The organism is Lewinella cohaerens DSM 23179 (genome assembly GCF_000379805.1).
GTDB classification, from domain to species: Bacteria; Bacteroidota; Bacteroidia; order Chitinophagales; family Saprospiraceae; genus Lewinella; species Lewinella cohaerens.
This window is the reverse complement of record NZ_KB903543.1, coordinates 115,343-230,685: the sequence shown is the minus strand read 5'-3', so window position 1 is coordinate 230,685 and position 115,343 is coordinate 115,343. Positions and strand designations below refer to the sequence as shown.

Annotated in this window: 95 protein-coding genes and 3 tRNA genes (1 of these 98 cut by a window edge); 67 read left to right on the top strand and 31 right to left on the bottom strand. The window is 46.4% G+C overall.

Annotated features, from left to right (window positions below; all coding sequences use genetic code 11):
- Positions 1–2,227, bottom strand: partial view of an FtsK/SpoIIIE family DNA translocase gene (locus A3EU_RS0112965; RefSeq protein ID WP_044085874.1) — the 5' portion only. Its footprint begins 245 nt before the window's first position; only the first 2,227 of its 2,472 coding nucleotides appear in the window; it begins with the start codon at positions 2,225–2,227; its stop codon lies off the left edge, out of view.
- A 254-nt stretch (positions 2,228–2,481) separates the two neighbouring features.
- Between A3EU_RS0112965 and A3EU_RS0112960 the strand changes: the two genes are divergently transcribed.
- The 4 genes from A3EU_RS0112960 (at position 2,482) to A3EU_RS0112945 (ending at position 6,907) form a co-directional block, all read left to right on the top strand.
- Positions 2,482–4,761, top strand: coding sequence for a TonB-dependent receptor (locus tag A3EU_RS0112960; protein ID WP_020536601.1), 2,280 nt, complete (start codon positions 2,482–2,484; stop codon positions 4,759–4,761).
- A 59-nt stretch (positions 4,762–4,820) separates the two neighbouring features.
- Positions 4,821–5,402: an LOG family protein gene (locus A3EU_RS0112955; protein WP_020536600.1), complete on the top strand. Its 582-nt coding sequence runs from the start codon at positions 4,821–4,823 to the stop codon at positions 5,400–5,402.
- A 281-nt stretch (positions 5,403–5,683) separates the two neighbouring features.
- Positions 5,684–6,586: an aldo/keto reductase gene (locus A3EU_RS0112950; protein WP_020536599.1), complete on the top strand. Its 903-nt coding sequence runs from the start codon at positions 5,684–5,686 to the stop codon at positions 6,584–6,586.
- 102 nt (positions 6,587–6,688) lie between these two features.
- Complete coding sequence (locus A3EU_RS0112945; RefSeq protein WP_020536598.1) at positions 6,689–6,907, top strand: hypothetical protein; 219 nt, start codon at positions 6,689–6,691, stop codon at positions 6,905–6,907.
- 9 nt (positions 6,908–6,916) lie between these two features.
- Here the strand turns inward: A3EU_RS0112945 and A3EU_RS0112940 are convergent, their stop codons facing one another.
- The 5 genes from A3EU_RS0112940 to A3EU_RS0112920 form a co-directional block, all read right to left on the bottom strand.
- Entirely contained in the window at positions 6,917–7,591 is a 675-nt protein-coding gene (locus tag A3EU_RS0112940) for an ATP-dependent Clp protease proteolytic subunit (protein WP_026211376.1), read from the bottom strand.
- A gap of 144 nt (positions 7,592–7,735) precedes the next feature.
- Positions 7,736–7,891 (bottom strand): hypothetical protein, encoded by a 156-nt coding sequence (locus A3EU_RS34260; RefSeq protein ID WP_020536596.1) that lies wholly within the window; start codon positions 7,889–7,891, stop codon positions 7,736–7,738.
- A gap of 24 nt (positions 7,892–7,915) precedes the next feature.
- The gene (locus A3EU_RS0112930) at positions 7,916–8,467 is read right to left on the bottom strand and encodes an RNA polymerase sigma factor (protein WP_020536595.1); all 552 of its coding nucleotides are present in this window, start codon (positions 8,465–8,467) and stop codon (positions 7,916–7,918) included.
- Positions 8,468–8,525: 58 nt separating this feature from the next.
- Positions 8,526–11,063: a replicative DNA helicase gene (gene dnaB, locus A3EU_RS0112925; RefSeq protein ID WP_020536594.1), complete on the bottom strand. Its 2,538-nt coding sequence runs from the start codon at positions 11,061–11,063 to the stop codon at positions 8,526–8,528.
- Positions 11,064–11,403: 340 nt separating this feature from the next.
- Complete coding sequence (locus A3EU_RS0112920) at positions 11,404–12,246, bottom strand: prohibitin family protein (protein ID WP_020536593.1); 843 nt, start codon at positions 12,244–12,246, stop codon at positions 11,404–11,406.
- Between the two features lie 161 nt (positions 12,247–12,407).
- Between A3EU_RS0112920 and A3EU_RS0112915 the strand changes: the two genes are divergently transcribed.
- The 5 genes from A3EU_RS0112915 (at position 12,408) to A3EU_RS0112895 (ending at position 16,462) form a co-directional block, all read left to right on the top strand.
- A complete protein-coding gene (locus tag A3EU_RS0112915; protein ID WP_020536592.1) occupies positions 12,408–12,746 on the top strand; it encodes a c-type cytochrome in 339 nt (112 codons plus the stop codon).
- A gap of 582 nt (positions 12,747–13,328) precedes the next feature.
- Positions 13,329–14,432 (top strand): anhydro-N-acetylmuramic acid kinase, encoded by a 1,104-nt coding sequence (locus A3EU_RS0112910; protein ID WP_020536591.1) that lies wholly within the window; start codon positions 13,329–13,331, stop codon positions 14,430–14,432.
- Positions 14,433–14,509: 77 nt separating this feature from the next.
- On the top strand, positions 14,510–14,980 hold the full coding sequence (locus A3EU_RS0112905; RefSeq protein WP_020536590.1) for a DUF3291 domain-containing protein: 471 nt from the start codon (positions 14,510–14,512) through the stop codon (positions 14,978–14,980).
- Positions 14,981–15,002: 22 nt separating this feature from the next.
- On the top strand, positions 15,003–15,551 hold the full coding sequence (locus A3EU_RS30340) for a GNAT family N-acetyltransferase (protein WP_020536589.1): 549 nt from the start codon (positions 15,003–15,005) through the stop codon (positions 15,549–15,551).
- A gap of 107 nt (positions 15,552–15,658) precedes the next feature.
- Entirely contained in the window at positions 15,659–16,462 is an 804-nt protein-coding gene (locus A3EU_RS0112895; protein WP_020536588.1) for a hypothetical protein, read from the top strand.
- Between the two features lie 159 nt (positions 16,463–16,621).
- Here A3EU_RS0112895 and A3EU_RS0112890 read toward each other — a convergent pair whose 3' ends face one another.
- On the bottom strand, positions 16,622–17,158 hold the full coding sequence (locus tag A3EU_RS0112890) for a DUF6913 domain-containing protein (RefSeq protein ID WP_020536587.1): 537 nt from the start codon (positions 17,156–17,158) through the stop codon (positions 16,622–16,624).
- Between the two features lie 32 nt (positions 17,159–17,190).
- Complete coding sequence (locus A3EU_RS0112885) at positions 17,191–18,150, bottom strand: acetyl-CoA carboxylase carboxyltransferase subunit alpha (RefSeq protein ID WP_020536586.1); 960 nt, start codon at positions 18,148–18,150, stop codon at positions 17,191–17,193.
- A 275-nt stretch (positions 18,151–18,425) separates the two neighbouring features.
- Between A3EU_RS0112885 and A3EU_RS0112880 the strand changes: the two genes are divergently transcribed.
- Positions 18,426–18,502, top strand: a tRNA-Asp gene (locus tag A3EU_RS0112880).
- Between the two features lie 88 nt (positions 18,503–18,590).
- On the opposite strand, the gene A3EU_RS0112875 is transcribed toward A3EU_RS0112880, so the two are convergent.
- The gene (locus A3EU_RS0112875; RefSeq protein ID WP_020536585.1) at positions 18,591–19,814 is read right to left on the bottom strand and encodes a SpoIIE family protein phosphatase; all 1,224 of its coding nucleotides are present in this window, start codon (positions 19,812–19,814) and stop codon (positions 18,591–18,593) included.
- Positions 19,815–20,147: 333 nt separating this feature from the next.
- On the opposite strand from A3EU_RS0112875, the gene A3EU_RS0112870 reads away from it, so the two are divergent.
- From A3EU_RS0112870 to A3EU_RS0112850, 5 genes are all read left to right on the top strand, one after another.
- Positions 20,148–20,705, top strand: coding sequence for an RNA polymerase sigma-70 factor (locus A3EU_RS0112870; protein ID WP_020536584.1), 558 nt, complete (start codon positions 20,148–20,150; stop codon positions 20,703–20,705).
- 51 nt (positions 20,706–20,756) lie between these two features.
- Complete coding sequence (locus A3EU_RS0112865; RefSeq protein ID WP_020536583.1) at positions 20,757–21,755, top strand: FecR domain-containing protein; 999 nt, start codon at positions 20,757–20,759, stop codon at positions 21,753–21,755.
- Positions 21,756–21,883: 128 nt separating this feature from the next.
- Complete coding sequence (locus A3EU_RS0112860) at positions 21,884–24,481, top strand: TonB-dependent receptor (RefSeq protein ID WP_020536582.1); 2,598 nt, start codon at positions 21,884–21,886, stop codon at positions 24,479–24,481.
- 3 nt (positions 24,482–24,484) lie between these two features.
- A complete protein-coding gene (locus A3EU_RS0112855) occupies positions 24,485–25,300 on the top strand; it encodes a DUF4249 family protein (RefSeq protein WP_020536581.1) in 816 nt (271 codons plus the stop codon).
- A 251-nt stretch (positions 25,301–25,551) separates the two neighbouring features.
- A complete protein-coding gene (locus A3EU_RS0112850; RefSeq protein ID WP_020536580.1) occupies positions 25,552–26,391 on the top strand; it encodes a hypothetical protein in 840 nt (279 codons plus the stop codon).
- 102 nt (positions 26,392–26,493) lie between these two features.
- Here A3EU_RS0112850 and A3EU_RS33915 read toward each other — a convergent pair whose 3' ends face one another.
- Positions 26,494–27,600: a DUF1573 domain-containing protein gene (locus A3EU_RS33915; protein WP_020536579.1), complete on the bottom strand. Its 1,107-nt coding sequence runs from the start codon at positions 27,598–27,600 to the stop codon at positions 26,494–26,496.
- A gap of 166 nt (positions 27,601–27,766) precedes the next feature.
- On the opposite strand from A3EU_RS33915, the gene A3EU_RS0112840 reads away from it, so the two are divergent.
- Complete coding sequence (locus A3EU_RS0112840) at positions 27,767–28,723, top strand: aldo/keto reductase (protein ID WP_020536578.1); 957 nt, start codon at positions 27,767–27,769, stop codon at positions 28,721–28,723.
- 127 nt (positions 28,724–28,850) lie between these two features.
- On the opposite strand, the gene A3EU_RS32785 is transcribed toward A3EU_RS0112840, so the two are convergent.
- Positions 28,851–29,651: a DUF1573 domain-containing protein gene (locus A3EU_RS32785; protein WP_020536577.1), complete on the bottom strand. Its 801-nt coding sequence runs from the start codon at positions 29,649–29,651 to the stop codon at positions 28,851–28,853.
- Between the two features lie 308 nt (positions 29,652–29,959).
- Here A3EU_RS32785 and A3EU_RS0112830 point away from each other — a divergent pair, with 308 nt between their 5' ends.
- Positions 29,960–31,060, top strand: a complete 1,101-nt coding sequence (locus A3EU_RS0112830; RefSeq protein WP_245569355.1) for a DUF2911 domain-containing protein — start codon at positions 29,960–29,962, stop codon at positions 31,058–31,060.
- Positions 31,061–31,219: 159 nt separating this feature from the next.
- On the opposite strand, the gene A3EU_RS0112825 is transcribed toward A3EU_RS0112830, so the two are convergent.
- The 3 genes from A3EU_RS0112825 to A3EU_RS32780 form a co-directional block, all read right to left on the bottom strand.
- The gene (locus A3EU_RS0112825) at positions 31,220–33,190 is read right to left on the bottom strand and encodes a peptidoglycan-binding domain-containing protein (protein ID WP_020536575.1); all 1,971 of its coding nucleotides are present in this window, start codon (positions 33,188–33,190) and stop codon (positions 31,220–31,222) included.
- Complete coding sequence (locus A3EU_RS0112820) at positions 33,187–33,555, bottom strand: hypothetical protein (protein ID WP_020536574.1); 369 nt, start codon at positions 33,553–33,555, stop codon at positions 33,187–33,189. Before A3EU_RS0112820 ends, A3EU_RS0112825 begins: the two co-directional genes overlap by 4 nt.
- A 96-nt stretch (positions 33,556–33,651) precedes the next feature.
- On the bottom strand, positions 33,652–34,215 hold the full coding sequence (locus tag A3EU_RS32780; protein WP_156825747.1) for a DUF6134 family protein: 564 nt from the start codon (positions 34,213–34,215) through the stop codon (positions 33,652–33,654).
- A gap of 611 nt (positions 34,216–34,826) precedes the next feature.
- Between A3EU_RS32780 and A3EU_RS0112810 the strand changes: the two genes are divergently transcribed.
- From A3EU_RS0112810 to A3EU_RS0112790, 6 genes are all read left to right on the top strand, one after another.
- A tRNA-Leu gene (locus tag A3EU_RS0112810) sits at positions 34,827–34,900 on the top strand.
- Positions 34,901–35,000: 100 nt separating this feature from the next.
- Positions 35,001–35,070: transfer RNA gene (locus A3EU_RS34255), tRNA-OTHER, on the top strand.
- Between the two features lie 232 nt (positions 35,071–35,302).
- A complete protein-coding gene (locus tag A3EU_RS0112805) occupies positions 35,303–37,399 on the top strand; it encodes a molybdopterin oxidoreductase family protein (RefSeq protein ID WP_020536572.1) in 2,097 nt (698 codons plus the stop codon).
- A gap of 69 nt (positions 37,400–37,468) precedes the next feature.
- Entirely contained in the window at positions 37,469–37,786 is a 318-nt protein-coding gene (locus A3EU_RS0112800) for an ArsR/SmtB family transcription factor (protein WP_020536571.1), read from the top strand.
- Between the two features lie 71 nt (positions 37,787–37,857).
- On the top strand, positions 37,858–38,241 hold the full coding sequence (locus tag A3EU_RS0112795; protein WP_020536570.1) for a DUF7009 family protein: 384 nt from the start codon (positions 37,858–37,860) through the stop codon (positions 38,239–38,241).
- A gap of 15 nt (positions 38,242–38,256) precedes the next feature.
- The gene (locus tag A3EU_RS0112790) at positions 38,257–38,697 is read left to right on the top strand and encodes a hypothetical protein (protein WP_020536569.1); all 441 of its coding nucleotides are present in this window, start codon (positions 38,257–38,259) and stop codon (positions 38,695–38,697) included.
- A 222-nt stretch (positions 38,698–38,919) separates the two neighbouring features.
- Here A3EU_RS0112790 and A3EU_RS0112785 read toward each other — a convergent pair whose 3' ends face one another.
- The 8 genes from A3EU_RS0112785 to A3EU_RS30315 all read right to left on the bottom strand — a co-directional run bounded on the left by A3EU_RS0112785 (position 38,920) and on the right by A3EU_RS30315 (position 47,254).
- Positions 38,920–40,314 carry an NAD(P)(+) transhydrogenase (Re/Si-specific) subunit beta gene (locus tag A3EU_RS0112785; protein ID WP_020536568.1) on the bottom strand — a complete coding sequence of 465 codons (1,395 nt, stop codon included), beginning with the start codon at positions 40,312–40,314 and terminating at the stop codon, positions 38,920–38,922.
- Positions 40,315–40,318: 4 nt separating this feature from the next.
- Complete coding sequence (locus tag A3EU_RS0112780; RefSeq protein WP_020536567.1) at positions 40,319–40,630, bottom strand: NAD(P) transhydrogenase subunit alpha part 2; 312 nt, start codon at positions 40,628–40,630, stop codon at positions 40,319–40,321.
- Between the two features lie 98 nt (positions 40,631–40,728).
- A complete protein-coding gene (locus tag A3EU_RS0112775; RefSeq protein WP_020536566.1) occupies positions 40,729–41,811 on the bottom strand; it encodes a Re/Si-specific NAD(P)(+) transhydrogenase subunit alpha in 1,083 nt (360 codons plus the stop codon).
- Positions 41,812–42,004: 193 nt separating this feature from the next.
- On the bottom strand, positions 42,005–43,198 hold the full coding sequence (locus A3EU_RS0112770) for an NAD(P)/FAD-dependent oxidoreductase (RefSeq protein WP_020536565.1): 1,194 nt from the start codon (positions 43,196–43,198) through the stop codon (positions 42,005–42,007).
- Between the two features lie 13 nt (positions 43,199–43,211).
- On the bottom strand, positions 43,212–43,976 hold the full coding sequence (locus A3EU_RS0112765; RefSeq protein ID WP_020536564.1) for a DUF1641 domain-containing protein: 765 nt from the start codon (positions 43,974–43,976) through the stop codon (positions 43,212–43,214).
- A gap of 354 nt (positions 43,977–44,330) precedes the next feature.
- The gene (locus tag A3EU_RS0112760) at positions 44,331–44,978 is read right to left on the bottom strand and encodes a peroxiredoxin (RefSeq protein WP_020536563.1); all 648 of its coding nucleotides are present in this window, start codon (positions 44,976–44,978) and stop codon (positions 44,331–44,333) included.
- Between the two features lie 175 nt (positions 44,979–45,153).
- Positions 45,154–46,563 (bottom strand): MBL fold metallo-hydrolase, encoded by a 1,410-nt coding sequence (locus A3EU_RS0112755; protein WP_020536562.1) that lies wholly within the window; start codon positions 46,561–46,563, stop codon positions 45,154–45,156.
- A gap of 160 nt (positions 46,564–46,723) precedes the next feature.
- Positions 46,724–47,254 carry an NUDIX hydrolase gene (locus tag A3EU_RS30315; protein WP_020536561.1) on the bottom strand — a complete coding sequence of 177 codons (531 nt, stop codon included), beginning with the start codon at positions 47,252–47,254 and terminating at the stop codon, positions 46,724–46,726.
- A gap of 354 nt (positions 47,255–47,608) precedes the next feature.
- Between A3EU_RS30315 and A3EU_RS0112745 the strand changes: the two genes are divergently transcribed.
- From A3EU_RS0112745 to A3EU_RS0112695, 11 genes are all read left to right on the top strand, one after another.
- Positions 47,609–48,166: an RNA polymerase sigma factor gene (locus tag A3EU_RS0112745; RefSeq protein ID WP_020536560.1), complete on the top strand. Its 558-nt coding sequence runs from the start codon at positions 47,609–47,611 to the stop codon at positions 48,164–48,166.
- A 17-nt stretch (positions 48,167–48,183) separates the two neighbouring features.
- On the top strand, positions 48,184–48,891 hold the full coding sequence (locus tag A3EU_RS0112740; protein WP_020536559.1) for a tetratricopeptide repeat protein: 708 nt from the start codon (positions 48,184–48,186) through the stop codon (positions 48,889–48,891).
- Positions 48,892–49,023: 132 nt separating this feature from the next.
- Complete coding sequence (locus A3EU_RS0112735) at positions 49,024–49,605, top strand: hypothetical protein (RefSeq protein ID WP_020536558.1); 582 nt, start codon at positions 49,024–49,026, stop codon at positions 49,603–49,605.
- Positions 49,606–49,716: 111 nt separating this feature from the next.
- Positions 49,717–49,959, top strand: a complete 243-nt coding sequence (locus tag A3EU_RS0112730) for a helix-turn-helix domain-containing protein (protein ID WP_020536557.1) — start codon at positions 49,717–49,719, stop codon at positions 49,957–49,959.
- Positions 49,960–50,009: 50 nt separating this feature from the next.
- On the top strand, positions 50,010–51,311 hold the full coding sequence (locus tag A3EU_RS0112725; protein ID WP_020536556.1) for a hypothetical protein: 1,302 nt from the start codon (positions 50,010–50,012) through the stop codon (positions 51,309–51,311).
- Between the two features lie 92 nt (positions 51,312–51,403).
- The gene (locus tag A3EU_RS0112720; protein ID WP_020536555.1) at positions 51,404–52,183 is read left to right on the top strand and encodes a hypothetical protein; all 780 of its coding nucleotides are present in this window, start codon (positions 51,404–51,406) and stop codon (positions 52,181–52,183) included.
- Positions 52,184–52,218: 35 nt separating this feature from the next.
- A complete protein-coding gene (locus A3EU_RS0112715) occupies positions 52,219–54,348 on the top strand; it encodes a T9SS type A sorting domain-containing protein (RefSeq protein ID WP_020536554.1) in 2,130 nt (709 codons plus the stop codon).
- Between the two features lie 86 nt (positions 54,349–54,434).
- The gene (locus A3EU_RS0112710) at positions 54,435–54,941 is read left to right on the top strand and encodes a hypothetical protein (protein ID WP_020536553.1); all 507 of its coding nucleotides are present in this window, start codon (positions 54,435–54,437) and stop codon (positions 54,939–54,941) included.
- A gap of 277 nt (positions 54,942–55,218) precedes the next feature.
- Positions 55,219–55,527 (top strand): hypothetical protein, encoded by a 309-nt coding sequence (locus A3EU_RS0112705; protein WP_020536552.1) that lies wholly within the window; start codon positions 55,219–55,221, stop codon positions 55,525–55,527.
- A gap of 270 nt (positions 55,528–55,797) precedes the next feature.
- Positions 55,798–57,870: a TonB family protein gene (locus A3EU_RS32775; RefSeq protein ID WP_020536551.1), complete on the top strand. Its 2,073-nt coding sequence runs from the start codon at positions 55,798–55,800 to the stop codon at positions 57,868–57,870.
- An 18-nt stretch (positions 57,871–57,888) separates the two neighbouring features.
- Entirely contained in the window at positions 57,889–59,379 is a 1,491-nt protein-coding gene (locus tag A3EU_RS0112695) for a Na+/H+ antiporter NhaC family protein (protein ID WP_020536550.1), read from the top strand.
- A 180-nt stretch (positions 59,380–59,559) separates the two neighbouring features.
- On the opposite strand, the gene A3EU_RS0112690 is transcribed toward A3EU_RS0112695, so the two are convergent.
- Complete coding sequence (locus A3EU_RS0112690) at positions 59,560–59,832, bottom strand: cold shock domain-containing protein (protein ID WP_020536549.1); 273 nt, start codon at positions 59,830–59,832, stop codon at positions 59,560–59,562.
- 33 nt (positions 59,833–59,865) lie between these two features.
- On the bottom strand, positions 59,866–60,060 hold the full coding sequence (gene rpsU, locus A3EU_RS0112685; protein WP_020536548.1) for a 30S ribosomal protein S21: 195 nt from the start codon (positions 60,058–60,060) through the stop codon (positions 59,866–59,868).
- Between the two features lie 415 nt (positions 60,061–60,475).
- Here rpsU and A3EU_RS0112680 point away from each other — a divergent pair, with 415 nt between their 5' ends.
- Positions 60,476–61,219, top strand: a complete 744-nt coding sequence (locus A3EU_RS0112680; RefSeq protein WP_020536547.1) for a sulfite exporter TauE/SafE family protein — start codon at positions 60,476–60,478, stop codon at positions 61,217–61,219.
- Between the two features lie 155 nt (positions 61,220–61,374).
- On the opposite strand, the gene A3EU_RS0112675 is transcribed toward A3EU_RS0112680, so the two are convergent.
- Positions 61,375–61,674: an SCP2 sterol-binding domain-containing protein gene (locus A3EU_RS0112675; RefSeq protein ID WP_020536546.1), complete on the bottom strand. Its 300-nt coding sequence runs from the start codon at positions 61,672–61,674 to the stop codon at positions 61,375–61,377.
- A 163-nt stretch (positions 61,675–61,837) separates the two neighbouring features.
- On the opposite strand from A3EU_RS0112675, the gene A3EU_RS34250 reads away from it, so the two are divergent.
- The 4 genes from A3EU_RS34250 to A3EU_RS0112655 all read left to right on the top strand — a co-directional run bounded on the left by A3EU_RS34250 (position 61,838) and on the right by A3EU_RS0112655 (position 65,112).
- Positions 61,838–62,002 carry a glycoside hydrolase family 97 C-terminal domain-containing protein gene (locus A3EU_RS34250; RefSeq protein ID WP_020536545.1) on the top strand — a complete coding sequence of 55 codons (165 nt, stop codon included), beginning with the start codon at positions 61,838–61,840 and terminating at the stop codon, positions 62,000–62,002.
- Between the two features lie 6 nt (positions 62,003–62,008).
- Positions 62,009–62,974, top strand: coding sequence for a hypothetical protein (locus tag A3EU_RS0112665; RefSeq protein WP_020536544.1), 966 nt, complete (start codon positions 62,009–62,011; stop codon positions 62,972–62,974).
- Positions 62,975–63,194: 220 nt separating this feature from the next.
- Positions 63,195–64,655 (top strand): lectin-like domain-containing protein, encoded by a 1,461-nt coding sequence (locus A3EU_RS0112660; RefSeq protein WP_020536543.1) that lies wholly within the window; start codon positions 63,195–63,197, stop codon positions 64,653–64,655.
- Positions 64,656–64,725: 70 nt separating this feature from the next.
- On the top strand, positions 64,726–65,112 hold the full coding sequence (locus A3EU_RS0112655) for a hypothetical protein (protein WP_020536542.1): 387 nt from the start codon (positions 64,726–64,728) through the stop codon (positions 65,110–65,112).
- A 188-nt stretch (positions 65,113–65,300) separates the two neighbouring features.
- Here A3EU_RS0112655 and A3EU_RS0112650 read toward each other — a convergent pair whose 3' ends face one another.
- Positions 65,301–66,731, bottom strand: a complete 1,431-nt coding sequence (locus A3EU_RS0112650; protein WP_020536541.1) for a T9SS type A sorting domain-containing protein — start codon at positions 66,729–66,731, stop codon at positions 65,301–65,303.
- A 224-nt stretch (positions 66,732–66,955) separates the two neighbouring features.
- Between A3EU_RS0112650 and A3EU_RS33910 the strand changes: the two genes are divergently transcribed.
- Entirely contained in the window at positions 66,956–68,488 is a 1,533-nt protein-coding gene (locus tag A3EU_RS33910; protein WP_020536540.1) for a DUF6503 family protein, read from the top strand.
- A gap of 207 nt (positions 68,489–68,695) precedes the next feature.
- Here A3EU_RS33910 and A3EU_RS0112635 read toward each other — a convergent pair whose 3' ends face one another.
- Complete coding sequence (locus tag A3EU_RS0112635; protein WP_020536539.1) at positions 68,696–70,300, bottom strand: family 16 glycosylhydrolase; 1,605 nt, start codon at positions 70,298–70,300, stop codon at positions 68,696–68,698.
- 573 nt (positions 70,301–70,873) lie between these two features.
- On the opposite strand from A3EU_RS0112635, the gene A3EU_RS30295 reads away from it, so the two are divergent.
- Positions 70,874–71,314 carry an endonuclease domain-containing protein gene (locus tag A3EU_RS30295; RefSeq protein ID WP_020536538.1) on the top strand — a complete coding sequence of 147 codons (441 nt, stop codon included), beginning with the start codon at positions 70,874–70,876 and terminating at the stop codon, positions 71,312–71,314.
- Positions 71,315–71,514: 200 nt separating this feature from the next.
- Here A3EU_RS30295 and A3EU_RS0112625 read toward each other — a convergent pair whose 3' ends face one another.
- Complete coding sequence (locus A3EU_RS0112625) at positions 71,515–72,531, bottom strand: hypothetical protein (protein WP_020536537.1); 1,017 nt, start codon at positions 72,529–72,531, stop codon at positions 71,515–71,517.
- A 521-nt stretch (positions 72,532–73,052) separates the two neighbouring features.
- Here A3EU_RS0112625 and A3EU_RS0112620 point away from each other — a divergent pair.
- The 17 genes from A3EU_RS0112620 (at position 73,053) to kduI (ending at position 100,709) form a co-directional block, all read left to right on the top strand.
- Positions 73,053–77,150 (top strand): hybrid sensor histidine kinase/response regulator transcription factor, encoded by a 4,098-nt coding sequence (locus tag A3EU_RS0112620; protein WP_020536536.1) that lies wholly within the window; start codon positions 73,053–73,055, stop codon positions 77,148–77,150.
- A 259-nt stretch (positions 77,151–77,409) separates the two neighbouring features.
- Complete coding sequence (locus A3EU_RS0112615; protein ID WP_020536535.1) at positions 77,410–80,298, top strand: TonB-dependent receptor; 2,889 nt, start codon at positions 77,410–77,412, stop codon at positions 80,296–80,298.
- A gap of 199 nt (positions 80,299–80,497) precedes the next feature.
- Positions 80,498–82,090: a T9SS type A sorting domain-containing protein gene (locus tag A3EU_RS0112610; RefSeq protein ID WP_020536534.1), complete on the top strand. Its 1,593-nt coding sequence runs from the start codon at positions 80,498–80,500 to the stop codon at positions 82,088–82,090.
- An 81-nt stretch (positions 82,091–82,171) separates the two neighbouring features.
- Positions 82,172–83,383 (top strand): glycoside hydrolase family 88 protein, encoded by a 1,212-nt coding sequence (locus tag A3EU_RS0112605; protein ID WP_156825745.1) that lies wholly within the window; start codon positions 82,172–82,174, stop codon positions 83,381–83,383.
- A gap of 127 nt (positions 83,384–83,510) precedes the next feature.
- The gene (locus A3EU_RS0112600) at positions 83,511–85,949 is read left to right on the top strand and encodes a glycoside hydrolase family 2 protein (protein ID WP_020536532.1); all 2,439 of its coding nucleotides are present in this window, start codon (positions 83,511–83,513) and stop codon (positions 85,947–85,949) included.
- A gap of 22 nt (positions 85,950–85,971) precedes the next feature.
- Positions 85,972–86,940 (top strand): DUF4861 family protein, encoded by a 969-nt coding sequence (locus A3EU_RS0112595; protein WP_020536531.1) that lies wholly within the window; start codon positions 85,972–85,974, stop codon positions 86,938–86,940.
- Entirely contained in the window at positions 86,940–88,208 is a 1,269-nt protein-coding gene (locus tag A3EU_RS0112590) for an alginate lyase family protein (protein ID WP_020536530.1), read from the top strand. Before A3EU_RS0112595 ends, A3EU_RS0112590 begins: the two co-directional genes overlap by 1 nt.
- On the top strand, positions 88,198–89,388 hold the full coding sequence (locus A3EU_RS0112585) for an alginate lyase family protein (RefSeq protein ID WP_020536529.1): 1,191 nt from the start codon (positions 88,198–88,200) through the stop codon (positions 89,386–89,388). Before A3EU_RS0112590 ends, A3EU_RS0112585 begins: the two co-directional genes overlap by 11 nt.
- A 163-nt stretch (positions 89,389–89,551) precedes the next feature.
- Positions 89,552–92,050, top strand: a complete 2,499-nt coding sequence (locus A3EU_RS32765) for a T9SS type A sorting domain-containing protein (RefSeq protein WP_052331303.1) — start codon at positions 89,552–89,554, stop codon at positions 92,048–92,050.
- A 374-nt stretch (positions 92,051–92,424) separates the two neighbouring features.
- A complete protein-coding gene (locus tag A3EU_RS0112575; protein ID WP_020536527.1) occupies positions 92,425–93,222 on the top strand; it encodes an SDR family oxidoreductase in 798 nt (265 codons plus the stop codon).
- 21 nt (positions 93,223–93,243) lie between these two features.
- Complete coding sequence (uxuA, locus tag A3EU_RS0112570; RefSeq protein ID WP_020536526.1) at positions 93,244–94,422, top strand: mannonate dehydratase; 1,179 nt, start codon at positions 93,244–93,246, stop codon at positions 94,420–94,422.
- Positions 94,423–94,432: 10 nt separating this feature from the next.
- The gene (gene uxaC / locus A3EU_RS0112565) at positions 94,433–95,830 is read left to right on the top strand and encodes a glucuronate isomerase (RefSeq protein ID WP_020536525.1); all 1,398 of its coding nucleotides are present in this window, start codon (positions 94,433–94,435) and stop codon (positions 95,828–95,830) included.
- Between the two features lie 11 nt (positions 95,831–95,841).
- Positions 95,842–96,816, top strand: coding sequence for a TRAP transporter substrate-binding protein (locus tag A3EU_RS0112560; protein WP_020536524.1), 975 nt, complete (start codon positions 95,842–95,844; stop codon positions 96,814–96,816).
- 67 nt (positions 96,817–96,883) lie between these two features.
- Positions 96,884–97,378 carry a TRAP transporter small permease gene (locus tag A3EU_RS0112555; protein WP_020536523.1) on the top strand — a complete coding sequence of 165 codons (495 nt, stop codon included), beginning with the start codon at positions 96,884–96,886 and terminating at the stop codon, positions 97,376–97,378.
- 130 nt (positions 97,379–97,508) lie between these two features.
- Complete coding sequence (locus tag A3EU_RS0112550) at positions 97,509–98,813, top strand: TRAP transporter large permease (protein WP_020536522.1); 1,305 nt, start codon at positions 97,509–97,511, stop codon at positions 98,811–98,813.
- A 21-nt stretch (positions 98,814–98,834) separates the two neighbouring features.
- Complete coding sequence (locus A3EU_RS0112545; protein WP_026211370.1) at positions 98,835–99,599, top strand: SDR family oxidoreductase; 765 nt, start codon at positions 98,835–98,837, stop codon at positions 99,597–99,599.
- A 270-nt stretch (positions 99,600–99,869) separates the two neighbouring features.
- On the top strand, positions 99,870–100,709 hold the full coding sequence (gene kduI / locus A3EU_RS0112540) for a 5-dehydro-4-deoxy-D-glucuronate isomerase (RefSeq protein WP_020536520.1): 840 nt from the start codon (positions 99,870–99,872) through the stop codon (positions 100,707–100,709).
- A gap of 22 nt (positions 100,710–100,731) precedes the next feature.
- On the opposite strand, the gene A3EU_RS0112535 is transcribed toward kduI, so the two are convergent.
- Both A3EU_RS0112535 and A3EU_RS0112530 read right to left on the bottom strand, forming a co-directional pair.
- Positions 100,732–103,350: an ABC transporter permease gene (locus A3EU_RS0112535; protein ID WP_020536519.1), complete on the bottom strand. Its 2,619-nt coding sequence runs from the start codon at positions 103,348–103,350 to the stop codon at positions 100,732–100,734.
- A gap of 12 nt (positions 103,351–103,362) precedes the next feature.
- On the bottom strand, positions 103,363–103,698 hold the full coding sequence (locus tag A3EU_RS0112530; protein WP_020536518.1) for a PadR family transcriptional regulator: 336 nt from the start codon (positions 103,696–103,698) through the stop codon (positions 103,363–103,365).
- Positions 103,699–103,890: 192 nt separating this feature from the next.
- Here A3EU_RS0112530 and A3EU_RS0112525 point away from each other — a divergent pair, with 192 nt between their 5' ends.
- From A3EU_RS0112525 to A3EU_RS0112510, 4 genes are all read left to right on the top strand, one after another.
- The gene (locus A3EU_RS0112525) at positions 103,891–104,487 is read left to right on the top strand and encodes a hypothetical protein (protein ID WP_020536517.1); all 597 of its coding nucleotides are present in this window, start codon (positions 103,891–103,893) and stop codon (positions 104,485–104,487) included.
- A gap of 119 nt (positions 104,488–104,606) precedes the next feature.
- Positions 104,607–105,443, top strand: coding sequence for an SIR2 family NAD-dependent protein deacylase (locus tag A3EU_RS0112520; protein WP_020536516.1), 837 nt, complete (start codon positions 104,607–104,609; stop codon positions 105,441–105,443).
- A 158-nt stretch (positions 105,444–105,601) separates the two neighbouring features.
- On the top strand, positions 105,602–106,417 hold the full coding sequence (locus tag A3EU_RS0112515; RefSeq protein ID WP_020536515.1) for a hypothetical protein: 816 nt from the start codon (positions 105,602–105,604) through the stop codon (positions 106,415–106,417).
- A 36-nt stretch (positions 106,418–106,453) separates the two neighbouring features.
- Positions 106,454–107,470: a serpin family protein gene (locus A3EU_RS0112510; RefSeq protein ID WP_020536514.1), complete on the top strand. Its 1,017-nt coding sequence runs from the start codon at positions 106,454–106,456 to the stop codon at positions 107,468–107,470.
- 38 nt (positions 107,471–107,508) lie between these two features.
- Here A3EU_RS0112510 and A3EU_RS35515 read toward each other — a convergent pair whose 3' ends face one another.
- Entirely contained in the window at positions 107,509–108,171 is a 663-nt protein-coding gene (locus tag A3EU_RS35515; protein ID WP_425412684.1) for a T9SS type B sorting domain-containing protein, read from the bottom strand.
- 1,729 nt (positions 108,172–109,900) lie between these two features.
- Between A3EU_RS35515 and A3EU_RS0112500 the strand changes: the two genes are divergently transcribed.
- The 5 genes from A3EU_RS0112500 to A3EU_RS0112480 all read left to right on the top strand — a co-directional run bounded on the left by A3EU_RS0112500 (position 109,901) and on the right by A3EU_RS0112480 (position 115,052).
- Positions 109,901–111,661, top strand: coding sequence for an ABC transporter ATP-binding protein (locus tag A3EU_RS0112500; RefSeq protein ID WP_020536512.1), 1,761 nt, complete (start codon positions 109,901–109,903; stop codon positions 111,659–111,661).
- A 122-nt stretch (positions 111,662–111,783) separates the two neighbouring features.
- Positions 111,784–112,605: a hypothetical protein gene (locus A3EU_RS0112495; RefSeq protein WP_020536511.1), complete on the top strand. Its 822-nt coding sequence runs from the start codon at positions 111,784–111,786 to the stop codon at positions 112,603–112,605.
- Positions 112,606–112,668: 63 nt separating this feature from the next.
- On the top strand, positions 112,669–113,466 hold the full coding sequence (locus tag A3EU_RS0112490; RefSeq protein WP_044085808.1) for a porin family protein: 798 nt from the start codon (positions 112,669–112,671) through the stop codon (positions 113,464–113,466).
- A 117-nt stretch (positions 113,467–113,583) separates the two neighbouring features.
- A complete protein-coding gene (locus A3EU_RS0112485; RefSeq protein ID WP_020536509.1) occupies positions 113,584–114,573 on the top strand; it encodes an NAD(P)-dependent alcohol dehydrogenase in 990 nt (329 codons plus the stop codon).
- A gap of 62 nt (positions 114,574–114,635) precedes the next feature.
- Complete coding sequence (locus A3EU_RS0112480; RefSeq protein ID WP_020536508.1) at positions 114,636–115,052, top strand: DUF1330 domain-containing protein; 417 nt, start codon at positions 114,636–114,638, stop codon at positions 115,050–115,052.
- Positions 115,053–115,343: the final 291 nt, after the last annotated feature.

Below are 115,343 nucleotides of genomic sequence, written 5' to 3'. Positions count from 1 at the left end.
GGGTAGCGGAACCCTGCATATCTTCGTCACCGTGAAATTCGGGAAGAAGGTAAGGTTCTGGATACCCCTGCTGGTTGCCAATAAAGTCTATGACACGCTCTACCTCTGGCGTATCAACAAAGGCACCCTGAATCCGGACCATTTCACCCCCTACGCTGAGGAGCATATCTCCTCGGCCAATGAGTTGATCAGCTCCCCCTCCATCTAAAATAGTACGGGAATCGACCTTGGCGGTTACCTTATAGGCAATTCGGGCAGGGAAGTTGGCTTTGATTACCCCGGTAATGATGTTTACTGATGGGCGCTGAGTCGCAATAACAAGGTGAATACCAATGGCACGGGCCAACTGTGCCAATCGTCCAATAGGCAGTTCTACTTCCTTGCCGGCGGTCATGATCAAGTCGGCAAATTCGTCAATTACAAGTACGATAAAAGGAAGGAAACGGTGCCCTTTTTCCGGGTTGAGGCGGCGAGCTACAAATTTTTCATTGTACTCTTTAATGTTACGCGAAGAGGCTTTTTTCAATAGATCATAACGCTGATCCATCTCAATACAAAGTGAATTGAGGGTATGGATTACCCGATTGGTTTCCGTTGTGATAGGTTCATCCTGACCAGGAAGAAAACCAAGGAAATGATGCTCAAGCCTGCTGTAGGGGAAAAGCTCTACTTTTTTAGGATCAATCAGTACAAGTTTCACCTGTGAGGGGTGTTTCTTGTACAAGATGGACATAATGATAGCGTTGATACCAACCGACTTACCTTGTCCGGTAGCACCCGCTACGAGCAAGTGAGGCATTTTGGCAAGGTCCGCAACAAAAACTTCGTTGTTGATGGTCTTGCCCAGCGCGATAGGCAGGTCCATTTTGGCCTGCTTAAACTTCTCGTGCTTCAACACTTCCCGCATCGAGACCACCTGGGTCTTTTTATTTGGCACTTCAATACCAATCGTCCCTTTTCCGGGGATAGGGGCAATAATTCGAATACCTAGCGCAGACAAGGACAGTGCAATGTCGTCTTCCAGGTTTTTAATTTTGGAAATTCGCACTCCTGGCGCAGGAACGATTTCGTACAAGGTTACGGTTGGCCCAATAGTCGCCCGAATCTTGGTGATTTCAATTTTGTAGTGGAGCAGCGTCTCAATGATCTGATCCTTATTAGCTTCCAGTTCTGCCCGGTCAACTTCTACTTTTTGATGAGAATAGTCTTCTAGCAGTTGTATACTTGGATATTCATAACTAGAAAGATCAAGCGTAGGGTCGTAGGGCTCTGAATGGTCTTTGTTTTCTTGCTGAAGAGATAATGGCTGGCCGGTGGGGTTAGAGGGGACACCATTGCCGCTGGCACCTGGGGTAGGTTCTTCTATCTCCAATTCCGATTCTCCGGCACTAAGCGTAGTTGGTTTTTGTGCTTTTCGTTTTTCTGCCAGCTCAAAAGCAAGTTGGCTGCCGGTAGGGCGTAGCGTAGGCGGTGTCGACGATTGTTCACTTTCATCGTCATCAGGATCATCACCCAAGTCGTCTTCAAAGCCAGCTTCAGCTTCCAGCGCACGCTTACTTTTATTCGCCAGTGCTGCATCCCTTTTCTTGCGGCGTAAACTGGCCCCACTAGTAAGGTCACTGAAATAATCGACAATACCTTCCAGCATTTTGTCGAGGGTAAGCTCATTAAAATTAGGGTTCGTACGCCAAGTGACCATACCAATGACCACCGCAATGATGAGTAACCACAACCCTACAGTACCTACGAAGTTTTGCAACCAATCTGCAATTCCTTCTCCTACAGCACCACCCCAAGGGAAGTTGGCACTACCTGTAATGAATTCCAGAAAAACGGCAGCCAACAACATCGCTACAATGGTGTAGTTGATGGTTGGCATAATGGTGGTAAAGGGTTGCCGGAAAATACGGTTGTTACCTATTTTGAACAACAGGTAAACAAGAAGGAAAGAGGGCAATCCGAAGCACCAATAAAAGAAGAAATTAGACGTAATAGCGCCGAGACGTCCTAGCCAGTTGGCCATCTCTGCATTACTGTTCAGAATATCCCATCCCGTTCTTGTTTTAACAAGATCCTGGTCGATATGCCAAGTAAAAAGATAAGAGAAAAACGCTACAAATAAATAAGCCGCAATAAACAAACAGAGCAGGCCAAACAACTTTGGTATTCGTTCATCATTCAGCCCCAACCGCAATGCTAATTGACCTTTTTTCTTCTTCTTCGCCATAGGTGTGCCTTTGCGGCTTCCAGGATAGGTGAAAGGCAAAAATAAGGAATTTTCTTTCACTGCCAATTCTGAGGAGAAACGAATGAGCGGAGAAGGTTTATTTTCAACTTTTGAAAGTTTTAGGTTGTTTTAACATCCACTTCCCCTGAGCTTGTCGTAGGTAATAATGTAAGCGCATTTTCGCTCTAAGAATAAAACGTACACCAAACAACTTTTCCTGCCCCTCAGTGGAACAGGAGGAAAACTATTGTCCAATGAAAAAAACAATCTACCACACTCATTTTTTATTGCTACTTTGCTTTTTTACTAGCTTTTCACTGTTAGGAAACAACCTGCACAAGGGGTCCATCAGTGGTATTGTTCGTGATGCCACTACTCAATTAGAATTAGGTGGTGCAACAGTAGAGTTGGTCAATAAAGACAAGGTCGCCTATACCAACGAACTGGGTGTCTTTAGCTTTGTGGGCTTGCCTGCCGGGCAGTACACTGTTCAAGTAAGCTACCTCGCTTATGCTACGGTAATACTAGAGGGGGTTACCGTCACCGACGATAGCACTCAACCTTTACGTATAAACCTTGAGCCTGAAAACGTCAACCTTCCTGATGTGGTCATTAGCGCAAAGTCCATTGACCCTTTTGCGGTAATTTCTCAGCTTGATATAAAAACTAGGCCGGTTAATAACGGGCAGGAGTTACTGCGCATGATGCCAGGGCTTTTTATTGCTCAACACGCTGGCGGAGGGAAGGCAGAACAGATTTTCTTACGTGGTTTTGACATCGATCATGGCACTGACCTGGCAATTCAGGTAGATGGAATGCCCGTAAATATGGTAAGTCATGCGCATGGACAAGGTTATGCGGATTTGCACTTCGTTATTCCGGAAATAATCCAGTCTATTGACCTACGCAAAGGGCCTTATTCGGCGCGTGACGGAAATTTTGCTACCGCTGGTGCCGTAGAGTTGACGACCACCAACCGGTTGGCAAGAAGTTTTGCAAAAGCAGAAGCTGGAAGTTTCGATACTTATCGTTTAGTTAGTGGGCTCAACCTTTTGCCGCAAGGAGGAGACAATCAAGCAAGCGCCTATATTGCGTCGGAAGGCATTTTTACGGATGGCTATTTTGAGTCTCCTCAAAACTTTTACCGCATCAATACACTGGCTAAATACCATAATCCTTTTGATGGCCGGCAAAGACTTACGGCTACTTTTTCTGCATTTAGCAGCCGTTGGGATGCCAGTGGGCAAATCCCTCAAAGAGCTGTCGATCAGGGGTTGATTACCCGATTTGGCACTATTGATGATACAGAAGGTGGGCAAACAAGCCGGATTAATGCCAATATCCAGCACCAGTACTTTTTAAACCCGAGTACGCAAATTGAAAGCCAGCTTTTCTATAGCAAATACGATTTCGAGCTTTATTCCAATTTTACTTTCTTTGCAAGGGACCCTGTCAATGGCGACCAAATTCGCCAAAAAGAAGACCGTCACCTGTTTGGTTACCGTAGCCGAGTGCTTAAACAAAGCCAATTTTTAGGATTACCGCTAAATGCGGAATTGGGCTGGCAATTGCGCTTTGACCGTAGCAATGATAATGAATTGTCTTACACGCGTAATCGTACCACGACGCTTGAAAACGTACAACTTGGTGATATAACCGAATTAAACGCTGCTGCTTATGGGGAAGCAAATTTGCAATTGTTGCCAGCACTGCGCCTACAAGCGGGCTTGCGATATGACCGTTTTCGCTTTCAGTACCTCAATCAGATGGAGCCTGCTTATGAACAGTTATCTACCTCGGACGGGATTCTCAGCCCAAAGTTGAGCTTGTTTTATCAGGTTACTAACGGTTGGCAACTGTATGCGCGTGCTGCGCGAGGGTTTCATTCCAATGATACTCGCTTGATTTTAGCGCAGGAAGTAGGTAGCAGCTTGCCTGCCGGAATCAGCTATGATCTGGGAGCACTGTTTCGTACTGGTAGTCGCTTGGTATGGCAAGTCAATGCCTGGCAGCTCGATCTGGAACAAGAATTTGTCTATGTAGGTGACGAAGGGGTTGTAGAGCCCAGCGGAGAAACCATCCGCCGCGGATTGGAAGGAATGGCGCGTTGGCAAATTGGCCAAAATTTCTTTGCCGATGCCAACCTTACGTACACCCATGCTCGTAGCAAAACGACCGACGAAGCAGATCGTATCCCATTGGCTCCCATTTGGACCAGTACCGGAGGTCTTAGCTATAGCCCTGCTGAAGGCTGGAAAGCATCCATACGATACCGCTTTCTTGGAGACCGCCCCGCGGACGAAGCGAATAGTCTCACAGCCTCAGGTTATTTTTTGCTAGACGCGAATCTGGGCTACGAAGGCCGCAATTATTTTATTGGACTAAGCGCAGAAAACATATTGAATGAAGCGTGGAACGAAGCCCAGTTTGCTACAGAAACCCGCCTTTTTGATGAAGTAGAAGCTACGGAGGAAATTCACTTTACCCCAGGGACGCCATTTAGTCTTCGCGGAAAAGTAGTGTTGTATTTTTAGTAACGGGTATATGTCGCATATCCGTATTATTTTAGCGGCTCATCCACACTATTTCTATCATGCAAGCTATTACTGTTTTTTGCGGCTCCTCCAGTGGCCGGAAACCTATTTATGCAACACAAGCTACCTCCTTGGGGAAGACGCTGGCCCAAAGCGGGATCACCTTAGTTTACGGAGGTGCACAGGTTGGTTTAATGGGCGCTGTCGCAGATGGTGCCCTGGCTGAAGGAGGGAAAGTTATAGGTGTAATACCCGGTTTTCTGGGTAGGAAAGAGATTGCACATGACGGACTGACTGAGCTAATTGTGGTAGAAAGCATGCACGAGCGCAAGCAGCGGATGAACGAACTGAGTTCGGGAGTAATTGCGTTACCAGGAGGGTTCGGAACCTTGGAAGAACTTTTCGAAATGCTTACCTGGGGACAGCTGGGTTTGCACCAAAAACCAATAGGTATTTTGAATGTCGATGGCTATTACGACGACTTAATCAAGTTGCTGCAAAGTATGGTTGACAATGGCCTGCTCAGAGAAAGCAATTATGCGATGGTATTGGTGGATGAATCCATTGACGGGCTGTTGCAGAAAATGAAGGACTATGAGCCACCACAGGAAAAGAAGTGGATGACGGCCTCGCAGACGTAAAAAAAATTACAGTGTTTTTATATCTTAGCTTGACTTTCGGCATTTTGCCGAAAGTCGTAAAGGGATGCGCGGACGATGGCATCGCCACTTTGAGTAGAGCGTAGAGGGACTTTGGAAAACACAGGGTAAAGAGACTTCTAATTCCGAACCTCTGCAAAAAGCAGGCAATAAATGCCTTTTGTAACACTATCCCTATACCATCTACTCTAGGTACGCGGAGCGAACCGCTCCCTTCTACTGATTTTGCCGAAGGTCTATCTTAGACTAAAAAAAATAAGAAAATGATAGCTCCGATCCGATTAGCTTCCCCTGGCCCTGTTTTTTCCCGTTTGGTAGCAGGCGTAATGACTTGGGGTGTTTGGGGGCATGATCTTGATGTAAAGGAAATGTCAGCGCTGATTGATCATTGCCTGGGTTTAGGGATAACCACTTTTGATCATGCGGATATTTATGGGCACTATACCACAGAGGAAGCTTTTGGTAATGCGCTTGCACTACGCCCTAAAAGACGGCAGGAGATGCAACTGGTCTCTAAATGTGGGATCAGGCTGGTCTGTGAACAGCGCCCTGAAAATCAAGTCAAATCCTATGACCTGGGTAAAGACTACATCGTTGCTTCGGCAGAACGAAGCTTACGCAACCTGCGCACGGATTATTTAGACTTGCTGTTGATTCACCGCCCCAGTCCCTTGATGCAGGCCGAGGAGGTCGCAGAAGCTATTGCTCATCTAAAAGCGACGGAAAAGGTGCGGCATTTTGGCGTTTCCAATTTTACACCTTCACAAGTTGAATATTTAAGGCAGGTTACTCCTTTGGTTACCAATCAGGTAGAGGCAAGCCTACTGCATACCGCCCCGTTCTTTGATGGTACTTTCGATCAGTGCCTCCAGCTCGGAATACATCCGATGGCTTGGTCACCGCTGGGAGGTTTCTTCAATCGCGACGATGAAACCGCCTCCCGGGTTGCCGATAAGCTGGATGACATTGGCCATAAATATGGCAACCCGGGTGCTGATGTATTATTGCTGGCCTGGTTGCTGCATCACCCTGCGGGAATTTTACCAGTACTGGGTACCGCCCGACAGTCTCGAATGACAGCTGCCGTGCAGGCGCTTGACCTCCAACTGACAGACCAAGATTGGTTTGCTTTGTTAGAAGCAGCCAAGGGGCATGAAGTAGCTTGATTTTTTAGGTTTTTTTCTACTTTTTTTGCCTTACCCCTTTCGCCGTATCAATTTTTCTTGTACACTTGTCTTGATAAAACGCTTTTGTAATCATTGCTAATAATGAAACAGTTAGACAAGCAACGTCAGGGTCGACCAGAAAATAATGCTTCTGGGGCCAATTCTAATGATCAACGCCGGCGCACCAAGCTCCAACCAGTTGGTAAACAGAAATACAAACCGAAACAAGTCTATTTATTAGACGAAGATGATGACGAAGAGATTGATCTTTTCGGTTTGAACGAAGATGATGACGAAGATTACGACGAAGACGAGGATTAGCGTCCTCTCTTAAAGAACTTCATCTAATATTCCGTAGGTTACTGCATCCGCCGCTGACATCCAGCGGTCGCGATCGCTATCTGATGCTATTTGCTCATAGCTCTGGCCCGTATGCTCACTGAGTATGCGATAGAGTTCCTTTTGCATTCTCTTGATCAGGTGGTAGCTAATCTCCATGTCGGACACTTGGCCCTGCATCCCTCCGCTGGGTTGGTGGATCATCACGCGGCTATGAGGTAGTCCAGATCTTTTTCCTTTGGCTCCCGCAGCTAGAAGGACTGCCGACATGCTGGCCGAAACACTGGTGCAGATGGTAGCGATGTCTGGCCCCACATATTGCATGGTGTCATAAATACCCAGACCAGCGGTGACGGAGCCCCCAGGGCTATTGATGTACATTTGTATATCGCGTCGGGCATCCGTGCTGTGCAGGAATAATAGCTGGGCCTGAATGACATTGGCTACATAGTCACTTACAGGTACGCCCAGGAAAATAATCCGATCCATCATCAATCGGCTGAAGACGTCCATTTGTACCATGTTTAAGGAACGTTCCTCAATCACGGTAGGGGAGATAGTAGCTTTCAGTTGCGGGTTGGTTGCATTAAAGTATGCATCTAAGTGCATGCTACTCATCCCGAGATGACCAACCGCGAAATTTTGAAATTCTTTTCCGTAATTCATATTGTACTGATTTTGAGGCATAGGAAACCCCTTCAGAAAGAGCATGCTTTCTGTGCCTAATTGAATGAAATAATTGTTAAAAAAATAGAAGTAGTAGCGCGACCCTTCTACATAGCTTGACCATCAACCATCAACCATCAACCATCAACCCTTCCACCACCGCTGCCACCACTTCAGCGCCTGTGGCTCGGGAGCCCGATAAACCCAAGAGATTACGTCCTCAAAAGGAATAGGGTCTAGAATACCTTTGAATACTTTGAGCTGCTGTTCTATTTTTGAATTGGAGGATTGTTCGTTCATGTTTAGAGGTGTTTAGACAGCTTACTAAAGTAATATGGAGGTGTAAATATGGAGGCGCTCACTGACACTGAGGCGGCGACCGTCTTCTGCCAGTGTTTTACGTAGTTGTTGGCGAGCTCTGCTCAAGCTGGTTTTTACAGCCCCTTCGCTGCTTTGCTGTAAGGCAGCAATTTCTTTTATTTTAAAACCACTGATCTCAAACAGTCGCAGAGCTTCTGCTTGTTTGCTAGGCAATTGATCGATGGCTTTGAGCAAGAAACTAATGTCTAGTGCGGTAGCAGCATCACCGAGACGGCTTTCCAAAGCATTTAACTGCTGCTCACTCCACTGTCCTCGGAAAGGTGCCCGACGGCGATGGTTACGTACGAGGTTATTCACCACGCCGATCATGTAACCGAGCAATTTGTCCCTATCCTTGATCTTTTCCCAATTCGCGAGGGTAGCAAGTATAGCCTCTTGTGCCAAGTCTTCTGCCGACATTACACCGAAAGCCTTGCTGCTACAGTAGCGTACCAACTTTTGGTGATGTGGCTCATACCACTGTAGAAAGGCCGATTTTGCGGTTGTATTTGCCATCTTATTCGTGTCTTTATTACTATAGTAACGTTTAGGCCGAAAAGGTTACAGACACGCGCTAAAAAGGAATGTCCTCCCCATCGTTCATCTTCGACGGCTTGGTGATAATGTTGTTGAAAGGACTTTCGAAGGTATCGCCTGGTAAATCCCCAAAGTCGGGGTCGTCCATATTAGAGAAACGGGCAAACTCGCCGGTAAATCGCATACGGACATCCGTAAGCGCACCCGCTCTGTTTTTGGCAACGATCAAATCGGCTACGCCTTTCAGCGATTGGCCTTCTTCATCCTCAAGGATTTGGTAGTACTCTGGGCGATAGATAAACATTACCATATCCGCATCCTGCTCAATCGATCCCGATTCACGTAAATCACTAAGCATCGGTCGCTTATCTCCACCTCGGGTCTCTACCGCACGACTCAACTGAGAAAGTGCAATTACAGGGACATTCAATTCTTTCGCAAGGCCTTTAAGTGCACGCGAGATAGCACTTACCTCCTGCTCTCGGTTACCGCCTTTGTTCTCACCGCCACCACTCATCAGCTGTAGGTAGTCAATGATGATGAGTTGAATATCATACTGCATTTTCAAACGGCGACATTTGGCTCGTAGCTCAAAACTGTTGATACCGGGCGTATCGTCGATGAAAATGGGTGCATCTGCTACTTTTTCGATGGCAGTATGCAGTTGTTGCCACTCGTATTCTTCTAGTTGGCCATTACGCAGCTTGCTGCCGGGAATCTCTGCTTCCATGGAAATAATCCGCTGAGCGAGCTGCAGACTCGACATCTCCAAACTGAAAATTGCCACCCCTTTATTGAAGTCTAAGGCGGCGTTTTTGGCGATGGATAGGGTAAGTGCAGTATTGTGTGTGACAGTCATGTCACCCAATAGGAAACGACGATTACCATCGATTTCAAAACCGTAATAATCATCAATACCATCATCTTCCAGTTGGATACCGGTAACCTGCCAGTCGACCAGACTTTTCCACGGATTGGCCTGTTTGCGTTTTACCTTGCAAGGGACTTCATCGATGTTGCCATAAATCCGTAGACGATATACTGTACTGGTGTAATCAATCGACGTAATACGGGCTTCTTTAGCTTTCATGCTTACACGATACCCTAAAGAATCACAGAGGAATTTGATCTGTTGCGTTAGCGCTTTGCTTTTCTGGGTGATCTCAAAGCCATTGGACTGCTCCAGGTAGTGACCATCACTGTCGATGAGGCCCGCTAATAATTTTAGACGATTTTCTCTTGAGTTGATGAGATAGTCTTGTGGGATATGCTTGTTGTTCAATAGGCCCATCTCTCGTAGCTGCCCTTGGAGGGAGTAGCTGCTTGGCCCAACATCGTTACTGATGCGATACTCCGGGCACTTTCCTTCTCCTTCGTATACATGAAGACGCATACCTAACTGGTCTGCGTAATTTCCCAGGTATGTTACAATTTCTTCATCTTGATTAGTGATACTACTTTTACTCGAAGAACCGTCACCTAGCCAAAGTCCTAAGAAATAGGGAGGTAGGGGCAACTTACGTTTGGCAAAATCAACCGCTACTTTATAGCCTTTATAGTTAGTTTTAAATTTTTGAGACCGACTCAAATAATCACGCACTTCAATATCCAGTACGGATCCTTTTTCTCCTCGTCCTTCCTGGCGGCTTTTTTTGAGCGAGAGGATATGGCTTTCGTTGACGCGGTAGTCCATGCTTTTATTCTGTCGCACCCAGTACATCCGCTCCCGTCCACGGGCTAGGGTTAAGACCGTTCGCGGAGTAGAATCATCACCCATCAGTAGGTCTCCTACCTGAATATCTTCTACGGCCTTGATACTGCCGTCGTACATGAGTACAGGCGTGCCTTTTCCAAGGCACTTTCCCATTCCTGGCCGCGCCGCCAAAATGATCAAATCAGACTTCTGAAAACCACTCGTCAGGCGGTCCAAATCGGTGAAGCCGGTAGGTACACCCGTTAATCCATCTTCGGTGTCTTTGAGCTCTTCAATCTGCTTGAGGAGCTTGCTGGCCAAGGCACCCATGCGGTCGACACTCCGGCCCATATTGCGTTCGGCGATTTTAAAGAGGTTGGTCTCTGCATCGTCCAAGAGATCGAAAACATCGGTGGTATCCTCAAAAGCGTCGTTGATGGTTTTAGTAGAAATCCGAATCAATTCACGCTGGATAAACTTTTGCGCTACAATCCGTGCGTGGTATTCAATGTTAGCCGCCGAAGCTACTTTGTTCGACAGTTCTGCAAGATAAGCAGGGCCACCAATGGCTTCCAGTTCCCCTCCTTTCTTCAGTTCCTCCATCACTGTCAGCAAATCAATCGGCTGAGAACGTTCAAAAAGTCGTAGAAAAGCACTGTAGATCATCTGGTGCGCATCCACGTAGAAGGCATCGTGTTGCAACACATCCAATACTTGTGTCAAGGCATCCTTTTCCAGTAGGATAGCACCAAGAATGGCTTCTTCCAGTGGAGTAGCTTGAGGGGGGACCTTGCCAAAAACGTAGCTAGAGAGGTCGTCTCCGCCTTGTTTTCCAGCGCCCGCTGTACGTCTTTTCTGTTTATTTTTGAATGGTTCTGCCATAGCATACAAAACTACGATCTTTTCAGGAAACAGAAGGCGAGATTTGCCAACGAGCAGTGTTAATAAGCCTGTTTTTGTGTGGATAACTTTTCACAAGACCATCAACGTGGCACAAATACGATGGTTCGACAATGGTTTTTAAAAAAAAATGCGCGAAAAGGGCATAGCCTAATCGCGCATTTTTCAAAGTCGGAATACGGAGGTGGGAAGTCGGAAGTATTTGATAAAACTAGAGGATTGTCTCCTTCTTGTCTTCGACTTTTGTAAAACTCAGGAAAGTATTCACATCGTTCACGTGTATCACATTACTTCCGACCTCCGATTTCCGATTTCCGACCTCTTAATTCCCTCCCAAAATAAGTGGCAACCCACCTGAACCATCACCACCTACGATGATGACCTTGCTATTGGGCGAGTTGGCCAGTTCCAGCGTAGCTTCAATACCTTTATCCCGTAGGATATTGGCACTCAAACTGGCGTTCAGAATCTGGTTGGCACGCGCCTTGGCTTCTGCTTCAATGATGCGGCGTTCGGCTTCCTGGCGCTCTTTGGTTAGGATAAACTCGTATTTCAGCGACGACTGTTCTGCCTCTAGCTTATCCTCAATAGCTGAACGTACTTTTACAGGCAGTTCAATATCACGGATCAGGGTAGCTTGCAGGTCAATATTGTTGAGACCTAGTGATTTTTCTAGCTCGGTCTGAATCAGTGTTTGTACTTCATCACGTCGGGTAGAGTACAGCTCTTCGGGCGTAAACTTACCGATGGCTTCCCGCACTGCCGATCGCACTTCGGGGCGCACTAGCGTGTTGGCGTAGTCTTTACCGAACTTCTCGTGCAATACGCCAATTTTGTCGTACTTGGGGTTTACCCGCACCGTTACGTCCAAGGCTATGTTAAGACCATTGTTCGAAAGGGCATCGATCTTTTCTTCAATTTGCTTTTCACGCACATCGTAAACGTACATGGTATTCCAGGGAGCCAATACGTGAAAGCCCGGTGTGTATACTATAGACTTATCAATACCTCCGTCAAAACGACGGAAAAGTACGCCGCGCTCTCCGGCATCAATAGTCAGGAAGGTCGCACTGGAAAAAATCACCAGTAGCATTAGTACTAGAAAACCAATCACCGCAGCACTTATCAGTTTACCTTGGCTGGTTTTGTATCGTTGATCACTCATAAATTTAACTTAGCTTTTATTATCTATACAAGGTAACAGTTTATTCCTACAAAGAGGTTTGATTTTTGGACAAGTAAAAGGTTTTAGCCGAGAAACTGTCCTATTTACTCGGCGGTGTAGTACTTTTACAAACAGAATAATAACTAAAAATACTCCTTAATATGAAACATACATTGGTGTTTTTATTGATTGCTACGTTTATTTATGCTTGCGGCGGTTCTGATTCGGCTAACGAAACAAGTGGCGCTCAGGAGGCTACCACGGCTACGCCTCAAGTTGATGGCAAAAAGATATATAAGCAATATTGTGTGACCTGCCATGGCCTTTACGGCGACATGGGCGCTAGTGGTGCTTTCAATCTTACGACCAGCGAGCTTCCCGTTGACGAGCGCATCGTTGTGATTACCAAAGGCCGGGGTGCTATGACGCCATTCGAGAATCTGCTGGATGCCGATGAAATAGCTGCGGTAGCAGCGTATACCTTGGAATTGAAAAAGTAATTTTTGAGGTACTTGGTACTGCAAGGGTAAGCCATAAAGTGAGTAAAGGGGCTGTCGCTTGTTAGGGGCCTCCCCGCCCTGCGGGACGTGGCGCTACGTTACGCAGTTCGCTACTCACTCAGCCCTTTGGGCCTGCCCGTGCCGGGCAGCTGCTGCACATCGCTAGGCCGGGGGGCGGGTGGTGCTAGCTACTAGCAGCAACAAGTGTGTCCCACTGGAGGGACCGATCCACAGGATCGAGGGAGGATAACCCTAGCCGCAAGGGTATTCCTCCTCCGTCCTTCGGACACCTCCTCCAAAGGAGGACATTTACGTTCCCTTTGATTTGGCTAGCATTTTAGCGGATTCAGAACCCATCCAACACTGCACCTGGCGGAGCAATCACAGAGTGACGAGGGAGATGGCCTAGCGATGCGCAGTAGTGGGCCGCAGCAGGCGGGCCAGACCCAGCTTTGCTGGGGCCGAACGAAGAGTGAGCTACGAAGCGTAGCGCCCCGTCCCAAAGGGCGGGGAGGCTCCTGAAAGATAAAGAACAAGAACAAACATTAGACCACCGGTTTTTAACATAAAACAAATTCTGTTATGTCTACATTTTCGGTGGTGGGCCTCATGTCGGGCTCTTCTTTAGACGGGGCCGACTTGGCCTGGTGTACCTTCCAATTTGCGGAGGATGATCCTGCTCAACTGCTTCGGTGGACACTCCATCGGGGCGTGACCATTCCTTATGATGAAAGCTGGCAGCAGCGACTGCGTAATGCCCCTGAGCTGAGTGGTCGTGAGTTGTGGTTGTTGCATACCGAGCTGGGCTTGTATTATGGTCAGATCCTGAGAACTTTCCTTGATGAATTACCGGAGAAAGTCGATTTTGTGGCCAGCCATGGGCATACTGTCTTTCATTACCCCGATCAGCAAACAACAACCCAAATAGGTGATGGTGCTGCTATTGCGGGGGTATTAAATGTACCTGTGATCGATCAATTTCGTACCCAAGATATGGCACTGGGAGGGCAAGGAGCTCCTTTGGCACCACTGGCGGATCAGTATTTTTTTTCTCGCTATTTTGCCTGTCTCAATCTTGGAGGGATCAGTAATATCAGCATCAAAACAGACCGTGGTTATGTTGCTTTCGACGTAGGTGGTGCCAATCAGGTATTGGATGCCATGATGCAAGAAATCGGCAAAGACTACGACGAAAATGGGCAGCTGGCTCGCACCGGGCAGTTGATTCCTGTGTTGAAGAAAGCTGCGGACGCACTGCCATTTCATGCGCAATTGCCTCCCAAGTCCTTGGGCAACGATTGGGTGCGTGAGCAGCTGTTGCCACTCTTTCAGAATACGGAATATGCCTTGGAGGATCGCCTGCATACGTATTGTCACCACATGGCCGGACAAATTGCTGCCAGTTTGCGGCAGGTCGCAGAGAACGAGCAACTGACACTTACGGATCAGCAAGAGCTTCTGGTGGCTGGCGGAGGAGGCTTCAATGCTTTCTTGTGTGAGTGTATCGCCGCTGCCATTCTGCCTGTGCAACTAGAGATTGCTGGTTCTGATATCATCGCCTTCAAAGAAGCGGCGCTCATGGCGCTGGCGGGTGCCCTACGTTGGCAGCAACAACCCAACTTGATTCCTACGGTAACGGGAGCAAGGCGGGCAGCCGTTGGTGGGGCGATCCATTGGGCAGGGTAGGTTGTTAGGTTTGTTGATATAGAGAGTTTCCTGTTTAACTTCTGTGTCTATGTGTTTTTGTTTTAAAAAGTACTGAAATGAAAATTGAAAGAATGTACCTGGCCCAAGTCAATGTTGCCCAAATGAAGGAACCTTTGGACAGCCCTTTGTTGGCTGAATTCGTTCACTTTTTGGGGCCGATCAACGAATTGGCCGAAAAGCACCCCGGTTTTGTGTGGCGCCTGAAAGATGAAGAGGGCACTTCTGCTACCAGTATTGAAACGCCATTTACGGACGATATGGTGATCATTAATATGTCGGTATGGGAGAGCATTGACCAGTTGCGGCAATTTGTATACCACACCGCTCATAGCTATTTTGTACGCAACGGCAAGCAGTGGTTTGAGCGGATGGAGAAGCCTCATCTGGTGCTCTGGTGGGTGCCGGCAGGTCATGCGCCCACTCCGGAAGAAGCTGCCGAGAAATTGGAGTTGTTGGATGCACAAGGCCCAGGGCCAGCAGCGTTCAATTGGCGGCAAATGTATGACGCTGGGGGAGAGAAACTATGAGTAATCTAGACTAATGTGAAGTATGGAAAAAGAAAACAGGATACTATCTCCTTCTTTGTCACTTGAACCCGTGACAGAAGACAATGCTGCCGCGATTTTACCCCTCATGCAAGCTTGCTACACTCCTGTATATGCGCACATGTGGGTCGATGGTGGGGAATGGTACCTGCGCGAAACGTACTGTGTGGAAGCCGTGTTAAAGGATCTGGCCGAAATAGAAGCTCCTTATTGGATCGTGCATTGGGAGGGCAATCCCGTAGGTATTTTGCGCTGGCGACGGCACAAGCCCTGTATTGATTATCCGGACAAAGTAGGACTGAAGCTACATCGTATTTATCTGCATCCAAGTGTGCATGGCCAAGGTGTAGGCCGGCAATTGATGGCGGCAACGGATGCTGAAGCCCGCCACCTGGGCAAAGCACTAGTGTGGTTGGAGGCAATGGATACTCAAGAGGCAGCTCAGGGTTTTTATGAAAAAATGGGGTATCGGGTAACTGGTACTCTACGCCTGAGCTTTTCGCGAATGCATGAGGAATATCGGGGGATGGTGAGAATGACGAAGTTGTTGTAGGTGGTGCGGCGTGCGTGCGTAGTGCGGGGTGCGGGGTGCGGAAAATATTTCTGATTTTGCCGTACATCCCTACGGGCACATTTTTATTTTCTACGCAATACTAAGACATGAAGCTATTAAAATTCTTGGGGCATATTCTATTGTTTATTGGCCTTACTGTAGCCACTCAGGTTGGTGGAGTGGTGTATATAGGCAGTTTGCTGTGGAAACGTTTGCGACCCAATGCGCGCTGGGGCTGGGCTTATTTTCCTGGGTTGTACCTGTTGGTTTGGTTGGCTGTTCCGTTTTTTGCTCGATTAGATGGGCGGGTGCCGTTGCCGTATCGGGCGACGGAGGAGGTTCCTTTGCAGGCACAGCATATTTTTACGGTGTTGGCCAATCGGCATTATGTGAAACCAGCTTTGAAGTCAGAAGTTGTCGCTGTTGCGCAATCGCTGGCGAAAGAAACCCCAGGGGCAGTCGTCACTTACCTGGATGCTAACTTCCCGTTTTTCGATGGATTCCCTTTGCTTCCACATCGCAGTCATGATGATGGTGAGAAGATTGATCTGGCTTTCTTTTATAAAAAAGGAGAAATCCTCACGAGTAATGCGCCTGGTTTTTTAGGGTATGGGCGTTGCGCAGGTCCACTTGCAGGAGAGGCTGATCAACCTGCAGCTTGTGCAAACAAGGGTTACTGGCAGTATAGTATTTTGCCACGGTTGGCTAAGCCTTTTCTTGGGAAGAAACACGTTTTAGCCGAACAGCCAACTCGCCAGCTCGTCCGTGCATTTGCCCGCCGTAAAGGAATCGGTAAACTATTTCTGGAACCTCATCTGAAGACCCGTTGGGGGCTAAGTGACTATGGACAGATTCGCTACCACGGTTGCGCTGCGGTGCGACATGATGATCATTTGCATGTACAGTTGTAGTCACGGTGTAAAACAAGGTGTAAAGGTTGGGTAGGTGTAAGGGTGTAAAGGTTATTTGATTATCCTAGCGGCATCAATTACCTTCTGACTTCTTGGGAGAGACTTTTTGATCCAATTTTATCTAACTTTTACACCCTTACACCGATAAAACCCTTACACCTAAACCGGCTGCGGTATCGTCTTGGCAAGCACCTGTTCATACTGTTGGATGATCTGCTGAGGCGTACTTTGGGCAGGCATGTCTAGCATGAGGTCGTAGCAGGAGGCATTGGTTGCTACGGGCCCGATTTTTAGCCCTGCACGGGTATGGAGCGCTAGGTATTCGGTAAACTTGGAGGACTGAGGAAAGAGGCAAATAAGAACCTCTAGATCATGGCTGAGCCAGTGAGTGATGGCGTCGCCGTTGGGGCGTTGGGCCCAGTCGATCTGGCGAAGCGTAAAGAAATCGAAAGAGAAGGTAGCCTCTTTGTCGGCGGTAGCGATAAAACCTAGGGTGCTGACTTTTTTGCCCTGCTTGCGCAGTTTGTCGGCGTAGGCGAGGGTCTTTTTGCGATAGTCTATATCGGTAGCATCGAAGAGGATGCCGATGGTTTTGGCTTCTTCAACATTACGAGGTACCCGGCCCTTGTTACGTGCTATTTTAGCAGGTAAGGACTTTAGGTAAAACCGTTCTTTGATGCGATCAATAATTCCCATAGATACAGAAACAAGTCGTGAATGGAAGTTGTTTATTCCGTCACCACATCGTAAACGCCAATGTTAGCATATTTATTGATTCGGGCTTCAATCCGTTCTTCTGTATCCATTTCCTGTAGTTCGGCAATGGCTTTTTTCAGCTGGCGCTTAAGTATTTTAGACATTTCCTCAGGATTAGCGTGCGCGCCGCCTGTAGGTTCCTTGATGATATCGTCAATAATGCCGAAAGAGAGCATATCTTCAGCGGTAAGCTTCAATGCCTCGGCCGCTTGTTCCTTGTAATCCCAGCTGCGCCATAGGATCGAAGAACAGGATTCTGGAGAAATAACCGAGTACCAGGTGTTTTCGAGCATGAATACCCGGTCACCCAGGCCTATACCGATGGCCCCTCCACTGGCACCTTCGCCGATAACTGCACAGACAATGGGTACTTTTAACTGAGCCATCTCGATGAGGTTGCGGGCAATAGCTTCAGACTGGCCTCTTTCTTCCGCCTCGATGCCTGGATAGGCTCCGGGGGTATCTATCAAGCAAACTACTGGATAGTTGAAGCGTTCGGCTAGTTTCATCAAGCGCAATGCTTTGCGGTAACCCTCGGGGTTGGCCATACCGAAGTTGCGGTATTGGCGCATTTTGGTATTTACGCCTTTCTGGTGCCCGATGATCACGACAGTCTGTCCGTCGAGGTTGGCAATACCCCCTACAATGGCTTTGTCGTCTTTGAAATTACGATCGCCGTGCAGCTCAACAAACTTGCGGCTCATTTCCCTGATGTAATACAAGGTATAGGGGCGTTCCGGATGGCGGGATAGTTGTACCCGTTCCCAACCAGTGAGGTTGCTATAAATTTCTTTGCGGGTAGCACGGATTTTGTTTTCCAGTTCCTTGATGGAATCAGACATGTCCAAATCTCCTTCTTCTGCTACTTGCTGGATTTTTTCCAGCTGCTCGTATAATTTCTCTAAAGGCTTCTCAAATTCCAGGAATACCATATAGTAGACGTTTTACAGTTCTTGGGTAAAGCATAGTTTCCCCATCAGAACTTCTTATTTGCTCCGCAAAGGTAGTACAAAAGGATAAATGAGAAAATGAGAAAAAAGTTATATTAGTTAAGGTGTTCATTATCAGTGTTTTTGTGCCGAAGAGAGAATGTGTAGAAAGAAAAAAAGTAATTTTTTTTCGCTTAGGTATTGCATGGTAGGAAAAAGCGTCTTAAATTTGCACCGCTGTCGAACGAATGAGTTCAGTTATAACGGCGAAAAAATATGGTCCGGTAGTTCAGTTGGTTAGAATACATGCCTGTCACGCATGGGGTCGCGGGTTCAAGTCCCGTCCGGACCGCCAACAATTAAGCCTCGAAGCATTTGCTTCGGGGCTTTTGTGTTTTTAGGTGGTAGTGAAATAGGGGGATAACCACCTTCCTTAAAATTTTCTACTTTCCTTTTTCTACGCTGTCTTCCCCCACATACCGAAAAGCCAACATCGTCAGATCATCGTGCGTAGGAGCACCATCGACGAAATTAGCTACCTCCGTTTCTAAATCGCATATCAGAGATTGCATAGTGGGGTCTTTTAAGCTATTCAAGGATGCTTTGATGCGATCCGCTTCGAAAGCCACATTGTTCATGTTATAGGCTTCCGGCAATCCGTCGGTGTATAAAAAGAAGGTGTCGCCGGGTGTTATTTGCATGGTGGCTACTTCGAATTGGGCTTCTTCCACCACACCAACAATCGGTCCGTTTGGTACCTCTAATGGTTGAAACGTGCCACCTCTTAAAGCAGCGAAAGGCGGATGATGGCCACCGTTGACGTAGGTGAGCACACTGGTCTTTAGGTCAAGCACTCCTACCCAGAGGCTGACGAACATCATGTCGTCGTTCTTTTTTAGAAGGGTTTTGTTGAGAGCTGGGAGTACTTCTGATAAATCAGAACAATTGCTGACCAAAAAGCGAAGTGAGGTAAAAGCACGCATCATGAACAACGCCGCAGGCATTCCTTTTCCGGTGGCGTCTCCGATGGCGAGGTAGATACGATCTTGGTCGAGTGCTATGGCATCGTAAAAATCGCCACCTACGGCACGGGCTTGCTGCGTACGGGCGTACACTTCAATTTCGGGTCGCTGAGGGAAGAGATGAGCCCCGTTCGGGACGATATTCGCTTGGATATTCCCGGCCGTCTGGAAATCTTTTTCGAGCTGCTTGTACTTGAGCTGCTCCTCCATTTCTTTTATCAGGGCCTGGTTGTTTCGGTGCAAGCGTTCGGCCATGATGCCCATCAGGTTTTTCACGCCTTGTCGGCTTATCGCCAAATGGGTCCAGAAGACATCTTCCGAAATGACCAACACCTGGCTATCGAGATGGCAGACGGCTGTGGCCGAGGTGGGGCGTTCCTCCACCAAAGACATCTCCCCGAGGCACTCACCGGGCTTAATCGGGATAGCGACCTGGGTATTTGCTTTTTGTATGATAACCTTGAGTTCTCCGTCGAGCACCAGAAATAGGGAATGATTGGTAGTGCCGGAATGGATGAGGACTTCTCCAGCATGCAACTGCCTAATCTTACTTTGGTTAATCACCAGGTTTATGACCTCCTTCGGGAAACCGCGAAAGAGTTCATGTTGGACAACCAGTTTTGCTATTGTAGAAGAAGGAACCATATAGCTGTAAAAATAACCTATTTTTTGGCTTTACTGTATTTATAGTCCTCCTAGGCAGGATTTGTGATTTCTAACTTGCTCTTTTTTCGCCTCGCTACGTTAAAAAGCCTCGCCGTAACTCCGGTTATGCCTACGTTTTTCGCCTTGCGAGTCGCAAAAATAGCGGCGCCATATTCTCACAAATCCTGCCTAGGAGGACTATAGAATTGCTTAATAGGGTGAATCCTGCTTTCTCCGTTCAAGCCAGAATAACCTTTGAAACATCACTTTGGGGCTTTTTACCAAACTACTTAGTGCCGGATATAGCTTTCCTTTTTTACCTTAGCAGTGCAAATGTCACCCTCTAACACATACCCCGCTTTTGATCGCGAGCAATTTGAGCAATTGTTTCGGTCACACTTTACTTACTTGTGTAATTATGCTTTGCAGTACGTGGATGGATTGGATACTGCTCAAGAAATTTGCCAGAAGGTATTTATCAGCCTATGGGAAAACCGGGCGAATATCGACCCGCAGCAATCCGTGAAATCTTACCTCTTTACGGCGGTCAGGAATCGTTGTATCAACCACATTCGGGATAACAAGAAATACCGTAGCCAAATTTTGGACCTGGACTGTGGCGATTTTGACCTGGTGGGGGAAGAAGATCACTTTGCCGAAGAAGAATTGCAAAATCGCGTCGAAGAAGCCTTGAGTGAACTCCCTCCCAAATGCCGACAGGTATTTGAGATGAGCAGGTTTCAAGCAATGAAGTACCGGGAGATTGCGGAAGAATTGGGCGTTTCGCAAAAAACGGTGGAAGCGCACATGAGCAAAGCCATGAAACATTTGCGCGAACGCTTGCAGGATTATTTCTTCTTATTCCTGCTATTTATGGAACATTTAAAATAATTACAAACAAGCACTAAGGGTATTCCGGCCCTGGGGTGTATTAAAAGTGATATGGAAAAGCAAGACCAGCACGACTATTTTTCCGACCTCATGTCTCGTTACCTGAGTGGAAATACCGATGCTGCCGAACAGGCAGAACTCGAGCAATGGGTGCTGGCCGATCCTGTCAATAAAAAGCAGTTCATTGCCTTTAAGAAAGCGTGGATGCTGAGTGGTATGCAAAACCAGCAGGAGGCAAACGTGGATGCCATGTGGAATAGCACGGCGAGGCAACTCTTCCCTGAGGCTAATGTACGGCAACTACCCACGCGCCAAAGCCGTAGCCGTTGGCTGAAAATAGCGGCAGCGGTGGTGGTACTGATCGTTAGTGCTGCTTTTGTCTACCGTCATTTTCAAATACCACAACCGTTTTTTGCGGAGACCACGACGGTCACGATGCCTTACGATCTTTCGGATGGTACGCGGGTGACTTTAAACAAGTCTTCTTCTATCCGTTTTTTAGCCGAGAATGGAGCAGGCGAACGGGAAGTTCAGCTCACTGGTGATGCTTTTTTTGATGTAGCCAGAGATGAAGCCGCTCCGTTTGTCATCGAAACCCAAAACGTCGAGGTCGAGGTGTTAGGCACTTCTTTTTATGTGGATAGTCGGGTGAGTCAGTCAGCCATCCAGGTGATCGTAGAATCTGGACAGGTAGCTGTTCGGGCAGGCGATCAGGAGGTGATTCTGAACAGAGACGAGCAGGCTGTTTATGATAAAAACACCAACGACCTGATTAAACAAACTAATGAGGACGAGCATTATTTAGCGCTAAAATCCGGCGAATTGGTATTTGAAGCTACGCCAATGGAAACGGCAGTTTTTGCGTTAAGCCGCTATTTTAATACCAACATTGTCATTGGAGAGGAAGCATTGAAAGTCTGTCCGTTGACCTCTACTTTCAAAAACAAGTCGCTGTCAGCAGTGCTACGGATACTGGAATCTTCTTTTGGTATCCAATCCGCGCAGCAGGGAGATGATATTGTGCTGACAGGAAAGTGTAATCGAGAATAGGAGCCTGTTGGGGATTTATTTCATCACATAGACACATCCTTTTTTGAACCTTTGTGTGTATGTGGTAAAATAACCCATTAGCTAGCGGAACGAGGTATTTTTCCTACAAACATCACCCCTTAAACCTTATGCGAAACACCCTGTCCATCATCGCCTTACTGGTACTAAGCGCCTCCCTTTTCGGTCAGGGCGCGCTTAATTCCTCGGTAATTACGATTCGAGAGAATGCGATCAAAGTAGGTGATCTCTTAGCAGAAATCACTCGCCAATCCGGTGCCGACTTTACGTATAATTCATTGGTGGTAGATAGTGATGTGATTGTCTCCTTTAAGATAAGGAAAGCTAACCTGGAAGAAACCTTGAATCTGCTGAGTGAAAAGATTCAGGTAGCCTACACGATGGTAGAAGGACAAATTATACTGAACTTCGAAAAAAAAGTAGAACCACCGAAGTATTTTACCCTGAGTGGGTTCCTCGCTGATCAGTCATCGGGCGAAAACCTGATCAGTGCTACGGTATCCGTCAATGGTACGGGGCGGGGTGTTTTTACCAATGAATTTGGCTATTACGCACTCACACTCGAAGAAGGGGATTATACGATCAAAAGTTCCTACCTCGGCTATGAGGATACTCAAACCAAGATCACGCTGGATCAGAACCTCAAAAAGAACCTGTTGCTGCCACCTGCGGCAATTGGCTTGCCCGCGGTTATCGTTCGTCCGCCGCTGGAAGATATCCAAAACAAGAAACAGCTGGGTACGCTATCTCTTCGCCCTGAGGAGTTAAACAACCTACCCGAATTTGCAGGTGAATCAGGCTTGGTCAAAGGACTGCAAACTTTACCGGGAATTAAAATGCACAGTGATGGTTCTTCCTTCTTTTATACCAGAGGTGGAGAACGCGATCAAAACCTGGTTATTATTGATGATGCCCCCATCTTCAACCCATCCCACATGTTGGGTTTTTATTCGCTGGTTATCCCGGATTTTACGAAAGAGATCCAAGTCTACAAAAGTGATGTGCCCGCTTCGATGGGGGATCGCCTATCAGCTATCGTCAGTATCCGTACCAAAGACGGAAACTTGAACAAATGGGGATTCAGTGGAGCTTTAAATTCTTTTGTCAATCGCCTGTCTTTAGAAATACCCCTGGTAAAAGAACGGAGTTCTGTTTTTTTATCGCTTCGCCGTTCAAATTACGAATGGCTTTATAAGAATAATGCCGAAAACGTTGATCTGTATTTTCAGGATTTTCAATTCAAATGGAACTACAAGGTCAACGAAAATAATCGCTTGTTTTTTACGGTTATCCAGAGTGGCGACGTGTTCGAAAACAGGGCAGGCCCACTATCGGGCGTGCGTTGGGGCAATCTGGCGAGCACCTTCCGTTGGAATCATATCTTTAATTCCCGCTTATTTGCCAATACGACTTTCTACACTGGGAATTATGCCTACAAACTTCAGGTTCCTCCCAACTACTGGCAATCACAGCTCAGTATGATCAGTTTCAAGACGGACTTTACTTACTATAGCAACACCAATAACACGGCTAATTTCGGTTTGGAAATGCAGGCTTATTTCAATAACCCTGGCAGTATAAGTTTCGATCCTACGGTAGATCTCCTGCCCGAAATTACGAACAACTATTCCCGAAAGACGGCTTTCTACTACCAGGCTAGCCACCGATTGACTGATAAGTTGAAACTCAACACGGGAGCCCGCGTGACGATATGGAGCAACCTTGGCCCTAAAACCTACTTTGGTTTTGATGAAAACTACAATGTAAATGACACCATCAATGTAACAGCAGGTATTTACAATTCTTTTGTCAATGCTGATCCACGCCTGAGCTTGCAGTACAGTCTGGACAGTACTTCACAGTTAAAGTTAAGTTTTGGTACTTATCACCAGTATTTGCAACTGATTTCCAACACTGTTTCCCCATTTACAGCCTTTGAGGTATGGTTGCCAGCCAGCCCTAATATTGCTCCCCAATTTGCTTCTCAGTGGGCGATCAATTATCTTAAGTATTTCCCAGCGGCCAACATGGAAATCAGCGCAGCAGCCTACTACAAGAAATTCAAAAACCAGATTGATTACGAACCTTATTCTACGCCTTATCTCAATCCCTTGCTAGAGGGAGAGTTGCGTTTTGGTACCGCACAGTCTTACGGTCTGGAGCTTTTGTTTAAACGAGACTTTGGCCGCCTTAATGGCTGGATCAGCTATACCTATTCCAGGGTGTTCCGCGAAACAGAAGGCATCAACGATGGATTAACCTATCGTGCTTTTCAGGATCGCCCCCACGACTTTTCCCTTGTTTTGAATTACCAACTCAAGAAACGAATACTTTTCACGGCCAATTGGGTATCTCAAAGCGGTTCCACTTTTACTTCTCCTACAGGCTTTTACACCTTCAATGAGCAAAGGGTACCCATCTACGGAGAACGCAACAATGATCGGTTGCCGACCTACCATCGTTTAGATGTCTCCTGGCAATTTACGTTGAATCGAAAACCCGACAATAAATACCAGCACAGCTTGGTCTTTTCAATCTATAATGCCCTGGCGCACAAAAATGTCTTTGCCGTGAAGTTCAACAAACTCTTGACGGACGGTTACGGCCCGAAGATAGGAGCGAATGTACTGTCTGATCAGCAGCTTAGCCCCAGCCAGATAGATCTGGTGCGTTTCTTTCCATCACTTACCTACAAATTCAAACTATAGCTTATGGGCTTTTTAAAGAAATATGTGGTAAGCTTGTTTGGCTTCCTTATGCTATTAGGATCTTGCGAAAAATCCAGGGATTGGGAATTGGACACGCTGGAGGAACCCAAGCTAGTCGTTGAGGCCATATTAACCAATGAGGATACCATTCAGGAAATCCGCTTATCCCAAAGTTATACCGAACTCAACGGCGTACCGCCTGCCGTTGAAAATGCGATCGTATCCGTTGAGGCCAATGGCGTGGTTTATCCTTTTGCAACAGATCCACTTACGCCAGGGCTGTACCGCAGCCAGGCTCCTTTTGCTGTTGTTGATCATCTGGTTTATAACCTAAGGGTCAATTGGGAAGGCGCCTCGTATGAGGCTAGCAGCGAATTGGCCAGTGTGACGCCGATTCCAACAATTGTCTTTGTTCCTTTTCAAGGGACCGACAGCCTTCGGCTCGGAGATTTTATCCCTCCCTACACGGTTGGTCAGCAGTCGATGTATGAAGTAACGATGGATTGGACACATCTCAGCCCCATTGAGCCTAATCGGGCCAAGTTGTTTTTCTATACTTTTAGTGAGGTACATGTCAGTCAATTCGTTTTACCCTCACGGGAAGTGGTTGGTTTTCCCAAAGGGAGTAAGGTGAGTGTTGTTAAATATGGTTTGAACGATGAGTTTGCGGTTTATTTACGCGGCCGGGCGATTGAAACCGACTGGAACAGTAGCTTTTTTTACAGCACTTCGGAAAACCCACCAACGAACATCAGTAATGGTGGTCTGGGATTTTTTAGTACTTGTTCGGTTTTACGGCAGACCGTTATTGCGGAGTAACTACAGTAGTTTTTGCTTTGCAGAGCAGTTTGCCGCAGAGGTATTGAGACTCAGAGTGTTTTCAGGGAATATCTAATAAAAACCTCCGTGTCTCAGTACCTCTGCGGCTAGAAAAAGTCAAAGTGAGAACTGCTGGAGTAATTTTTTTCAAAAAAAAGCAATTTCCGACTAAGGGTAAAACAATTGGCCAGGGTATTAAGGGTGTAAGACGCAAATAAAACGTCAATTAGTAAAGACCTTAAATACCAATTATGAAAAATCTCTTTTTGTTTTTTACCCTGCTCACTACTTTAGCTTTCATCCAATCTTGTGAAAAAGAACCACAAGAGGAAGAAATCCAGAACCTGGTCGCACCCGAACTTCCACCGGCAGATATGTTTACGATGCCGATCTCTGAGGTCAGAGAAACGGATACCGATACGACGGCCCAAACGGGTGGTGGGGTGACCTACTGGAATTGGGCTCACGCTGCCCTCAGTTTGGTGGGCTGGAACACTGTAGTTTATCTTAATATGGTCGTGCCAACCACCGCATTTGCCCACGCGTTTAACGCAGAAGCTACTTATATCGGCAACTTAACTTTCCAGTGGGTTTACCAGTATCAGGGCCCCCAGAATTTAGGTGGACATTTCTACGACGTTTCCCTTACCGGACAATATATCAACAATACCCAAGAAGTAGCGTGGACCATGACGGTATCTCAGGTAGGTGGTTTTTCCGATTTTGTCTGGTACACTGGTGTAACTGCCTCAGGCAATACCGAAGGTTCTTTTATTCTTAACAGGAACCCAGCTAATCCGGAGCCTTACCTACGTATGGATTATCAAGACGGTTTGTTGCCCGAAGACGGTACACTCCGTTTCACGAACGTTATTCCTGCCGATCCTGCTAATGGTCAGTACCTGGAATACCGCGTAGATAGTGCTGCCGAATTTAATCGTGCTTTTGATGTGCAGGGCCCTCCCAATAATTTTCTGGAAATCAGATGGAGTGAGCCCGCTGGCAATGGCCAAGTCAGGCATCCTCAACGTTTCAATGACAACGAATGGCACTGCTGGGATACCGAGCAGCGGGATGTAGATTGTGAATAACACGTAGCTGCGGTGATTCTATTACTCCAGACAACCAAATGACTCCTTCAGATAAGGCCGTTCTCCACAGGGAGGACGGCCTTTTTAGGTGGAGTACGCTGGCTATTTTTTTACCACAAAACACTGCGTCTCCGGTGGGCGTTTGCCTACCTGTAGCTGAATCACGTAGTTGCCAGCAGGGTAGTGGCGCACATCAAAACTGACGACGGCCTCTACGGCTTCCAGTTCACGTCGGGCCATCAATTGGCCGCTGTAGTTGTATAGAGCGAAAGTAGCGGGTTGCCCTGCCTGATCGCCCATTTTCAATTGAAGCTGGTCGGTGGTCGGGTTGGGGTAGAGGGTCACACAATTAGGGTCAGGCTTAGTGACAGTGGGTGCTGCTGGTGTTTCGTCAGCTTCTAAGAGCGTAGGCATCTCGAGGCTGGCATCGCGCGGCATTATTCGGCCGGTCAGGTAGATGAAAGTTTGTACCGGATTAGTGTTGGCGGTGATGGTAACCTTTTGATTGCGCTGGCCGGTCTTACCCTTGCTGTTGAACTCTACCGTCATAGAAGCGGTTTCCCCGGGGGCAATGGGCTCCTGGGGCCAGGCTGGGATGGTACACCCACAACTGCCTTTTGCATTACTAAGAACGAGGGGTTCATCGCCCGTGTTGGTGAACGTATAGGTATGAGCAACCACTTCCCCCTCGGTGATGGTACCAAAGTCGAAAGTCATCTCCCCGAAAGTCATTTCTGTGATAGGCCCAGCCGGTGATGCGGGTTGGGGCGGAGGAATAGGAGCAACCTCAGGGTATCCGCCCCGGGGCTCAACGTTTCCGACCAGGTAAAGAAAATGCTCGGCAGGCCAGGTGTATTCGGTGAGCAAATGCAATCGGTGTTCCTGGTAGCCTGGTTTATTCATGCTGTAAAAAGTGATCGTTATGGTTCCCGTTTCACCTGGGGCAATAGGCTCACGGGGCCATTGCGGTACCGCACACCCACAACTGCTTTGCGCAGCGTTTATACGAATGTGGGCGTTGCCGGTATTGGTAAACGTGAAGTCATGGACAACCGACTTTCCTTCGGTAATGGTACCAAAGTCGAAAGTGGTTTCCGCAAAGGTCATTACCCCTTTTGCGGTATTTGAGTCGCTTGGCTGCGGGGTGTCTTGTGCCCCCAAAGGCAGCAGGAGAACCAGAAAAGATAGTGTAAGAAGTAAATGGCGCATAGTAATAGGATTTTGTAAACAAGCTCTAATTCTTACTAAGATAACGCTTGCCTGACGGAAAAGGCACATTTTTAGCTGCAATCAACCGCACATCAAAGCACCAATAGAACCTCCGTTCTAGTTGCTGTGTTGTAATAGTATTCAAAATTTAAACGACTATCAATTTATGCAACACCTCACTTTCGCCAATGAAGACGAAATGCCCATCCTCGGTCTCGGGACCTGGAAGTCTGCTCCTAACGAAGTTTATACTGCTGTAAAAGAAGCGATCCGTATCGGGTACCGCCACATTGATTGTGCAGCTGTTTATGGCAATGAAGAAGGAGTAGGCAAAGCCATTGAGGAAGCGATAGACGAAGGCATTGTCTCCAGAGAAGAATTATGGATTACCTCCAAGTTGTGGAACAATGCTCACGGAGAGGAAAATGTACTTCCTGCACTGAAAAAGACCCTCTCTGACCTGGGACTTGATTACCTGGATTTATACCTGATCCATTGGCCAGTTGCCAACCAAACAGATAAGCCCGGAGCTCGTATTGCTGCAGATTTTCGCACACTGGAAGAGGTGCCGCTGACCGATACCTGGAAGGGTATGGAACAGGCCAAAGAACAGGGCCTGGCTCGTCACATTGGCGTCAGTAACTTCAATGCCAAGCAGCTGACCGAATTGATAGAAGGAGGGACTGTTGTTCCGGAAATGAATCAGGTCGAGCTGCACCCTTACCTGCAACAACCCAAATTGGTCGCGTTTTGTAAAAGCAAGGGCATCCACCTGACAGCTTACTCGCCGCTAGGGTCGTCTGACCGCCCAGCAGGCATGAAGGCGGAGGATGAACCCATTTTATTGGAGGATGCCGAGATTAGCGCAATGGCAGAAAAGAAAAAAGCAAGCCCAGCTCAAATACTGATAAGCTGGTCGATCCATCGCGGTATTTCGGTTATTCCGAAATCAGTGAACCCGAAACGATTGCAGGAAAATCTTGCCGCTGCCGACCTCCAGTTAACCACTGACGAGATGAAGCAAATAGAAGCGATCAACCGTGATCGTCGTTATGTCGATGGAAAGTTTTGGGAAGTAGAAGGAGGCCCTTACACGACTGCTGAGCTTTGGGGCGAGTTGTAGAAAGATGCGTGGCGATTCTATCGCCACTTTTTGAGTAGAGGGTAGAGAGACATCGATAACTTTGTCTCTCTACCTTATACCTAAGAGACACGTAGTGGCCCGTATCTCTTTACTTATTTTGTGTGTGCTAATCAACTACCACAAAACAGCGAGGTTCCATTTGCTTACCTTCGACCTGAACGTGTGCAATATACAGCCCAGCAGGGTAGTGGCCTACCTGGAATTCGATGGTGCCTTCTACGCGGTCGATTTTACGCTCTGCCATGAGCTGGCCCGTTTTGGACAAGATGCTGACGGTGGCAGCGTTGCCGAGATTGCCCTCCATGTCGAGGCGGAGCAGTTCGGCAGTAGGGTTGGGGTAGATTGCAAAGCAATCGGGATCGATGGCCTCTACTTCAGGAACTTCTTCTATCAGAATATCTTCCACTTCTTTTTCGTCGGTAAGCGGAGAAATGGTAAAATCAAGTTCTGATTTAGGGGCAATTTCGCCAGTGAGGTAGATAAATCTTTGGGGAGGATCCGTATTGGAAGTAATTGTGACCCTTTGGTTGCGTTTTCCGCTTTTGGCTTTAGAGTTAAACTCTACCGTAATTGAGGCAGTTTCGCCCGGAGCAAGTGGCTCGCGTGGCCATTGTGGTACGGTACAGCCACAACTTCCTTTGACACTCGTTAAAATAAGGGGCTCGTTTCCGGCATTGGTAAACGTGAATACGTGAGTAACTACGGTACCTTCTTCAATCGTCCCAAAATCAAAAGTAGTTTCAGTAAAGCTGATTTCGGTGGTAGGCAAATAAGAAGGAGTGATTACTTCTTCGACAGGTACAGGAGAAATACCTTCGTATGGGCTGTCTTGTGCCTGAAGGCCAAAAGAGAGGCCGCAAAAGAGGAGCGCAGCGACGAGAGCCGGAATAGAAAAATTAGTTTTCATAATAATAGGGTTTTGGTTAATTAACGTTAGTTGTAACGATTTAAGCATTGGTTATTGTTCCCAAGCAGTTGTTAATAACTTTGGCCCGGAAAGGGTAACCATTGACACAAAATCAATTTGTAACGATATTCATTCGTAGAATAACTAGCGGTAGAAGTCATTCTACAGCATTCCTGTGGCAAAGTGGAGCTTATTCGATGCGAAGTAGAGCACAGCGGACAGTTTAGCCACCATTTTTCAGTATTTTTGCGGCGATTTTAATTTCCGGTATTCCTTTTCAGGGAATACCCTAAATCCATTCTAAAGAAATGAAATTTAATACCCTTCTTTTAGTTTGCCTAATGGTAGGCATGTTTGGTTCGGCTCAGGCCCAAGAGCTTAAATTTGCTGAAATGGACAAGAGTCCTATGGATGCAGCGCATTACCCTCGTAGAGCGGCGTTCCAGAATTACCTCGGTGAGGATGATGCAGATCGTACGCAGTTGGTTAAAGTATTGTACTGCCGCCCTGCTAAGAAAGATCGCGCCATCTTTGGTGGCCTTGTTCCTTACGGCCAAGATTGGCGTTTGGGTGCTAACGAAGCTACTGAGGTGACCTTTTTTACGCCTGTAATGATTGGTAATACCACCGTGCCTGCTGGTAACTACACCATGTTTGCACAAGTTTATCCTGATCAGTGGATTATCAAAGTTTCTACCGAGCGCTTTATCGGCGGAACGGCAAACCGTGATTTGAGCCAAGATATAGCGTCCGTTGTTGTACCTACGACTACCGTATCTGAGGTAAGAGAAAGTTTTACAATTGGTTTCCAGAAGGTCGATGACGAGAATGCAAATATGGTTTTTGAATGGGATCAAACCCGCGCTTCATTGCCTATCAATTTCAACCCTCCAAGCTTGGCTGGTGATGATGCCAGCCCAATGGATTTGGTACAGTACCCTAACATGTCGCGTCTACGTAACTACGTAGAAGAAGCTGAACTTGAGGCTAACGAGCCACAGGTACGAGTGGTATACAGCCGTCCGCAAATGAAAGGGCGTACGATTTTCGGCGACCTGCTGAAATTCGGTGAACTATGGCGTGTAGGTGCAAACGAAACCACGCTGATTACCTTCTTTTACGATGTGACCATCGCTGGTACGGAAGTTAAAGCAGGTACTTACGGCTTATTTGCAACCGTGAATAAAGACAACTGGGAGTTTATCATCCATAAGAATGTACAATCTTGGGGCAATGCTAACCACAACGACGAAGACAATGTCTTGAAGGTAGTGGCTAAAACCGAGAAAACACCTAGCACACTCGAAGCACTTTCTATGACTTTCGTAGAAAAGGGTGACAACCAAATCGNCCTGGTTGTCGGTTGGGAAAATACCATGGCGCGTTTGCCGATTACGGTAAATAAGTAAGTGCTTGTTGTACTTACGCTGAAAGGTGTAAGCGACATTACAGCGGGGCTAGGAATCTGAATTCCTAGCCCCGCTTTTTTCTAGAATAGACTTGTTCTACTGGGGCAGTGTGCGCAATTTACCCCCGAGATACTCCCCGTAAAACGAGTCTGGTAAGTTCTAAGCGGATGTTAAAACGTCCACCAGTTCTCCAGCGATCATTCGTGCTATTTGCCAACCAAGGAGCACCCATCCTCCCGGTTGGGTAAGCTTACTGATCATTTTGATAATTTTCAAGGTAGTGTCGATAAAGTAAAACATGCTATCTTTCATATCGTGAATATGATTGACATGACGCTTAATATCGGCAGGTGCTGCGGTGGAGCTGATGAGGTTGATACCATCAAAATCCAGGCTAAATTTAGTGGCTAGGATGTCGAGGGTATCGCTATCAGTAGATGGTTTGGCATAAGTGACGATGGGGCGACCCAAGAGGAAATGCCCTAAGTAGCGAAACCCACGAAAAAACTGCTGAATACCGGCCCTGATTTTGCCAGTGATGAGTTTGAAGAAACCAAAAACGGGCCCAAGGAGCTTTTTTAACCCTTTTTTTATCCAATTGACAATGCGTGAAAATCCTCGTTTGATACCGGAGAGAAAAGATTTGCGTGCGAAAGCTACCCTGCGTTGAGGTTTTTCAATAAGGTCGGGATAGAGCTCTTTAAAATCATCGCTATTAAGAATGCGGTCATCTAATTCGCTGTAGTCATGATCTTTTGAATTTTCTTCATTGTTGTTTTGCCGATTATTACGTCGACGGTCTCTACGGGAATCGGTATGGTTTTCTACGGGAGTTACAACCTTTTTTTGCAGTTCTACAAGCTGTTTTACCATTTCATCCTCCTCAGAGACATTGCTTTGCTTTATTCCATGAGCAGCGGCATGGTACTGCTGAAGTAGCTCGTACATGGCATTGAAACCAATGACAATAGTAGCGTCGCCAGTAGCGTCAGCAGGGCTTTGGAAAAAGGCCCGGGCTATCGCCAAACGATCTTTTCTTTTCAGTTTGCCATTATTTTTCTTGGGGCGCACTTCTGTCTCTTGTTCTATAAGGCCTTCCACGGCTTCGTGCGATTTATCTCCCCATTTTCCGTCTACAGCACCGATGTAAAAGTGCGTTTGCCAAAGTTTTACCTGTAGAATTCGGATGGCCATCTCGTGGTAGCCGGTATTTTCCAAAGCCTTACTGGCTTTCGTCATTTTACGACCACGCCTTCGTTCGCGGCCTTTTAAGAATCGTTTTTCATCATCGGCTTGTTCATCGCTTTCTTCCGCATCACTTTGCATGTTTTCTTTAGCATTCAAGGCGTAAGAGAGGACGATGTTGTTGACGCTAATATCCTTGGGGCGTGCATCCTTAAAGCGGGTGAAAAGACCATCGATATTACAAAGCATTGTCCAGCACTCCTCCGGTAAGACGATCTCTTCCGGTTTTGTAGTCTTTGGTAAGAACTTGAGTCCGATTAAATTCTGGAAACTGTATAGAAACTTGAGGTGTGACCGCTCAAAAATGTAAATATGCTGTAACGCTTTATCCAGCGTAAAGAGCGTACGTACCCTGAATGCCAATGAACGTCCATAGCAATTTACATCACCAACTTGGTAATCATCAGGTGGAGGTAGAGAACCATCAAAAGAAGTGTACCGTGCAATGCGCTCCACTACATGACCTAAGTGCTCTTCTAAGTGGGGAAGCTGAATGTCACTCAGCTTCCCTTTAAACATTTGAGCCAATACTGGCCAGTTTTCTTCGCCTAAATATTGAACCGTAGCCTGCAAAACAGGAACAAGGAGCCTTGGCTCATCCGGGGTGTTTTTCCTCAGTTTATGGTAAGTGATAAACTGATGTTCGGTGAGATAGCCCAGATCGGTAAGATGCTGAACCAGTTCGTGCCATAAACCACGATAATGCCTTGCATGAACCTTTTCAAGAAGAGAAGGTGATGCATTCATCGTTTCGAAAGGAACCTGATAGGTTGCTGGTAATTCTTCCTCGACGATATGCCCTAATTGGAGGGCATCATCGCTGGTTGCATCCTCGTCGAACGTCTTGCACTGCTGCTTGAACTGTTCGACGGTTGCTCGATTCATGTGGTGGCACCAGTTTCGTCGCCTTTACGGCCTCCTGGTCTGAGGCGCGCTAAAATGGCACTTCGGCCTTCGGCAGCAGCGGACACCGCCTCGAAATGCATCTTGACTAAGGGTATTTCCTCGTCTTTAAGATCACTAGCTACAAAATTGGTAGTGTCCCGATCTACTTCAACGCGGGTAGCGGCAAGGATACGTAAATCTGCTTTAGAGGTTGTTTTTCCTTTGATCTCTTTGAACATACCGTCAAAGTCTACAACATTAAGCTTCTTGTTTTTTCTTGTTTCGTCCCGGTCGTCGATCTTGACTTTAAATTCGCCGGTAATGGTAATCACGTCAAGCGTGAAAAGGTCATTTAAAAAACTCATATGGTAGGTGTTTTAGTGGGTTTTGCAATTACAAAATTAAACTGCTTGGGTAAGTTACAGAAAACTCAATACATTTTTCTTTTTCGCTACGTTTGCTTACCGCCGAAACACAATGTCCCCCCAGCCAGATACAATACGAGACTCTCGGCAGAGGCCATTTACATAAGTCATATAGCTTTCTTTGCCATCAGGAAGAGTGATTTTGTACTTGCTATTTCCCAGCGAAACTAAAGAGATATTTACCCCCCAGCGTTCCGAAAAGACTTCTTTCAACTGGGTAGGTTCTGCAAAATAGGAGGCCGTAAGTGTTTGGTCAATATTGTTGGTTAAAACGCGCTCCGTACGATCATCGAAATAGGTGGAGAAGGTATTTCCTTTTACTTGGCCGTAGCAGTACTCCTTGGTTTTGTGGTTGCGCTGATACTTAAAACTTGTTTTGGTCAGCTGCCCGTCTACATAGTGGGCCGAGTAGCTAAGGTCAAGGTCCATAGAAAGGATATAGGTGACCGTAATGTCTGTGACCGAGGTATAAACAACGCCACTGGCAGTCTCGGTACGGGTGACGGTCATGGTGCCGATATGGTCGTCGCCCAGGTAAGCATTAAAAACCAATGCTTGTGCAGAAAGCGAGCTCATTAGCAAAAAAGGAAGGGAGAGCAAAAATATTTTTTTGAAAACCATAAAGGGGGAGCGTACTGGTTAATAACTAAAGATAAAACCTTAAAAGGATAGGTAATGGTATTTGAGCTTGAAATATTATGTTAAGAAGGAATTAGGTCTTTTTTTGGGCCATGCCGGTAGTAGTCTTGCTGCGCAAACGCTACTACGGCACCGGGTCATACGTTCTTACCTTCGGTACCACTGCTACCCCTTGTCCTGCTCTCCCGATGAATCGGGATGCGCCGTGCTTCAGACTTCGTCTTTCGCACCTAATGAGAACAGTGGTCAGGTCATCAATTCGGAGCCTTTGAATAAATAGTGGAGGAGGAAAATCAATGGTAAGGAACTTTTTGTTCGTAGCACTTGTAGTTAGGGGTGTTCGTATAAATACATACACGTATTCATGCGAATTTACAAACCTGAACACAAGCTTAAATAATTCGATAAAAGAATGGCTAATAATAATTTACATCTCAGCAGTTACAACTGGTTGCATTCGCAAGAAGCAAGGGTCGTGATGTAAGTACTGATAGTCATATCTTTCTACTAAAGCTCCTTGCAATACATTTTTGCAAGGAGCTTTTTCATTTTTAAAACGATACAATTTCTTTGCCTGTCTACGCCAAATGGAAGAGCGTGCTGACTTAGAATCAGTAGGGTCGGGGTTCGAGTCCCTGGATAGGCACTTCATTACCAAGCGCGAAGGGGATACTGGCTAGCCCCGCCTGATTGTGACTCAGGTGTTAGAAATAGCTTGCGGGTTCGATTCCCGTCGCGCTGATTTTGCGTTCGCCCATAGGCGTGGTAAGCAGTCTCCAAAACTGTGATTTGTAGGTTCGAACCCTGCCGAACGCGCTAAATAGTAAGTAATATGAGCTTGGCGGCTTATGCCAGACTGCTAATCTGTGCGCTCCTGTGGGAGTGAGGTTCGATGCCTCTGCTTACTGCTTTTTTGCAAGTTTTGACTTGTTCAGATACGTAGTCGAAGGGGAAGAAGGCTTATCCTAGTACGGGCTTTTGCCGAAAGTCCAGCTAAGGGATACCAACGATTTTTCCTTAGTTTAGCTGCTCACCAATTTGGAGTGTTATGTCGACTCGTACCCATTACCGTGCTTGTAATCTTTGTGAAGCGATTTGTGGATTGGTCATTGAGGTAGAAAATGAGCAGGTGACCTCTATTCGGGGAGACAAAGACGATCCCCTGAGCCGAGGGCATATTTGCCCGAAAGCGGTGGCTTTGCAAGATCTTTATGAAGATCCAGATCGCCTCAAGCACCCGGTACGCCGTACCGACGACGGTTGGGAAGAGATCAGTTGGGAAGAGGCGTACACAGCAGTTGTAACAGGATTGCAAAAAGTAGAAAAAGACCACGGCCGCTCGGCCATCGGTATCTATTTGGGTAACCCCAATATTCATAATTACGGTTCGGCGCTCTACCTCCCAGATTTTATCCGTAGCATCAAAACACCCAATACTTTTTCCGCAACTTCTGCTGACCAGTTGCCGCACCACCTGGTAGCATACTGGATGTTTGGGCATTACTTTTTTCTGCCGGTAGCCGATGTAGATCGTACCAGTTTTATGCTGATCCTTGGTGCCAATCCGCTGGTTTCTAATGGTAGTTTGATGACCGCACCGGGCTTTGGTAAGAAAATGCGTGCTATTCAAGAGCGGGGCAAAGTTGTTGTGATTGATCCTCGCTATAGCGAAACGGCTGCCAAAGCGGATGAGCATCACTTTATTCGCCCTGGCACCGATGCATTGCTGTTATTGGCGATGGTGCATACGTTGTTTGCCAAAGAATGGGTGACGCTAGGGCACTTGGAGACACATTCGAAAAACTTGGAAGAGGTAGCAGTGGCGGTGAAGAAATTTTCGCCCACAGTCGTGGAGGGACTGACGGGTATTTCTGCAGCTGTTATAGAAAGGATTACCCAAGAATTTGTGGACGCAGAAAGTGCGGTGTGTTACGGCCGGATGGGTGTCTCTACCCAAGAATTTGGAGGACTTTGCCTTTGGTTGGTCAACCTAATGAATCTCCTTACAGGGAATTTCGACAAAGCAGGTGGTGCCATGTTTACCAGTCCGGCGATGGATACCGTATTACCCAACCGTAAAGGAAATATTGACCGCTGGCGAAGCCGGGTGAGTGGCTACCCCGAACGTTTTGGAGAGCTGCCCGTAGCTGCCATGATCGAAGAGATGACCACGCCGGGCGCGGGACAAATCAAAGCCTTCGTCACCTCCGCTGGAAACCCGGTTTTATCAACCCCGGATGGACAAAGTCTGGACGAAGCACTGGCAGCCTTGGAATTTATGGTGTCCATTGATATTTACATCAATGAAACTACGAGGCATGCGAATATTATCTTGCCACCCACGAGCGGGCTAGAAACTTCAAACTATGATGTCTCTTTCCAAACGCTAGCCGTACGTAATACGGCTAAGTTTTCAGAAGCTTGCTTTGAAAAAACACCAGAACAACGTCACGACTACGAGATTTTTCAGGAACTGGCCCGTCGGTTACGTCACGGTGATTATCAACCCTTGGCGGAGAAGCCTGAACAGATGGTAGATTTTGCTCTTCAGATGGGGGCTTACGGGAAAACAGGCTTGTCCTTGCAGCAGTTGAAAGATCAGCCTAGTGGCGTAGATTTGGGACCGTTACAACCGGTATTGCCAGAAAGGCTTTTCACGGAGGATCAAAAGATTGACCTTGCCCCGAAGGCCCTGTTGGAAGATTTGGAACGTATTGCCAAAAAGCTTACTGTGAGTACTTCTGGCAACGCTGAATTCCCGCTGCAGTTGATAGGTCGTCGCCAATTGCGGAGCAATAATTCCTGGATGCACAACAGTGAGCGTCTAGTCAAAGGAGGGGAACGTTGTACCCTGTTGATTCATCCAGAAGATGCCGAAAAGTATGATGTTGAAGATGGTCAGTTGGTTATGGTGAAATCTACGGCCGGAACGATCAGCATTAAAGCAGAAATAAAAAAGGAAATGATGCCTGGCGTAGTAAGCATCCCACACGGTTGGGGGCATGCCCGCTCAGGCGTGAAAATGAAAGTGGCGCAGGCACACCCTGGTGTGAGTATCAATGATTTAACCTTACCTGGATTTGTAGATGAACTGAGTGGCAATGCAGCCTTTAGTGGTGTGCCCGTAAGTGTCCAAAAAGGGTAGTATGTTTTTATCAGGTCAACTATTACAGTCAGCTTCCTGTTATGAATTTATTATCTTATATTTACAAGTATGGCAGTTGAAGCAAATATTCTGAATAGTGAAGAGGCGGAAAAATTAGAGCGAATAGCTTTTATCCTTAAAGTGGTGGCTCATCCGCTGCGTTTGGGCATTGTCCATATCCTTGAGCAGTACCCCGAACTTTCCGTTTCGGATATCTGTAAAATGCTGAGTAGTGAGCAATCGCTGACCTCTCATCATTTGCAAAATATGAAACTCAAGGGGATTCTTTCTTCCCGTCGTGATGGCCGTAGTATCTTATATTCGCTCAAAGAACGCGATGTTTCCCTTATCATCGAATGTCTGGAGAACTGTCAGTGTAATATGTAAGGATCAAATTGGCTTTTTAAATTCCAATTATCATCAGTAAGGCTTTTTAAATTCAAATCTCGCTGTAATCTATGAAGCTGCGTATTTTGGACAATTCTCTGCGCCTCCGCTTATCACAAGCCGAAGTAGCGCAATTAGCAGTATCCAAGGAAGTGCTGGCTACCATTCATTTTCCGGCCGGGAAGGCACTCCATTACCGTATTTCTCCTTCTAAGGATGTAAAAGAAATAGAACTCCGATATGATCAAGGTGGTATTACGGTCGTGATACCTGCCACTCAATTAGAAGAATGGGCGAATAGTGATATCGTCGGTATTTCAGCTACCAACAATTTGGAGAATGAGGATACCGTCCGCATTCTGGTAGAGAAAGATTTTAAGTGTTTAACTACTCGCGCTCACGAAGATGAATCTGGGCTTTTTCCACACCCGAAGGATGGGGAGGTAGCTTGTTAATAAAAGACATATTGTATGCCATTGACTAGATGCGTCGATCAGTCTCATAACACTTTGGTCGAATTCTATGAAAAGCTACTAGGAAATGAAAGTTCAATGCTTTCAAGTAGGGCAAAAGATATGCTAGGCTTGCTTGTTGAGCTGGACACCCTATTCAAAGAGATAACTGTTTATGCCTTTACTTCTCACTCAAACCTGCAAATTATTTCAGGGCGTTATACGCATGATCAAGTAGGAGTAACTGTCTCAGCTTATGGACACCAAGTAGGGTACGCCATAAGGTATATTGTGCCACAAGAGGATAATCCTCCATGGGAGGATGCAATGATAATAGGAGAGGCAAGAAGTTTAAAAAAGGCCGTAGAAATGATCGTTATTGCTATGCTTCGGTCTAATCTTTGGAAAGGAAATGAGAAAGCTGAAAAAATCCTCCTGTCGCATGTTAAAGAGCAATAGCGTAGATGAGACCAGAAAACGCTGGTTTCTAAAGTTCGACCTCCTCCGAGGTCGGAAACCTTACACCTATTGAGCCTACCAATATTTGACCTCTTCAGAGGTCTGTTGAAATACTTTCAGCGTACTTGATAATTATAAAAGAGACTCTGTGGACTCTGACTAGGCTGCGCGAGACACACAATTTTGAATACTCTCCAATTTAATCAGCAAGCTCAATTTCGACTATTGATTTTTAACCTCACTCACCAATTTCTGCAACGAGTCTTTGGCATCACCAAAAAGCATTTTTGTTTTTTCGTGGAAGAAAAGTGGATTTTGAATACCTGCATATCCTGGGCGCATACTCCGCTTGAGTACAATGACTTGTTTGGCATTCCAAACTTGTAGGACGGGCATGCCGTAAATGGAACTTCCCGGATCATCTTCGGCAGAGGGGTTCACAACGTCATTGGCACCTACAACGATGACGACATCGGTATCCTTAAACTCGGCGTTGGCTTCTTCGAGATCTAGTAGTTTATTGTAGGGGATGTCTACTTCCGCCAGGAGTACGTTCATGTGGCCTGGCATCCGGCCGGCTACTGGGTGAATGGCGTACTTTACTTCTACCTGATTGGCTTCCAATAATTCATCAAGCTCTTTACAGGCTTTCTGGGCTTGAGCTACCGCCAAACCGTAACCAGGGACGACCATTACTTTTTTTGAATAATACATTTGAATGGCCAGGTCAGAAAGTCCTACTTCTATCACGTTTTGGTCGCCACTAGCGGTTTTGCTAGCTCCTCCACTGGCACTAAAACCGCCGATGAGGACATTGAATAAGGAGCGATTCATGGCATTACACATCAATACCGTAAGGATGGTGCCAGATGCGCCTACCAGAATACCGCCCACCAGCATGATTTGATTTCCATAAATGAGCCCTGCTGCTGCTGCAGAAAGTCCGGTAAAGGAATTAAGCAAAGAGATCACCACAGGCATGTCTGCACCACCGATAGGAGCCACAAAAGATAAGCCATAAATGAGTGTCAGTACGGTAAAGAGGACAAGTACCCCGGTGGTCAGTTGCGCAGGAAATAGGCAGAGATAGGCCATGAATGCGACCAGCCCAAGCAAAAAGATGCCATTGATGAGGCTGTGACGGGGTAAGGTGATTGTTTCATCCCACACTTTGCCATCTAGTTTGAGATAAGCAAGGATACTACCCGTGAAAGCCACCCCACCAATAAACAAGGTAAGTAGCAAGATGAGTATCTCATTGGTGGACACACTTTGTGCTCCGCCTACGATTCGGTACAACTCCAGGCCGCCGAGTACGACTGCACTCGCACCACCAAGGCCATTGAAAATAGAAACTAACTGCGGCATGGCGGTCATTTCCACTTTTGTAGCTGCTCGCCAACCAATGAGGGCACCGATGAGCATGGCGCTAAGTATCCAAATGAGGGTGCCATTGCCACCAGGAGTAAGTAAGGTTGCAACGATAGCAATACCCATTCCAATGGCGGCGAGGCGGTTGCCTCTTTTTGCTGTATCAGGTGAACTGAGACGGCGCAGCCCCAGCACAAAAGCCAGCGCGCCTAGCAAGTAAGCTAAATTGATAACTGCTCCTAACATGGGTCTAGCTTTTCTTTTTCTTAAACATATCCAACATTCGATCCGTAACGGCAAAACCTCCCACTACGTTGATCATTCCTAGTACGATGGCAATAGAGCCACCCGCTAGTAGCAGCCAGTCGTCTGCTGCGGCTTGCTTGACCAGTAGAATACCTCCGATAATAACCACCCCGCTGATCGCATTTGCACCCGACATCAATGGGGTGTGCAAGACGGTAGGTACTTTGGCAATGATCTCAAAGCCCAAAATGATGGTAAACAAAAGAAGATAGAGCATCAGTAAATGCTCATTGAAAAAGGCAATAAGCTGATCCATAAAGGGAGGATTTAGTATTCGTCGTTACTTAGTGCTTGTTTCGTAGTAGGAACAAGTCCCAAACATGCTCTAAGGTTATGGTATCTATTTTCGTCAGCCTACTTAGTGATAAGTGTGCTGCTGACGATTTCGTTATTTTCATCAATGAACAATTCTCCCTCTTTTATCAATAGCTCCAAGAGGTTGAAGAGATTATTGCTAAAGAGTTCACTGGCATTTTGAGGCATTTCTTTTGCCAAATCAGAATGGCCTAAAATGGTAACACCTTCGTGAACGATGGTCTTTTCATCTTGGGTGAGTGCGCAGTTGCCGCCGGTAGAGGCTGCTAGATCAACGATGACCGATCCCGGCCGCATCTGGCCCACGGTTTCCGCTTCTACAAGCACGGGAGCTTTTCGTCCTCGAATCTGAGCCGTAGTAATGACTACATCTGCCTGGCGTGCGTGTTCCTGGATCAGCGCTGCCTGTTTTTTCTTAAACTCTTCGGTTTGTTCTACCGCGTAGCCACCCGCGTCAGCATCATCTTGTGCTCCGGCTACTTCGACAAAACGTGCTCCAAGGCTTTGAACTTCTTCTTTGGCAGCTGCCCGAACATCAAAAGCTTCAACAATAGCGCCAAGCCGTTTGGCGGTAGCAATGGCTTGCAAACCGGCTACACCAGCACCAATGATTAGTACTTTAGCGGGCTTGATACTTCCCGCAGCAGTAATCATCATTGGAAAGAAACGAGGCAAGAGTTGGGCTGCCGCCAGTACCGCTTGGTAGCCAGCAATAGAAGCCATTGAGGAGAGTACATCCATCCTTTGAGCCAGCGTACTCCGTGGGATCATATCGAGACTAAAGGCCTGTAGTTTATGCTCCTGCAAAAAGCCGACGACCTCTTTGTCAAAGTAGGGACGAAATTGACTGACAAGAATTTTTTCGGCAGGAAGGCCAGCTAAGCGTTCCCGTGCAGGAGGATAAATACTGAGTAGAATGTCTGCTTTAGCGATTACTTCCGCTTCCGCTGTACAGGTCGCTCCTGCTTGTTGATACATTTCATCTGAGAAGCCTGCACTTTGCCCCGCAGCGTGTTCTGTCAGGACTTTGGCGCCTAGTTCAACCAGTTTTCCCACATTCTTGGGAACCAGTGCTACGCGCTTGTCATTGTGCTCTGCCAGGATGCCAAATGTTACACTCATCGGTTGCAGTTTTGTAAATAACTAAGTGCCGTGAGATTTGAATGATTCAGGCCGGTAATAACGATGTACTAACCTTTCTCCCTCACGTTAACTAGTGCATAATACGGAAAATGGTAGATACTTCCCATTTTAGAAGTACCTACCATTTGGATTGTTTTACGAAAGCAAAACAATCAACGATGGAAATAAAGCACTAGAACTCCCGACCGCGGAGCATTCCGTGCCAATATATTTTTGGCAAAGCATAGGCTTTAAGTGCATACATACTGTAGCGTTCTTCTGCCTGGTTGAAGGGGAAGCTTTCCATTGGTACTTTGTTGTAGTCGAACTCTGCCAGGATGAGGCTGCCATAGCCTGTTACCAGTGGGCAGGAGGTATAGCCATCATAAGATTTAGGCAATTCACTGCCAGCCAAGTAGGCCATCACGTTGGCAGTAGTTGTAGGGGCCTGTTTTCTGATTGCCGCGCCTGTTTTAGAGGTTGGCAGGTTACTACAGTCTCCGAGGGAGAATACGTTAGGGTAGCGTACATGCTGAGTGGTATGCATGTCTACTTCTACCCAGCCAGTATCAGCTGCCAACGGGCTGTTTTTGATGAAATCCGGGGCACTCATCGGAGGTGTCACATGGATCATATCGTAAGCTTCTTCCGTTTCCTCACCTGTTTCTAAATGACGGAATACCGCTTTCTTTTCATCAACTTTTAAAGCGACTAAGTCGGTATTCCATACCCGGTCAATGCCGTACCTGTCGGCTACTTTCGTAAGGGAATCGGCGTATTTTTTTACTGCAAAAATACCAGGGCCACCCTTGATGAATTTTTTCTTAACCTGATTGCCAAGGCCGTTACGACGCCAGTGGTCAGATGCTAGGTAGGTTATTTTAATCGGCGCACCACCACATTTAATGGGCGTAGAAGGGTGCGTGAAAAGGGCAATCCCTTTCTTGAGTGCGCGGATATTCTCCCAGGTGCTTTCGACGGTATCGTAGGAGTAATTACTACACACGCCTGTTCCTGGCTTGCCAATACTTTCCTTCAAACCTTTGATCGCATCCCAGTTGATTTGAATGCCAGAGGTAACTACCAGTACATCGTACGTGTGGGTAGCTCCGCTGGCTAGGGTAAGGCTATTGTTATCGGGGTCAAAAGTAGCAACAGCATCTTTGATCCATTCTGCGCCCGGTGGAATGTAATCTGCTTCTTTTCGTTCAGAAACTTCTTTAGGGAAAACGCCAGCACCTACCAAGGTCCAGATGGGTTGGTAGTAGTGTTTTTCACTGGGGTCAATGATAGTGACTCCGGGAGGATTAGACTGGTTGCGGAGCATAGCTCCAACGGTAATTCCTGCGGAACCTCCGCCAACGATGAGTACTTCGTGATGTGCCATTATATATTAGTTGTTATAGTTGTTTACCTAAATGTTTTAAGAAATTGAGGGAGAAGCCCAGTGCTTTCTGCCGGTCTGGATCGCGTAGCGCTGTGAGCATGCCAAACGCTCCTACTTTGGTGGGCGGTTCTGCTTGCGTTTCTCGCATGGCACTGCCAAACTGTGCGGCCCATTCTATCATCGTTTCTGGTTCGAGGCCGTTTTCCCGGGCTTGTCGCATTCCTTCATCTAGTGTATCCATGCCCATGGCAATGAGGCCTGGTAGCTGGTTAGCAAAAGCTAGCGCACCGCTGAGTTTGTTAACCATAGTTGGTTCGGTAAGCTTTTCAGCCAGTTCAAGTGCTACTCCCAGACGTTGTTCTATGCTTACACCTCGGTTATCTGCTTGGCGGTAGGCTTCATCGGCCATGTCGGCAGTCATTGCTATCAGGCCCGGTAGTTGATCGGTAACAGTGAGAAGGTTGTTTAGCTTGTCGACCATAGCAGGAGCTGTAAGTTTTTCAGCTATCTCAAGTGCTCCTTTTAAACGCGTTTCTATGTTTACTCCATTAGCATCGGTGCGTCGGTAGGTCTCGTCGGCCATGTCAGCGACCATCGCTACCATACCAGGCCCTTGGTGCATAGCCGTTGCCAGACCACTAACGGCTTCTTCAACAGTGTCTAGCCGAGCCAGTATTTTGTCCAGCGCTAAAAGTGTTTTTTCTTCTGCCATTCGGGCTTTTACCTGCTGGCCGGCAGGGGTTTCTTCCCAGAGGACAGGGCTTCCGTTTTTGCTCATATATTTTCTTTTCTGGGTTTGAAATAGTCTTTTATTTGGGATAGTATCTATTAATCAATATACAATTATATGAAACTATTTTCATGTTTTAAAATAAATGAGACCTAAATCTTCTTATAAGCAAGTAGAACCAGCAGGCTGATAGGTTTTTTGAACCTATACAAGCCCACTGGAAACTTCTACTAATTAGCTGTACTTATAGTCCTCCAAGGCAGGATTTGTGAATTCTGACTTGCCCTTTTCTCGCCTCGCTGCGTTAAAAAGCCTCGCCAACGCGCTGCGTTGCCTGCGTTTTTTGCCTTGCGAGTCGAGAAAATAGCGGCGTCATCTTTTCACAAATCCTGCCTTGACAGACTATAGCTCTTTCTTGGCGAGATAAAAATCTACCTTTTCGTAGGACGTATTCGCGATGCGTTCGTCCATCTCTACCAGGGTTTTGGGCGGAGGTACAATCGCTTTATCACCAGGTTGCCAGTTGACGGGGAGGGCACATTTGTGCTCGTCAGCGGTTTGCAAGGCGATAAGTGCGCGCTGTATTTCTGCCATGTTTCTGCCCACGTTTAGTGGATAGTACATGATGAGCCGCATGACTCCTTTAGGATCGATGATAAATACAGCTCTCACTGCTGCCGTAGAGCTTTCTCCAGGGTGTAACATGCCGTAGAGGTTGGCTACCTTCATATCCAGATCGGCGATGATCGGGAACTGCATATACACCTCTGTTTTTTCTCTCACATTATTCACCCAAGCGAGGTGAGAGTGTATACTGTCGATACTGAGGCCGATCAGTTTGGTATTGCGTTCAGCAAACCATTGCTCTTCAACGGCAAAGGCCGACATCTCTGTTGTACAGACAGGCGTAAAGTCTGCCGGGTGGGAAAAGAGGATGACCCAGCTTCCCTTGTTGTATTCTGAAAGCTGAAGCTTTCCGGTGGTAGTGATTGCGGTGAAATCGGGTGCTGGTTCCCCAATTCGAGGCATACTATTTATGGTTTGTTCCATTGTTATTGGAGTTTGATTTTAAATATGAAACGAAGTTAAGGAGTCTGATGTCGGCGTTCAGTAATGTGAGTCACAGTGGGTCTTTTTTGATAAAAAAGGGAGTGCCGCGTAACCGCAGCACTCCCCGTTTTTGGAAAACCTATTTAAATGTCAAATCTACCTTGACACTTATTCATTATAACTCAGTCACCTGCTCCACGTACTCGGTACGCTCGAGGTTAGTTTCGGTGAGGGCTTTGTAGCCTCCCTTGATGTTTACCACCTGATCAAAGCCACGAGCTTTGAGAATAGAAGCGGCAATAACCGAACGATAACCGCCAGCACAGTGGAGGTAATACTTCTTGTTGCGATCCAATAAGTTCATCTTTGTATTGATAAAATCCAGTGGGAAGTTGACCAATCCCTTGATGTGCTCTGCGTTGAATTCACTGGCCCGGCGTACATCCAGTGCATTTTCAATGTTGTCAAATTGCTCGGCAAACTCGGTCGCGGTCAATTCTTCAATGGTGTCTACTTCTTCGCCAGCTTTTTGCCAAGCGTCAAAACCTCCTTCTAAAAAGCCAACGGTATTGTCATAACCTACCCTTGACAGGCGGATTACTACTTCTTCCTCCTTGCCTTCTTCAGCAATAAAGAGGATTGGTTTTTTTAGATCGGAAATCAACGTACCTACCCAAGGAGCAAAGGTATTATCGAGGCCAAAGTAAATTGTGCCAGGAATGAAGCCTGCGGTAAAGGCATCAGGTTCGCGGGTATCAATGACCAAAGCTTCTTCTTCGGCCCAAGCAGCTTTGAATGCGCGGACACTAAGTGCCTGTACACCACGCTCGCGGACAGTATCGATGCTTTCGTAGCCCATTTTGTTCATCACTGCATTCTTAGGGAAATACTGGGGAGGAGCAACGAGTCCGGTAAGTACTTCTTTGACAAATTCTTCCTTTGTCATGTCTTCCCGTAGGGCATAGTTGAATTTCTTCTGATCGCCCAGGTAGCCCCAAGTGTCTTTGCTCATTTTCTTACCACAAGCCGAACCGGCACCGTGGCCAGGGTAAACAATCACTTCATCTGCCAGTGGCATGATTTTGGTACGTAAGCTGTCGAAAAGGAAGCCCGCCAAGTCCGCCTCAGTAATTTCCCCTTGTTTGATGGCAAGGTCTGGGCGGCCAACATCTCCTAAGAATAAGGTGTCGCCGGTGAAAACGGCGTAGTCTTTACCATTTTCGTCACGTAATAAAAAGGAAGAACTTTCCATGGTATGCCCTGGCGTATGCAGTACCTGGATGGTTACATCACCGACTTTTAGAATTTCACCATCGGTAGCAATGTGTGCATCGAAGTTGGGTTGGGCAGTAGGTCCATAAACAATAGTACCTCCTGTTTTTTTAGCTAAATCAAGGTGGCCCGACACGAAATCAGCATGGAAGTGAGTTTCCAGAATGTACTTGATCTTGGCGCCATCTGCGGCAGCTCTTTGCGTGTAAGGTTCTGTTTCACGAAGAGGGTCAATGATTACGGCCTCGCCTTTGCTTTCGATATAGTAAGCGGCTTCTGCCAAACATCCGGTATAGATCTGTTCTACTTTCATAGCAATATTGGTTATTTGATTATGCTACAAAATTAGGGCAGAGTGAGGCCTTGAGGTTGTGAGCTTTATCACACAGGTTGGTGATGTTTGTCAGTAAAACAAGGTGATAAACGTCAATATACTTATTGATCGAGCCAAGCCTTGAACCATCCAGTCAAGATCACCACCCCAGTTTTTGCAACGCCAACAGCGTAATGTCAAGAGAATAAAAGGCGCTTTCATCGAGCTGCATCCATTCCTTAAACTCTGCCAAAGGAAGGGTAAATACCTCTAGGAATTCGTCGGCATCACCGCTGGGAGCTTGTGTCGGCGTACAGTCGGTTGCCAGGAGGCAGATTCTTTTCTCGGTACTGTATGCGGTGTGCAAAGTACGCATGTACTGAATGTTGCCGGCTTGGTAGCCTGTTTCTTCTAGCAATTCGCGGGCAGCGGCTTGTTCGGGGCTTTCACTCGTATCAATATAGCCTTCACAAAAACTGCTAAGGACCTGCTCCGGGCCTGGACGAAATTGACGGATCAGGATAGCATCGCGGTTAGCTGTAAAAGCAGCAACCACTACATAAGCGCCATTTTCTATTACATCGTAATCACGCTCCTTGCCATCTGGTTGCAAGAAGGTGCGTACGAGCATACTGCGCCAGCCTTGGTAGGCGTATCGTTCTTTGGTTTTTTGCCAAGGGGATGGGGACATGAAAGGGGAGTTGATTTAGCGTAATAAACGCAGGAAGTGCCTGGTTGTTGAGAAAAAGAGAGAAGAGGCCGGTGCTGTAGCGCCGAACCTCTCCTCAAAGACAACTGTAATCATTAAATAAAACGGGCCTCTATTAATTTGCCTACTAACTATCTATTCTAAATAATGGCGCTAATAATTGAATTATAATGTCCTTCCTTTGTATAAGATTGAAAAAGGCAAAACGTGACATTTTTAGCCTAAAAAAAATATTTTTCACTTTTTATGTCACGTTTTGCTATTTCTGAGCTTATATAAAGGAACACGGACAACTGTATCATGAAAAAAACATCCAGCGTAAAAATTGGAAGCGAAATGAAAAGTAAAAATTTCGGCCTTAGTCGATCAGCTTTTCAGGAGCTTCTCAAAGCATTGAAGGAGGGCGATGATAATCTGTATCAACAGATTTTTCTGGCCCACTTTGAAGACTGTCTTAATTTTCTGAAACGTCAGTATAAAGCCAGTCATCATGATGCCTACGATGCTAGTATGGATGCCCTGGTCGCTTTTTGCGATCGATTGAAAAAAGAGCGTATTCAGTACGGAAATCTGCGTTTTCTGTTCACCCGAATGGCTGGACAGTTATATCTGAGGAAAACAAAAGATGATAGCAGATTAATGGAGTTGACATCAGAATGGGATGTGGCAGATGAACCCGATGGGGATGTGCCTGCTGATGTAATGGATACCTTCAATGACGCCTGGCCCCGGCTAGGTAAGGGCTGCCAGAAATTGCTAAAATCATTTTTTTATGACCAGAGAAAATTGAAAGAAATTGCAACACAACTTGAAAGAAACGAAGCTACAGTGCGCAAGCAAAAGCAGCGTTGTATGAGTAAGTTGCAGGAAATATTTCAAACACTCTGTCAATAACCAAATCCGCGTTTCTTATGAAATTATTTGAAAAATACCGAGTTAATAACATCAACGAAGATGAACTCAGTACCGTGACCCAGCAACTGATAAAGCAAAAGTTTGACCGTGAGCTGCGAGACAAAATGACTTATCGCCTCAAAGAGGAATATGGTATTACTCGAGGAGCGGCGGCTAGCGGCCGAATTTCAGGAAGGATGATTCTACGCTGGAGCCTTAGTGTTGCGGCAGCACTACTGATAGGTATTGTTGCATGGCAAGTCGTTGGTGGTCATTCACCAACTTATCAGTCACTGACCAAGGAGTATCTGGCTACCTATTATCCGAATAATGAACTCAGGAAAGGAGCCACCGAAATTTCTAAAAAGAGAAGTGAAGCCATTGCTGCCTATAACAAGGAAGACTTTGAAACTTCCGCTCGCTTACGGGAAGAAGTGGTTGTTCTGCCGGGAGCTAATAGCGAAGATTACTTTTTCCTTGGAGTCAGCTACCTCTACCAAAACCCTCCCAAAGGAGAGTTAGCCATCGAACCACTACTGAAAGGATTGGAAGATCCTGCAAGAACTAGCCTGTTGGAAGAAGAAACCAAATGGTACCTGACACTGGCCTATGTGCAAGCCGGACAATTTGCCCCCGCTCGTGAATTATTGGAGGAAAGAATCCAAAAGGGCGGCTGGAACGCTAGCAAAGCGAGGGATCTACTCCATAGTTTACCCCTGGAATAACTTCAGCGTCGGTGTAGCCGACCTTGTTCATCATTAGATTTTGAAGTATGCTTTTTCCGTATTCGGAGGAATAATCTCCCGGATACCCTGGGAAAAGTATGCTTCCCCGAAAAAAACCAAAAAATCAATATCATGCGTGCTCTCTTTACTTTTAGCTTATTCCTGTTTTTTGTTTGCCTTATTCCTTCCAATGCTCAGGGGCAGAGTGCCCGGTGGAAGAAAACCCACCAGTATTGGCAGATCCGTAGCGGGGTAGGGTTGTTGCCCACCTTTGTTAAAAGCCATGCTACCTCGGAAGTACCGCCACTTTCTTTAGAGTTGCGGTATCGCCCCAGCCCTCTATTCAGTGTGGGGTTACTGGCCGGAAGTTCGGTGTCCTCGGCTACACAGCACCACCGCAGTGGGAGTAGCTTGTCGCTTAGGAATAACTTTCGAATGATTGCATTAAGAGGAGCAGTCCATGCTCAACGTTGGACCAAATGGGCACCCTATGCAGGTGTTTCCCTGGCCTATCAGCACTGTAGAGTGGAAGACGTTGGGAAAAACCGGGCTGCTCCGGAGGAATCCTTGATTCATTATATGCCTCGCAAAGAAGGCTTGTTTTATGGTGCTTTCGTGGGCACTTGCTATCAGCCAATTCCTCCGCTGGAAATTTTCGGTGAACTGGGCTATGGGCTCTCTATTCTGACCTTGGGAATAGGCTTCAGTTGGTAAAAGAATGTTTGTGTGTGTGTATTAGTTTTTGAAAACGCGCTCGGAGGGTGGCAAGCCCTGTATTTGCTCGCAGATATCGGTGTTTGCTACCCCANTTAAAATTAAAAGATTATGAGTTTCATAGAACAACTCTTACTGCTGCGCCGCCTACATAATCTTGTTCGGCGGAAGGCAACAGGCTCCTCCGAGGAGCTGATGGAAAAATTAAATGTATCCAAGTCCGGTCTTTATCGGCAGTTAGAATTATTGAAAAGCTTAGGTGCTCCTATCAGGTATGACCGTGCGGAACAACGCTACTATTATGCTAGCGAATTTGAATGGCAATGGGAAGTATTGAGGAGGAGCGAAAATTGATTTTTATAAAAGCCCCAAAGTAAAAGGTGGGCAATTAAACCTCTAGTAAGATGAAATATTACAAGATTATCCATTATTGTTTTTTACCTATCCTGATGTTATTTTTCATGAGTTGTGAAAAGGATCCCGATAGTTACGGTGCCCCTGAGGCAGTAGCCTACGACAATTACAGCGAACTCACCGCCATCCGAACGACCATCTATGAACAGATGAAGTATCAACTGGCCTTCATTGATCCTTATGAATTGGTGCCTGAAAACGAGCGAGCAACCTTTCAGCAAAAGTTCGAAGAAGATCTCGCCGCTTTTCAAGGAATGCAGTTGTCGGCCATACTCGATATCTACGTTCAGCAGGAAATCATTAGCCCGACATTCAGTGAGGTTTATACCAAACTTATGGCTGCCTATCAAGATGATGCTAACGCAAGTAATTTTGCTTTCGCTAATCAGCGGATAGATCGGGAGTTAGCGATTATAAAGAAGCATCCTTCATTGACAACAGCCGAAAAGAAACAGTTAACTACAATGGCTGCAGTCTTCCAAGGGGCTAATCAATATTTCCTGGATACGGGCTTCCAACTGCCAGACAGCCAGGCACGAGGAGGGTGTAACTGGAGAGAATCCTGGGGCTGTATTAAAGAATATACCGGAACTGGAATGCTGGTTGGCTTCGGTGTAGGCATTGGTATGGGGCCTGGTGGTGGCGTTGCTTTTGGGGTAGGCACAGCTGCAGGCTTTACGATAGGCCTGATTCAGGTAATTCGTGGCGAAAACGGCCCTTGTTGTGAATCGCCGGATTGTAATTTAGTGCTGGGCGTATCATTGCGGTTTGATGATTGCAACCCTACGGCCACTTACCTCGCTTACGGTTTTGGAGCAGACAACACAACGCTGGATTGGACGAACACTGGCGGTACCCCTGCCTCAGCGACTACGCCAACCAGTGACCCGAGGTTAGCGATTACTCAAGATAATCCAACAGTAGCAGTCAATACAGACATTGTAGCCGTTTGTGTAGATGGCACAACGGAGGCCAATACCTTGAGTTTCTCCCGTAATCTCGCGGAGCTGGTCAAGAGCGTTAGCGGTGTCAATTTATTAGGGCCCGATCAAATTTATCCAGGAGAAACCTATACCTATACTGGTTATGGCATTTCTGCCAACAGCAACTATAACAGCCAGTGGTTTGTAGATGGCGGTACGATTGTTACCTCGTCTTATAATAGCGCTACCGTTCGTTGGGACAATGATTTGAGCGAAGGCCGTTTACAACTCCAGGTTGGTAATAATTGCCCTGATGGAGAACAGCGAGTCTTTACGCTTAATGTTAGTGGCGATGGGCCAATTCCTTAGGAATAATTTAATTGCTTTTAAGATTCCTCTAACGAAATGAACTTTATTCAGGCTCTATATTACAGCCCCGCAAAATCTAAAATTAACAACTTATGAATCGGTGTATTTCTCTCTTGTCTTTTGTAGCCATTCTTTTAATTTCGGCTTGTGGTAAAGAAGAATACGATGTACGTAAAGCTTCCGAACAATACTGTCGAGATAATATGGTCTTTAAGTGTGAGGATGACCCCGATGCGGAGATTTATTTTCGCGGTAAGCTGAATGGAGAAGAATTTTGTATTTCCGTTCCTCAGGACGGTTACTTTGCGAGCAATGGTGTGGCCACGACTTCCACCACTTCGGTAGAAGAAGGTTACAATGCGAATACACCCCTTACGGGAAGCTTTTACCGAATGTCGATCCGGCCACCCATTTTTGATAACCTCAATGGTATTACCCGTGATTTTGCCCCGGTATTTACCCTGGATTCACCGACGATCAACGATACCATTGCTTATGCTCCGGAATATTATCTGGATGAATACTTTCAGGAAGGCGAACTCCCTATTCGTAAAGACGGGGAAGCAAAAACAGAAGGCTATCGCTTTTTTATCACCTGGTCTACGGTGTTGCGCCCAGGGTACGATCACTATCAGCGCAAAGATCCCTTTATGATTCCTGTCGTAGGCATGGGAATAAGCCCCACTTTCGGGCCAGCTAATCACGCAAAGCTGGAGCTGACGGAAATGGAGAAAAGAGAAACTGCCGAAGGCCTGCGGTATTACTTTACATTTAAAATGGACGCAGAGCTTTTTTACCTGTGTCAGTATTTTGCCGGCGACCGTTTCGGCACTTTAGAAGATGGAGAATTTAGAATGATTATTGATATCTAGTTTGTTTAAATTATTTAGTATTTAAAATTTAGAAAATGAAAAATTTAAAAACGCTTTTCTCTCTTACATTGATGATTTTAATTTATTGTAGCAATTTTTCCTGGGCGCAAGTGGCGTATGAAACCAAAGACCATGAAACTGGAGCGGTCTACAAAAGCCCGGAACGAATAGATCCGGTCGCGGCCGTGAGTATTCGCTTTCAAGGTGATGCGACGGGTTACGTAAAATGGAAAGCTGTGGACAATTCGAGCAGTGATTACCTTTTACGCTACAAGCCCGCCGATAGCACAACGGAATGGGTAGAAGTGACCGTCCGTGAACCAGAAGCAGTGATCGAGGATCTACCATTGGATACCGAATACCAGTGGGAGGTGATGGTTGCTGTGGGCGAAGAAATGATGAGCTCTGGTACGGGCAAGTTGTCGACTTTCTCGCAATCAGAACCGGTTGCGGTATCTGATCCATTGTTTCGGAGGTTGTCGGGCTGGTTTGCCCAAAAGAAGGGGCAGCGACCTTTTTGCACCTTTATCGAAGATATAAACGTGCACCCTCTGGAGAAACTAGCTTTCCTGCAAGCTTATTCCTTTAACAATGAGCCGTTGCTCAAGAACCAGGACATGAATAACTTGAGTAGCTGGTACCCGATGGCGTACCAGGGGGACTGTACCGGATTTGTGCCAAACAGAGATGTAGAAACCAACTGTCGTTGCCAGGTGATCACCCGCGCCAGTATTAATGTAGGCCCTTACGAGGAGATTGACTACGTAAACCGAGTCATTCACCCAACGATCGATCAGCATACGGAAGAGAGTGGTAATGATCGTACTTATGTTGACCAGTTTAAGGCAGGGGCATCAAAGTACCTGGCTTTACGCCAAGATGAAAGCGGTGGTAGTGCCGATTTTTCTCTCTCGAATCTACAAGGCGACGAAGCCGCACAAGGTATTTCTACCACTTTTTCGGAAATAAAGTTCCTATTGGGGTGTATCCGTTACGGAGGGTTTAGTACCGATTTGCCGAAAGATTGTACTTGCGACCGTCCACTAGATGTAGAGTACGAATACACCACCAGTTTGCACATCAAAGCCCGGAAAAAGGGCTGTATCTTCAGTAAAGGAGCTGCTGCTCAAGCCGAAGATTTTGCCTTTGTTGTTGCCCGAAACCTAGGCACCGGCGAACTCACGCCATTGGATGCTGGACACGCAATGATTGGACGTCGTTGTAGCTCCAGTTGGAACCCGGAATTCTGGATCAATACCTTGAATGTATTAAAGCCAGTATTCGATTTCTTTCTGGATACGCAGCAGCAGGAAGAAGAACCAGAAGGCGGTGAAGAGCCGGGGCCGGTACTACCCACCGAAGACCAGGTAGATAGCTTCTGGGATGCGATTACAGTCTTGGCTGGTACGCCTTTTAGCAACAATGAGGGCTACTGTTCTAATTCACCACTTGTTGAAGAACAAACGCTGGTGTCGGGCATTGGCCTCTTGACGCTTTCGCCCAACCAACCTATGGAGGTAATCCTTTTTTCCAACCATTATCTGCGTACCAGAGGTTACGGCTGTTACGAAGCTCAGGCCAGTGTTGCGAGTGATTACTACCTGGTAGGTGTTGTGGAAAGTGGCGGTGTTCAAAATTCCCTTTGCTGTTCCGATAAGGTGGCCACTTACGTTGCCGGATCTATTCCAACACCTGGAAATGCAGGTATTCAGAACGACCCTGTGAATAATATCAATAACCGTATTGGCCAGGTGGGCAGCTTCCTCGCTAACTACGGCGATTGGGACGACCACGAGCTTTTATCGACGGGTACCATCAAGGTTGATGGAGAGTTTGACCTCTTGTCTGGTCCTTCTTGTAAGAACACTAATACAACAGATTTTAGGTTGCCGGGTACAGGACTGGGACTCAATCAAAGTACATTTAAGGTCTATCCTACGTCTGCCAATGACCAGGTTACCATTGCTATTCCGGCTGCAGCCCAAAGCGGCGCGACCCTCCGTGTTTATAACGCCCAAGGGCAGGAGGTGCATCGGGAGATTCTACTCAATAAGGATGTGGCTATCGAGCGGCCTATCGATATCAGCAGTTGGGTTGCAGGTACCTACTGGGTCGAAGTAGTGAGTGGCGACAATGCCAGTACACAACCGTTTTTGAAAATTTAAACCATTGATTCCAGGTAGTTCGCTGCCGTAAATACAGATGGGGGCGTGCCATTGCGTACGCTCCCCACTATCAAAACCAATATCTGATGATTCACAAAATGCTATTAGGGCTTATACTGCCCGTTTTGTTTCTTGCTTCTTGCTGCGATGATGATGACAATGCTTGCGCCTGCCCCGAACCGCTAGAATGTGTAGAAGGGGAGTGTGTATGGCCTAGCAATTATGTCAACATTGGTGGGAGTGGCATTATCAGCGATAACCTCTATTTCGGGGTTTTGCCGGATCACCTTTGTCTGGATACGATTGCCTTTATCACCTACCCGGGAGAAGAACGCTTTTCGATGCACCTCAATACCGTGCCCAGTAATGTGACCGGTGTAGACATTGTGCCCATCGAAGAAATTACACCAGATGTTTGGACTTTGGGCCACGTTGAGCCTTTGTGTAGCAACGATGGTGGCTGGTACGCAAACATTGTAGCGGAGTTGTTTGAGCCTGATAGCGTAAGGCTGAAATTCCGGTTTTGGTTAAATGATACCCCCGAAGGCGAATTTATAGATAGTACCACTGTTACGTTGGTAGAGCCTGGGTAAGACAGACTTTCGGCTTTTGCCAAAAAGCCGGAGTAAGACGTTTTGTTTTTTAAATAATTTGTCACGCCCCATCTGCTGAACATAACCATGTTTTGTGCAGATGGGGTCTTTTATTGCGCAAAAAACAACTTGCGATTTTTTTAAAGTTTCCCGAACAGNNGACACNCTTAAAATGAAGCGCTTAGCCACCTGTTCTGGAAACAAAATCACAATTTATTTTTGTGCTGTTCTTTTATTGCGCAAAAAACAACTTGCGATTTTTTAAAATAGAAATAGTATGAAAAAGAAATATATCCTCTTAGCTATAGTCATATTGAGTCTGGGTAGTTTTTACGCTAAGAATAATCCAGGGAGCACGGAAGCTCCTGCTAGGCAACAAATAGAAAATACAAAGGAATGGCGAGAATCTTATGAACTGGAGCGAACTTCACCGATAGAGGAGGCCCCCCAAGCACTTTCGCCATTGCCACAGAAGCAAGCACCTGACGGTGTTGTTTTTATCCCGCGAGGCGTAGGAAAGCATTTTACTTTCAATGAAAATGCATTGGTAACATATCATTCAGGTCGAGTCTCGGGCTGTTCGTAAAAGGAGGAGTGGTTATATCATTAATGGTATTGCTACCTTTTGTGTTTTTGGTCACAGCAACACTAAGTGCATATAGTCCTCCAAGGCAGACTATCGCAATTTTGGAGCAACTCCAGAAAACCGTACCTCTGAGTTGCTGTGGCCAACATGGAGCGAAGTAGATGGTTAATAGGTACCCTAGGCGGTATTGATTTGCAGTTTACGCTGCATAAATTAGTTTTACTAAACTTCGCGTTAAATGCTTATATTTCAGCCAAAACAGTATCGTTTATGGCGAAAAACCGGGCAGGAAGACCTTCCACCACCGGCCAACTATTTCCTCCTTCTAAGGGAGATACTTATTTTCTAGGTATTGGTATTGATGATTATCAATATTGGCCTTCTTTGAATAACGCGGTACGTGATGTAAAGGCAGTTTCGGAATTGCTGATACGTGACTTTGGTTTGCCAAGGCAAAAGGTGACGCTGCTTTTCAATAAGGAAGCTACTAGAGAGAATATTATCCTGGCGCTGGAAAAAATGGCAGCGACAGTAACTTCCCAAGATAGCTTGTTGGTTTATTATGCAGGGCATGGGCACTTGAATAATCGTCAACGGGGGTTCTGGGTGCCAACGGATGCTCCTCGTGATGGTATTAGCTATTATATTCCGAATTCAACGATCAGAGATTATTTGGGAGATATTCCTTCCTTGCACACATTGCTTGTTTCAGATGCTTGTTTCTCGGGTAGCCTTTTTGTTCGAGGAGAACGTAGTGGAGAATTGGTTGCGAGCGAGTTGGCACAGTTGCCCAGCCGTTGGGCGATCTGTTCTGGTCGGCATGATGAGGTGGTCGCGGATGGCCCGGCAGGGCAGCATAGCCCTTTTGCCGAGAGTATTTTGGATGTACTGCGCACGACGGCGCGGCCTTATATTACTACCAATTTTCTTTTGGGGCAGGTGCGGGAACAAACCCGCTCCAATTACGAGCAACTGCCCGACGGAGGTCCTATCCATGGTGTAGGGCACAAGCGAGGTGAGTTTATTTTTCGCCGTTCGCAAGAAGAGGGCATTGCCTGGACGGAAGCTCAAACTGCTGGTACCTTGGAGGCTTTTCAGCAGTTTGCACACTTATTCCCGAAGGGGAAGCATCAGGAAGAAGCACAGAAGGTTATTAAGAAACTAAGTGCAGCGGCAAGCTGGAAACGAATAGCAGCCATGCCGGATGAAAAGCTGAAGGAGATAGATGCTAAGCGCCAGGAGGTTCGCACTTACTGCCAGGAATTCCCCCAAAGTACGTATTTTGACGAAGCCCTGGCTATGGGGCTTGATTTGGAACACAAGCGGGCTTTTATTAGTGTTTATGATTCAGAGTTTGGTTTGTTGGGTTTTATCCGAAAGGATACTCCTTATAAAGAGGCTGCCCAACAGCGGCTAGCACAATTGACGCAAGAAACGGCGTCAAGTTCAGTGACCGAACAGCCTACGCAGTCTATTTTGCGCGAAGAAAAGAAAGGGGCCATTAAAAAGGAAAAGCCCCCGGTTCCTGTCCAGAGATTAGAAAAAACAAGCCCTCAAGCGAGTGGCAAAGAAACAAGCGAAATCCTAAGGAGTAGAAGCAATATTATTTGGGGATCGGTACTGGGATTAGTGACCTTGCTTCTGTTGATATGGGGGGTGAAAAAATGTACTGGGCCATCTGCCGAAGAAATAGCAGCTAGTAAGGTGGAAAAGCAGATGAAGATCGCTATCCAGGACCGCGATATTAAGGCAGCAAAGACAGCGGTCGCCGATTATCGCCGTGTGCCAAATAAATTTCAGGACGAAAATATCGTTCGTCGCGTTAATGAATTTATCGCGAGCTATACAGACTCCATAGAACAGGCTCAAAATAAACAGCCAGCAGGGGATACACCGTTAAGTCGGGAAGATTTTAAGGCACCTCCGCTTTATATCAATACTGATCCAGTAGTCAAAAAAACAGAGGAAGCGTCTCAACAAACGACGGCTTCTGATGATAAAATTTATTTTATCGTCAAAAATAACCCGCTTTACCCTGGTTGTTCTACGAGCAGTTGCTCAAATAGAGCACTTACGAAATTTATCGCTGCTAATCTCAAGTATCCTTCCGAAGGCCGTGAAAAAGGTTTGGAGGCTAGAGCAATGGTATCTTTTGTAATTGAAAAAGATGGGAGCATGACCAATATTCAGATGGTTAATGATCCGGGAAACGGTTTTGGGAAAGAGGCTTTCAGGGTTTTTCAGGCCATGCAAACAAGAGGCAATCGCTGGACGCCCGGTAACAACGGTGGCCCACCGCTAAGGACAAAAATGAATTATCCGGTTAATTTTAAACTACAGTAATCGCTTAGTATACACACCATGGAAGAAACACTCCACCACGGCTTTTGGAGCCTGCTGCCACCGCTTATCGCTATTGTTTTGGCCATCCTCACCAAGCAGGTGTTTATCTCCCTGATCTTTGGCATCTTTCTGGGCTGGACGATGCTCAACGGCGGTAATCCGCTCTATGGCTTATTTGATACGCTACAAGCCTTGGTCGATGTGTTCAAGGATTCGGGGAATACGCGTACGATCATGTTTTGTGCCTTGGTAGGAGGGCTCATTGTTTTTATGCAGCGCTCGGGCGGGGTCGCTGGTTTTATCGCTTTGGTTCAGCGAAAGCTCCAAGCTTATGAAGGCCAAGACGATCAGAAAAGCAAGGTTATCGTCAGTCTGCTGGCTTGGTTTACAGGTGCCCTTATCTTTGTAGAGTCCAGTATTTCTGTGCTTACAGTGGGCGCACTTTATCGTCCGCTGTTTGACAAGCTGGGGATTTCGCGTGAGAAGTTGGCCTATATTGCTGATTCCAGTTCCGCGCCTAGTAGCATCCTCATCCCATTCAATGGTTGGGGGGCATTTATCATGAGTTTGTTGGCTGCGCAGGGTTTTTCTGACCCTTTTGCTACCATGCTGCGCAGCATCGGGTGGAATTTTTACCCCATCCTGGCCCTTTTGATTGTACCGGCGATTATACTCTGGAAGAAAGATTTTGGGCCTATGAAAAAGGCCGAAACCCGTACTCAAAGTGGGAAGTTACTTTGGGACGATGCTCAACCTATGGTCACAGATGAGCTTACCGAACAAGAAGTAGCTCCGGGTGTTACGCCCAAGGCTTACAATATGGTAGTTCCTATTGTGGTGATGGTGGTGCTCATGCCTGTCATGCTGGCTTATACCGGCTGGGCAGATGCTGCTACCGCAGCGCCAAGCAGTGGCTGGGACCATTTGCTGCTAGCCATCGGTAAGGGCTCCGGCTCTACGGCTGTGCTTACTGCTGTAGTGGGAGCATTACTGGTGAGTATGGCGTTTTACAAAGCACAAGGTATCATGGGCATTCGCGAAATGGTCGACCTCACACTCAAGGGTATTGCAGGCATGATTCCGCTTGCCTTGCTTATGCTGCTTGCTTTTGCCATAGGTACACTTTGTAAGGAACACCTTGGCACTGGTATTTATGTAGCAGAGATTACCCAAAGCTGGTTGTCGCCAGCTTTGGCACCCTTTCTTGTCTTTGTAGTGAGTTGTTTTGTGGCCTTTTCTATTGGCTCCTCCTGGGGAACTTTTGGCATCATGATCCCTATCGCGGTAGGGATGGGGCAGTCATTGGGGGCCGATCCTCATATTATTATAGCTGCCGCCTTGGGGGGCGGTGTATTTGGTGACCACTGTTCGCCGATCAGTGATACGACGATACTATCGTCAATGGCCTCCGCTACAGATCATGTAGATCACGTCAAGACACAACTCCCCTACGCTTTGATCGCGGGTGGACTGGCTGCGTTGGGGTATTTGATACTAGGATTTGTGTAAAACAGGGTAATAGTATGACCGCAATGGTACGGTCACTATGCGCCACCCAGTAGGGCTGTTCCTACGATAGGTATTAAGCGTATATACGGGGTGGCTTTGGCTACTGGCAGTAGCTAGATATCAGGTTGTGCAAATAGCAAAAAAAGCTTTAATGTGTGATCGCAATGGTACGATCACTGCTTACTTTACTACCTCTACTTCTCGCGCACGCGGTCCCTTATCTTCCTGTTCAATACGGAAAGTAACACGGTCGCCTTTTCGCAACGACCCATTGGTGTCAGAAACGTGGACAAAGGTATCATCTTCCAGCTCTGGGCAGGAAATGAAGCCGTAGCCTTTGCGGTAATTGAAATAACGAATGGTGCCAGTACGCTGGCCACCGGTACGCTTGGTAGTGCTGCTGCTGCCTTTTGATCCGGAACGGAAAAAGGCTTTAATCTTGTCGAGAATCATAACTCAAACGGTTAAGAAGAACCCAGTCTTAATCTAAAGCTCTTCGTTCTGTATTTTTTGGTCGCGGTAGATGGCCTTCAGGACCTCTTTGCGTCTCACGTCAGATGGCTTTTCAAACTGCTTGCGATTACGCAATTCACGGCGTAATTTTACATCGCGGTGCTTGCGTTTGTAACGGCGCAGCATACGATCAATGTTTTCTCCATCTTTGCGGTCAATAATAATCATAATACGTTTAAACTTATTTGACTTAGCCCGTCAATCATCCACTGGATTGCAAAAGGCCAAGTAGTTAGTGTTACGGAAATGCCAGTTAATCAGGTACGCGGAATTTTTCTGTACATATTCCATGAAGGAATGTGAAGCTCGTTTTGATATATTGCACCTTTATTTAAGGGCATAAACAGCAACCCGACTACAAGAAAAAGCGCTAGCTTAGATAAAACCACTGCAACTAATAAAATGCAAAAGTAGGCCTAACTAACGAATATATCTACCATTTTTTTATAATTAATACAAGATCATCTTTCTGTTGGTGTTTATTTAATTGGTTATCAGTTGGTTGTGTGTTGTTTTATGACGCGGGTTTACTACTTGTCAACCACCAATAAATAAGGTATTTGTCAGAGAATTAAGATAAACAATGAACGATTTACAAACAATTCAATGGATTACTTTAGCTGGAGCCGCTTTTATGGTCGGTTTATCCAAGGCAGGCCTCAAGGGCTTGGGCATGGTCCTGGTTGTGTTAATGGCACAGGCTTTTCCAGCCAAAGCCTCTACAGGCTTGGTGTTGCCACTATTGCTTGTCGCCGATACACTGGCGGTGGTTTACTATCGTCGCGACGCCAAGTGGTCTTACCTGCTGCGTCTATTACCAGCGGCAGCTATGGGGGTATTGTTGGGCGTCTGGATAGGGGAGGGTTTGGATGACGAAACCTTCGGTAATATCCTCGCCTGGATTGTTATTTTGGGGCTCGTATTACTCATCTGGCAAGAACGCAGCCCCCCTTCCGCAAGGTTCATGAAGCATCCTTTGGTGAGCGGCTTTGCAGGGCTGGCAGGCGGTTTTACGACGATGGTGGGCAATGCTGCCGGCCCTGTTATGTCCGTTTACCTCCTCGCTACACGCTTACCCAAACGGCAATTTATTGGCACTGCGGCCTGGTTTTTTATGCTCATCAATTGGTTTAAGGTGCCCTTTCACATCTGGTCGTGGCACACTATCTCTTGGCAGAGTCTGTGCCTCAATGTTTATGTTGTTCCTGCCATTTTTCTCGGCTTTTGGGTAGGCATTAAAGTAGTAGCAATGATCCCTGAAAAGGCATTTAGATATTTTGTCATGGTGGTTACGGCCCTCACTGCACTGCGGATATTGTTGGGTTAATTTAGGAAAAAGCGGAAGCGGGCCCAGTAGGAATGTCCATGGCAAAAGTGGAAGTCAGAAGTATTGCAGCTACTACAAGAACTGAAATAGCCCTTACACCCTTACACTTTTACACACTTAGACCCTTTTCTCCCGCTTACCGCTTTTAGCCAGTTTTACCCCACCAAGGACTGTAATTTCATTGCTACACCCATATCTCCTTTGATCTTCACTTTGCCGGTCATGACGGCCATCATTGGATTAAGTTCTCCTTTGACCAGTTTTATGAAGTTTTCGGTAGTAATGATGATGACACAATCGGCATCAGCGTCGCTAGTTGTCACAACGTTCTGATCGCCGGTACCATCTACATATACAACTTGTTCGTCACCGAAATCAATTTTCAAGGTGTTACCTAGCGGGGGGGCGGCCGCGGCTTTGGCGTTAATACCTTCTACTACTGCGGAAATATCCATTTAGTTCTTTTTTATTGATGTATTGAAGAGAAAACACAATATCTGTAATTATTGTTGTTTTTCAGCAATACCGAATGACCAGAAATATGTTTGTATGCTAACTCATAAAGAAATAAGAAATAGCAGGAATTGATTAATTTGAGGACAAATCTCCGTGTTCGGAATGGATGACGGGCTGTTTGAAATGAAAATGTTTAAGGATGGCGTAAATGCCGATCGATTTGTAGAAGACTACAAGAGAGAGGTTTTGGAGGTAAACAAAAACACGAGAGTCGCCGCTGAAATGGCCGCTGACGGTGGGTGGATAGCGATTCTTTCCAAGAAATAGTAAAATATGGCGAATTCAGAATCTACAGGCTGCGGAGGAGGTATTGGAGGGGTAGTTGCAGTTTTGGGTATTGCATTAACGAGTATGCTAAGGTTTGCCGACAATGCAGTATTAGGGTGTGGCCGCTCGGTAACGAAGTTTGATGATGTTGGTAGAAGCGCTTCTGTTTATGATGACCTGGGAAGAAATGCTTCTCGGGCTGATGAGTTTACACTCGGGGAGTCAAACCTTGATCGTTTTGGCCGGACAGCGGATTTGCCGAGTGAGGCTTTAGCAAAAAGGGGGGAGCAAGGAAGTATAGGGTCTGATTTTAGTAGGAAGTCTTTGTCTGTAGAAGAGAAACGTTTTTTCGATGATTTTTTTCTGTCCCACCCCCGGTTTTCGCCCATAGAAAAGGAAGTTTTACAAAGTTGGTCAAATAGTTTGCCCAAAGAAGCGAAAGGCTCATTTGCGAAGAATGTGTTGCAATTTGGCAAAGATTTGTTAGGTTTGGATCAGTTGTTTACGGACGATAATCAGACAGGGAATGACTATAAAGATTCATTTCTGGCAACAGGGAGCTTAACCGAGGCTGGAAACGCTATTGTGCCTCAGGAACTAATGACGTTATCTTCAGCGGATAAGCGAAACGAGTTGTTTGGTTTGCTAAAAGGAATGAAAATCACCAAAGAACAAGCGGAAATCCTTTCCAAGATAACCAAGAGGTCTCTTGTTGCAACGCCCCGGAGATACGATAACTATGTTCTTGTGGAGCGGAAGGGGAAAGAATTTATGGTGAAAACAACAAGCGGCATCTTTCAAAAACGACTCATTAATATTTTTGATGATATTCAAGTAGGGGAATCAACTACCGTCGTATTAATCGGACAAGCAGAGTCGGCCATTTTTATGCTTTGCACCCGCAAAGGAGTCAGCGACATTCAGCGCTATGATTCATTTATGGATTATTTAGAAAAAGGAGCGTTTGAATAGAAAACCTATGGGGTGAAAAGTGTTAAGTAGAAGCGGAGTAAATGCTATAGAATAGCTATTTATTGATAAATTTGCTTTGCATTAGATACGCAAAGAATAAATTGAACCGTCTCTGTGGTTTTTCAAATAGCTGACACGCTTAAAGTGAACCGCTTAGCCAGCTTTTTGAAAAACGACGGCTCAATTTATTTTTGTGCTGTTCCTAAAAAAATTAGTAAACATGAATTACATTGCCCAAAGGCTTAGTTTATTTGCTATCCTTTATCTCTCTACCTGCTTTCCCGGGCAGGCACAATTTTTCCTAAACGGAAATGCCGTCGCTACCAATGACAGTTGTTATCAGCTTACTGCTGCCGTAAATTGGGAGGCAGGCTCCTTGTGGAATGGGCAGAAGATCAACCTGAATTCATCTTTTGATTTATTGGCAGACCTCTTTTTAGGTTGTGAAGACCTGCAAGGAGCAGATGGGATTGTTTTTGGTTTACAACCCATCAGTACCTCTATTGGTGGGGGAGGGGGAGCTATCGGTTTTGGTGATGTAGAGCCTGCTCTAGGAGTGGAGTTTGATACGTACCAGAACCTGGATTTCGGCGACCCAGTCTACGATCACATAACCATTATTAGCGACGGGATCGTCAACCATACAATGCCTCAAGGAGCGCTAGCCGGCCCCGTTCAAGCGAATGTAGATGAACCTAATATTGAGGATTGCGAATATCACCAGTTACGGATTACCTGGGATGCAGAAACACAAACGCTTTCTATTTATCTTGATTGTGACCTGCGTTTAACCTACACGGCTGATATTGTCAACGAGATTTTCAATGGCGACCCACTCGTATTCTGGGGATTTACCTCCGCTACAGGAGGGCTCAATAATGTCCATGAGGTCTGTTTTTCTTACACTTCTTTCCTTAATGAATTAGCTGACGAGACCATTTGTCCGGGAGAGTCGCTGCAATTAGAAGCCAGTGGTGGTGCAAGTTACCTTTGGTCGCCTGCAACCGGACTATCTGATACGGGGATTTCCAATCCTATTGCTTCGCCGACGGAAACCACCTTGTACACGGTTGAAATTCTCGATGATTGTGGCATTCCCTTTTACGATGACGTGTTAATCACCGTAGATAATGATCAATTTGATGTGGCTATCGACATTATGCCCAATACCACTACCGCCTTTCCTGCGGGTACGGAATTGGAGTTGATTGCGAATCCTACGCCGGGTGGAGAAAATTATATTTACGACTGGTCTTCTTCCGAGAATAATACTTTTTCTGATCCGGCAGCAGACTCAACTACGGTAACTACTTTAGCGGACCAGGAGGGGACGGAAACCTACACGGTCACAGCCACTTCCGAAGCTGGTTGTGTGCAAGAGGCCAGCATCAGTATTGAGAATCTAGGGATATTGTACAGTGTTCCGAATATCTTTTCGCCTAACGGTGATGGGGATAATGACGTTTTTGGCTTGTTTACCAAGGCTAATATTGATACTTACAATTGTAAGGTTTTCAACCGTTGGGGCAAAGTTGTTTTTGAAACGAATACCGTCGCACAATTTTGGGACGGCACCTTTAATAATAATCAAGTCCCTTCTGAATCCTACCTCTATATGATCAACTTTCAAATTGGCGATCGGCAGTTTGAAGAACAAGGCAGTCTCACTTTGGTGAGGTAGGAATTTGGGAAAGTTGGTTGCAAGGAGAGCTTCTGTATGCTTAGAGACGAGATGGAAAACCCATCAATTAATGCCGTACATTAAAGTTTACGAAACGAGGATAAAAGCAAACTTCGAGAAGGCATGTGCAATTCTTGAAGAGGAAGCTATTCGTTATGAGGTGTTGTACGAGTATCGATTGTACAGAGAAAAGTTACATGAGTATCTGGGAGATGAAGGTGCGATTATTCGAGTTCCAAAATCAGTTTTTCACGATGCTGATAGAGTACTTATAAAAACAGGAGTAAAGAGAAAAGAGAAGGTGAAAGCAGACCCATCTTTACTTGTGCGATTTTTAGATAGATTCTTTTCTCCTAGTTCCGTACGTAAAAAGGCCTTTGTCTACATTATTTCCGTTGCCATCATAATTCTTTTGACAATCTTAATGTTGTTTTGGCTACTTAAAATGACTACATAAGCCTTTGCTTTTTTGGTACAGGACCTGGATGAAATTGTACATCAGAACAGGTGTTTCGATAAATTCGAAAAAAGAGGTAGGTCTTTATTTAATAAATAGCGAGTGTTATCTTGTCGTGCTTCCGTCTCAAATAAAAATGCCGCTTCTGATTTTATCAGAAGCGGCATTTTTATAAATATCCGAAGGATTTAGTTCTTGATGAACTTCATCACTTTGTTGCCTTCTTCCGCTTGAACGCTAAGGAAGTAAGTACCAGCAGCTAGATTTGTTACATCTATCTCCTTGGTAGCGTTACCACGCTGTACCGTCTGACCCAAAAGCGTTACAATCTGGTAAGATTGAACTTGTGCATCACTCTTGATGAACAAAGTTTCATGGGTAGGGTTAGGGAAAACGCTCATCGCAATTTCTAGATTGTTCAAATCGTTGACAGACACCGTGCCTGGGCCGATGACTACGCTACCCAAAGCCGCTTCGTTAGCAGGGTTTGCATTTCTACCTGTAACGCTGAAGCCGCACTGTATCGTTAAGCCAGGTGCCAATTCCGCACCAGTTGCGCTTACCGTAAATGCTCCACTAGCGGGTAGATCAAAAACTTTTGAGCCACCCAAGGCATCAGAAAAACCATTATTGGGATCAAGTGCTTTGATGAAGAACTTAACGGTGTAAGCGTCATCTAGCGTGTAAGCATCTACCGTTCCTGAAAAAGTGAGGTCAGAACCATTAAAGGCAGCCCCGGGTTCTAGTATGGTGTTAGCTTCCATGGTGGCAACGCCCTCACCAGTTGTCTGGTCTACCCATTCTGGATTTGTGGGGTTGTCAGCATAAGTATTGAAGTTAGGCTGCAATATAATGTTATTCGCGCTTACATCAAGTGTTGTCTTGAGATCAGCAACACTCCATGGATCACCAAACCAATAGTCACCATTGGCTCTGAAAACATTCATAAAGGAACCCCAGTTGTCGCTGGCATTACATAGAATATTGTTTGAACCAGAAGGAGTACCTTCTCCAGTAATCACAACGCTACCTAGGGCAGCTTCGTTAGCAGGGTTTGCATTTAGACCAGTAACACTGAAGCCATACTGGACAAGTAAGCCCGGTGCCAATTCAGCACCAGTTGCGCTTACAGTAAAGTCTCCACTGGTAGGCAGGTCAAAAGTCTTTGAACCACCTAAAGCATCAACAAAACCATTCTCAGGATCAAGTGCTTTGATGAAGAACTTAACGGTGTAAGCGTCATCTATCGTGTAAGACTGTACCGTACCCGAAAAAGTAAGGTCCTGACCATTAAAGCTGGCCCCTGGCTCTACGAAGGTACTAGCCTCCATCGTAGCAACGCCCTCACCTGATGTCTGATCTACCCATTCTGGATTTGTGGGGTTGTCAGCATAAGTATTGAAGTTGGGTTGCAATGTCATTGTGTTTTCACCGGCATTAAGTGTTGTCTTGAGATCAGCAACACTCCATGGATCACCAAACCAATAATCACCATTGGCTCTAAAGACATTCATAAAGGAACCCCAGCTGTCGCTGGCGCTAAACTCTACATTGTTTTGCCCCACCAATAGCGGAAGAGAAAACAGGCAAAGCACAATACTTGTAATAAAAGTTTTCATAAATACACTTTTTAAATTGTTGAAAGTTAAGAGCTTGTTTGGGAGCTTGTTCTCGCTACGAAACCGCCCCAAACGTGCTCTAAGAACTGGCAAGATAAGGCAAATTGAGCTACTGTGCAGCCATTCTATCTGACATTTTTACGATATACAGCATCCTCTTTTTGCGTAATACTTACGTACATTAGCAAGATCGTCGTTACGCTTTCACAATACTGAAAACTGTTATGAAGCTTATTACCTCCTATTCTTTCTTCCTACAATTAAAATGGTACAGCTTACTCCTGCTGTTATTCCCACTGGCGCTCAATGCTCAGTTTACGCTGCCACCAGCCAGCGCGCCGGCACGTGTAGAAACGGAGGTTGGGTTGACTAGCTTCACCTTGGATTATCACCGCCCTGGCGTTAAGGGAAGAAAGATCTTTGGTGAGCTGATCCCCTACGGAGAAGTTTGGCGTACAGGCGCTAATGAAGCGACCACGTTGTTTTTCGACCGCGAGATAAGTATAAAAGATCAGATAGTTCCGCCAGGTACTTATGCGCTTTACACCATTCCGCGTGAAGATGCCGAGTGGACGCTGATTCTGAGTAAAGATACGACCCTTTGGGGCGCTCGCGGTTATGACCCATCCAAAGATGTTTTGCGGGTAGACTTACCCACGAAAGCCCTCCCCGAGCGGGTAGAAAGTATGGAGTTTCGCTGGATGAACATTACTCATACGAGTGCTGACCTTGTGCTGGAGTGGGAGAACACCCGCCTGGAGATTCCAGTGACCTTGGGCACCCATGAGCAGGTTGAAAAACTAATTAACCAGTCTTTTGGTGCAAAGACCACTGGCCCTGACTATTATCGTGCTGCACGTTACTATTTAGATAATAACCTGGATTTGCAACAGGCTAAAGAATGGATGGATCGCCGGCAGGACCTCGATGGCGACCAGTTTGGAGTGATGCGCTATCATGCCATCATTGAGCATGAATTGGGCAACTATTCCGCCGCCGATAAGATCATGGCGCGTTCGCTAGAACTGGCCGAGGCGGCTCCCAACCCGCACTACGTGCGCATGAATACCCAAACCCTCAGGGAATGGAACAAAGAGCCGGTAGCCTATGTTAGCGGCTCCCAACTGCTGGAGAAAACCATCGCTTACCACGATCCCCAGGCGCAGTGGGGCGTGCTGCCTGTTAGCCTCAAACTCTACGAGTCGCGCCCCGGTGGTAGCTACCGCCGCTCGGAAGTGACGATGGATGAAGGGCACGAAATGTTTACCCTCGCGCAGATACGAGGGAGAGACGAAATATATCGAGCATACAATGCAGAAGGTTGCACCTTTAGTCTCAATGGCCGGACGGATGGCTTTACACCCGAAGAAATTCGCCAACACCGGCTAAGCTGTGAAGCCGGTGCCGTTTATAGCAACTATTACACCTACCTCTGGGGCTTGCCCATGAAACTACGTGACCCAGGCACCATCATCGACGATAACGTTTATCGTGTAGACTTCTTCGGGAAAGAGCTACTAGAAATGAAAGTCACTTATACAGAGGAAGTGGGCGGCGATACCTGGTACTTCTACTTCCACCCGGAAACCTACGCTCTGAGCGGCTACCGCTTCTATCACGATGAAGCCGCCAACGACGGCGAGTATATCCTGCTAGAGGGCGAAGCCCAGGTGGGTGCACTCCGCATTCCCGCCAAACGACACTGGTATACCCACGGCGACCGCAAGTATTTGGGGAGCGATGAGGTGGTAGAGTGATTCTTTAAAACCACCAAAGGCACCAAAGGAAAAAACCTTAAGTGCCTTTGGTGGTAAAAAAGGGAGTAATTAAAAACTGTTATTGTGTCTATGTGATAAAAAGGTGTCTAGATTAGTTTCACAACATAGTCGTATAGTTTGGCTTTGCCGAGGTCGATTTTTTAAAAAAAACTTAAGTGCCCTTGGTGGTTCAAAAAAACGTCCCCCTTAAATCTTCACCACCTTATAACTAACACGCTCACCCCCCGATTCAAACACCAGGACATAAGCCCCCGCCGGATAACCCGACCAATCGAGCGTCAGCGAGGTAGAATCTTGCGTAAATTCCTGTACAAGCACCTGCCCGGCGGCCGAATATACCTTCACTTGGGCACCTGCCAGCGTAGCGGGAACGGTAATGTTTAATGGCCCTTCTACCGGATTTGGAAATACTTGAATCTGCTGCAATTCTTCTGTGTCAGCCGTTGTATTGGTGCCTTCCTGATAAACCCTGATGTAGTCAAGCACCATCGGGCTTTGGGTGAAATTACCAGCAACCTCGCCCTGGATCGCTACGTTGAGTAGCAGGTACTGGTCGGCATCAAAGGGCCAGGTCGCGGGGTTTTGGTTGTTCGGAGCATAGGTGTAGTATACACTCCCGTCGATACTGAATCGCATCTCTTCCGGCGTCCATTCTAACGCGTAGATGTGGAAGGTATTCGAAACATCCGAAGCCAGCGTGCCTCCATGATTCTCTGTAGCACCGAAGGAAGAAGGCGTGTGCAACGCACTTTGTACATAATTCTGATTGTAACCCCAATGTTCCATAATGTCAATTTCGCCGCAGGCTGGCCATCCGGTAGTACCGTAGGTGTTGGCCCAGTATCCCCCTGCTTCGGTGATGTTTTTGCCCAGCATCCAGATCGCAGGCCAGGTACCCAAACCAAATGGGAGTTTTGCTCTCGCCTCTACACGGCCATAAGTGAAGGCAAATTTGGAGTTGAGGCGCGCTGAGGTGTAAGACTTGGTGTAGCCTTGGTCTGTAAAGTTTTCTTTCTTGGCTACAATGTGCAAAAAGCCATCTTCAACATACGAGTTTTCCACGCGATTGGTGTAGTGCTGTAGCTCATTATTGAACCAACTGCCGCCATTAGGTAGCTGCGTTTGGTGGTGCCATTTGGTGGGGTCAATGGGCCCATTGCCGTCAAACTCATCGGCCCACACCAGTTGGTTGTAGATACTCCCTTCTCCGTTGTCAACGCCATAGACAAAATCATCGATATAGGCCGTGACAAGGTCGTTGTTGTTTTCGCCGTTTACTTGTAAGACGACCCGATTGAAGTCGGTGCGTGTGACAGGGTTCGGCGATCCCTCATTCAGGTTTTGATACGGATCATTCGCAAAATCAAAGGTCACCTCTTGCCATTGGTCCAGCACAATGGGTTTGATGATTTCCGTTTGTGTAGACCACGGCTCGGGCAAATCACCATCCTGAAGTTTAAGCGATACCTGGTTGGGTTGGCCGCCAGTGATACTGCTGGACGTAACGTAAATTTTTAAAGCAAAAGCTGCGTTTTGCGACAAAGCAAAGGTCTCGTCAATCTCGAACCGAATATTGGCATATTGCCCACCATTATCTTGGTATTGCAAAACCGTAGCCGAAGTATTGATGCCTTCCTGAAATGGGTTGCCATAGGCATTGTCCATTCCACAGTCATCGCCGTACCAGCTAGTGATGGTACTATTGCCCTCAAAGTCGTCTTCGGCATTTTGCGCGAACCCAAGAAGAGGAACAAAGAAAAGAATGCTTAGTAGAAAGTTTAGTTTATGCACTGTATTAAAATTTGAAAGTTGAAAAGTTTGAAAGTTGCCCTAAAGATAAGATTAAGGAGGGTTTTCTCTTAGCAATGAGTGAGAGTCATGTAAGTCATTAGAAGGACATGTAAGCTAGACTTTTAGTTCATTTGGGGCCATGCCGTCTCCCGTCCCGACTTTTCTAGTCGGGACGGGATCGGCACCAGGCTATCCGGTCGCTATCGCTTCCTACTATCCCTTGGCCTGCTCCTCCGTCCGCTGAGCTTCAGGCCTCGCCTTACGCACCAATTCAGCCATCTCCTAGCGGCACCCCTGTCCTCCGCCCGGGCGGAGGTGTCACGCAGTGATGGAGGTGGGAAATGGCCTCGCCAAAGCGCAACATCTCGCCTAGTAGCTTACCTCTCACCCCCGACCTGCCGGCCACCCCCGCAAAGCAGGGGACACAGATAGCCCTAGCGGCACCCCTGTCCTCCGCTCGGGCGGAGGTGTCCACAGGACGGAGGTGGGAAAGACCTCACCAAAAACTTGTATCTTCCCTTAATAGCTCCTAACTTGATACCTTTGACTTTAGCTCTCACAAAATACGCGCTCATGAAACACGAAGAAGCACCCCGCTCTTGGAGTCACTATAATTACAACAGGCATCTCAAGGATTATGCCAATCACAACCGAAAGCATTTTACAAAATCAGCGGCTGCACTTTGGAAATACGCGCTACGCAATCGAAACATGCTTGGTTATCAGTTCCGACGCGAACGCCCCATTGGATTCTATATTGCAGATTTTGCTTGTCTTCCGATTGGTTTGGTCATAGAAGTAGATGGCATCACTCATCAAAACAAGAAGCAAAAAGCTTATGATAAAAGACGAGATTTATTTCTAGCTGATCTTGGATTCACCACACTTCGTTTTTCCAGCTCAAGGGTTCTCAATGATATGGAAGGAGTAAAGTTTCAAATCGCTACCTGGATAGAGGAACATGCGACTGTTCCGCCGCCTAAACCAAGGCGGCGTAGGAAGAAAAAAGAATGATCCTAAGTGTAATGAGAAATGGCTTCACCAAAACGCAACATCTCGCCTAGTAGCTACAAGCTCTCACCCCCGACCTACGGCCACCTCCGCTGAGCAGGAGACACAGATAGCCCCAACGGAACCCCTGTCCTCCGCTCGGGCGGAGGTGTCACGCAGTGATGGAGGTGGGAAAGACCAACAAGCAATCAAACCAACAACCATCAACCCTTATCCTCACTCTTCTGATAAACAGGTCCCGCATTGCGAATATTGATGATCTTTTTCAGCATGTCGAACCAGAAAGGTGCACCCAGAGAAATCGCAAAAGTGGTAAGCAGCAGGCCTATTAGTTTGTTGAGCATTGCAGGGAAGTTGGTTTTTACAGACACCCACTCGGCTTTGGTCCAGCCTAGCCCCAGGGGAGAGCTTGCAGCAGTAGTAACCGTCACTAATGAATCTACCTGTGTGAGTAATTGACGATTATGCTCGAGCAACAAACTGGCGTATTGGGTAGAGTCCGTTTTTTGCGCAGCGGAGTCGAGGGATAGTTTGATCTCATTGACCTGCTGATTGAAACCATCGTAGCGTTGATCTACAAAATCCTGGGCCAGTCCAATAATGGCCTGTTCTTGGCTAGAACCTGCTGCAACCAACGACATTTTTTGATAAATCGAAAGGGTATCTGCATTCATGTAGACGGCTACGAGCAAGCCCACCACCATAATGATTTTGTGGGTGTAGGATTTGTACCAGCCTGATACGCGGCTCATTACTTGATCGTACCACTGTTCTAGTCTAGCCCTGAATTTGGTGAGGTCATTTCCCGCTTCAGCGAGGCAATCCAGTAAGAATTTTTTCAACTTCCCGTCTTCCATATTATTGATAGCTGCGGTGAGGTTCTTCACGTCCTTGCCGTCTAAAACATGCAGTAAAATACTAGAAAAAGTAGCCGCACTCATGTAGGAAGGGTGAGTCGCATGGTTAGCTGACTGCTTGTTTTTATCCTGAACCATATCTCCATAAGAAGGGTGGTTTTGGAATTTTTCCAGAATAGACTTGTCAAGCTCCAGTGTGCCCTCCGTTGTTTTTTCATTGGTAAGCATCTGATCGATAGCATGGCCAAGATGTTTGCCTCGCATGGAGAACCAACTCGCCAAGGCTTCCTGAATAGCAGAAACCATTAAGCTGAGGATAAGATAAACGAGAATAAGGCCAATGGCCGTGGTGATAATAGACATTGAATATGGGTATTGGTATATGGAAAATGCAGGACCTGGTAATCAGATACTGGATATTAAAGTCGCAAGAAAAATAGGGGAGAATGCTCAATGCATACTGTTTGTCAACAGGAACTAAGCATTACTAAAGATAAAAAAAGAAAATAAAATCAAGCACTTAAGTCCTCAAAAACCATCTTGTCAGGTTGCTGACTGCTCCTATGCTGCTATAAGAACCCAAGAACACTTATCTTGTTATCTCAAAACATGCTCTTAGCTGGACTTTAGCCAAATTCCGTACAAGGACACAGGCCGCTTCGCGCCCTTTTGGTAGAGGGTATAGAGATGGAAAGACGAATGTTTATTAATTTCCAATATCAGTCTAATAGGTCGAGGTTGGAAATTTAAAAGCCGCTTCCCTCTTGGGTAAACGAAGTCCCTTTACCCTCTACTTAAAGGGGTGATGCAATCGCCCCGCATCCCTCTACGACTTTCGGCGAATGCCGAAAGTCCAGCTTAGTGTCGGGAAATGAGATAAAAAAATGCGTAGCAAGTGGTGGTTAATATTTAGTTGCTGTTGGTTGGTTTTCAACTGGTCGAAAGAACAAACCGTTTCTTTCCAGTATTTGTCCAAAAAAGAAGGCCTATCACAGACGTCCGTTTTTTCTATCGTACAAGATGGATCGGGCTTTATGTGGTTTGGTACCAGAGACGGACTCAATAAATTCAACGGCTACCAGTTTGAAATTTATCGCAACGATACGACACACAATAGCTTGGCTGGCAACGATATTCGCGCCCTCTACGCCGATACGGTGCACCATCGCCTGTGGGCAGGTACGATCTCGGGGCTTAGTTGCTATGACCCCTCTACAGATAAATTTCAGAATTATTACCACGACGAAAAAGACCCTTCCTCCCTTACCAGTAACGTGATTCGGCACATTTATCGGGACAGCAAAGGCCGACTGTGGGTAGGCACCTCGGTAGGTTTGAGCCTCTTTGACGAAAAGACGAATTCCTTTGAACGCTTTTACTTTGCGAACAATAATTCTCCTCACCAGGGGAGTAACGATATAGAAGTTATCCTGGAAGATGCTGATGGAGAGTTGATTTTCGGTACCGCCAACGGTTTATATGCTTTGCAAGAAACGGAGAGCACCTACTCATTTAATCGCTTACCCTTGCCTCCCTCGGCTTGGCCAGCGGACATCCATGTCAAGAGTATGCTGGAAGATGAGGAAGGCAATCTCTGGTTGGGAGCCCTCAAGGATGGTGTTGCTTACTGGAACAGGGCCGCTCATACAATGAAGGTTTATCGGAACGAAAAAAATGATATTAACGCACTGAGCAACAATAATATTCGGGCCATGTGCCTGGATAGGAAAGGCGATTTATGGGTAGGTACTTTTGATGGTCTCAATGTTTTGAAAAAAGGGACGAGCGAATTTCTCCGCTACAAAAAAGCAGCTACGGGCAATGATGGCTTGTCTGATAACTCCATTCGTTCTCTATACATAGATCAGCGGGGTAGTCTTTGGGTAGGTTCTTACTATGGGGGGATAAATCACTTTGATGAAAACTATAATCGCTTCACGAATTTCCATTACGCACCTTCCGGGAATGGGCTTGGTGCCGATGTCGTCAGTTCGTTTGAGGAAGACCCATTGGGTAATCTGTGGATTGGCACCGAAGGGGGAGGAGGGCTGAATTATTATGACCGTACGAATAGTCAATTTAAACAGTATCAGGCGCAACGAGAAGCAGGAAACGCCTTGAGTGGCAATAGTGTAAAACAACTTCTTCTGGATGGCAACCAACTCTGGATCGGTACTTTTCAGGCAGGGCTTAATCTGCTAGATTTAGAAACCGAAACCTTCCGTCATTACCAGCACGATCCACTGGTAGAGAACTCGCTCGCCCACGACAATGTCTATGGCTTGAAAAGAAGGGGCGATTACCTCTGGATTCTTACCTATGGTGGCGGCCTTGATTTGTTGGATTTGGAGCAAGGGCGTTTTCACAACTTCCGCCATAACGCGGAGGATAGCACTAGCCTCAGTTCTGACCTTACCAGGGTTTTTCTCGAAACCCAGGATGGTCAATGCTGGATAGGGACAGAAAGAGGAGTCAATAAGGTCTTTTTAGGGAAAGATGGTCTCCCTGACCGCTTTGAGGCGTTCCTAACCGGTGAGAAAATTTATGCCCTACAGGAAGACAGTAAGCAGCAGGTTTGGATTGGAACTATTAGCAGTGGCGTATACCGCCTGGAACCCAAGTCGGGGAAGCTGGATCACTTTACCGTGGCGGATGGCCTTCCCGGTAATACGATCTTTGGGATACTGGAAGCGGATAACGGAGATTATTGGATAAGTACCAATAATGGGCTCTCCAGGTATAATCCTGACCTAGGGACTTTCACCAATTACAATTTCTCCAATGGATTGGAAAACCTGGAGTATAATTTCAATGCTTACTACAAAACGCGCTCGGGGGAGCTGCTTTTTGGGGGGATTGATGGCTTCACATTGTTTGATCCTGAAAAAATTCTGGCTAACGAATTTATCCCACCGCTCGTTTTTACCCAATTGAAAAAGAATAATAGCGCAGTGGTTATTGGAGAAGAGGGGAGTTGCTTGGAACGTAGTATCAACGAGACCCAAAGCATCACCTTTAAATACAATGAAGCCAACTTTACCCTAGGCTTTGCAGCGCTGGATTATTTTAGCCCCGAGAATAATCACTACGCCTACAAACTGGAAGGCCTCGATCGGGAGTGGAAACACAGCGTTGGCGAAACGGAGGCTACCTACACTATTCAACGAGAGGGGACCTATGTTTTCAGACTGCGAGGAGGCAACAGTGATGGTGTCTGGAATTCAGAGGAACGAGCGTTAGAGATCATTGTCTTGCCGCCGCCCTGGCGCAGTTGGTGGGCTTACCTTATTTACCTTGCTTTGGTAAGTGGCCTGACTTTTGGCCTGATCCGCTTCGTTCGTTTGCAGCATAAATTACAGTTGGAGCAGGTCGCCAAGCAGCAGCAGGAAGAGCTAACAGAGATGAAGTTGCGCTTTTTTACAAATATCACCCATGAGTTTCGTACCCCGCTGACGCTCATTCTCGGGCCATTGCAAGATTTATTGAGAAGGGAGAAACACCCGGAGCCTGTTTTTCAACAACTGTCGCTGATTGAGCGAAATGCCCAGCGCCTGCTTAATTTAGTCAACCAAGTACTGAACTTCCGTAAACTTGTGACCGATCACGAGACGATGAAGATTGTGCATAGCGATTTCGTCAATTTTGTTGGAGAGATATTTTTACCTTTTCAGGAAACGGCTAAGTTGAAGAGCATCACTTATACTTTCGTTCCGGAAGTAGAGGCTGTTAACCTGTGGTTTGATCAAGACAAGTTGGAAAAAGTATTTTTCAATCTTTTATCTAATGCCTTCAAGTTTACGCCAAAAGGTGGTGAAATCACCTTGCTGATTACCGAAAGCGAAGACTATGTGGAGGTTAGGGTAAAGGACAATGGCGTAGGGATAAGCGCCGAGTTGGAGGATCAAATTTTTAAACGATTTTACGAAAAATCCAGCCTTGCCCATTCCAATCTCAAAAGCACGGGGATTGGCCTTGCTATTTCCAAACAGATGGTAGAGCTCCACCACGGTAAGATTTTTGTTGAACCCACTAGGGGCCACAACGAGGAAAAAGCCCAAGGCGCCACTTTTGTTGTACAGCTACTCAAAGGGCGTGACCACTTTTCGGATACGGATATTTATAATGATTATGCCGATCCGGATAAAACAGCGGATTATGAACCGATGTTAGCCATGCCAGTGATCTTGCCTACCATCCAAGAGCAAGAAGGTACGCCTCCTGCAGAAGCGCCTTTGTTACTTATTGTCGAAGATAACCCGGAGGTTCGGAGTTACATCGAGCAGATTTTTTCGGAGCAGTATCGTCTGGTGATCGCAGAAAACGGCATGAAAGGCTTAAAGATGGCCAAGAAGCATTTACCTGACCTCGTTATCAGCGATGTGATGATGCCTGAAATGGATGGAATCACCTTTTGCGGTAAGCTAAAAACAGACTTGGAAATTAGCCACATCCCTGTGATATTACTCACCGCCCGTACGGCTTCTCTCTTTAAAATTGAAGGGCTGAGGATTGGAGCTGATGATTACATCACCAAGCCTTTTCATCCGGAAGAGTTGGCTTTGAGGGTGCGCAATACCCTTCAATCCAGAAAGGAAGCCAGAGACAAGTTTGCCAGGGTGCTCAATTTTGATCCGAAGGAGATCAATATTACCTCGGCGGATGAACACTTCTTGAATAACGCGCTCCAATTTGTGGAAGATAATATGAATAACCCAGAGCTTACGGTTGAAAATTTTGCACATGAAATGGCTGTCAGTCGGCCTTTATTATTCATCAAAATCAAAGCACTCACCAACCAGACACCAAAAAACTTTGTAAAGAGTATCCGACTCAAGCGTGCTGCTCAGCTACTTGTTCAGGGTAAATTTCGTGTTACAGAAGTTGCTGATCATGTTGGTTTTCGTGACCCGCGCTACTTCAGTAAGTGTTTTCAAAAGCAATTTGATCAAACGCCTTCTGAATACATGGGGTCAAACAACTAAGCGTTTGACTTTCGGGTTTTACCGGAAGCTCGAGACAAGCATTGTTTCAACTGTAATAAATATTACTTCTAAATTAATTCCACAATTTGTCTTTTTAGGGTGATGTTGTAATGTGCTGACTGTCAGTTGATTGGGTTTGCGTATACTTTTTTACCCCCTTCTTTAGATTTTTGTTCTTCTTTTCTGCGATACTTTAGCGGCATGGGATATGACCAGATTGTTTGGTTTGCCTATGGCTGATTAAAATAAAATATCAACGATGCAGGTGAGAGAGAATATTATCTTTGGAATACTGATTGGGCTGTTGCTGCTGAGTGTTCAAGTTGGTGCGCAGACCGGAGCCATTAGCGGTGTTGTAAAAGATGGAGAAGATAAGACGCCATTACCAGGTGTTAATATTTTTCTGAAAGACTCTAATCTAGGGACAAGTACGGATATCGATGGCCGCTTCACTTTGGTAGGCCTGCCAGAAGGTGAACAGGTGTTGATGATCTCATTCATAAGTTATCAGACCAAGAGAATTCCCGTAATACTAAAAGCAGGCGAGGTATATACCGTCGATGTGGACATGGAGGTGGAAGCCCTGCAGGGAGTTGAAGTCATTGTGACCGCTCAGGCGCAGGGGCAAGCGCAGGCGATCAGTCAGCAGCTCAACTCTGATGCTTTAGTTAACATTGTTTCTGCTGATCGTATTCAAGAGTTACCAGATGTTAATGCTGCCGAAGCTATTGCTCGTTTGCCTGGAATTGGGATAGACCGTAGCGGTGGCGAAGGTCAGAAGGTCGTCATCCGAGGAATGCAACCCAAGTTTGCAGCCATTACCTTAAACGGTGTGAGTTTGCCTTCGAACTCTAGTACGGATCGTTCCGTTGACCTTTCGTTGATCTCACCTGAATTACTCGATGGAATTGAAGTATACAAAGCTCCGTTACCTTATATGGACGCCGAAGCTATTGGTGGTACCGTCAACTTGAAGTTGCGCAAAGCAGCTGAAGAATTCAAAATGACGGCCAAGCTTTTAGGAGGAGCAAATTTCCTGAACAGTGACTATGGCGACTACAAAGGCGTTTTACAAATGAGCAAACGCTTGCTTGCCAAAAAGCAACTAGGGTTTGTTATCCAGGGCGGCGTGGAACGCTTCAACCGCGGTGGAGATATTCAAACCAACAACTGGCGACGCGGTCCTACAGATGCAGAAACAGGCATCACAAGTATCTTTGGCAACTCCCTACGACTAGAAGATCGGCAGGAGATTCGCCGCCGCTACAATACCAGTATAAGTTTAGATTATGATCTAGACAAGCACGACTTCTCCTTCTTTGGCATCTATAGCCGTACTGAACGTGATCGCTTTGTGATGGAGGAACGTTTCCTGCCGTCGGAGCCAGGTATTGAGTATTGGGGACGAGGTATTGATAATCAACTGGATTTGTACTCCCTTTCTTTTACAGGAGAGCACATTCTAGGCCCTTTAAAGGTCGACTGGACGGTCTCTTCGTCTGAAACACGCGGAGAAACGCCTTACGATTTTTCTATGCGTTTTGTTAACAATAGTCAAGTATTTGATGCTTCAGTAGATCCGAATGGTCAGCCAAGTACCTTCTTCTCTTCGGCTAAGCCTGAATTAAGCAGGTCGCTGCTGCGTAGCAATAGTTTTCAAGAATCCAGCACTAACGAAAAAACCAATACTGCCTTGGTAAATGTCCAGTTGCCAATACGGATCAACGATTGGTTGCAGGGCTATTTGCAAGTAGGTGGTAAGTACAAAACAATCAACCGTACACGCAGCCTCACCCGTCAGGCAGAAGATTTTTATTACCTCGGCGGCGGCATTGTTAATGATGCTGTAGCGCGCTACGGTGGGCCAATTACTTTCTTGCCAGATAACAATGAGTTGATCAGTATCCTGAGTTTTACCGCTGAGGAAAACGATATAGAATTTGAAAATGAAACGGGTGACAACATCGGGCTAAGTGCTGATTTAGACCCCGATCGGGTTCGCGATTGGTACGAAGCGCAGCGTTCGATTTTGAATACTGATCGTTCTGCACTTCTGGAAAATTATTCTGTAGAAGAGCAGGTGAGCGCCGGTTACATCATGATGAAGTTAAATGTAGGGAAGAAAATAACAGTCATTCCTGGGGTTCGGTACGAAGCTTCTAATAATGTCTACAGCGGAGGTATTTCTACCCTTAACGGGTGGTACGGTGTCAATGGTACCTTTAATAAAACGACCAGTGAACAGGTTTACGACGAACTACTTCCACATTTGCACATTAAGTACGAGCCACTTCCTTGGTTGGATATACGTTGGTCTTCTGCGCAGACATTAGCACGCCCCGATTTTCTATACGTCACACCTCGTACAGAAATTGATGATAATCAAACCCGTATCACTACTGGTAATCCTGATCTTTCTTATGCGAAAGCAACAAATTACGACCTCTCTTTTGCAGCATATAAAGGAGGATGGGGCTTGTTTTCCGCGGGCGTATTCTACAAAGAGGTAGACAATATATTCTATCCTTGGACCACCAACCTTTTTGACCAGGAGACGGCCGATGCTTTTGGTTTTCCTGATAATCGGGGGTATGAACTAAGTTCTTATATCAATTCTCGTGAATCGAGAGTGTATGGTTACGAACTCGAGCTACAGGCCAATTTGATGTCTCTTCCCAAGCCTTTTTCAGGGATTGTTCTCAATGCGAACTATGCCAGACTGTACTCGGAAACGGAAGTTTTCTTCCTTACTTCAGAGACCCGACTGATTGTTCCTGTGCCTCCGATTTTTGAAACAACCTTTACCAATACCAGTCGAGCGGTGAACATGCCTAGCCAGTCACCTCATATTCTGCGCTTATCCATTGGATATGACGTCAAAGGCTTTTCCGCGCGTGTTTCTGGTGCCTACCAAGGCGAAAAAGTACAGAACTACTCGGTCAATAAAGATTTTGATACGTTCACGGCGGATTTCTGGCGTTGGGATGCCTCCTGCAAGCAACGCTTCGGAGACCATTGGAGCGTGTTTTTAAATCTGAACAATTTAACCAACCAGCAAGATGTCAGCTTTACCCGAACGGAAGCCTTCTTAAATACCATTGAGAACTATGGTTTTACAGGGAGTATCGGGGTACAGTATAAGATATAACCAGTAGACGAATTTCCTCCAGCGACATTTTTTATAGCTAAGCTAAAGTAAGGCGGTAAGTGGCTGTGCCATTGGTATCCCTATGGGGACAAGGATCGTCATTTCTGCATTCAAGCACAAAAGCGGTGAAGGGAATCAACACTGTTTAACACGACAACTAATTACAATCAAATTCAAATCATTTTAAATAAACTTTATTATGCAAAAATGTTACCAATTTATCGCCTTAGTTCTCTTCGTATGTGGAGGAATCGGGCTGCAAGCACAATCCGTCGTTACCATTCCAACGGATCCCCTAGCACCTGCTGATATTTTTGAGGTTATTATGGGAGATACCACCGTTACGGGGGATCGCAACGATAATAATACCATTTATAAACTAGAGAACGGCGGGGTTTACCTGTGTAATGACCGTCTTGTAAATACCGGTGAATGGGCCCTTCAAATTGAAGCAGTTGACTTAGAAGACATAGACAATAAACCAGTTATTACCCGAACCCCCAATGCAGATGGAGGATACCAGGATATTATGCGTGCTGGTGGTGATGTTACCTTCCGTAATATTTGGATTATTGCTGGGCAAACAGGGCCACTAGAACAGCATGACTGGGGCAAAATGCGTATTCAAGGAGAGAATTCTCGCGTTGTTGTTCAAGACTGTATCCTCGAGAAAGATCGTGGAGGATTTCTACAATTACGTGCCAACGGCGTGAGAATGTTCGTAGAGAACACTGTTCTTCGTAATGGTGGCAACCGGAGAGTAATACAAGGTAATGGTCGTGGGATTGATGCCCGTGATTTTTTCCTGGATACTTTGGTAATGCGTAACGTCATTGTCTATAATATTCAGGATCGGTTTTTCCGTAGCCAGGGTGGTAGCCAGCCTCACAATTACATTGAAATTGATAATTGCACAAGCTTCAATACAATCGGGCGTCATGGTCATATCCAGTTGGGCCGAGTACTGGAAGCAAAGATCACGGATAATTTATTTATGAACCCTATCATGTTAGGGTCTAGCCCAGCTTATACGGATGAGCAGACACAGCCAGACGGCGATCTTCATAAAGTAATTACTCTTGATACTTTATACGAAAATACCAGCCTGGAAATTAAATCGAACAACATTTTCTGGACAGAAGATGTGACGAATTACTGGGCTTCCAACGATAGCATATCTGCTCCTGGCTTCTTGTCTGATCTTATCGTTCAGCATTTAGGTGCTGAAGTAAGTGACGCTTATTTCTCAGAAACCCTGGAATTGGAAAGCATTCCTGCTACTATTCTACAGTACGTAGTAGACCTTTATGCTGATCCTACAGCAACAGATATGTATGATTTCATCGTGGAAGATGTAGCCGTTTCCGGCACTCCTTTTGATTCAGGTAACTTATTTGATTTTTCGGGATTTTCTCCATGTTATGATCCTGCTTCTGATTCTGCAACGGCAGCTACAGATGGTGGGCCGATTGGCGCAGTAGACACTTGTGATGATCTAATTAATGATGTTGATGATTTGAATATCAACCCTGCATTAGGTCTGCAGCTTAGCCCTAATCCGGTAGCTGCAAGTACGAGATTGAGCTTCACTACAACCAAGGCAGGAATGGTTAATCTGACCGTTTATGACCTTATGGGACGTGAGCTTGCTTCACTTCATAGTGGTAATTTGATGAGCGGTGAGCACCAATTCAATTGGGTTCCTGGTAGCATGTTCAAGCAAGGCATGTACATCGTATATTTACGTACGGAAGAAGGACAAATGTTCAAACGAGTAATCGTTAATAAATAATTGGGTACCTTTTGTGGGCAGACCATTTATAACCATTTGGTCTGCCCTCATTTTTCTTGTATTGAATTTAGCTTATCTGTAATGAAAATAGTACCAGTATTTCTTTTTTTGTTAACCCTTTTGTTATTCAATGCCTGTCAGTTGGCTACAGCTGAGTCTGCATCAGCTGAATCCGTACAGGTAGCGCAAAGTAACCGATTGATAGAGCTGTCCGATAAAATGGTGGCTTATCTTCCCCAATTTCCACTGGATTCTCTCCAGATACCACGTACTGTTGAGGATGGAGAAATGAAAGGCACCCGCTCCAAAAGCTGGACCAGTGGTTTCTTTCCTGGTGTGCTCTGGCAACTGTACGATGTAGGCCGGCAGGATGTCATTAAGAAAGCAGCTCTAAACTGGCAATCTTTTGTAGAAAAAGAAAAGTTCGACAGTACTACGCATGATTTGGGCTTTAAGCTCTATTGTAGCTTTGGCCAAGCTTACCGAATCACTGGTGACGAGCATTTTAAAGACGTATTTCTAACGGCAGCCAACACCCTCAGTACGCGATACAATGCTACGGTCGGTGCGCTCCGTTCCTGGGATCATCACGAAGATATATGGGCTTTTCCGGTCATTATCGACAATATGATGAACCTGGAGATGCTTTACGAAGCTACTCGCTTGACGGGAGATTCGAGCTATTATCATATTGCTACCCAGCATGCTGAAACGACGCTAAAAAATCACTTTCGTGGCGACAATAGCTCCTACCACGTAGTCTCCTACAACCCCCTTACGGGAGAAGTAGAACAAAAAAACACCCACCAAGGCTACAGTCACGAGTCGGCCTGGAGCCGTGGGCAAGCTTGGGGGCTTTACGGCTACACCGTAGCTTACCGCTATACCAAGCAGCCGGAATTCTTGGCACAAGCTCAGAAGATATCGGACTTTATCTTCACCCATCCTAACCTACCGGAAGACCTTATCCCTTATTGGGATTTTGATGCGCCAAATATTCCCGACGAACCCAGAGACGTTTCGGCTGCTGCTGTGGCCGCCTCTGGACTTTTTGAGTTGAGTACCTATGACCAGGAAAACGCTTCGCGCTATCTCGGTTGGGCCAACCAGATACTGAACAGTTTAGAAAAAGAAGAATACCAAAGTAATACGGCGCCTTTCTTTTTAAAGCACAGTGTGGGGAGTATCCCCGGAGAGTTTGAGATGGATGCTCCGATCATTTACGCCGAATATTTTTACTTGGAAGCGCTGCGTCGGAGCCAAGCTTCTGGAGACAGCACAAAGATAAATTGAACCTTCGTTTTCCAATAAATGGCAAAGCCTGCAAGTTCGGCTTGGTAGGTAGGTATGTCAACTATTTGGAATACTTAGAGGAGGCTCAATTATTTGTTGCGCAATACTTACGAAAGAAAACTAACCAATGAAAAAGAAGGTATCCCTGTTCTTTGGCCTGGTAGGGCTTTTCTACATGCTGTCTAGCAGCAATGTTGGGGCTTTTCTGCAACCTTTGCAGGAGCGAATCACCGAAAATATCAATGAAGGTTGGAGTTATCTGCCCGATAATTTAGGTGATGTAGCAGCTTTGGCTGATAGAACGGATTGGCAAACCATCAACTTGCCGCATAGCTGGAACCAGTGGGATGCGCTGGACTTTGAGCCAGGGTACCGCCGGGATGCTGGTTGGTACCAAAAGGAAATTTTCCTCAGTGACTATGATCAGGCAGAATACCTGCTTTATTTTGAAGGGGCCAATATCAGCACTGAGGTTTACGTCAATGGCGCATTGGCGGGCACCCACGTCGGTGGGTACGTTGGATTTGAGGTAAACATCACACCCCATGTTCGTCGGGGGCAAAAGAATACCATCAGCATCCGGGTAGACAATAGTTATAACCCCAATGTTATCCCTTCGCAGAAGGCTGATTTCTTTATCTACGGCGGTATTACCCGTGATCTGTGGTTGAAAATCGTACCGAAAATACGGCTGCAAGGTATCCAGGTCAGTACCCCAAGTGTGAGTCGCGACAAGGCAGAAACAACGCTACAGGTGAACCTGCCCGAGGGCATCGTGCTAACTGAAGATTACGAGGTAAGCGCAAAAATCATCGCCATTGATAAGCAGGTAGTCGCCGAAAAGACCTTTGCGGGTACAAGCCTCAATGACAAGCAAGCATTGGTGATGCCGGTAGTGAATCAACCACAACTTTGGTCACCGGATCACCCAAACCTTTATCAGGTGGCGGTTCAATTGTTGAGAGATGGCCGTGTTTTAGACGAAAAAACAACAACCATAGGCTATCGTTGGTACCACTTTGAGGAATATGGTGCTTTTTACCTGAATGGAGAAAGACTGCTCTTGCGCGGCACCCATCGGCATGAAGAACACGCTGGTTATGGTGCTGCGATGACTAACGAACAACACCGCAAGGACATGGCACAGATCAAGGAAATGGGTGCCAATTTTGTCCGCCTCGGGCATTATCCTCAGGATCCGGAAATCTATCGGGCTTGTAATGAACTGGGCCTTATTGTTTGGGATGAATTACCCTGGTGTCGCGGAGGCATGGGGGAAGACGAATGGCAAGCCAACACAGAACGATTGCTCCAGGAACAGATTCAGCAAAATTACAATCACCCCAGCATTATCTTTTGGTCGCTTGGTAACGAAATCTACTGGTTACCAGACTTCGAAAATGGAGATGATGAAAAGCGACTCAATGCTTACGTAACCAAGCTCAATACCCTTGCCCACAAGGCAGATCCGTATCGCCTGACATCCTTGCGGAAATACTACGCAGGTGCTGATCTGGTAGACGTTTTTTCTCCCTCTATCTGGTCGGGCTGGTACGCTGGTGTTTATACCAATTACAAAAACACCTTGACCCAAAATCAGAAAAAATACGCCCAGTTTCTCCACATGGAGTACGGCGGATCAAGTCATGTAGGGCGCCATACCGAGAATCCCATCACCGGAGAAGGTGCACTGAGCGATGACGATTGGGCAGAAGTAGCCAATCAAGTCAATGTTGAGAACATCGCCAAAAAGGGAGACTGGACGGAAAACTACATCGTTGATCTTTTCGATTACTACCTCAGTGTGACCGAAACTCAGCCTGATTTTGCGGGGAATGCCCAGTGGGCTTTCAAAGATTTTGGCACCCCGTTGCGACCCCAAAATGCCATCCCATATCTTAATCAAAAAGGCTTGGTAGACCGTGATGGAAATCCCAAAGATGCTTACTACGTGTACAAAAGCTATTGGGGTAAAACTCCTTTTGTATACATAGAATCACACACCTGGACCTATCGTCGTGGCCCAGAAGGCAAAGTTCGAAATATCTCCGTTTATAGTAATTGTGAAGCGGCAGAGTTAATCCATAATGGCCAAAAACTAGGGCGTAAAAGCCGCGTACTGGGGCAACTCCCCGCTGGTGGTCTGAACTGGGATGTGAATTTCAAGGCCGGTGAAAATACGCTCATCGCGATAGGTTTTGCTCCCGATGGCAGCAGCACTTCGGATACGCTAACTATTACCTATGATTTCCAACAAGCAGGCAAAGCCGATAATATCCAGTTGAGCAATAGAATGTTGGATAACGGGAATTACTTGGTGGAAGCAATTATGCTTGATAAAAACGGGGTACGGGTGCTAGACTATGAAGAAGAAATCTACTTCACCTGCGATGGCGCAGGCACGCTACTCCGGCATTACGGAACCCCCACCCGCAGCCAAGTATTACAAATGGCGAACGGACGAGCAGCCATCGAACTGACACCAGAGGAGTCTGGGCGAGCCATCATTGAAGCGCGGAACCAAGATTTTAAAGGCAGTTATTTAGTTATTGATTTTACTAAATAAAACGCCGTCAAAACGAAAGACTATGAAGAAGAATAGACTATTGTTATGGCTGTTGATAGCGGCCCAGTTTTCTTGCGCTTCTCCACCCACGGAGGAAGGGAAGCAGACCGAGGAAGCTGTGACCACCAAAAAGACCCAGGCCTTACTCCTTACCCAGGATTTTCCTTTTGATCCTGCGGATAAAGACAAAGTAACGGGGGATTACATTGCCCAAACGAAGGTTGTCGTCCCAGCGAACTTGGCCACCCAGAGCAAGTGGATCATGTTTGAGGGCCCGGTGTTGGAGAACGACCTCATAGCTTACCGCTACTATGCCGATAGTCGCCATCGTTTTGATATTTACGGTAAAACGGTACCTGATCTGGTGATGGATACCGTAAGTTGGCAATACCACGATATCATGAATTGGGGCTCGGACGTGCTCAAAGTGGGAGATGCTCTAGGCCTTGGCAGTCCGGCCATTTGGTACCAGGATTCTCTGTATACGCTCTCGGAATGTGTAGAGAAAACCATTGAGGTGATCGAGAATGGAGAGGAGCGTTCTGTTATTCGCACCACCTTCACCAGCTTGAAAATAGGGGAGGAGACTTTTGACCTCGTTCAGGATTGGAGCCTTGCCGCCGGGGAGCCCTGGTCGGAAATTCATCTCCGAGTCAGCAATGGCGCTTTGCCGCAAGGGATGTCCTTCGCTACCGGTATCGTCAAGCATTTGCCCGAGGTAAAGGAAGGGGTAAGCGATGGCTACGCCTATTTACTAAACTGGGGGGAGCAGTCTTTTCATCACGAAAATATGGGTATGGCCATTGTGGCCGAGCAAGCTTATCAGCCGGTTTCTATTGACAATAAGTTAAACCACCTTTATGTTTTTGAAAACGCTTCGAAAGAAGTTCGCTACCGTTTTTTAGCGGCTTGGGAGCGAGACAATAATGGGGTAACTGATGAGGTCGGTTTTCGCCAATTAGTGGAGCAATCCGCAAAAAGCGCAAAATAATGCCGAGAAAAAAAGATCAGTACAAAAATGAGTTGAGCACCTACCTGGCTTCGCCGGGCAGACAGTGGTGTCAGCTATTTGGAAAACTCAAAGCAGGCTCAACTAATTTTGAGTGGAATACAAACGTATTTGGTTTACTGTTACTAATGATTGTTTTGTGTTTGCCTAATTGTGCAAACGAAGAAAAAAACGCAGAGTTATCCATCAGTGATAAGGCAATTTTAGCGGAAGCAGATAAATACCTGCAAGAAAACCCCGTGACCATTACTGCTTTTACAGCAGAACGGAGCGCCGGTGGAGTAAATGATTATTTTTCGGAAGGCTCTTACTGGTGGCCTGATCCTGAAAACCCCGATGGACCGTATATCCGCAAAGACGGCCACCGTAATCCCAATAACTTCGGTGCTCACAAAAAGGCCCTCAAGCAAATGGTGGAATGGGTAACCTCCCTCACCGCCGCTTACCAAATCACAGGAGATGAAAAGTACGCACAGCAGGCCATTCGCCATTTGACAGCCTGGTTTGTTGACCCTGCCACTCTTATGAACCCCAATTTGCTGTACGGGCAAGCCATTCACGGCATAAGCACGGGCCGTGGCATTGGTATCATCGACACCCTGGGCTTGATTAATGTTTCCTTGAGCATCCGATTATTGGCAGCATCCGGAAAATTAGGAGGCGAGAACTACGCTGTTATCCAGCAATGGTTCAGCGACTATGGTGACTGGCTCACCACTCATCCTTATGGGATAGAAGAACGCGATAACAATAACAACCACAGCACTTGGTGGGGCGCGCAAGTAGCCGCCTATGCACTGGTGGCTCAGCGGGAAGACCTCTTCGTAATCAGTCGCGAACAATTCAAAAATCAACTTGACCTTCAGATGGCGGCGGATGGTAGTTTTCCGGATGAATTGGGACGTACCAAGCCGTTTCACTACACCAGCTATAACCTGCGGGGCTGGACAACATTTTGCCAACTTGCTTCTACGGCAGAAGAAAACCTGTGGACTTACGAAAGTAAAAGCGGCAACTTGAAAAAAGCATTGGAATTTGTCCTTCCTTATTTGGAAACACCTGCTAGTTGGCCCTATCTCACCCCTTTGGAAACCAGCCTCCATGTGAGCCGGAATGATTATCTGGTTTTTGCATATTGGTGTTCAGGGGAGGAGAAATACCTTGACTTTTGGCACCAACTGCCTCAAGGAGAAGACGATCATCACGCAAACTTGGTGTTGTGGCAAAATAAGATCTTGAATGAAGAATAGCTACCTCATCGTACTGTTCAGTGTATTGTTGTTGACAACTTGCAACGAAAAGTCAGCATCGGTCAAGAATACTTCTACCTCGGTAGCAGAGCTTGGTCTCGATTTTAATAAAGAACAAATTATCGCTACGGCGGACAGCTATCTTGCGCAAGCGCCGGTGCCTATCACCAGCGCTACTTGTGCCCGCAGCGCTGGTGGCATCCACGATTTTTATTCCGAGGGCGATTACTGGTGGCCAAACCCAGAAGACCCAGAAGGCCCTTACACCCGTCGTGATGGTAAGACCAATCCCGAAAATTTCACGGCCCACCGTCAAGCTATGCGCAACCTCAATCGTTGGGTAGCTGCGCTGGTAGCCGCCTACGAAGTTACGGGTGACGAAAAATATGCAGCTCATGCCCTCCGGCACCTGAATGCTTTTTTTCTCGCCCCGGCAACGCTGATGAACCCCAACCTGCTATACGCACAAGCTATCAAGGGCAGGGTCACTGGGCGCGGGATAGGCATCATCGATACCATCCATTTGATTGAGGTCACCAAAGCCATCGGAATTCTTGCTCAGCGTGGATATTTAAAAGGAGAATCGCTGACCGGACTGAAAGAATGGTTTGCCGCTTACGCTACCTGGATGAATACCCACCCTTACGGTCTTGATGAAAAAGACCACGGCAACAACCACAGCACTTGGTGGGCCGCTCAAATAGCAGCTTTCGCTCAACTGACGGGGCAGGAAGATTTGAGAGAAGTAGCCCGCCAGCAGTTCAAAAAACTCCTTGCAGCGCAGATGGCCCCAGACGGCAGTTTTCCTGAAGAAATGGAAAGAACCAAGCCTTACAATTATACCCTTTTCAACCTGGAGGGCTACGCTGTATTGTGTGAATTGGCCTCTACCCCCACAGAAAACTTGTGGACCTACGAAGGCCCAAACGGAAGTATTCGCAAAGCATGGGGCTTTATGTTGCCTTACATGAAAGACAAATCAACGTGGATCAAACCACCTGATGTGCAATATTTTGAGGAATTACCCATCCAGACGACGGGTTTATTACTTACGGCGAGAGCTTACGATGATGCCCAAATGCTGGAAACCTGGAAACAACTGGACCCCACACGCAAGTCGGAAGAGATCAATCGCAATTACCCGGTTAGAGAACCGACCCTGTGGGTAGCGGCGAAGTAAGAGCTTGTTTGGAAATTTCATTTGGTGAAAAACGAATATCTGCGGAACGAAACAGGAATAGACACTAAAGCTCCAAAGCACTAAAAACCGTAAAAAAGATTCGTGCAATTCTGTGTTTTAGTGTTTTTGTGGCTAATTGATTTACAAAGAGAAAATAGATATAATGATGAAAAAATACCTCCTTCTTAGTTTGCTCTGCTCCAGTAGTCTGTTGCTCCGGGCACAGGTGAACTGTTCTGCGACAGCAGCAACAGGAAGTGGCTATCCGGTCTTCCTGGCAGCAGGTCTTGATATAGAAACGCCAGATTGTGAACACACAACGTTCGGACCACACATCACACAAGGTTTCGACGAAAATTTGGAGCGTAACGTCTTTGTTTTTCATAGCCACATCGTGGAAGACAATGATCGCTGCCAGGTTTTCGATCGGGTACGTATGGAAGTAAAAGGCGGCCCGAACACCAGTGCGGAACTACAGCACAACTTGGGAGGGACCTCTTACTATCGGTGGAAATTCAGGGTTGACGAAAACTTTGTGGGCGCTTCTTCTTTCTGTCATATTTTTCAGAACAAAATCTTCGGCGGAGCAGATAGTGGGTTTCCTGTTATTACCCTTACACTTCGTGCGGATAAGCTGGAAGCGCGGCATAATGGGGGTGACACAGGAGCTGACCTTGGAGTGCTAGCCGAGGCCGACCTTGATCACTTCCGCGGGAAATGGGTGGAAGCCTATCTACGCCAAGAACACCGCGAAGATGGTGCCCTCTTTCTGACACTTAAAGACATGAATACGGGCATCACACTGCTCACTTACGAAAACAATAACATCGATCTGTGGCGGGATGGCGCAGAATACAGTCGCCCGAAATGGGGGATGTACCGCCTGAAAGGCAGCAGCCTGCAAGATGAAGAAATACGTTTTGCCGACTTTTGCGTCTCTGAAGTAGAGGAGGCGCTGTGCCCGGAAGAAGCGGTGTTGGTGCCTGATACGGAAGCTCCTACAGCTCCTGTTTTAACAGCCTCGAATGTTATGATCACGAGTGTCGACCTTAGTTGGTCTGCAGCTACAGATGAATATGGTGTCATTGCTTACGATATTCTTCAGGAGGGAATGGTTGTTGAGACGGTAACAGGATTAACAGCTACAATCAATGATCTGATAGGAGCTACCACATACACCTTTACTGTCCAGGCGCGCGACGAGGCGGGTAACGTTTCCGCCGCTAGCAATGCCGTCACAATCACCACGGATTTGACTACGGCTTTGCCTGATCTGGCCAGTGCGCCTAGCCCAGAAGATGGTGCTACGAGCGTGAGTAACGTTGCCAATTTGAGTTGGTTGGCTGGCGGAAATACCGATGATTTTGAACTTTATTTCGGTACGACTAACGCTCCCCCTTTGGTGAGCACCCAGAATACGACTACTTATATGCCTGATTTGGCACCTAACACGACCTATTATTGGAAAATCATAGCGCTCAACGAAAACGGAGCCACCGAGGGGCCATTATGGTCATTTACCACCGGCGAACTCAATAGTGATATGCCTTGGGAAGTGTACCGGGCCGATGCTCGGCCAGAAGTAGAGACCAACTTTTTTGCACTCAATGCTGCCCCTGCTGCTCCTCCTGTAGATGAAATAGTAGCCGATCCTAATGGGAGCGATAATCGCTATTTCGGCTTCCGCAGTAATTCCAGTGAGAACTTTCGCTGGCGCTACGAACTTGAAAGTACCGACACCGTCTATACCATTGTTGCCCGCCTCAAAGCAGTGAGTCCGGATGTAAATGGTATCTGCTATTTTGATATTCGCATTGGTGGCTGGCGCCAAAAAGTAAGAATCAATCAATCTACGATCAAGCTAGAAAAGTCGTCGCCGGTAGCGGAACAAGAGGTGCCTTTTAACTGGAACAATGAACTACACGTAATGCGCATGACCGTCAATGGCAGCCTAACGACCATCTATGTGGATGAAAATCCCGTCCCTCTGGTAAGTGGCGTAAGCAACGAGGAAAGCGCTATCAGTTTCTTCGAGTGGGGGAAGTCGGGCGGAGCAGATTATGGCGCTTACGTAGACTGGCTGGCTGTAGATAAAACAGGTGATTACGCTCCTGGTGAAGGCACACCTCTGCCCGAAGATTTGTTCTTGAGCAGCGATGCCACCTTGGCGACCTTGCTGGTAGATGGGACACTAGTAGCAGGATTTGCACCTTATCAATTAGAGTATACGGTAGACCTGGCCACAACGGAAGTGCCAACCCTAACTTATACGCCCCGCTCGGTATTTGCTACAACGACTGCTACAGACCCTATGACTGTGCCGAATACCCAAGCTACTGTGACCGTCACTGCCGAAGATGGGCTGACGGTAAAAACCTACACCGTCAATTATACGGGTGCCACTGGGGTGGAAACTCCTGCTACAGACCTTAAGGTGGAGGTGTTTCCTAACCCTGCACGGGAGCAGTTGCAGATCACTCTGCCAGGGACTCAGGAGGCCAAGGGTATTGTTTACAACCTGAATGGCCAGGTCGTGAAAGAAAATCTACTTTTACGATATGATACCTTAGTTGATGTTTCAACTTGGCCGAGAGGGGTCTATATCTTAAAGGTGTATACACCAGAGAATACCTCGTCGGAGATTAGATTTATTTTGGAATAATTTGAAGAACAGCACAAAAATAAATTGAGCCTTCGTTTTTAAAATAGTTGGCTAAGCGTTTCATTTTAAGCGTGACGTCTATTTGAAAAACTTCAGAGAAGGATCAATCTATTTTTTGCGCAATAAAAAACAGCACAAAAATAAATTGAGCCTTCGTTTTTAAAATAGTTGGCTAAGCGTTTCATTTTAAGCGTGACGTCTATTTGAAAAACTTCAGAGAAGGATCAATCTATTTTTTGCGCAATAAAAAACAGCACAAAAATAAATTGAGCCTTCGTTTTTAAAATAGTTGGCTAAGCGTTTCATTTTAAGCGTGACGGCTATTTGAAAAACTTCAGAGAAGGATCAATCTATTTTTTGCGCAATAAAAGGACATGAAAAACAAAGTAGCCGTCATCACCGGCGGGAATGGTACACTGGGTAGTGCTTTTGCAAAAGGTTTGGCAGAAGCCGGAGCCACCGTTTTTATATTGGGGCGGAATGCCGAAAAGTCTGCTGCTAGAGTAGCCGAATTTAAGGAAGTGGGTTTAATAATTCATGCAATTACCTGCGATGTGCTCAACGAAGACTCTGTGAATAAAGCCGCAGAGGAAGTTGTCGCTAAAGCAGGACACGTCGATATTCTGGTGAATGGCGCTGGTGGCAATCGCTCGGGAGCCACGATCATGCCGGAGCAGACCATTTTCGATATGCCAATTGATGAGTTTCGCAAGGTCAATGACCTCAATCTGGCCGGTACGGTGCTGCCTTCGGTGGTTTTTGCCCGACTGATGGCAGAACGAGAGCAGGGCTGTATTATCAACATCTCTTCGATGGCTGCTCAGTTACCTCTAACAAGAGTGGTTGGGTATTCGGCATCAAAGGCGGCAGTGGATAATTTTACGCGCTGGCTGGCCGTAGAGTTAGCCGTGAAATACGGTGGTGGTATCCGGGTCAACGCTATAGCACCTGGCTTTTTTATCGCCGAGCAAAACCGCAGTTTACTGCTGAAAGAAGACAATACCCTCACGGATCGTGGGAATACGATCATCAGTCAAACTCCCATGCGCCGCTTTGGCGAACCTGACGAATTGATCAGCACTTTGCTGTGGTTGTGTGATGATCGTTCGGCTTTCGTTACCGGAATTGTAGTGCCAGTAGATGGTGGATTTAGTGCATTTAGCGGAGTGTAACAAAAGTAAAACACTAGATTAATGAAGCATTTAGAACAAACCTGGCGTTGGTACGGCCCCAATGACCCCGTAAGCTTGGCGGACATCCGGCAAGCCGGAGCTACGGGTATCGTTACGGCTCTGCACCATATTCCGAGTGGTGAGGTTTGGCCGGTGGCAGAGATTCAGAAAAGACAACAAGAAATTGCCGACAATGGCCTGCGCTGGTCCGTGGTAGAGAGTATTCCGGTGCATGAAGATATCAAGCGCACAACCGGCGATTACCAGCGATATATCACCAATTACCAGCAAAGCATTCGCAATCTGGCGACTTGTGGTATTCATATCGTAACCTACAACTTTATGCCTGTGCTCGACTGGTCACGCACCGAGCTATACCATCTTATGCCGGATGGTTCTACGGGGCTTTATTTTGAAAAGGCCGCTTTTGCCGCTTTTGATTTATTCCTCCTGAAACGGGCCGGAGCGCAGGCGGATTATACCCATGAAGAACAGCAAAAAGCGGCCGATGCCTTCGCTGAAATGGACGAGGCTGCTCGCCAAAAACTGATAAAAAACATCATCGCGGGCTTACCCGGCGGTACAACAGAGGGCGTGCTTGATCTCGAAAAATTCAGAGCAATCCTGGCGACCTACGAAGGTATTGATGCGGATCAACTGCGAGAGAACCTGATCCATTTTTTACAACAAATCACTCCCGTAGCGGAAGAGGTTGGTGTAAAGTTGGCTATTCATCCAGATGATCCACCGTTCCCTCTTTTGGGCTTACCCAGAGTAGTGAGTACAGCAAAAGACGTACAGAAGCTCATGCAGGCTGTTGTTTCCCCCTGCAATGGCCTGTGCTTCTGTACGGGTTCTTTCGGAGTTCGTTCCGATAATGATTTACCTCAAATGGTAGCTCAATTTGGCGAGCGTATTCATTTTATCCATCTGCGGGCTACCAAGCGCGATGCCGAGGGGAACTTCTTTGAGGCCAATCACCTCGAAGGTGATGTGGATATGTATGCCGTAATGAAAAATCTGCTCCGGGCGGCGCACCAGCAAGGTGTAAACATCCCCATGCGCCCCGATCATGGCCATCAGATGCTTGATGATCTACGCAAACAAACGAATCCCGGCTACTCAGGTATCGGTCGCTTACGTGGTCTGGCGGAACTACGCGGTTTAGAAATGGGCATTTTAAGATCAGCGGAAAATTAAACTAATTTACATGAAAACATTTTTGGACGAGAATTTCCTCCTCGAAAGCCCTACCGCCGAACGCCTCTACCACGAGTATGCACGGGAACAACCTATTATTGATTACCACAATCATTTGTCGCCACAAGAGATTGCGGAAGACAAGCATTTTTCGACCATTACCGAAGTATGGCTCAAAGGCGATCATTACAAATGGCGCGCCATGCGGGCCAACGGTATCCCGGAGACCTTCATCACCGGCGCGGCAGATGATCGCAAGAAATTTGTGAAATGGGCAGAGACTGTGCCTTATACCTTACGCAACCCGCTGTACCATTGGACGCACCTGGAATTGCAGCGGTATTTTGGGATCAATGATTTACTTAGCGCAACTACAGCTGAAGCTATTTACGAGCGGACTAATATAGCGTTAGCTTCTCCGGGATTTACGACGAACGGCCTTTTGACTCAAATGAAAGTAGAAGTTGTTTGTACTACTGATCACCCTACGGATGATTTGGCATATCACCGCTTGCACGCGGAAGCTGGACGAAGTTTGAAGATGTTGCCCACTTTCAGACCCGATAAGTTTTTGGTGATTGATGGCGCTGATTTTCTTCCCTTTTTGGGCAAGTTGGAAACCATCATTGGCACGTCTATAAATACGTTTGATCAACTATTGGCAGCGCTGGAAAACCGGATCGACTACTTTGCTGCACACGGTTGCCAATTGGCAGACCATGGTTTAGGACAACTTTATCCTGTCGATTTTGGAACAGTCAAGCTGGATGATATTCTGGCTAAAGCCAAGAACAAAAGTCCATTGAATTCCGAAGAAGTAGCTGCCTTTCAAATGGCTGCGCTTCACGAACTCGGAAAAATGTATCACCAGCGAAACTGGACGATGCAATTGCACCTGGGGGCACTACGTGATAACAATCAGCGCTTGCTGAAAAGCATCGGTGCGGACGTTGGCTGCGATAGCATTGGCGACTTTGATCAGGCTCGAGGGCTGGCGGCTTTCCTCAATCGGCTGGACAGGGAAGACAAATTGGCCAAGACTATCCTCTACAACCTCAATCCTCGTGACAATGAAGTATTCGCTACGATGGCAGGTAATTACAACGATGGTACCCTGCCGGGAAAAATTCAATGGGGTTCGGCCTGGTGGTTTCTCGACCAGAAGGATGGTATGGAGAAGCAGCTCAATGCACTGTCGCAGCTGGGTTTGCTCAGCCGATTTATTGGTATGCTCACGGATAGTAGGAGCTTTTTGTCTTTCCCTCGGCACGAATATTTTCGGCGCATTCTGTGCAACCTCTTGGGCGACGATGTTCAACGAGGAATGCTACCCAATGACCTGCCTTGGCTGGGCGGGGTCGTAGAAGATATTTGTTATCGCAACGCTAAGCAATTCTTTGATTTTTAAAAATAAAGAATATGAAACATTGCTTTTACCTGTTGGCTTTTGGACTCCTGCTCACGGCAGGTTCCTGTGAAAAATTGGGTAGTGCCAAGGTGGTTTACCTGGCGCACACCCTGCCCATTACGCATCCTGTACACCAGGGGATGGAAGTTTTTGCGGCTAGCGTAGAGGAGCAATCGGGCGGAGCTCTGACAGTAAAGATTTTCCCCGACGGCCAGCTGGGTACCGAACGTGAAGTACTGGAACTACTCCAGATTGGAAGCATTGCGATGACCAAAGTGAGTGCAGCGGCCATGGCCAATTTCGCACCGGAGTACCAGGTGATGGGCGTTCCTTATCTCTTTCGTGACAAGGATCACTTTTTTTCGGTGTTGGAAGGGCCAACGGGTGAGGCTATCCTCGAAGCTGGCAGCGAATACCTGCTCAAGGGCTTGTGTTTTTACGATGCCGGTAGCCGTAGTTTTTACACCAAAAAGCAGCCTATCCGGACACCTGAGGATTTGAAAGGCCTAAAAATACGAGTGATGAGTCACCAGATGTCGGTAGATATGGTCAACGAAATGGGAGGCTCTGCTACGCCAATGGCTTACAGCGAACTGTACACTGCACTGCAGCAAGGCGTAGTAGATGGTGCTGAAAACAACCCTCCATCCTTTGTGACTTCGGGACATTATGAAGTGTGCAAATTTTACACCCTTGATGAGCACAGTTCCATCCCCGACGTACTGGTGATGGGTACCAAGTATTGGGACACGCTCAACGCCCAGGAGCAGGGATGGCTCAGGGCAGCCGCCAAAGTTTCGGCCACTGCACAAAAGCAGTTTTGGGAAGAAAATGTAGCCGAATGTATGGCCAAGTTGAAAGCTGAAAATGTAGAGATCATCCGTCCTGAAAAAAGCTTGTTTGCGAATAAGACACAAGCTGTTTTGGAGGAGTTTAGCAAAGACCCGCGCATGAAAAAGTTGGTGGCGGAAATTCAAGCGCAGTAGAGCAAGTCTAGTAAAAAGGAACAGCACGAAAATCGCAGGTTGTTTTCTGCGCAATACAACGAGAAAGATGAAAAAAATATATGACCGCATAAATGGGCTTATCGAAAAACTACTAGTAGTCATTTTCGCGCTGCTGGTCCTGGATGTGCTTTGGCAGGTGTTTGGCCGCTATGTCCTCAATCAATCGTTTTCCTTTACGGAAGAATTTGCCCGCTTTGCCCTCATCTGGCTGGCAGTTTTGGGAGCTGCCTACCTCAATGGTCGGCGAGAGCATCTGGCGATGGATTTTTTGCTCAATAAGCTTTCCGAAGAACGCCAGCAGGAACGACTACAGATTATTGAGTCTCTCATGCTGGTCTTTGCTTTGGTGGTGATGGTGGCTGGTGGCGGCAACTTGGTTTACACGACATTACGCCTAGGACAAACCTCGGCAGCAATGCACATTCCCTTGGGTTATGTGTACTCCATTGTGCCCGTCAGCGGCTTGCTGATTGTATTTTTTTCTATTTGCAATATTGCCCATTACCACAGGCAAAAAGTCAGCGTATTGCGCAAAAAATAAATTGAGCCTCCTTTTAGGTTTTCCAAATAGCTGACACGCTTGAAATGAATCGCTTCGCCAGCTTTTTGAAAAACGTCGGCTCAATTTATTTTGTGCTGTTTCTTACTCTAGTTAGCGCAAAAAATAAATTATGTCTATAGAACTTATAAGTATACTACTGCTTTTCCTGAGCTTCTTCTGGTTGCTGGGCTATGGGGTGCCAGTCGCCTATAGCATTGGTCTCTCCACCACGCTGACAATTTTGCTCAATATTGCCTTTGTGCCGGGTATTACAACGGTGGCCCAACGAATGACGACCGGTATTGATAGTTTCGCCCTGCTGGCAATTCCCTTTTTCGTCCTGGCGGGTGAATTGATGAACCAGGGGGGCGTCGCCAACCGACTGGTAAATTTCGCCAAATCGCTGATGGGGAGCCTTCCTGGTGGGCTGGCTTATGTCAATACGCTGGCGGCGATGTTGTTTGGTGCTATTTCGGGTTCCGCAGTAGCGGCGGCCTCTGCGATTGGTAGTGTAATGACAGACCGTATGGAGGAAGAAGGCTACCCGCGACCCTTCAGTGCGGCTCTCAATATTACGGCTTCGACCACAGGGTTGTTGATCCCTCCGAGCAATGTACTGATTGTGTATGCCCTCGCGAGTGGAGGAGCTGCGTCGGTAGCGGCACTGTTTATTGCGGGTTATATTCCCGGTATTTTGGTGGGACTGGCCTTGATGACCGTTGCTGCGGTGGTTGCTAAAAAACGCAAGTTCCCGAAAGGAGAAAGGGTAAAGCTCAGTAAAGTCTGGCACGATTTCCGACGGGCATTTTTCAGCCTGCTAATGCTGGTGGTCATTGTAGGGGGGATTGTGCAAGGTGTTTTTACAGCTACGGAAGCTGCCGCAGTAGCCGTGTTTTATGCGCTTGTTTTAGGGTTTAGTTACAAGACGATTCGCTTTGCTGATTTGTCGGGTATCCTGCTTAATAGTGCCAAAACGACGGCTATTGTTATGTTCCTGATTTGTACATCGATGGCCATGTCGTGGTTATTCTCTTTTGAGAGTATTCCTCAATTGATGACAGGCTTTTTGTTGGATACGGTCAGTAGCCCAATCCTGATTTTTTTACTGATCAACTTGACCTTGTTGATCGTAGGGACTTTTATGGATATGACACCAGCAGTGCTGATTTTTACGCCCATTTTCCTTCCTGTTGTAACCCAATTGGGGATGGACCCTGTACACTTCGGTATCATTATGGTCCTGAATCTTTGTATTGGTTTATGTACGCCACCTGTGGGGACAATTCTATTTGTCGGAGCGGGTGTTGCCAAGATATCGGTGTCGAAAGTGATCAAGCCGCTGATGCCCTTTTTGTTAGCTATGATTTTGATGCTGATGGTCGTAACCTTTTTCGAGGGACTTTCCTTGTGGTTGCCGAGCCTCTTTAATTTATAACCTCAATAAAAAAATATGAGTATCCTCAACGCATTTGACCTCAGCGGTAAGACAGCCCTCGTAACGGGTTGCAAACGAGGGATTGGAAAAGCAATGGCCGTAGCTTTGGCCGAAGCAGGTGCCGACGTGATAGGCGTATCTGCAACACTAGCACTGCAAGGCAGTGAGATCGAAAAAGAGGTGACGGATTTAGGCCGGAAATTTAAAGCTTACCAGGCGGATTTCTCCAACAGAGAAGCCCTCTATGCTTTTATCGAAAAGGTAAAAAAGGAGGAAGCTCCCGTGGATATTCTGGTCAATAATGCTGGTACCATCCTGCGAGCTCCTGCGGCCGAACATTCTGATGACTTTTGGGACAATGTGCTGGATGTGAACCTCAACGCGCCATTTATTCTGGCCCGAGAATTTGGCCGGGATATGTTGGAAAGGGGCCACGGTAAAATAATATTTACCGCTTCTCTTTTGACCTTCCAGGGGGGGATAACGGTGCCAGGTTACGCGGCCAGCAAAGGGGCCATCGGAAGCTTGGTCAAAGCGCTCTCGAATGAGTGGGCCGGGCGTGGCGTTTGTGTCAATGCCATTGCACCAGGTTATATCGCCACGGATAATACCCAGGCACTACGTGAAAACCCTGAGCGTAATGACGCTATTCTGGCACGAATTCCAAGCAACCGCTGGGGAACGCCTGCCGATTTTAAAGGCCCAACCGTATTTCTGGCTTCTTCAGCTGCTGATTATGTCAGTGGGGAAGTATTAGTCGTCGATGGTGGTTGGATGGGGAGGTAAGGTGAGGCTTGCCTTTGAGGCCATAGTGTGGTGGTGGTTTTGAAAGCAAGCCTCACTGTACAAGGTACTTGGTAGAGGGTATAGGGGTTACCCAAGAGGAGAGTTGCTTCTTGATTTCCTTCCGGTTCTTTGTTATGATGTTGGAAATTGACATTGAACCGTTTTAAGTCCCCTCTAATCTTCAGATTTAGACGAGTTAATGCGAGTCGGAATCGCTATGCCCGGCTTGGCTGAATTCAAACTAATTAATTACGAATAAAAATTTTACAAATGAAAACGATAGAACAACGTTATGAGGCCAGTCCTCGGGAAGTAGAAAGAATGAACACGCAGGAATTGCGCAACGATTTTTTGGTGCAAAACCTGTTTGCGGCAGGAGAGCTGAATTTCGTGTACAGCCATTATGACCGCATGGTGATGGGAGGCGCAACGCCTACTACTGCGGCAATAGAGCTGCCTAATTACGAGACGCTAAAAAGCGAGTTTTTTCTACAGCGCCGGGAACTTGGGATCATCAATATTGGAGATTCTGGTAGTATCACTGCAGATGGGGAAACGTACAAGCTAGACAAGCTGAGTTGCCTTTACCTTGGCAAAGGTACCAAGGACGTAAGTTTCCAGTCGGCAGTGGCGGATAGCCCGGCACAGTTTTTCCTTTTTTCGGCACCAGCGCATCAGCCGTTTCCTAATAAGATGTTTACGAAAGAAGACGCTGCACCTGTAACACTTGGAGCTACAGAAACAGCCAACCGACGGACGATCTACAAGTACATCCACGATGCGGGGATCAACAGCTGTCAAGTTGTAATGGGGCTGACCGTGTTGCAAGATGGAAGTGTTTGGAATACCATGCCTGCACATACTCACGACCGCCGCAGTGAAGTGTACTTGTATTTTGATGTGCCAGAAAATCAAGGGGTTATGCACTTTATGGGCCGCCCATCCGAGACTCGCCACATGTGGGTAAACAACCAGGAGGCTATCATCTCGCCGCCGTGGTCGATCCATGCTGGTTCAGGTACCGCCAGTTACTCCTTCATTTGGGCCATGGCTGGGGAAAACAAAGATTTTACGGATATGGACTTCCTTGAGTTGAAGGATATTCGGTAGACCTGATCAATCTGGTGGAATCTTATTCTGTTTTAATTGATTCCACCGGATTGGCCATCGCTGCCTTTAAGGTTTGTAAACTAATGGTGATAAAGGCAAGCCCAATGGCGATGACTCCTACGAGAGCAAATATCCAAATCTGCACCTCAGTGTGGTAGGCGAAGCCTTGTAGCCACTGCTGCATACCCCACCAGGAAATAGGGATGGCGATGAGTGCTGACCAAGCAATGAGTCGTAGGAAATCACCCGAAATTAACCCTATGATATCCGTAATAGCAGCGCCCAGTACTTTGCGAATGCCGATCTCCTTGGTACGTTGGAGCACCGTGTGGGCTACCAGGCCAAACAATCCGATACATGCAATAAACAAGGCCAGGAAAGTGAATATTTTGAAGGCATCGCCAAACCGCTGCTCGGCACGGTGGAGTTTATTGAAAGAATCATCCATGTATCGCAGATCAAAAGGCACTTGTGGGATGATCTTTGCCAGTGTTTGCTGAATGTGAGCCATCGTTTCTTCTGGGGTGTCGGAGTTTATTTTCATGGCAATATTACCAGCGTAGTAGCTACTGGTCCGTGTTTGGAAAGTGATAAACATGGGCTCAATCGCCAGATTGAAAGGCTGAAAGTGGAAATCCTTGACTACACCGATAACCTTGCCATCACGGAAGGACTTTCCGGCAGCCTTGGTCCAACCCATCGTTTTGATGGCGGTCTCATTGAGAATGTAAGTAGCCACTGTGTCGGAAGGAAAATCCGGCGAAAAATTGCGACCTTCTACCAGCTCCATCTCCAGAAGTGGTATGAAATTTTCGTCGGAACGAAAACGATAAATGGGAAGTTCTTGCTGATTGGCGTTGCCTTCCCACTCCGTTACAATACCTTGGTTATTGGTGTTGAGTGGGAGCACGTTGGTAAATGCGACCTGCTCTATGTGCGGGTCCTTCATGAGCTCTTCTTTAATCGTGGTGGTTTTGTCAAATAATTCCTGATTACGATAAGGCACGTAGACGACTTGGTCACGATTGTAGCCCAGTTGTTTGTTTTGAATGTATTGCAATTGCTGATAAATAACAATACTGCCGGTTGCCAAAACAATAGCAGCAGTAAACTGGCCAATGATAAGCGCATTACGCAATAGCCCCGATTGTTTTTGATTACCGAACCACCTTCCTTGTAAAGCTTTCACTGGTGTAGCAGCCGATGATATAATCGCCGGATATAAACCCGAAAGCCCGCCCATAAGAAGCGCCAGGAGTAAAAGGGTGCCTAAGATCATCTTGTTGCCACTAAGTAGAAACGGCATTTCCAGATCCAGCAAGCGGTTGAAAAACGGCAGTAACAGTCTGGCCAAGCCTAAACCCATTAGTAAACTAATTCCAGTCACCAGCATGGATTCCGTCATGAACTGTTGAACCAGTTGCTTCCTTTTTGCACCTAATACCTTGCGAACGCCAACTTCTTTTGTACGTTGCTGAAAACGGGCTACCGAGAGGTTCATGTAATTGATCAGTGCCAGGAAAAGAATGATAAAAGCAATAGCTGCCGATAAGTACAGGTAGCGAATGTCACTCTTTATACCTTCTCCGAAATTTGCTTTTGAGTGCAAATAAATATCAGTGAGCGGTTCGAAAAAATAACTCGCAGAGAAAGGCCATTCTGCGTAAGCTGCATTGACTTTATCGTCAAAAATAGACATCTTTTCTTCTAGTTGCTGGTAGTCGGCACCCTTCTGTAGCAGAGCATATACTTCGTAGTTGTTGCTCCCCCAACGTTGCGCTTTGGTATCTTCCACGTATTCTCCGTAGTTATCAATGGAAGCTACAAAGTCAAATTTGAAGTGCTGGTTACCAGGGAGGTCTTCCATAACGGCTTTTACCGTAAGGAGGCGGTCGCTACTCAGTTTCATCGTTTTGCCGATGGGGGAGGAGTTGCCAAAGTATTTTTTTGCCAATGCTTCGGTAAGAATAATTGCATCCTTGTCGGCGAGGGCAGCCTTCGTGTCTCCTTCTATGATTGGGTAGGTGAAAACCTCAAAAAGTGATTTAGTGGTGTACAAACCTTGTTCATAAAATACCTGATCTTCTTGTCCAAACAGTGTGGACAACACCGTAAAAGTTACTGTTTTTTCTACTTCCGGAAACTCAGCCTCCAGGGCGGGTCCAATGGTCGCAGGGGCTACTGCAAACTGGTCCGTACCACGGAAAGTATTGCCTTTTTGGGTCTGTGCAATTCGGTAAATACGATTTGCGTGCTCATTTTGCCGATCATAGCTGGATTCGTATTGGATATAGAGCGCCAACAGCAAAAAGCACGTAAGTCCCAGTGTCATGCCCGTAATGTTGATCAACGAATATCCTTTTTGCTTAAAGAGGTTGCGCCAAGCAATTTTGAAATTAGTGCGAAACATAAAGAAGGGGTTTAGGGAAGTGAGCAGATCCTCTCGCAAGGCAAATGGGCGGAGGTAATTGATGACCTGAAACCAGTAATGGAAATTGGCTTGTCGTTGAGAGTTGTTTCCCAGTTGGCCAAAATATCTTTCTTCCAGATCACCGGCAACCTCTTCCCGAAGGTCAGGTTTGAGAAACCACAGCAGAAATTTTGTGGCAATCCGAGGTGGCTGAAAGTTTTCTTTTTTCATGGAAATAGGGGGCTAGAAATTGAGACTTAAGGAAAATCCGGGATATTGATCCCAGAGCGATAGACGTAGATCTCGTGCCTTTTTGAGAGCAGCTTCTCCTGCAGCCGTGATTTCGTAGATGCGTTTGCGGCGGCCACCACGTTGGGCGGTAGGTTCTCCCATCTTTGATTTCAAGAAACCCTTGTCGCCCATCCTGCTTAGGGTAGCGTGTACGGAACCAATAGAGGCGGATCGTTTGGTCTGTACCTCAAATTCATCGGCAATTCTTAATGCATAAGCATCATCGCCTAAGATGCCTACGAGCAGTAGAATTACTTCTTCAAATTCGCCAAGTCTGGTTTCTTTCATGCCAGTGTGATTGATAGATCTTACTTTATTGTAGAACAAATATAAGGGGAAAGTTTTATTTTATCTACAATTAAGAAAGAAATAGAGTGTTTGTTGATTTTTACGCCATAAGAAAAGGGGATGCCTACCCTGATATTTGCTGGGATAAGAAAGTATTTATTACCTTATCTTAACTAAGGAAATTAAGTATATATGAAGCGCTGGAATCTGTCAAAAAACAAACTTCTTCTAATAGATGAGAAGTTTTTGGGAATAGTACATTCTGATCATGGTGGTATCAATGTCAATATCAATGATGATGGCGTATTTCGAATACCCATTCCTTACATAACGAAAATTGAGGTAGAGGATTCGAGCCATAAAATGACTGTTTTCTTTAAAGAAGAATCCTATGAAGAAATTCGAATTGGAAATGATCAGGCGAAGAGGGAGATTATAGTGTATTTAAAAGATCAACCAAGCGTTTTTGGAGGATACGAGTTTCGAAAAGAGAAATTGTTTTCATTACTGAAGAGGCCGATGTTAGCGGGGGTAATTCTATCGGGAGTTTTCCTTGTTGCTTATTTTCTTGCCCTTAATATCGAGGCAGGGAAAGCAGTAGCGGCTCCTGTTTTTATCCTGGCAATTGCAGGTATGGGGAGTTCGAAGTTGTTTGGGATCTTTTCAGTAATAATGATTGTGATAGCAACAACGATTACTTTGAAGGTTAGGGCTAATCAGCAAAAGCATATTTTCATCAGGCGCCAACAGCACAATGCTATTGGCGATTTTCTAAGAGAGAAGAGGTGACAGAAAGTGCTTCGTTTTATAGGGAGGTAGGGAATCTTGAACGTTTTTCTAGTCCTGTTGAGTAGGAACTATTCTGTAGTTAATTCGTGTAGTTATGCTAAAATTAAATACCAGGTTAAATGCTAGACGGTAGAACTAAAGAATTTTTGCAAGAGGCGCTTGATGGAGATAGATTGATCACCTTTTTAGTAGGAGCTGGTACTTCTGCAGATAGTGGAATACCAACGTTTAGAGGAAAGGAAGGTTTTTGGACAATAGGTTCAAAAAATGCAACCCCTCAATCAATGGGCACAAAGAAGATGTTTGATGTCAATGCGGATGAGGTCTGGCGCTGGTTTTTGTATCGGATTAGCATTTGTGAGCAAGCAAAACCAAACTTGGGACATATAGCGCTATCTTCTATTGAGAAACGACTAGGGGCTAGGTTTGCCTTGATTTCTCAAAATGTAGACGGCTTGCATTTTAGACCCGAAAGCTTGATTAACAATCTGTACCTGATTCATGGTGATCTCAGATATATGCGTTGTGCTGATGAGTGCTCAAAAGCATTGTATGCTATCCCTCTCTTTTTTAGAGAGCAGATCAGAAGTAGAGAAACACCTTTGACATTCGATGAAAAGCAAAAACTAATTTGCCCAAAATGCGGAGAAATGACCCGACCTCATGTACTTTGGTTCGATGAGTATTACAATGAAAAATACTATCATTTAGATACAACACTTAGGATTGCGAAATCCACGGGCCTAATGATCGTTGTTGGAACATCGGGGGCGACAAACTTACCCCAACGTTTAGTAGAAAGAACATTGTCACGTAACGGCAAAGTAATTGACGTTAATCCTGAAACCAATATCATTTCTGACAAATTGAGAGGACTCGTTCACGGCCATTATTTGCAAGGCAAGAGTACTGAAGCTCTTCAGGCGCTTGAGGAGTACCTTGGGGAGAGGGGCTAGGTTAGAGGATCAATTAAAACCTTTCCAAAGGTAAGATGTCCTGTTTTTTAGTGATTGTAGAGAAACTAAGGTCAAGTGAAAAAAAGTAGTATTTTCTCAGGTGTCTTTGGTGATTCAAAAACGAGCGGCACAAATTTTTCACAATAAAACCCTGTAAAATGTTCACGAAACTTCTCCGATGGCTAAATCAGCTGGCATCAACTGCGCCTGCCCCGACTCCGACAGAGCGCAGTTTGCCTGAGCAAGTCCGGGAGTTACTGGCACAGTCAGAGGTGCCGGCGGCTTTGGAATTGCTCATTGACGCGGGTTATACAGAGGCTGTTCCCCTCAAAGCACAGCAGGAGAAAGCATCACATCAGTATAAGGAGAAGTTGATAGATGAAGAAACCTTCTACGTTACCAATAACCGGATTGTTTATGCCGTGCTGGAAATGGTAGAATCGGGCAAAACGACGCGTGTTAATACACCAGCAATAAGCACTGTAGAAGATCCTGAGGAATACTTGCCTAAGCATTTTACAGAAGACGAATGCCAGCAAATTCGTACACATCTGCTCCGCAACGAATATACTGAGGCGCTGAAATTGGCCAGCAGTTACAGCCAATACGGCCTATTGCTTTTTCAACGTTATGAGCAGGCGATTCGTGATTCGAGGTTAGGCCTGGTTCGTCAGGAAGATCACCAACGGAGTGTTCAGCAAATTATTAACACCATCATGGGTTTAGTGTCTCCGGAGGAGGCGAAGATTCCTCTTTCGGGAGGGCAAAAAGAACAACTTATCCTGTTGATGGAAGAAGGCTGTTGGCCTGAACTATTAACTCTTGGAGGAGAATGGAATGATCAAATGCGACTATTTTCTACGCAGTATGATCAAGTTGAAAAATCCTTTTCACGAGGTTTGATTACAAAATTGAGTTGTGAGAATTCTCTCAAGAGCATTCAACAGCAAGTGGAAGACTTGATTAAGAAATGATGGTTTAGGATCACCGAACTTATTAAATAAACAATAATGGCACATAACTTCCTTTGGAAAGCCCTCCCCACCGCCTTAAAATCCGTGGTGGATAATGGCGAAAACGGTGTGGTTAGCCTCTATTCTTATACGACCATTTTGCGAATGATGGCCTTGGATAACCCCGATTTTTCGGAAACCCTAGTACGCGAGGGGATATCTCTGACAGAACCTCCGGCGCACGAACAATTACTGTCGGTCAATTCTTGCTGGCTACAGCAAGGGGAGGTGGTGCCTACGGCGGCAACATTGGCAGGATTGAAAGCCTTGGATGTAGAGCCCGTAGAAGTTGATTTTCGGGAAGGTACTGCTGCTGCACGAGCCATCAATGCGGCCATTGAAGAAGGTACCCAGGGGCGGATTCCTGAGATGAAGCCAGAAGAAGCTTTGGCTGGAGAGCTGCGCGAAGCCATTGCACTTTATCTGAACACCTTGTGTTATACCGGTGCCTGGGAAACGCCTTTTGATCCAAGGAAAACGAGCCGCAAGAATTTTTATGCACCACAAGGTACCGTGACGGCGGAATTTATGGTGTCTGATGAATTATTCAATACCGTCAATGGCTACGATGATCTATGCGCGGCGACGCTAGGCAATTGTATGCAAGATGGCGAAACCCTGTTTTGTGCCATGATGCCGCATGAGCATGTATCGATGTCTCAGTTGTTGAACCGGCTTTCCGAAAAAGGAATCTCCAGCTGGGGAAGCGCCAAATTTGAACTCCATTTACCCAAGTTTATCGCCACCGGAGAAACAAATCTGTCAGTCTTGTTTCCTGAACTTGTACCAGCTTCTATGCCTGGTTTAGGCCGGGGGCATACCCAGGTAGACATCATGCAGAAAGCTAATTTAAAAATTGATGAAAATGGGGTAGAGGCTACGGCTGCTACGATGGCGATGGCAACGCTGTCTATTCCTCGAAGGGTGGTTTTTAATCGGCCTTTTCTGGTATTAATCCTCAATGCACAGGATGATCCGATCTTTGCGGCGGTGGTGAATAAGCCGGTTGGGTGAAAAAAATCTTGGTGCCTTTAGTGGTTAAAAATTAGAGCTTACCGTACCAAGACCACATCACCACTAAATTCCCGAACAACACCATCGAGGAAAACAACCTCAATCGCGTACACGTACACCCCCTGGTCGACAATTTTGCCTTTGACGCGACCATCCCAGCCTTGGCCAGGAACACCGGGAAACAAGTCTGTCGCTTCGTACATCGGCTGGCCCCAGCGGTTGAATATCCGGAAGGAGCGGATGCTTGCTATCCGATTGGCATTACCGTAAACGGTGAAATAATCATTCACGCCATCCAGGTTGGGACTGAAGGCATTGGGGATATACAGGTCGTAGTTAGGAGTGACGGAGATAAAAACGGAGTCGGTCACCGCACAGCCGTTAGCGTCCTCTGTAGTCAGGTAGACGGTCTGGCTCTGCGTAGGTTGCCAGCTGATCTCTGGGCAGTCGGGTTCAGTGGTGCAAGGCAAGAGGTTGTTGGCATTATCGGTAACCCACGAATACAGACTGACAGAAAAGTTGGTGTTGGCCGTAAGGCTTATCTCTTCACCCAGTTCGATATCGAAATTTGGCCCCAATTCCAGGGTGATTGCCGCTGGGGAAGTCAGGGTGATGTTGGTATCGAGTTGGCAACCGTAGCGATCGGTAATTAACAAGTTGTAAGCGACGCCACCGGGGACATCTGTGAGGATGTTGGACATGGTGCCGCTCTCTGTCCAAAGGAAACTATAGGGCGGGTAGCCATTGAGGACGTCCGTGACTTCAATTTGGCCGTTTTCTGTATTAAAACAATCTGGGACACTGGCTAAATAAACAGGAAGAATATTAGGGTCTGGCAATACCGTCAAATTTGTAGAGATAATACTATCGCAACCGAAGCTATTGACCAAAGAATCCACAAAGTTGCCGCTAGTGGTGTAGAGGGAATTGCCAACAGGGTAAGTAAGGCCAGCGCAAATAGTATCAGTGACAGCAAATTCGGTGGGTAGCACAATAACTTCCTTGACATTGGAGTTAATGCGGCATTTTTCGTTTTGGAGGTTGACGATACCATCCGCAATCTGGAAGCGGTAATAGTAGATGCCGGAGGCGAGAATGGTGTGCAGGTAGGTCTCGTCGTTTGCACCGGCAATATCCACCCAGTCGGTGACGCCGTTGGGGCTAATCTGCCACTGCACGGCAGGATCATCATACAGGTTGCCCATAACGGTAGCGGAAAGGGGGAGTGGCTGCCCATCTGCGCAAATGTTGGCGGGTTCGGCTGGAAGGATAAAGGCCTCATCACCACAAGGGCGGAAGCTGATATTGTCTAAAGCCAGGTCGTTGCCGATCCCTCCGGGCGCATTGTTGCGTAGCGAAAGTCGTATGCTGGTCTGCCCTGGGGCAGTGGTGAAGGTAAAGCCATAGGTCTGCCAGCTGTTTGTTTTTGGAATTTCCCCCGTGGTAAACTGTACTACATCATCGAGCAGAAAGCTCACATTGGGATCAATATGGTNTGCGACACCTATTTCAATGAGGTTGATAACATCTACCGAAAATTCGTAGAGAGTATTTCCACACAGCTCATCTATTTCACGATCATAAAAGAGGCCAGGTTCAAAGCTGGCGTTGACGACCATCATGTAGCCATTTGGGTCGAGGCTGTTGTCTCCGATGCCTAGCCATGTAGGGTAGAGGTTGTTCCAAAGCCCCGTGTTACTAGTGATTGTGTATTGCCCATCGCTAGGTGGAGGGGTGTTGTTATAGAAATAATCGGGTGCAATATTGGGGTTGGAAAAGAGTACATTAGATGAGCCGGACCCAAAATCTCCTTCTATGAAAATGTTATCTCCCAGGTTGCCATCACAGGTTTGGGCATGGAGCAATCCAGAACAAAGTAAAAGTAGAGGCAAGATATATTTCATGGAGCAATGGGCTGGTTTTTCACAAAGTTAGTCGCTATTATTTCTGAATAGCATAGAGTATTGTCTTTTTTTGGTCGGAACTGAATCTGATCAGTGGTTTTAAGCGGAAAATTGACGCTGGACTAGTAGCCCTTCCGAAGAATGGCCTTTGACTAAGACAGTCGCCGGTACTTTTTGGTTCGTGTGTGTGCATCAATGTATTTATGCAAATAGTACTTTAGGGATGAGGGAATAAATAATCTACGCAAAGGACGTAGCAAGTTTTTCTTTAGACAAATCGGATTTTGCGCAGCATAGCGTGCTACGCAAGGAAAATCTGATGATGGATAAAGGAAAAGTTGTAGGAAGGTGAGTATATTATTTTTTGCGAACTCCCTTAAATCCGTATTTCACCCCAAAAAAATACCTTCCGGCAATAAACTATCTTTGCGCAAATGTTATTCTTAATGCGTTGATATTAAACAGCACGAAAACTACGTAAGTCATTTTTGTGCAATACTAACAGCCAGTTTCCCAACAAGCTCTTATGTCCAAAGACAAGAAAAAGTTTGATTTTTTCCTTTTCGGCCGAGTTATTGCGCTGGCTCGTCCTTACCGTCTGGTATTCGCTACTGCGGGGGCTTTAGCGGTGATTTTGGCCCCCTTGGGTATAGCTCGCCCCTATCTCATCCAGCAGATGGTGGATGACTATATTTTTGAAAATGACATTCCTGGCCTTACGAAAATCGCGCTGCTGATTCTTATTATCTTATTGGTAGAGTCGGTTTTGCGTTATGTGTTTATTTTTTCTACCAGCTGGTTGGGCCAGTCAGTGATTCGGGATTTACGGGTGCGGGTGTTTACCCACCTCACAAGTTTGCGCTTGAAGTATTTCGACCGTACGGCTATCGGTACAGCGACTACGCGAACCATCAATGATATCGAAACCATCAACACGGTATTCTCACAAGGTATTATTACGATTATTGCCGATTTACTTTCGCTGATAGCTGTTTTGGGAATCATGTTTTACACGAGTTGGAAACTTACCTTGATTTGTCTCATTACGATGCCTTTCTTGATGTTGGCGACTTATATTTTTAAAGAAAAGGTGAAGTTTTCTTTTCAAAGAGTGCGGACGCAAATCCAGCGGATGAATGCATTCTTGCAAGAGCGTATTAGTGGGATGAAAATTGTTCAGGTTTTCAATGCTGAGCGCAATGAAATGGAGCGGTTTCGCACCATCAACAAAGAATATACCCAGGCCAACCTGGATGCGATCCTATACTATGCTATCTTTTTTCCGGTGGTAGATATCATTGCGGCAGCATCGCTCGGCTTGATGGTCTGGTGGGGCGCGCAGGATGTTATCCGCGCAGGTGGTGTTACTTTGGGCGCGCTGGTCGCTTTCCCTATTTACCTGAATATGCTATTCCGCCCCATTCGGATGCTGGCTGATAAGTTCAATACCTTACAGATGGGCCTCGTGGCCGCCGAGCGGGTATTCGACGTTATCGATACCAATGAGCAAATTGAAGACCAAGGCGATCTCAAAAAAGAAAAACTCGAAGGCAAGGTTGAATTCGACCAAGTGTGGTTTGCTTATAACGATGAAGATTGGATACTCAAAAATTTGAGTTTCACCATTGAACCTGGTCAGACGATGGCCATTATCGGTAGTACGGGGTCTGGAAAGACGACCATTACCAATACCCTCAGCCGATTTTACGAAATCCAAAAAGGAGCCATACGTATTGATGGAGAGGAGCTGCCTTTGTACGATCTTGAGTCACTGCGCCAACGTATCGCTATCGTTCTTCAGGATGTCTTTTTATTTGGAGGCACTGTTATGGAGAATATCACCTTGCGCAACGAGAATATTTCACGTGAGCAGGTAGTGGCTGCGGCCAAAATGATCGGCGCTCATCCCTTTATCGAAAAGCTCCCTGGTGGCTACGATTACCAGGTGATGGAGCGTGGTGCCACCCTGGCAATGGGGCAACGGCAGCTCATTAGCTTCGTGCGTGCCCTGGTCTTTGACCCGGATATTCTCATTCTCGATGAGGCCACTTCCAGCGTCGATCCGGAAACTGAATCGGTTATCCAGTATGCTATCGAGACGCTCATCAAAAAACGGACGTCTATCATCATCGCCCACCGCCTCAGTACTATTCGCCATGCGGATAATATTCTCGTTTTAGAGAAAGGTGAAAAAGTAGAGTTCGGCCCGCATGACGAGTTGCTGAAAAATGAAGATGGCCGTTACCGCGAACTGTACCAAATGCAGTTTTTGGAGGAGGTAGAGTAGTACATTTCCAGCGCTTAACCGTTAAATTTTTCTCTTTGTAAAATGAGATTAATGTTCTACCTGTTAGCTTATAAACGGTGCTGAAACAAATCACACTTTGTTTTCTACGCAATACAGTTAGTATGAAAAACGCACTCTCTACATTTACGTTTGTTACCGTCTTCTTTTTTAGTAGTGGTATATTATTTGCACAAGCACCTAATTTAGTTTTCGGTGCCTACGCTATCATGGGGCTCAGTGGTGATATTCGCCAAGAGGCAACAAGCCCCGTTATTGATGGAAGATTGACTGATTTTTCAGGTAATGAACAGCTACAAATCTCTTATGGAGCTGGCTTCTGGATGGAGCACTCCCTTGATGCTCATTGGAAGATTCATGCAACGACGAGTTATCAACGGGTAAAGGTAATGGCCAATTCGATGTTTGTTACTGATGCTCCTGATCTGTATTACTTTAGCGAAAGCCTGTCTAGCTGGACGAGTCATTATCTTCAACTATCACTCAATGGCAGGTATTACTTTGGGGAAGAAGAGGCAAGTCAGCGCTGGTTTGTCGGTGCAGGAGTGCAAGGGGTTTATGTCTATCGTCACAACTATTTAAGAAGAAGTCGTTTTCGTTATGATCCTATGCTGGGCCCTGGCTTTGGCTTTTCGGGTGACTGGACTGTATTTACAGAAAAAATCAATCCTCGTTCAAAATCTGATCTGGAAAAAAGTCCCTTGGCGCTTGCTGGGCAATTGGAGTTTGGCTTGCGGATTAATCGTTGGTCTTTGAGCTTGGTCAATACCGCTTTTTTTCAAAAACGTAGAGAAGGAGTTCCTGCCTATGAGAGGTACTTGGATTTTAGCGAACCAGACTCGAGTGGCGCGATAACGGTTTCAGGAACTCCGCTCCGCTATGTGCGATCGGCTGCTTTGCATTTTGCTTATCAAATAAAAAAATAACCTACCCAACCCTTTTTTAGCAGGCTGCGGTCTTACGACATAAGCAAAAGAAATGCACCAGCTATGAAAAAAATAATCCTACTCTCCGCTTTTGTTGTAATGGCTATTGCGCTCTCTGGGCAAAGCCGTTGGGCCTTTGGTCTTGATGTAGAAGCGGGCTATAGTGGCCACGCCGATTTGCAAGAGCAAACGTATTATGACGATACTTTTGGCGATTATTATTACAAAACCGAGGTTCGCCGGCAGCCAGGTTTTAGTGGAGGAGTCTGGACGGAGTTTCTCTTGAGTCATCGTTTCAGCCTGCGTTTAGGCGTGAATTACAACCAGTGGCGGAATTTCTCTGAATCGGAGAGTATTTCCTACAATACGGAGGACGTAATGGCTTCCTACAGCCGTGAGCGTTACTACCAAAAGCAAAGTCAGCTCCGTATTCCACTCGAAACGCACTTCTATTTCGGTAAACCAGATAGTCGCGCCCGTTTTTTCTTGAAGTCGGGCATCCAAGCTGGATATTTATTGTCTCAAAGCAATATGGTGAATAGTTACTACGGCGCTGCCGGGCAACCAGATTCCTATGGTTATACCTACGGAGAAAAAGTTGATCTCAGTGCAGAGTGGCTGGATGTGAAACGCTGGCAAACCTCCTTTATCGGCGGACTCGGGGTCACCATAGATCGCGCTACCCTGAGCCTCCAAAAATCATGGGGTTTGAATAAAAAAGATGATTATGGCTATGGAGGCTATCCCTATGGTGGTTGTTGCGGCTTTGGCTTATGTGATTGTTATTTGCCATATAATGTCCCTTCTGGTATTAGGCAATTGCAACAGACTACGCTGCGGTTCGCTTATACAATATGGTAACACTTGTTTGATATATAGCACAATCCCAAAACGTTCGGATTTGCAAATCAGAACGATGCCTCTCCTTGCTGCCCCTACCTTTGTGTCATAGAAATTAGGAAACAAAAACTAGTCAAAATGAACGCAAGGAAAATGAAAGCCATCGTCGCCACCAAATATGGTGGACCAGAAGTATTGGAACTACAGGACGTAGCCATGCCAAGCCCCAAAGCCAACGAAGTATTGGTACGTATTGATGCCTCGGCAGTAACCACTGCAGAGACGATGATGCGTACGGGTATCCCCTATATTGGGCGATTGTTTATGGGTTTTAGTAAGCCTAAATATCCGGTGACAGGAACAAGCTTTGCGGGTGAAATTATTGATACGGGTAAAGATGTTACCAAGTTTCTTGTGGGAGAATTCGTCTTTGGTGAGTCGGTTTTTGGATCAGGTACCAATGCAGAGTATCTGTGTGTGTCGGAGGATGGTGTTATTGCTACGCTTCCTGATAATGTGAGTGCGGCAGACGCAGCCCCGATTTGTGATGGGGCTTTGACTTCTTTGAATTTGCTTCGGGAAGTAGCTGGTATCCAAGCAGGGCAAAAAGTGTTGATCATTGGTGCTTCCGGAAGCTTGGGAACAGCGGCAGTACAGTTAGCAAAACATCTCGGGGCTGAAGTTACCGGTGTTTGCAGTACGGCTAACCTGGAGCTGGTTAAATCACTGGGGGCTGATGAGGTTATTGATTACAAAACCACTGATTTTACAAAATCAGGAAAAACCTACGACATCATTTACGACACCGTAGGCAAGAGTAGTTTTGGTAAGAGTAAAATCTCGCTCACACCTAATGGTACTTATCTTTCGCCAGTACTTGGCCTGCCTTTACTTTTTCAAATGATCCGCACATCGTTGTTTGGTAAGAAAAAGGCTAAATTTGATGCTACCGGGATGAAGCCCGTGCCAGAATTGAGAAAGATGCTACTTGAGTTACGCGAAATTCTTGCCGCCGGGAGGTTGAAGACGGTTATTGATCGGCAATATTCTTTGGCAGAAGTACCTGCGGCACACCGCTATGTTGATAAAGGACACAAGAAAGGGAACATAGTGATTACGATGGGGTAGTGCTTTTGAAGCATCTATTCTTGTGTTTAAGATGTTTTCTTATCTACCAACAAAATAAGAAAATGCCAGCACAAACCTATCTAGACGCTACCCAAGCTACCGGGCAGCAATTTTATCAGCAATATCATGGCCATGGAGAAGTTGTGATGCTCAACTTGTTGAAGTTTCGGGAAGTTGCAGATTATTCGGCGAGCCCTGAGTTGGCATCAGCTACTACGATTTCCGGCGAGGAAGCTTACCAGCGTTACATGAAGCATACTACGCCCTTTTTGCAAGAAGCGGGAGGAGAATTGTTGTACTCAGGTAAGGGTGGTTCCTTCCTGATAGGCCCTGAAGGCGAAGGCTGGGATATGGTGCTCTTGGTCAAGCATCGCAGTGCAGAGGCTTTCATCGGCTTTGCGCGTAACGAAGGTTACCTCAAAGGGATCGGCCACAGAACGGCAGCCCTGGCGGATTCTCGTTTGTTGCCTATGAAATAACCTGTTTCCGGACTAGATCACCATTTATGCTTTCGCTTAAACAAACGCTTTNCCAAACCTGTCTAGCTACCCTGGCCGCCAAAATGGTCGATCTGCAAAAGGCCATCGATTCTATTGATGAATCCAAACGGAATGAAACCAAAAGCAGTGCCGGAGATAAATACGAGACGGGCCGCGCCATGATGCAAATGGAAGCCGACAAGATAACGGCCCAGTTGGAACTAGCGAAGCAAATGCAAAGCCAACTCCAGCAAATTAATATCGACCAAAGCCCCGACCGCATCCAAAAAG

Coding starts and splice junctions, on each gene's coding strand:
- A3EU_RS0112960 (WP_020536601.1), top strand. CDS start 2,482: ATGAAAAAAACAATCTACCACACTCATTTTTTATTGCTACTTTGCTTT.
- A3EU_RS0112955 (WP_020536600.1), top strand. CDS start 4,821: ATGCAAGCTATTACTGTTTTTTGCGGCTCCTCCAGTGGCCGGAAACCT.
- A3EU_RS0112950 (WP_020536599.1), top strand. CDS start 5,684: ATGATAGCTCCGATCCGATTAGCTTCCCCTGGCCCTGTTTTTTCCCGT.
- A3EU_RS0112945 (WP_020536598.1), top strand. CDS start 6,689: ATGAAACAGTTAGACAAGCAACGTCAGGGTCGACCAGAAAATAATGCT.
- A3EU_RS0112940 (WP_026211376.1), bottom strand. CDS start 7,591: ATGAATTACGGAAAAGAATTTCAAAATTTCGCGGTTGGTCATCTCGGG.
- A3EU_RS34260 (WP_020536596.1), bottom strand. CDS start 7,891: ATGAACGAACAATCCTCCAATTCAAAAATAGAACAGCAGCTCAAAGTA.
- A3EU_RS0112930 (WP_020536595.1), bottom strand. CDS start 8,467: ATGGCAAATACAACCGCAAAATCGGCCTTTCTACAGTGGTATGAGCCA.
- dnaB (WP_020536594.1), bottom strand. CDS start 11,063: ATGGCAGAACCATTCAAAAATAAACAGAAAAGACGTACAGCGGGCGCT.
- A3EU_RS0112920 (WP_020536593.1), bottom strand. CDS start 12,246: ATGAGTGATCAACGATACAAAACCAGCCAAGGTAAACTGATAAGTGCT.
- A3EU_RS0112915 (WP_020536592.1), top strand. CDS start 12,408: ATGAAACATACATTGGTGTTTTTATTGATTGCTACGTTTATTTATGCT.
- A3EU_RS0112910 (WP_020536591.1), top strand. CDS start 13,329: ATGTCTACATTTTCGGTGGTGGGCCTCATGTCGGGCTCTTCTTTAGAC.
- A3EU_RS0112905 (WP_020536590.1), top strand. CDS start 14,510: ATGAAAATTGAAAGAATGTACCTGGCCCAAGTCAATGTTGCCCAAATG.
- A3EU_RS30340 (WP_020536589.1), top strand. CDS start 15,003: ATGGAAAAAGAAAACAGGATACTATCTCCTTCTTTGTCACTTGAACCC.
- A3EU_RS0112895 (WP_020536588.1), top strand. CDS start 15,659: ATGAAGCTATTAAAATTCTTGGGGCATATTCTATTGTTTATTGGCCTT.
- A3EU_RS0112890 (WP_020536587.1), bottom strand. CDS start 17,158: ATGGGAATTATTGATCGCATCAAAGAACGGTTTTACCTAAAGTCCTTA.
- A3EU_RS0112885 (WP_020536586.1), bottom strand. CDS start 18,150: ATGGTATTCCTGGAATTTGAGAAGCCTTTAGAGAAATTATACGAGCAG.
- A3EU_RS0112875 (WP_020536585.1), bottom strand. CDS start 19,814: ATGGTTCCTTCTTCTACAATAGCAAAACTGGTTGTCCAACATGAACTC.
- A3EU_RS0112870 (WP_020536584.1), top strand. CDS start 20,148: ATGTCACCCTCTAACACATACCCCGCTTTTGATCGCGAGCAATTTGAG.
- A3EU_RS0112865 (WP_020536583.1), top strand. CDS start 20,757: ATGGAAAAGCAAGACCAGCACGACTATTTTTCCGACCTCATGTCTCGT.
- A3EU_RS0112860 (WP_020536582.1), top strand. CDS start 21,884: ATGCGAAACACCCTGTCCATCATCGCCTTACTGGTACTAAGCGCCTCC.
- A3EU_RS0112855 (WP_020536581.1), top strand. CDS start 24,485: ATGGGCTTTTTAAAGAAATATGTGGTAAGCTTGTTTGGCTTCCTTATG.
- A3EU_RS0112850 (WP_020536580.1), top strand. CDS start 25,552: ATGAAAAATCTCTTTTTGTTTTTTACCCTGCTCACTACTTTAGCTTTC.
- A3EU_RS33915 (WP_020536579.1), bottom strand. CDS start 27,600: ATGCGCCATTTACTTCTTACACTATCTTTTCTGGTTCTCCTGCTGCCT.
- A3EU_RS0112840 (WP_020536578.1), top strand. CDS start 27,767: ATGCAACACCTCACTTTCGCCAATGAAGACGAAATGCCCATCCTCGGT.
- A3EU_RS32785 (WP_020536577.1), bottom strand. CDS start 29,651: ATGAAAACTAATTTTTCTATTCCGGCTCTCGTCGCTGCGCTCCTCTTT.
- A3EU_RS0112825 (WP_020536575.1), bottom strand. CDS start 33,190: ATGAATCGAGCAACCGTCGAACAGTTCAAGCAGCAGTGCAAGACGTTC.
- A3EU_RS0112820 (WP_020536574.1), bottom strand. CDS start 33,555: ATGAGTTTTTTAAATGACCTTTTCACGCTTGACGTGATTACCATTACC.
- A3EU_RS0112805 (WP_020536572.1), top strand. CDS start 35,303: ATGTCGACTCGTACCCATTACCGTGCTTGTAATCTTTGTGAAGCGATT.
- A3EU_RS0112800 (WP_020536571.1), top strand. CDS start 37,469: ATGGCAGTTGAAGCAAATATTCTGAATAGTGAAGAGGCGGAAAAATTA.
- A3EU_RS0112795 (WP_020536570.1), top strand. CDS start 37,858: ATGAAGCTGCGTATTTTGGACAATTCTCTGCGCCTCCGCTTATCACAA.
- A3EU_RS0112790 (WP_020536569.1), top strand. CDS start 38,257: ATGCCATTGACTAGATGCGTCGATCAGTCTCATAACACTTTGGTCGAA.
- A3EU_RS0112785 (WP_020536568.1), bottom strand. CDS start 40,314: ATGTTAGGAGCAGTTATCAATTTAGCTTACTTGCTAGGCGCGCTGGCT.
- A3EU_RS0112780 (WP_020536567.1), bottom strand. CDS start 40,630: ATGGATCAGCTTATTGCCTTTTTCAATGAGCATTTACTGATGCTCTAT.
- A3EU_RS0112775 (WP_020536566.1), bottom strand. CDS start 41,811: ATGAGTGTAACATTTGGCATCCTGGCAGAGCACAATGACAAGCGCGTA.
- A3EU_RS0112770 (WP_020536565.1), bottom strand. CDS start 43,198: ATGGCACATCACGAAGTACTCATCGTTGGCGGAGGTTCCGCAGGAATT.
- A3EU_RS0112765 (WP_020536564.1), bottom strand. CDS start 43,976: ATGAGCAAAAACGGAAGCCCTGTCCTCTGGGAAGAAACCCCTGCCGGC.
- A3EU_RS0112760 (WP_020536563.1), bottom strand. CDS start 44,978: ATGGAACAAACCATAAATAGTATGCCTCGAATTGGGGAACCAGCACCC.
- A3EU_RS0112755 (WP_020536562.1), bottom strand. CDS start 46,563: ATGAAAGTAGAACAGATCTATACCGGATGTTTGGCAGAAGCCGCTTAC.
- A3EU_RS30315 (WP_020536561.1), bottom strand. CDS start 47,254: ATGTCCCCATCCCCTTGGCAAAAAACCAAAGAACGATACGCCTACCAA.
- A3EU_RS0112745 (WP_020536560.1), top strand. CDS start 47,609: ATGAAAAGTAAAAATTTCGGCCTTAGTCGATCAGCTTTTCAGGAGCTT.
- A3EU_RS0112740 (WP_020536559.1), top strand. CDS start 48,184: ATGAAATTATTTGAAAAATACCGAGTTAATAACATCAACGAAGATGAA.
- A3EU_RS0112735 (WP_020536558.1), top strand. CDS start 49,024: ATGCGTGCTCTCTTTACTTTTAGCTTATTCCTGTTTTTTGTTTGCCTT.
- A3EU_RS0112730 (WP_020536557.1), top strand. CDS start 49,717: ATGAGTTTCATAGAACAACTCTTACTGCTGCGCCGCCTACATAATCTT.
- A3EU_RS0112725 (WP_020536556.1), top strand. CDS start 50,010: ATGAAATATTACAAGATTATCCATTATTGTTTTTTACCTATCCTGATG.
- A3EU_RS0112720 (WP_020536555.1), top strand. CDS start 51,404: ATGAATCGGTGTATTTCTCTCTTGTCTTTTGTAGCCATTCTTTTAATT.
- A3EU_RS0112715 (WP_020536554.1), top strand. CDS start 52,219: ATGAAAAATTTAAAAACGCTTTTCTCTCTTACATTGATGATTTTAATT.
- A3EU_RS0112710 (WP_020536553.1), top strand. CDS start 54,435: ATGATTCACAAAATGCTATTAGGGCTTATACTGCCCGTTTTGTTTCTT.
- A3EU_RS0112705 (WP_020536552.1), top strand. CDS start 55,219: ATGAAAAAGAAATATATCCTCTTAGCTATAGTCATATTGAGTCTGGGT.
- A3EU_RS32775 (WP_020536551.1), top strand. CDS start 55,798: ATGGCGAAAAACCGGGCAGGAAGACCTTCCACCACCGGCCAACTATTT.
- A3EU_RS0112695 (WP_020536550.1), top strand. CDS start 57,889: ATGGAAGAAACACTCCACCACGGCTTTTGGAGCCTGCTGCCACCGCTT.
- A3EU_RS0112690 (WP_020536549.1), bottom strand. CDS start 59,832: ATGATTCTCGACAAGATTAAAGCCTTTTTCCGTTCCGGATCAAAAGGC.
- rpsU (WP_020536548.1), bottom strand. CDS start 60,060: ATGATTATTATTGACCGCAAAGATGGAGAAAACATTGATCGTATGCTG.
- A3EU_RS0112680 (WP_020536547.1), top strand. CDS start 60,476: ATGAACGATTTACAAACAATTCAATGGATTACTTTAGCTGGAGCCGCT.
- A3EU_RS0112675 (WP_020536546.1), bottom strand. CDS start 61,674: ATGGATATTTCCGCAGTAGTAGAAGGTATTAACGCCAAAGCCGCGGCC.
- A3EU_RS34250 (WP_020536545.1), top strand. CDS start 61,838: ATGGATGACGGGCTGTTTGAAATGAAAATGTTTAAGGATGGCGTAAAT.
- A3EU_RS0112665 (WP_020536544.1), top strand. CDS start 62,009: ATGGCGAATTCAGAATCTACAGGCTGCGGAGGAGGTATTGGAGGGGTA.
- A3EU_RS0112660 (WP_020536543.1), top strand. CDS start 63,195: ATGAATTACATTGCCCAAAGGCTTAGTTTATTTGCTATCCTTTATCTC.
- A3EU_RS0112655 (WP_020536542.1), top strand. CDS start 64,726: ATGCCGTACATTAAAGTTTACGAAACGAGGATAAAAGCAAACTTCGAG.
- A3EU_RS0112650 (WP_020536541.1), bottom strand. CDS start 66,731: ATGAAAACTTTTATTACAAGTATTGTGCTTTGCCTGTTTTCTCTTCCG.
- A3EU_RS33910 (WP_020536540.1), top strand. CDS start 66,956: ATGAAGCTTATTACCTCCTATTCTTTCTTCCTACAATTAAAATGGTAC.
- A3EU_RS30295 (WP_020536538.1), top strand. CDS start 70,874: ATGAAACACGAAGAAGCACCCCGCTCTTGGAGTCACTATAATTACAAC.
- A3EU_RS0112625 (WP_020536537.1), bottom strand. CDS start 72,531: ATGTCTATTATCACCACGGCCATTGGCCTTATTCTCGTTTATCTTATC.
- A3EU_RS0112620 (WP_020536536.1), top strand. CDS start 73,053: ATGCGTAGCAAGTGGTGGTTAATATTTAGTTGCTGTTGGTTGGTTTTC.
- A3EU_RS0112615 (WP_020536535.1), top strand. CDS start 77,410: ATGCAGGTGAGAGAGAATATTATCTTTGGAATACTGATTGGGCTGTTG.
- A3EU_RS0112610 (WP_020536534.1), top strand. CDS start 80,498: ATGCAAAAATGTTACCAATTTATCGCCTTAGTTCTCTTCGTATGTGGA.
- A3EU_RS0112605 (WP_156825745.1), top strand. CDS start 82,172: ATGAAAATAGTACCAGTATTTCTTTTTTTGTTAACCCTTTTGTTATTC.
- A3EU_RS0112600 (WP_020536532.1), top strand. CDS start 83,511: ATGAAAAAGAAGGTATCCCTGTTCTTTGGCCTGGTAGGGCTTTTCTAC.
- A3EU_RS0112595 (WP_020536531.1), top strand. CDS start 85,972: ATGAAGAAGAATAGACTATTGTTATGGCTGTTGATAGCGGCCCAGTTT.
- A3EU_RS0112590 (WP_020536530.1), top strand. CDS start 86,940: ATGCCGAGAAAAAAAGATCAGTACAAAAATGAGTTGAGCACCTACCTG.
- A3EU_RS0112585 (WP_020536529.1), top strand. CDS start 88,198: ATGAAGAATAGCTACCTCATCGTACTGTTCAGTGTATTGTTGTTGACA.
- A3EU_RS32765 (WP_052331303.1), top strand. CDS start 89,552: ATGATGAAAAAATACCTCCTTCTTAGTTTGCTCTGCTCCAGTAGTCTG.
- A3EU_RS0112575 (WP_020536527.1), top strand. CDS start 92,425: ATGAAAAACAAAGTAGCCGTCATCACCGGCGGGAATGGTACACTGGGT.
- uxuA (WP_020536526.1), top strand. CDS start 93,244: ATGAAGCATTTAGAACAAACCTGGCGTTGGTACGGCCCCAATGACCCC.
- uxaC (WP_020536525.1), top strand. CDS start 94,433: ATGAAAACATTTTTGGACGAGAATTTCCTCCTCGAAAGCCCTACCGCC.
- A3EU_RS0112560 (WP_020536524.1), top strand. CDS start 95,842: ATGAAACATTGCTTTTACCTGTTGGCTTTTGGACTCCTGCTCACGGCA.
- A3EU_RS0112555 (WP_020536523.1), top strand. CDS start 96,884: ATGAAAAAAATATATGACCGCATAAATGGGCTTATCGAAAAACTACTA.
- A3EU_RS0112550 (WP_020536522.1), top strand. CDS start 97,509: ATGTCTATAGAACTTATAAGTATACTACTGCTTTTCCTGAGCTTCTTC.
- kduI (WP_020536520.1), top strand. CDS start 99,870: ATGAAAACGATAGAACAACGTTATGAGGCCAGTCCTCGGGAAGTAGAA.
- A3EU_RS0112535 (WP_020536519.1), bottom strand. CDS start 103,350: ATGAAAAAAGAAAACTTTCAGCCACCTCGGATTGCCACAAAATTTCTG.
- A3EU_RS0112530 (WP_020536518.1), bottom strand. CDS start 103,698: ATGAAAGAAACCAGACTTGGCGAATTTGAAGAAGTAATTCTACTGCTC.
- A3EU_RS0112525 (WP_020536517.1), top strand. CDS start 103,891: ATGAAGCGCTGGAATCTGTCAAAAAACAAACTTCTTCTAATAGATGAG.
- A3EU_RS0112520 (WP_020536516.1), top strand. CDS start 104,607: ATGCTAGACGGTAGAACTAAAGAATTTTTGCAAGAGGCGCTTGATGGA.
- A3EU_RS0112515 (WP_020536515.1), top strand. CDS start 105,602: ATGTTCACGAAACTTCTCCGATGGCTAAATCAGCTGGCATCAACTGCG.
- A3EU_RS0112510 (WP_020536514.1), top strand. CDS start 106,454: ATGGCACATAACTTCCTTTGGAAAGCCCTCCCCACCGCCTTAAAATCC.
- A3EU_RS35515 (WP_425412684.1), bottom strand. CDS start 108,171: ATGTCCAACATCCTCACAGATGTCCCCGGTGGCGTCGCTTACAACTTG.
- A3EU_RS0112500 (WP_020536512.1), top strand. CDS start 109,901: ATGTCCAAAGACAAGAAAAAGTTTGATTTTTTCCTTTTCGGCCGAGTT.
- A3EU_RS0112495 (WP_020536511.1), top strand. CDS start 111,784: ATGAAAAACGCACTCTCTACATTTACGTTTGTTACCGTCTTCTTTTTT.
- A3EU_RS0112490 (WP_044085808.1), top strand. CDS start 112,669: ATGAAAAAAATAATCCTACTCTCCGCTTTTGTTGTAATGGCTATTGCG.
- A3EU_RS0112485 (WP_020536509.1), top strand. CDS start 113,584: ATGAACGCAAGGAAAATGAAAGCCATCGTCGCCACCAAATATGGTGGA.
- A3EU_RS0112480 (WP_020536508.1), top strand. CDS start 114,636: ATGCCAGCACAAACCTATCTAGACGCTACCCAAGCTACCGGGCAGCAA.